Source organism: Phenylobacterium glaciei (assembly GCF_016772415.1).
In the GTDB taxonomy this organism is placed as follows: Bacteria; Pseudomonadota; Alphaproteobacteria; order Caulobacterales; family Caulobacteraceae; genus Phenylobacterium; species Phenylobacterium glaciei.
In genome coordinates this window covers 279,967-390,811 of sequence record NZ_JAGSGD010000001.1, presented here as the reverse complement: position 1 = coordinate 390,811, position 110,845 = coordinate 279,967, and the positions used below count along the sequence as shown (strand labels likewise).

Sequence of the window (110,845 nt, the reverse complement as noted above, 5' to 3'; positions counted from 1 at the left end):
CCAGCGACAGGGCGGCCAGGGCCACCAGCACGGTCTTCATGGAAGCACTCCTTGCTAAGCCTGCTCGAAGCTTAGCGGAGCCCCCCAGAAAGTCTCCACCAGCGTGTGCTGGGCGCCGGGGTTGCCGGTGGTGAGGAACACGCGGCGGCCGGTGTCGCCGGCGGTGTATTCCGGATGCTTGGCCAGATAGGCCTCCAGGGCGTCGGCGGTGGCCTCGGGCTGGTGGATCAGCGGGGTGCCGGGCGTCAACGCCGCGCGGAACATGTCGGCCACCATCTCGTAGTGGGTGCAGCCCAGGATCGCGCGGTCAGGGGCGCGGCCGATGCGGGTGCTGATGGCCTTGACGTGGGCCTCGACCTGGGTGGCCAGCTCCACGGCGCCGGCGCCCGTCTCGATCATGCGGGCAAGGTCCGGGCAGGGCTCGGAGAAGACGGCCACGTCCTGGCGGCGCTTGTCGATCTCGATCTCGTAGACCCGGGAACGGGCGGTGGCCGGGGTGGCGAACACCGCCAGCACGTCCAGCTTCTCCACCTTGTCGCCCCGGCGGTCGGCCTCGTGCTCCCACGGCAGGCCGGTGGCGGCCTCGATTGTGGGCACGATAATGCCGAGCACATTCACCGAGCGTTGTTTTTCCTTCCGGTAGCCCGGCAGCCAGGTCTGCTGCAGACGCCGAAGCGCCACGCCGGAGGCGGTGTTGCAGGCCAGGACCACCAGATCGCAGCCGCGGTCGAAGAGCGCCTCGCAGCCGGCGCGGGTAAGATCGACGATCTCCTCCCCCTCGCGGCCGCCATAGGGCGTGTTGGCCTGATCGGCGAGGTAGATTAGGTCTGCCTGCGGGAAGCGGTCCACCAGCCGACGGTGCACCGTCAGCCCGCCCACCCCGGAATCGAAAACGCCAATGGCCATGGATCGCGCTTAACCTTCCGGCGCGGCAGCGTCCAGCGCGGTCTCTGGCGGACAGGTTCACTGAACATGGTTACCCACTATTGACAGCAATGTCAGCCTGACATAAGCGTCATTCCCAATTGGCCAGTCCTCCCCAAGCCTGGCTTGTCCCTCCTCCCCGAGATCAACTCAAAGCTATGGCTATTCCCCTCTCCGCGCGTCCCGGACTTCCCAAGGACGACCCTGAGTCCACCTGGATTGTCGGGGTCGAAGTCGACCTCGCCACCGCGCTGGCCCTGGCGCGCGCCTCCACCAAGGCGATGCTGGAACTCTCTCCCCTGGCCCACCGCGAAATCGCCGCGGCCCTGGCCCATGAGATCGACGTCCTGGAAATCCAGCGCGATCCGCTTTCCCTGGCCGCCGCACAGGCCCTCAAGCAATACCTGCCGGAGGCCGCCTGACCCCTCGACGCCCCATGAGGGTCAATCACGAAGCCCGCGCCGCGGCGGCCGAAAACCGCCGCGCGCAGACCCGCGCGCGCCTGATCGAGGCGGCGATGACGGTCATCGCCGAAAAGGGCCCGGAGGCCTCGTCCATCGAGGACTTCGTCGCCGCCGCCGGCGTCTCGCGGGGCACCTTCTACAACTACTTCCCGACCTTCGAGGACCTGCTCCACGCCCTCAACACCGAGATTTCCGAGGCTCTCGACAAGACCCTGGAGCCGATCCGGACCGGGATCGATGATCCAGCGGTCCTGCTCTCCACGGTCATCCACCGCATCTTCGCGGCCTTCACCCTGGATCCGGTGCGCGGCTGGCTGGCCCTGAAGATCGAGGCCACGGCGATTCCGCGCCAGGCGGTGTTCGAGGCGCGCTTTGACGCCATCTATGCCGCCGCCGTCGCCAGCGGCCGCTTCCGCCAATGCGATGTTGCCGCCGCCCGCAACCTGGCCTTCGGCGCCTTCCGCATGGGCCAGCGCGACATGGTGTTAGGGGAGGTCGGCCCCGATCACGCCGTGGATCTGGTATCCCTGATGCTGATCGCCTTCGGTCTGACCCCAGGCGAGGCCGGCAAGATCAGCCGCGACGCCTTCGAGGCGGCCCATCAGGCGCTGCAACGCCCAAACTAGGACATTACGGTCCTGTCATGTGACGTCCGGTTACATCGTGCCTAAGGTCGCGCCTCCCTGAGCCGTTTTTTTCGGAGCCTTCATGCATCGGCGCACGTTCCTCGCCGCGTCCAGCGCCCTGGCCGCCGCAACCCTGGTCCCCACCATGAGCCTCGCCGCCGACGCCGACCTCCTCTCCGCCCCCTGGACGGGGCCCTATGGCGGGGTCCCGCCCTTCGACAAGGTCAAGGTCGCCGACTTCGCCCCGGCCATCGAGGCGGCCATGGCCTCGGAGCTGGCCGAGATCGACGCCATCGCGGCCAATCGCGAGCCGCCCACCTTCGGCAACACCATCGAGGCCCTGGAACGCACCGGCGACGCCAAGAACCGCGTCGACACCCTCTACGGCATCTGGAGCGGCACGCTCTCGACGCCGGAGATGCGGGCGGTGGAGAAGGTCATGGCCCCCAAGGACGCGGCCCATGGCGACAAGATCCTGCAGAACGGCGCGCTCTTCAAACGCATCGAGGCGGTCTACGACGCCCGCGAGAGGTCGGGTCTGACGCCCGAACAGCAGCGGCTGACCTGGCTCTACTGGAACCGCTTCGTGCGCGCCGGCGCCCGGCTGTCGCCGGAGGCCAAGGCCCGGGTGGCGGCGATCAACCAGGAGCTGGCCAATAACTTCACCACCTTCAGCCAGAACCTGCTGGCCGACGAGACCGACTACGTCCTCTACCTGCGCACCGAGAGCGAGCTGAAGGGCCTGCCCGACGACGTGCGCGACGCCTGCGCCGGCGCGGCCGAGGAACGCGGCCACAAGGGTGAGTTCGCCATCCTCAACACCCGCTCCTCGATCGATCCGTTCCTGACCTATTCGACCCGGCGCGACCTGAGGGAAAAGGTCTGGCGCACCTTCTACAGCCGTGGCGACAATGGCGACGCCCACGACAACAACGCCACCATCAAGACGATCCTCAAGCTGCGCGTCGAGCGCGCCAAGCTGCTGGGCTATCCGACCCACGCCCACTGGCGGCTGGAGAACGCCATGGCCAAGACGCCCGAAAACGCCATGGCCCTGATGATGCGGGTCTGGCCCTCGGCCATCGCCCGGGTCCGGCAGGAGGTGGCCGAGATGCAGACCATCGCCGACAAGGAAAAGGCCGGGCTGAAGATCGAGCCCTGGGACTACCGCTTCTACGCCGAGAAGGTGCGCGCCGAGCGCTACAACCTCGATATGAACGAGGTGAAGGCCTACATGCAGCTGGATAAGCTGCGCGAAGGCATGCACTGGGCCGCCGGCCAGCTGTACGGCTTCAGCTTCGTCCCCATCAGCGACGTCCCCGTGGCCCATCCCGACATCAAGGTCTGGGAGGTGAAGGCCGCCGACGGGAGACATGTGGGCCTCTGGTACTTCGATCCCTACGCCCGTCAGGGCAAGCGCTCGGGCGCCTGGATGAACGCCTACCGCGCCCAGGAAAAGTTCCGCGGCAAGATCACCACCATCGTCTCCAACAACGCCAACTTCGTGAAGGGCGCGCCCGGGGAACCGGTGCTGATCAGCTGGGACGACGGCATCACCATGTTCCACGAGTTCGGCCACGCCCTGCACGGCCTGAACTCCGACGTCACCTATCCGTCCCTGTCGGGTACGGCGGTGGCGCGGGACTATGTGGAGTTCCCCAGCCAGCTCAACGAGCACTGGCTGCCGACGCCGGAGGTGCTCAACCGTTTCGCCGTCCACTACCAGACCGGCAAGCCGATCCCCGCGGCCCTGGTGGCCAAGATCGAGAAGGCCCACACCTTCCGACAGGGTTTCAACGTGACGGAATACCTGTCCTCGGCCCTGATCGACATGAAGCTGCACCTGGCCGGCGACGCCGACATCGATCCCGACGCCTTCGAGCGCGAGGAGCTGGCCAAGCTGGACATGCCAAAGGAACTGCCGATGCGCCACCGCACGCCCCAGTTCCAGCACGTCTTCGCCAGCGACGGCTATTCGGCGGGCTACTACAGCTATCTCTGGTCAGAGGTGCTGGACCACGACGCCTTCGAAGCCTTCACAGAGGCCAAGGGCCCCTACGACAAGACCGTGGCCAAGCGGCTGCACGACAAGGTCATGAGCATCGGCAACACCGTCGATCCGGCTCAGGCCTATCGCAGCTTCCGCGGCCGAGATCCGGACGTGAAGGCCTATCTGCGGGACAAGGGCTTCCCGACGACTTGAGGCCGACCCGGGCCAATACCCCGGGTTCCTTGACCTTTCGGCCCTGCGAGCGCATAAGCGCGCCCTTCCGGCGCAGAGCAATCGCGCCCTCTACCGCTACGGCCCCCAGGTCTTATCTGGGACGAGAGCGGCGAGGCCCCCCGTCGACGTGATCGTCCACGGGGGTCGATTGCGTTTGGGCCACAGGAGAGACTTTTGTTCGACGCGCTAACAGATCGGCTGTCTTCCGTCTTCGACCGGCTTTCCGGTCGTGGCGTGCTGTCCGAGAAGGACATCGACGAGGCGCTGCGCGAGGTCCGCGTGGCCCTGCTCGAGGCCGACGTCGCCCTGCCCGTCGTCCGTGACTTCATCGCCAAGGCCAAGGAAAAGGCCGCCGGCCAGGACGTGATCCGCTCGATCCGGCCCGCCGACCAGGTGGTCAAGATCACCTATGACGGCCTGGTGGAGATGCTGGGCGGCGAAGGCGGCGCCGAAGGGCTGAACATCAGCCTCAACCCGCCCACCGTGATCCTGATGGCCGGCCTGCAGGGGTCGGGCAAGACCACCACGGCGGCCAAGCTGGGCCTCAAGCTCGGCAAGGACCGCAAGAAGGTCCTGCTGGCCTCCCTGGACACGCGGCGTCCTGCCGCCATGGAGCAGCTGGCGACCCTGGCGGTTCAGGCCGGCGTCGACTCCCTGCCCATCGTGGCTGGCCAGAGCGCGCCGGATATCGCCCGGCGCGCCATGAGCGCGGCCAAGCTGCAGGGCTACGATATCCTCATCCTCGACACCGCCGGGCGCACGACGCTCGACGAGGCGATGATGAGCGAGGCCGCCGAGATCGCGCGGATCGCCAACCCCTCCGAGACCCTGCTGGTGGCCGACAGCCTCACCGGCCAGGACGCGGTGCGCACCGCCAAGGCCTTCCACGAGCGTCTGCCGCTCACCGGCCTGGTGCTGACGCGGGCCGACGGCGACGGCCGCGGCGGCGCGGCGCTGTCCATGCGCGCGGTCACCGGCCTGCCCATCAAGTTCCTGGGCGTCTCGGAAAAGATCGACGGCCTGGACGTCTTCGACGCCGCCCGCGTGGCCGGCCGCATCCTGGGCCAGGGGGACGTCGTCGCCCTGGTGGAGAAGGCCACCGCCGACCTGGACGTCGCCAAGGCCGAGGCCATGGCAAAGAAGCTGGCCAAGGGCCAGTTCGACCTGGACATGATGGCCGACCAGTTCGCCCAGATGAAGAAGATGGGCGGCATGGAGGGGCTGATGGGCTTCCTTCCCGGCGTCCAGAAGATGAAGAAGCAGATCGCCGAGGCCAATATCTCGGACAAGGCCCTCGACCGGCAGGCGGCCATCATCTCCTCGATGACCAAGCTGGAGCGCAAGAAGCCCGACATCCTGGCCGCCTCGCGCAAGCGCCGCATCGCCAAGGGCGCCGGCGTCGACGTCTCCGAGGTCAACCGTCTGCTGAAGCAGCATCGCCAGATGGCCGACGCCTTCAAGGCGATGAGCAAGGACGGCGGCAAGGGCTTCGCCCGCATGGCCGGCATGATGGGCGGCGGCGGCGGCCAGGACCGGCTGAAGTCGCTGGGCGGCGGCAGGTTGGCCGCGCCCGACCAGAACCAACTCGAAGAGCTCGGCAAGATGGCCGCGGGCGGGGGCAAGCTGCCCGGCCTCGGCGACGGGCTCCCAAAACTTCCCGGCCTGGGCGGCGGCCTGCCCCCCGGCTTCAATCCCTTCAAGAAATCATAGAGATAACAAGGACTAACCTATGCTGAAGATCCGTCTCGCCCGTGGCGGCGCCAAGAAGCGCCCCTACTATTCCATCGTCGTCGCCGACAGCCATTCGCCCCGCGATGGCCGCTTCATCGAGAAGGTGGGCACCTACAACCCGCTGCTGAAGCGCGATGACCCGACCCGCGTCACCCTGAAGCTGGAAAGCATCCAGGCCTGGATCGCCAAGGGCGCCCAGCCCACCGACCGCGTCGCGCGCTTCCTGGCCCAGGCCGGCGTCGTGAAGTGGGAACACGGCAACAACCCCAACAAGGGCAAGCCCGGCAAGAAGGCCGTCGAGCGCACCGAAGAGCGCGCCCAACGCGACGCCGCCCTGGCCGCGGCCATCGAAGAAGCCAAGAACGCCCCGGCCCCCGAGCCGGAACCCGTTGTCGAGGCTGCTCCGGTTGAAGAGGCCCCGGCCGCTGAAGCCCCCGCCGCGGAAGAAGCGCCTGCCGCCGAAGCTGCTCCGGCCGCTGAAGAGGCCCCGGCCGCCGCCGAGGAAGCTGCTGTCGAACCGGCCGCCGAGGCCGCCGCCGACGCGACCCCGGAACAAGCCTAAGCCTTGCGACGGAGGCGGGAGTCCCATGGCTGACCGCCTCCTCCAGGTCGCCCGCGTCGCCGGAGCCTTCGGCGTGCGCGGGGAGATCCGCATCACCACCTTCACCGAGGACCCCCTGGCGCTGGCCGCCTACAGGGTCCTGACCCGCGAGGACGGTTCGCCCGGCCTGACCATCACCACGGCGCGGGCGGTGAAGGGGGCGGTGATCGCCCGGGCGACGGGAATCGACACCCGCGACCAGGCCGAGGCCCTGCGCGGCCTCAAGCTGTTCATCGCCCGCGAGGCCCTGCCCGCGCCCGATGACGACGAATTCTATCACGCCGACCTGCTGGGCCTGATCCTCGAGACCCCCGAGGGCGAGCTGATGGGCAAGGTCAAGACCATCCAGGATTTCGGGGCCGGCGACCTGATCGAGGTCCAGCCCCCCATGGGCGCCAGCTGGTGGCTGCCCTTCACCCGCGAGACGGTGCCGGAAGTGCGTCTCGCCGAGGGTAAGCTGATCGCCGTGCGCCCCGCCGAGATCGACGGCGACGCCGACGAGGGCTGAGGTCCTAGCCGAAACGCTTGTTGAAGCTGGGCAGGCCTTCCGACAGCGGCGTGAGGGGATCGGACGCCCCGTCCTGCAGGTAGGCCGCCGTGGCGCGGGCCAGCGTCCCATAGGCCGCCGCGAACAGGCCGCCGCCGGAGGACAGGCGCCGGATGCCCGCCGCCTGCAGCGCCGCCGCGTTGGGCAGGCCGCCTCGCGCCATGGCGTTGACCGGCAGAGTGATCTCCTTGGCGAACACCGCCAGCAGGTCCCGGTCGGTGGGACCGGGGATGAAGATGCCGTCGGCGCCGGCGGCGGCGTAGGTCCTGGCGCGCGCGAGCACCTCGGCCTGGGCGGCCTCGCCCTCCGCCAGGCCCTTCAGATAGACGTCGGTGCGGGCGTTGATGAACAGGGCGACGCCGGCCTGGTCGGCGGCCTTGCGGGTCGCCTCGATCTTGCGGGCATGGAGGTCGGCGTCGCGCCGGCCATCCTCCAGGTTGATCCCCACCGCGCCCGCGCCCACCACCGCCTTGATGGTCTCAGCCAACTTCGCCAGGTCATCGGTGTAGCCGCCCTCAATGTCGGCCGTCAGTGGGACCTTCAGGACCCGGGCGATCTCGGCGATGGCGGTGATCACCAGGGGAACCGGGAAGAAGTCCCCGTCGGCATAGCCGTGCGCCCAGGCGACGGCGGCGCTGGAGGTGGCCACGGCCTTGGCGCCGGCGTCCTCCATGGTCGCGGCGCTGGCGGCGTCCCAGGCGTTGGGGAGGACCAGGATTTCGGGACCGGCGTGCAGGGCCTTGAAGGCGGCGGCTTGGCTCATGGACGTCTCCTCTTATCGTTCAGAGGATATAGGAAGCGCCGCCGTGAGATGCTCGCGGTTATCGGACTCAGACAGCCCGCGAAATCCTAGTGCCCGTGCGGGCCTTCATAGACGCCCGGGGCCAAGCGCTCGTCTTCAGGGCCCTCAGTTCCGGCGGCCAGCACGAAGCGGCGGTCGCAATAGGGGCATTCGACGAAGGTCGCCTCGCCCATCTCCAGCCAGACCCGCGGATGGCCCAGCGCCCCGCCGACGCCGTCGCAGGCGATCCGACCGGTCCGCACCACCACCGTTTCGGGCGCTGGGAAGTTGGCGGTCAGGGCCGGCTTGGCGGGCATGGTTTCGACGTGGGCGCCCTGGTTGGGGACGGGGACGGCTTTACGGGCCATATGCAAACTCTCCGGCGGCGGGCGCTTGGAGATACGCCCACGTGCGCCTAGGTATGCGACCATAGCTTTACGCGTCAATCGCGCCTGTTTTCGAAAAGTCCGGCATGACCCTTCCCGACTACGCCATCGAGGCCAAGGGCCTCGTGAAGACCTATCCCGCCACCAAGACCACCAACGAGATGCAGGCCCTGAAGGGGATCGACCTGGTCATCCCGCGCGGCTCGATCTTTGGCCTGCTGGGCCCCAACGGGGCGGGCAAGTCGACCTTCATCAACATCCTGGCCGGACTCTGCAAGAAGACCTCCGGCACCGTCTCCATCTGGGGCCGCGACATCGACGAGCGGCCCCGCGATGCCCGGGCCGCCATCGGGGTGGTGCCGCAGGAAATCGCCGCCGACCCCTTCTTCACCCCGCGCGAGAGCCTGGAGGTCCAGGCCGGCATGTACGGCGTGCCCGCGGGTGAGCGCCGCACCATGGAGCTGCTCAATGCGCTCGGCCTCGGCGACAAGGCCAACGCCTATGTCCGCCAGCTGTCGGGGGGCATGAAGCGCCGCCTGATGGTGGCCAAGGCCATGACCCACAATCCGCCGGTGCTGATCCTCGACGAGCCCACCGCCGGGGTGGACGTCGAACTGCGCAAGCAGCTTTGGGCCTATGTGGTGGAGCTGAACCGCAAGGGCGTGACCATCGTGCTCACCACCCACTACCTGGAAGAGGCCCAGGAACTCTGCGACCAGATCGCCATCGTCAACCGTGGCGAGGTGGTCGCCTGCGAGCCCACCGCCACCCTGCTGGCCCGGATGGACATCCGCAATGTGGTGGTGACCCCGGAGGAGCCGGTGACGCAAGCCCCGACCCTGCCGGGCTTCGACACCAAGCTGCGCGCCGCCGGCGCCTTCGCCGTCTCCTACCGCACGGGCCAGTCCAGCGTGGAACAGGTGCTGGCCGCCGTGCGCGCCGCGGGTCTGCACATCAAGGATATCGCCACCGAAGACCCTGATCTGGAGGACGTCTTCGTGTCCCTGACCTCGGCCCCGGCGCCCATCGACGCCTGAGCCTTCCGTTCCGCGCGGCTTTCGGCTAGAAGCGCGTTTCCGAAACGCACCCGTAGCTCAGCTGGATAGAGCGTTGCCCTCCGAAGGCAAAGGTCACACGTTCGAATCGTGTCGGGTGCGCCAACATTTTCAAAGACTTAGTGGGTTTTTGGGAGCGGTTGGCATGGAGCTAGTCACCACCTAGTCACCACCGACGCGGACAATTCCCAGCCTGATCGACTCACGCGATTGTGTGTCTGGTGACCAGCCGCACCAACATTGGCGCCGAAGAGGAGGCCCAGGAGCAAGCTCTGCGCGACAGCGGCAAGGCTGCTCTTGATGACCGGCGCTTCAAGGACGCGTTTCAGGATTTCACGGCCAGCGTTCTGAACCAGTCGATCAGGTGGTTCCGGGAGGAGGGCGTGACCTTCACCAAGCCGGCAGGCGACATAACGCCAAGCGAATTGATCCTTGGCTTAGCATCAGCGGCTGAAGAGGTGTGCAGGGAGCGCGGGGACGACGTCTCCAACAAGTTGGCAACGGCAAATTGGATGTTCACTGCGATCGCGGACCTCCGAACCGCCCTGGATGAGCCCGTGCCGCTCGAAGGGGAGCCAATCACCGTCAAGATGGCGGAGGTCATCGTGCGAGCAATGCTGGTCGGACAGATCGACATGGTCATGACCGCGACTCGTCTTGGATGGGCGGACAAGCTCGATGCCCTTCAGACTGATCGCAAAGGCCGTAAGGCTGGAGCGCTCGCCACCAACGCTAAGAGGGCGACCATCAAGGAACAAGCCCTGGCCAAAGCGATACAGATCGTCGGAACCAACCCGACCTTGAGTCACGAAGAGGTCGGCAAAAAAGTCGCCGATTCGTTGAAGCTCGGAAGATCGATCAAGACCATGACGAATTGGGTTCGGGAATGGCGCCAGAAGGAATTTCTGCCGGAGTGGGTTAGGCCTTAGCGCTAGCGTTTGGGAACCGCTCGCTAGCGTCTGGGACCCGCGCGCTAGCGACTTGGACGTCGCCCTGGTTCTTACCCGGTTTCGCCCATGTATCTGGAACGGCGTCGAAGCGCCGGGACTTGCCGGCGCGCACAATGCAATGGCCATCCTCCCCATGAACGCCCCCTCCAACCTCGTCCCCGTCGGGGCCGCGTCTCAGCACGTCGGTCTCTCCGTCTCCACCCTCAACAAGCTTCGCGTTTTCGGGGGCGGGCCCGTCTTCCTGAAGCTCGGCCGCCGGGTGGTCTATGACCTCGCCGACCTGGACGCCTGGCTGGCGACCAAGCGCCGCCGCTCCACCTCGGACGCCGGCCAGGGCCTCGCCTAAATGGCGCCCCTCTCGCTCAACCCCCGTAAGGCCAAGATCCACCGGAGCTACAGCGTCGCCGAGGTGGCGGCGCTGTTCGGCGTCACCCGTGGCGCGGTCCGGACCTGGTGCAAGGCCGACCTGCCGGCGGTCAAGATCGCCGGCGACCTGCTGATCTATGGCGAGGAACTCCGGGCCTTTCTGGAGAAGCGCCGGGCCGCCCGTCGCGCCGTCTGCCCGCCCGGCTCGATCTATTGCATGAAGTGCCGCGTGCCCCGCCGCCCGGCGCTGGAGGAGATCACGGTCACGCCCCTGATGGGAACGGCCGGCAATATCCGCGCACCCTGTCCCCATTGCGGGGCATCCATGAACCGGCGCGTCTCCCTCCCCCGACTGGCGGAATCCGGGTTTGCCGGTGTCGGCATGAGGCCAGCGCAATCGCACCTAGACCATAGCCCCAACCCCTCCGTGAAACCCCACTTCGACGGGAAGGAATAATCATGATCAAACGCAACGCCGAAAACGAGCGTGTGAAGCGCGACTACCTCATCTGGATGCGTGAAGCGCGGGGCCGCAGCGAAGAGACCCTGGACATCGCGGCGGCGGCCATCGACCGCTTCCAGACCCACACCGGATACAAGGCCTTCAAGACCTTTCGCCCCGAACAGGCGACGAGCTTCAAGGCTGATCTCTCCCGCCAGACCAGCCCCGCGTCCGGAAAGCCTCTGAGTAAGGCGACCCTCTACGGCACGCTGAAGGGGGTCCAGGCCTTCTTCGAATGGCTGTCGCGGGAACCGGGCTATCGTCAGGCGGTCCGCATGTCCGACGCCGAGTACTTCACCCTCAACCGCAATGACGCACGGGTGGCCACGGCGACGCGTGAGCGCCCCTCGCCGAGCCTGGAACAGGTCCGGCACGTTTTGAGCGTCATGCCCACCACCACCACCCTGGAGCGCCGTGACCGCGCCCTGATCGCCTTCATCCTGCTGACCGGGATGCGCGACGCCGCCGTCATCTCCCTGAAGCTGAAGCGCCTGGATATCGGCCGCAAGCAAGTGTCCCAGGACGCCCGTGACGTGAAGACCAAGGCGGCCAAGACTTTCGCCAGCCACTTCTTCCCGGTCGGCGAAGACGTTGAGTTGATCGTCCGCGAATGGGTGGAGGAACTGACCCAAACTCATCTGTTCGGGCCGGACGATCCGGTCTTCCCCGCCACCCGGATCGGTCTGGACCCCATGGGCCAATTCCAGGCCACCGGCTTCGGCCGGGATCACTGGGCTCTCGCCAATCCGGTGCGGGCGATCTTCCGGAAGGCCTTCGAGGCGGCGGGCTTGCCCTACTTCTATCCGCACAGCCTGCGCCGCACCCTCATGCGCCTGGCCTATGACCTCGAACTGTCGCCGCGCGAGTTGAAAGCCTGGAGCCAGAGCCTCGGCCACGAAAGTCCCCTGACCAGCCTGGGCAGCTATGGCGCCTTGAGCCGCGAGGAACAGGGCGACGTCATGGCGCACATCGCGGTTCGCAAGTCCGACCCCGACGCGGCGACGGAAGAGACCCTCCGCCAGATGATGGCCCTCCTCGCCCGCCGCAGGTCCTAAGGGGGAGGGCCTTTCTCCTAGTGGATAGAATCTGACGCTTGGTGCCCATTGGGAGGCCCCGCAGGGCTACAATGCGGCTGCCACCCCTGGCCCGTTAGCGGACGTTGGGAATCTCTGAGATGGGTGGAAAGCAGTTCTGACGGTGACCTAAATAGCGGACCTTTTCAGCCTGACCCGCCGCACACTCAGGTTGGTCTAAATCACCGCTGGTCCGACAAAGCGCCAAGGAAGGGTTTCGCCGGCGCCGAACGGCACGATCAAAGTGGCCGCTGCTGCAACGGTCAAGGGGACCAGGCTCGGAGATCGCTCCAGAACGACCATGCTCTCATTGGGTGCCAGGCCGTAGAAGCGAGGACCATTTTCTGACGCAAAGACTCCGAGAGACCCGAGCGCATCCTCTTCATCGAACACCGTCGCATAGCTTTCCAGCGCGAAGGGAGCGTTGAAGATTCCCGCGCACCCGCACGCCGACTCCTTGTCGCCGACCGCATGGGGGGCGGAGTCCGTGCCCAGGAAGAACTTGGCGGAGCCAGAGGTCGCCGCCCGGCGCAAGGCGAGCCTGTGCGTCTCTCGCTTGGCGACCGGCAGGCAATAGAAGTGCGGTCTAATCCCGCCTTCGAACATGGCGTTTCGGTTGATTGCCAGATGGTGGGGCGTAATGGTCGCTGCCAGATTTGGGCCTCCGGCTTCGACGAAGGCCACCGCGTCGACCGTCGTAATGTGCTCGAAAACAACCTTCAGGCCCGGAAAGTCCCGGATCAGCTTGCCGAGGATGCGTTCGATAAAGACCGCTTCCCGGTCAAAGATGTCGACATGGCGGTCCGTCACCTCGCCATGTAGAAGCAGCGGCATCCCGATGTTCTGCATGACCTCAAGCACAGGATAGATTTTCCGCACGTCGGTGACGCCATGATCCGAATTCGTCGTGGCGTGCGCGGGATAGAGCTTGCAGGCGGTGAACACGCCTTCGACAAAACCACGCTCGACTTCAGAGGCCTCGATCGTGTCGGTCAGATAGCAGGTCATCAGCGGTTGGAAGACCCGTCCTGGTTCAAGCGCGGCCAGGATTCGATCACGATAGGCTTTCGCCGCTGCGATCGTGGTGATCGGCGGACTGAGGTTAGGCATGACGATGGCCCGTGCAAACTGTCGGGCCGTGTAGTTGACGACGGAGGCGAGCATCGGCCCATCGCGAAGATGGACATGCCAGTCGTCGGGTCGCCGAAGCGTCAGGCATGTCGCCGCATTTCTGGCCTCAACGGGCGCGGCGTCGATGTCAGATGTCAGCATAGACGTGGTCCTCGGCTGCGGCGCCGGGATGGGTGACCGCACCATGCCGGGCGGCGCCCACGGTCTGCGCGTACTTCCAGATGGAGCCGGACTGGAAGCCATGCCTGCGTGGTGACCAGTTGGCCCGCCGCGCCGCCAGGGTCGCATCGGCGAGCCGGATCGACAGGATGCCGGCGTCTGCGTCGATATCGATGATGTCGCCGTCTTCGATCAGGGCGATCGGGCCGCCGGTCGCGGCTTCCGGCCCGACATGGCCGATGCAAAGGCCTCTTGTTGCGCCCGAGAAGCGACCATCGGTGATCATCGCCACCTGCTCGCCCATGCCCTGCCCATAGATGGCGGAGGTGGTGGCGAGCATTTCCCGCATTCCAGGTCCGCCGCGCGGGCCTTCGTAGCGAATGACGATCACCTCGCCGGCGGCATAGCGGCGGGCCATGACGGCGGCAAAAGCGTCTTCCTCGCGATCAAAGACACGGGCCGGTCCGCTGAAAGTTAACCTGTGAAGCCCGGCGACCTTCACAATTGCGCCGTCGGGCGCGAGGTTGCCCCTCAGTCCAGTCAACCCGCCCGTGGGCGAAAGGGCGCGGTCGGTTGGAAAGACCACGGTCTGATCGTCGGGGACGCGAACCTCTGCAAGGTTTTCCGCCAGAGTCCGCCCGGTCACGGTCAGGCAGTCGCCGTGCAGAAAACCTCCATCGAGCAGGGCTTTCAGAACCACGGGAACGCCGCCGATATCGTAGACGTCCTTTGCGAGGTAACGCCCGCCCGGCTTCAAATCGGCGATCAACGGCGTTCTCTTGAAGACCTCCGCGACGTCGAACAGATCGAATTCGAGCCCGGCTTCGTGCGCCATGGCGGGAAGGTGCAAGGCGGCATTGGTCGACCCTCCCGTGGCGGCAACCACGGCGGCGGCGTTTTCCAGAGACTTGCGGGTGACGATATCTCGCGGCCGAATGCCGCTCTTCAGGAGCTCCATGACCGCGCGGCCTGCGGCTTCGGCGTATCGGTCGCGGGATTCATAGGGGGCCGGCGTTCCGGCCGAGCCGGGCAGGGCAAGACCGATCGCCTCAGAGACATAGGCCATGCTGTTGGCGGTGTATTGTCCACCGCACGACCCTGCTGACGGGCACGCGACCGTTTCCAGTTCGGCGAGATCCGCATCGGAGATCGTACCGGCCGCGTGGGCGCCGACAGCCTCGAAGACGTCGAGCACCGTGACATCCTTTCCGCGAAACCGGCCCGGCAGGATCGATCCGCCATAGAGGAAGACCGACGGCACATTGAGGCGAAGCATCGCCATCATGAGCCCCGGCAGAGTCTTGTCGCAGCCCGCAAGCCCGACAAGCGCGTCATAGCAGTGGCCGCGGACCGAAAGTTCCACCGAGTCCGCGATGACCTCCCGACTGACCAGAGACGCCTTCATACCGGCGTGGCCCATGGCGATGCCGTCAGTGACGGTGATGGTCGTGAATTCCCTTGGTGTGCCGCCGGCAGCGGTCACGCCGCGCTTCGCGGCCTGGGCCTGACGCGAGAGCGTCATGTTACAGGGAGCGGCCTCGTTCCAGGTCGTCACCACGCCGACGAAAGGCTGGGCGATCTCCTGGCTCGAGAGTCCCATGGCGTAGAGGAATGACCGGTGGGGCGCGCGTTCGGGGCCGACCGTCGTGTGCCGGCTTGGCAGCCGGGACTTGTCCAGCCGATCCGGTTCCCCGTCAAAATTCGGGACAGGGTCGTTGGATTTATCGTTCATGGCCGCGGCTCCGAGAGGTGCGCTCCAGGCGCCCGATTGGCGTGGGCGTCGAGGAATTCTTCGAGATCACGCACGGCGATCCGCCACTCCCGCCCGATCCGAATAGCGCGCACGTCGCCGGTCTTGATCAGCCCTCTCAAGGTAGCGTGGCTGAGCTTCAGAAGGTCGGCGGTCTCTTGCAGGGTCAGGAGCGGTTTGCGGAGCATGGCCAGGCGAGCCTCAATCCTAAGTGCCCAACCGCGAATTCGGTGGGTTGAACATCATTTAGCATCAAGATACGTCAATAGACAAAGTTTGACGTCATTAGGTACCTCGGACTCTTCGTCGCTGCTGGGGTTGCGAGGCGATCTGCGGGCGCGACCGGTCGTGTCTGATCCGGAAGTCCCTCTGAAATTGGAGGTCTGAATCGTGAAATCCGTCAGAACTCACCTGTCCTGGCTGGAGTCGGAATCGATCCACATCCTGCGCGAGGCAGTTGCCGAAGCCCGAAACCCGGTCATGCTTTTCTCCGCGGGCAAAGACTCCACTATTATGGCGCACCTGGCGCTGCGGGCCTTCTATCCTTCCAGACCGCCGTTCCCGCTGCTCCACGTCGACTCGACCTGGGAGTTCAGGTCGCTGATCGCTTTCCGCGACGATTTCGCGGTCAGCCATGGTTTCGAGCTCATCGCCCACTCAAATGAAGAAGGGCGCGCGGCGGGCATCAATCCTTTCGACCATGGAGACCGCTACACCCAGATCATGCGCACGGAGCCGCTAAAGACCGCGCTCGACCTTGGCGGCTACGACATCATCTTTGGCGGCGCCCGGCGCGACGAGGAGAAGTCGCGCGCCAAGGAGCGTATCATGTCCGTTCGCGGCGCGGGCCACACCTGGGAGCCGCGCCAGCAGCGACCAGAACTCTGGCGGCTTTACAACACCCGCTTGGGCAAGGATCAGACGGCCCGGGTCTTTCCGCTCTCCAACTGGACCGAGACGGATATCTGGGCCTACGCGATGCTCCACAAGATTGAGCTGGCGCCGCTTTACTACGCCGCGCCCCGGCCGGTCGTTCAACGCGGCGCGGCCTTCATCGTGGTTGATGAGACGAGCCGCATGCGGTTCCAGCCCGGCGACGAAATCCAGACCAGGACCGTGCGCTTCCGGACGCTCGGCTGCTGGCCGGTCACCGGTGCGGTTGAGTCCGAAGCGACCGATCTCGCCGCCGTCGTCGATGAAACCCTGCGGGCGTCGTCCTCCGAGCGGCAGGGGCGGATCAGCGACGGGGAGGATGGCGGCTCGCTCGAACAGAAAAAGCGGGAGGGCTATTTCTGAACATGACAGCTGACGATCGTCCCTACAAAGACACCATCGCCGTGCTCGCGACGATGCACGACAAGGAGCGCGTGGTCGCGCCGGTCCTCAAGGAAGGGCTGGGGTTGCGGGTCGCTCTGGCGCTCGGCCTGAATACAGACCGGTTCGGCACATTCAGCCGTGATGTCGAGCGGACCGGCTCCCAACTTGATGCGGCCAGGGCCAAGATCGCCGCGGGGTTCGAGTACGCGCCCTATGCTCGCGTGGGTATCGCCAGCGAAGGCAGCTTTGGCCCGCACCCCTATATCCCCTTCCTTGCTTTGGGCCGCGAACTGGTCCTGCTGATCGATCGTGAGCGCGGCCTCGAACTGACGGGCCACTTTGCGAGCCCTGAGACCAACTATGGCCAGGCGGTCGTCTCGGACATGGAAACAGCGGTCGCTTTTGCTGAACGGTCTAAATTTCCCGAACATGGGTTGATAGTCATGGGCTGTGTCGACGAGAAGCCCGCGCCTGATCTCGCCCTGTTCAAGGACGTCGTTGACCACGTCGCTCTGGAACAAGCTGTTGGCCAGGTCGTCGCCAAATGTGGCGCAGCTTTCGTCGAAGCGGATATGCGCGCCCACCGCAATCCAACGCGGATGCGCGCGATCGAGCGCGCGGCCAGCGACCTGGTTCGCCGGTTTCGCAGTGAATGCCCTACCTGCAAACACCCCGGATTTGATGTCACCGAACGCATTGCGGGTCTGCCTTGCGAATGGTGCGGGGAGCCGACGCATGTGATCCGCGCGGAGATCTTGACCTGCCAGGCTTGCGACTGCCGACAGGAGCGCCAGGCGACGAGCGCCAAGACCGCGGACCCGGGGCGCTGCGAGAGCTGCAATCCCTGATCTTGAAGCGGGGCCTCAGCGCGACAGTCGACCTGCGCGTGTACTATCACCTTCCAGTCAGCGGTGAGCGCCTCCGGGCGACCTCCCAATCGATCAAGACTGGTTCCAACGTTTCGTCCGCCCAGACCGAAATTCATGGAGCTTCTGCGCAACTCCTTGCCTATGGGCGTGGAGTTTACCTGATGCGCGCTGACGTCCGCTTGGGGTCGTTCTTTCGCGTTGGGTTCGGGCCAACAAGCAGACGTTCCGGCTCGGTGCCGGATAGCAGACCCTCCCAAAGGCTGTTCAGGGTGGTGAGCGGACGTTCCAGCTCCATCTGCGCCTGAAGCTGCTGAAGGTCTTCACCGCCGTGCTGGCGATGGGCCGATAGAGAAGGCGGCTGTCTCCGCCCGCGTCGTCAGGCGCGTCTTGAGGCCGCTGAATGCGCCGTAGAGCGTTAGATGGTCCGCACCGTATTGTGGGTGCGCTTCTGCCCAGGCTGCCAAGTTTACTGGATCGTCAGGATCGTACCCATAGTGCGGCCCGCGCTGGAGCAGCCCTTCGCGGCATACGCCCCAGGTGAGGTCGAGCCACACCAGCGCGGTTGCACGGCTCAGGACCACTTGCGCAAGTTCCCCGTAATCGCCCACGCCCTCGATGACCCAGCGGGGGCCGGTCGCTATGGCGGCAGCAAGGGTCTTGCCCTCGCCCGCGCCCAGCAGTTCGCCGTCACGCCCCCGGTAGACATCGTCGAGGTGGTGGGCAGCAAGGCCAAGGGCCGCGCCGACGCGCCGGGCGAAGGTGCTCTTGCCCGATCCGCCGGCACCGATCACCCACCAGCGCGTCTGGCTATTCCAGTCTACTTTCTCAGGCACGTCGCCTCCCAGCAGGACACGATAGCTCACCCTGGAGGGGCACCACTATCCAAACGCCCACGCGCCGGACCAACTACCCGGGGGCTATCCGAATGTTCGCTGTGGGTCGAATTCAGCCGGCAGTTCCATGCTCGCAACCGGACCTAGGCCACGCGCGCGCAAAGCAGACCCTTCAGACGTCGCTAAGGGGTGGAAAACTGACCGCACCACAGGTCGCCAGCGACCAGAGTCGCCGGATGGCGTCTGGCCCGCCCAGTGCTATCGTCAGCCTGTTTCACAACAGGCGAGGGCGAAATGCTTCGGATATTCCTGACCGCCTTGGCGTTAACGGTCCTGCTGCCGGTCCCCGGAAACGCAGCGGACTCAACAACTGCCGCCAATTCCAGCGAGCCTTTGAATATCGGCTTTGTCCTCTACACCAAGACCCGTACGCCCGGTGTCTTGAGTGCGAGATGGAACTACGCCAACGCCTACAGCGGGCCAGGCAAAGCGACCGGAGGCCCGAAGGCGGGCAGCTTCGTGGGGCGCTATCACGTGCGCTACTTCCTCGAGAACGGTCAGTTCTCGGACGAATACGATCTCGATATCCAGAGGCACGCGCCCGGCGATTTCTACGATGTGACCTGGATTACCGACGGAAAGGTGAGCGCCAGAGGGGTCGGTATGGAAGTCGCGGGTCGCAAGAGTCTCGCTGTCGGCTGGCGCAGAGTGGCTGATTGACCATCTCAACGTCTGTTGAGGGTCGGGTGCGGAAGTCAGACCTCAGCCCCACACCGGACCTTCAGCCTCATGGCCGAGAGCCGACCTCCAGAATGTCTGCACCGGGTGGGTAGCGGACGTGACGCTGTCCTATTGGGCCTCGGCCCACCAGCCCGCGTACCAAAGCCCTCGATAGAACGGCGCAACAATCTTGAAGCCACTCTGCGTCAGGCGCTCACGGATGACGGTGTCGGAGACGATAGGCATGGCGCCGACTCTGGACGCCACTTCAGCGGCTGCGTCAGGGGCTAAGCCGCCCAATATGGCGTGCCTCGCATAGGCGTGCTCCATTCGCTCATACATAGCGGCATTGTCGAAGCAGACATCGACGTGAATATAGGGTGCGCCCGGCTTGAGCCGCTTACGGATGCTGGTGAGGAAACCTAGCTTGGACCCGTCGTCCGGCAGAAAGTGCATCACGAAGAGGGCCGTCGCCGCGTCAAACACTGGATCCTCTGTGAGGTTGTCCACGACGCCCTCCACCAGGGTCGTTCTCAGATCAAGGTGGTCCGCGGCGACATAGGCCTTGGCCAAGCTGAGCAACTCGGCAGAGGGATCAACACCTACCAGGCGGTAGTTGGCTGGCGACGCGCCAAGGGTCTGAAGCTCGCGTCCTCCACCGGCGCCCACAACCAGGATCGTCGAACCGGCGCTAAGCTCGGTATCGAGGATCGACCGCATCGCGCGATGCAAACCATCGACTCCAGGGACGACGGCTGTCTGGAAGGGCCTAAAGGCGTCTTGAGGCAAAGGCGTGGGCTCTTCTGGCACTGAATTTCCTGTTTCCGCTTTCCCGGAACAACATGGCGCAGACAACGTCGAAAGTCTGCTCAGGGTCGAACTTCACCGTTGGGTTCGGGCCCGGAAGCAGACCTTCGCCCAGCAGTCCTCGACGGGACTCCAATGTCAGGTTCTATCCACTAGGCGATCCTGACGACATTGCTCTGCGTGGAGTCGCCCCGCATCGCCCCGTCAATCGCCGCCGCCGTTCGATCCGCCGCCGCCTTCACTGGGCTGTCGGCGAGGTGGGCGTATTGCTGCGTCGTCTTGACGTCCTTGTGGCCAAGGATGGCGGCGATCAGGGGCAGGGACAGACCACCGGCCGCGCCGAAGCTCGCGAAGGTGTGGCGCAGGTCATGGAGGCGGACGTCCGGCAGGTCGGCGGCGGTCCGCACTGCCTCCCAAACCTTCGGTGTGCCCACATAGTGCTTCTTGGGATCGCTAGCCGCCGGGAACATGAACACCACCCCCTTGGGGTGGGGCAGGCCCTGGAGGCAAAGGAGCGCCGCCGCGCCCAAGGGCACCATGCGCGCGCCGGTCTTGGAGTCCGCCAGATAGAGACAGGCCCGCTGGAAATCGACCTCCGACCACCGCAGGCCCTCGATCTCACCCTTGCGGGCCCCGGTCAGGGTTAGGAGGCGGATGACGTTAAGCCCATGGGTGTTGACGCCCGCGTCCTCGGCGGCCTTGAGCGCCCCGGTCAGGCGCTGGAGTTCATCGGCCGACAGGAACCGTTGAGATTGGCGATCCTTGAACTTGGTGACGCCGCGCACGGGATTGTCGGCACGGATTTCCTCCCGAACCGCGAAGGCGAAGACGGCGCCTAGCAGGCCCAGGGTTCGGCTCGCCGTGCCCTTGCCGCCCCGCGCGGCCGGATCGGCCCGCTTGCGTGTCTCGACCGCCGCCAGGGCCTTGCCCTTGAGCCCCTTGGCCTTGAGCGCCTTGCGAGAGGGCTTGAGCGAGGCGGCCGTCTTGCCGGCGGCGACGTCACGCATGAACTTGGCGACCTCGGCGGTGGTCACGGCGGAAGCGGGACGTTTGCCCAGCAAGGGCTTGATGTGGGATCGGATGCGCGACCGGTCGCTGATCAGGGTCGCGGGTTTCTTGGTGGCGACCCCCTCGGCCAGATAGAGGTCGCACAGGGCGGCGACGTTCATTTCGTCGCGGGCGCGGTGGCGCTTGGTCTGGGGGTCTTCGCCGAGCCGGACGCGACCCAGGACCTTGCCGGCTTCGGTGCGGGCTTCGTCCGGGGTCATCTCCCCGTGACGCGCGATAGTGTACTCGCGGCGCGCCGCCGCGCGGCCCTCGCCGGCCCGATACCAGACGAAGTAGGTCTTTAGCCCGGTGGTGGCGACCTTGAGGCCGAAGCCCTTCAGCTTGTCGTCCCAGACCCGGTAGACCTCGGCCTCCGGAGCCGCCGCGTCCACTGTTCGCCTTCCGATCCTGGCGACCCGCCGCTCCGTTCCCATCTCGTTCCTTTCCGTGGTGACTAGCGCCGCGCTAGTCACCACCTAGTCACCACCGCGTCGGACAATGGGTGACCCCTCAGGAATCTGGAGGCAAGGAAAATTGTTGTAAAACAGTGGCTTCTGACATTCCAGGACAGGCCCGGAAATTCAGGGAATCCGATTTCCTTAGCCCTCCGAAGGCAAAGGTCACACGTTCGAATCGTGTCGGGTGCGCCAACGGACTTCCATAGAACAAAGACTTATAGAGGTCCCGTCGGGCGCGCCGGGCCCACGACCGGTGGCGGGTCCGCACGTGGTCCGCACGGCAAGGAGTTTTAGAGCCTCACCAGGCTCTGTGAAGGTTTGCGCGCCCTCCTTTTCCTGCATGGATCTGAAGCGTCCTCACTGGCGCGCGATCCTCCGGGCGCTTCAGGATCGACCGGAAGAGCTGCGACGCCACCCAGGCCATCCTGCACGAACGCCGCCGCGAAAAAGCCGCCCAGGCCACGCCGGCGGGTCAGCCGGGTGCGGAGCCGGACGGGCTGCTGGCTGAGGCGACTTAGCAGAGCGTGACAGCCGAAAGTGGAAACCGGTTACGGCGCCCGTCACGCGACAAGCAAAGACTCTATCTGATGAGGCGGGCGCGGATGGCCTCACGGGCCGCCGCGTCCGCCCCGATCGCATCAAGATAGGCGTCGACTGAGCCGCTTCGGGCCTCGATCGAGGCGAAGGCGGCGTCCAGATAGGTCGCATCGACGCCCAGGAAGGCGCGGACCGCGGTCTCCGAGGGCCGCTGGCCCAGGGACTTCTCCAACGCCTCGGTGATCATCGGCAGCCGCTCATCGACGCGGGCCGCCACGTTGGTCAGCAGGTAGTCCTCGCGCAGGTCGTCGGCATGGACGCCCAGGATGTGGTGGGTGAGCGCCGCCAGCAGACCGGTGCGGTCCTTGCCCGCCGTGCAATGGATCAGCACCGGACCCGCGCCCGCCGCCAGGGCCGCGAAATAGCGGCCGAACAGCTCAAGATGACGCGGCTCGAAGGGCGCCTTGTCGTAATAGTCGAGGAAGAAGGCCCGGGCGCTTTCCGGCGTCAGGTCGGTCTCGCGCAGGAAGGCCACGTGCGGCGCTTCGGTCTGGTCGCCGAGATCGCACTGGATCACCTCGGCCGAGAAGCCGTCGTGGCGCAGGCTGGGATCGTTGTCCCGCTCGCGGGGCCGGCGCAGATCCACCACCGTGGCGAGGTTCAGCGCCGCCATGGCCGCCAGATCAGCCGGGGTGGCGCGGGCCTGATGGGCGGCGCGGAACAGCTGGCCCGAGGCGATCCGTCCCCCACGCACGACGTAACCGCCGTAGTCGCGGAAATTCTCGACGCCCTGGAGGGGCAGGATACGGGGGTTGGTCATGAGGTCTTCCATGAGACCCATGACTCTAGACGGCAAGTGTGACGGACCGTCACCCAGCCAGGCGGGGCTGCCTAGAGCTGGTTATATTCGCCGCAGCGGCACTTCACGACGACTTCCTTGGCGGAGCTCGCGTCGTCGCCGGTGAGGATCACCTCGTCGCAGGCGCCGCAGGTGAAGGCCGCGCCGATGTCGGGGGTCTTCGTCAGGTCGATCGCAACGGCTTCCACCAAGTCCCGACGGCCGATGAACAGGCTGGGGAACACACGCATCGAAGTCATAATCATCGAAATCGCCTCACTATGGCTCAAGCTCACAAGGTCTCAGGCCGACCCTGCAAGAACCAGGGTTATGAGCATCATTTGCTGCAATGCAATGACAACTGCATGCCTTTCCTGAGAAAGGATGAGGGCGCCTAGCTCTTGGTCAACTTTCGCGACGCAACATCGACGACGCCACGTGGACTATCAGCGGGCCTGGGCGTCCATCAGACTGCCGGCATAGGCCGCGTGGCCGACATGGGTCAGCCTGGTCTGGAAATCGGCGAACACCTGCCCCCCAAGGTCACGCCAGCGGCGGCAGAAGGCATAGTCCTCCGAGAGGTGCTCCCCGGTCTCGGCCTCGATGAAGGTCTCAAAGATCATGGTGGCGTGGGAGGTTCCGCCGCCGGAGGTATCCCCCAGCCTGGCCTTCAGCTCCGGATGGGCCGCGGCGACCTGTTCCACCACGGCGCGTTTGATCAGCATGAAGCCGGTGCCGATATAGGCCACCGGACCAAAGCCATCGTCGTCCACCTCGACCCGGCTGTCGGGGGTGGGGATGAAGCGGACCACATAGCCCACCGAGGCCGCCATCAGGTCGCGCTTGCCGTCGGCAGCCGCCTGGCGGACCTTGGTCCAGTCGATGCTCTTGATGGGATAGACGCCCCCCACCAGGTCGCGGTCGGCATCCAGCAGGCGGAACACCTGCTCGGGTTTGAAACCGATATCGGCGTCCACGAACAGCAGGTGGCTGGCGCCGCTCTTGAGGAACTTGTCGGCCATGGCCGCGCGAGCGCGCGTGATCAGGGCGTCACCGCCCCCCAGTTCCACGGTCAGGCCGACGCCGCGCGCGGCGCAGGCGGCCTGGAGATCCAGCACCGAGCGCATGAAGTGGATGTGGGCGAGACCGCCATAGCAGGGGGTCGCCAGGAAGATCGATGCGGCCTGGGCCATGGAACGCCTTTCGTGGAGGCGCGCAGCTTCCCGTGCGCCGCCCCGCAGGGCAAGCGGGGACCCTGATCAGTAGACCAGGTTGAAGCTCGCCAGCGCGGCCGCCGCGGTGAGGAACAGGATCACCGCCAGGATTTCATAGCGCTTGAAGAGAGGGCCGTTCGGCGATCGCATCTTGGTCTCCCAGCCGTCCCGAGGCGGGACACCAAGGTTTTGTCAGGGCAAGGGGCAGGCCAGCCTCAGGGGCGAGCCGGAACCTTGCCGGGCCAGGTGAGGAAGCCGTTGCGGTCGCGGCCGGCGGCCTCGCGCGGGCCACAGGTGTTGCAGCCGCGTCCGCCGCCAGGTTGCTCGTAACCGCCGCGTTGCTCGTAACCGCCCCGCTCTTCGTAGCCGCCGGCGTAGCGGCGGCTGCCGGAGCTGTAACCTTCCGACTGCTGGGAATAGCGCTCCGAGCCCTGGTCATCGACGATAACGACCTGGCCCTGGACCTGGCGGTCGGGCACATCGACATAGCCGTCATAGGCGGGGGCGGCCTGGTAGGACCGTTGCTGCGCGTAGGCGTATTCGCGGACCTGTTCGCGCCGGCCATAGTCACGCTGGACGTGGGCCACGCGGCGCACGGTTTCACGGCGGACCGCAGGCTGGCGATGCGGCGCGGGGCGATAGACCACCCGCTCCGGCTCGGGGGTCATGGCGGCCGGCTGGGCAGTGATAGGGGTGGCGGCCGGCGCGCAGGACGCCGCCACCGCCTTGCAGCAGCAGTCGGCGGGCTTGGCCGCCGGGGCCTGGGCGATCTTCAGCGCGCCGGTGGAATCACAGGCGGCGAGGGCCAGGAAGGCCAGGGCGGGAATGAGGGAGCGCAGGCGCATTTGGGATCTTCCGGCGGCTCGAAAACGAGGGTCGGAAAGATCGTTGGAGATCAGGCGCCGTTAACGCTGTGACTTTCACCGTGGGCGCGAAGAAAGCCCTCCACGAGGTCTGCGTAGAGGTGAAATCCCTTATAGGCGGCGAACTCCGGGGCGGCCCCGCGCCAGGCCTGAGCGAAGGCGGCAAGCTGTTCGGGGCTCTCGGCCAGGGCCTGGAACGGCGTCAGCCAGACGCGGATGGTGAACAGCACTCCGCCGGTCTGCAGCAGGCGGCGCACCGTCTGGCGCTCCACCCGGGTGAACAGGGCCTGGCCCACATCGGCGGGCGCGATCTCGCCGATGCGGGCGCGGACCGGAGCGGAGAAGGGGGTGAAGGGCTCGCTGGAATTGACCACCGACCAGTTGCGCCGCTGCAGGATCAGGCCGGGCCGCAGGCCGTCGAAGATGCGCACCAGCCGCACCAGGAACCGGTCGTTGAAGCCGTTCACCGGGCCGTGGATCTGCGCGAGGCTTTTCCCCAACACCTCACGGGCGGTGAAGAAGGTCGGCGCCGAAAGGCTGATGGCGCTGACCCGCCAGTGGCCGCCGGTCCTCTCCACCAGCACCAGGTCATCGGCGACGGTGCGTGAGGCGGCGTAGAGCGGCGGCAGGTCGCCAGACGAGGTCACACCTATGAGGGCGGCCACCTCCAATTGGCCGGGCCGCGAGCCCGGCGTCTCCCCCCAAACCAGGTCGCGGTGGTCGGCATGGAGCGGGTCCTTGCGCGCGGCCGGGTCGGCCTCGCCGCCCTCCAGCCAGCGGGCCTCATCGATGGGCGCGAGGCCGATGGCGAAATCGGCGGACTCCTCCCAGGGCCGGCGCCTCATCGGCGGCGCAACCGCTGGAGGACCGAGTAGACCGCCAGGGCCACCGCGACGCCGATCGTGTCGGCGAGCAGATCACGCCAGTCGCCATCGCGGCCAAAGCCCATGGTCGCCTGCAGGATCTCCACCGCGGCCCCCAGGCCGATGGCGAAGGCGGCGATGGCTCGGGGCCGGCGGTGGGAGAGCAACAGGCCCGCGGCCGTCAGCACGAACCAGGCGATGGCGTGCTCGACCTTGTCCCAGAGGGTGATCTCCGGAAGTTCGTCCACCGGCGACAGGCACAGCCACAGCAGGAAGGCGGTGGCCGCCGCATAGAGGGCGAGGCGCAGCGGGCGCGGCAGGCGGTCAAGAAACATGCCCCCAAACTTGCACGTCTGCCCGCGCCTCTCTAGCGTCGCGCCGATTTTCAAGGACGGAGCAGGCAATGGCGGTCGAGGCGGTGATCTGGGATTTCGGCGGGGTGTTCACCTCCTCGCCCTTCGAGGCTTTCGCCCGTTATGAGAGCGAGAACGGGGTTCCGAAGGACCTGATCCGCCGGGTCAATTCCACCAATCCCGACACCAACGCCTGGGCGCTTTTCGAGCGGAACGAGATCGACACCAAGGGGTTCGACAGCCTGTTCCTGGAAGAATCCACCGCCCTGGGTCACCCGATCCCCGGTAGCCACGTCCTGCCCCTGCTGTCGGGCATGGTGCGCCCGCGGATGGTGGCGGCGCTGCAGGCCTGCAAGCAGCACTTCAAGGTCGGCTGCATCACCAACAACATGGTCAGCATGCACTCGCCGGGCGCAGACGCGCCGCAGCGGGCGGCCGGCGCCATGGGTCAGATCATGCCGCTGTTCGACCACATCATCGAAAGCTCCAAGGCCGGCGTCCGCAAGCCCGATCCGAAGATCTATCTGATGATGTGCGAGGCCCTGTCGGTCGAACCCGCGACTTGCGTCTATCTCGACGACCTGGGGATCAACTGCAAGCCGGCCGCGGCGCTGGGCATGAAGGCCATCAAGGTGGTGGACGTCGACCAGACCCTGGCCGACCTCGCCGCCGCCACCGGCCTCACCTTCGACGCGGTCGCCGCGTGAGCCGGCCCGGGAAGATCGGGGCGGCCGCGGCCCTGGCCAAACTGCCCGGCTGGAGCGCGCTGGGCGGCGCCCGCGACGCCATCACCCGCACCTATCTGTTCCCCGACTTCAACACCGCCTTCGGCTTCATGGCGCGCGCCGCCCTGATGGCCGAGAAGCTGGATCACCATCCGGAGTGGTTCAATGTCTACAACCGGGTCGAGGTGACCCTGGCCACCCACGACGCCGACGGCGTCACCGAGCTGGACGTGACCCTGGCCAGTTTCATGGACGAAGCGGCCCACCACGCGGGCCTGAAGAACTAGTTCACCAGGATGGTGCCCAGCAGCAGCTTGCCGCCGGGGCCGCCCAACACACGGTCGGTTTCGCGCTGCAGTTCGTGCGCGATGAACTCGGCGTTGGGGGCGGTGGAGGGCGCCAGGCCCGAGGCGTAGATCTGCAGGGCCTGGACGAAGCCCGCCCTGAACCGGGGGGCAAGCAGTTCGGCCCGGGCGCGCAGGGCGACGTCGGGAATGTCGATCCCGGTCTCCACCGTCAGCACGCCGCGCCGGCCATCCACACGCATGATGGTCGCCGTCAGGGTCGGCAGCTGCAGGTAGGAGAGACCCCCGCCCTTCTTCTTTTCGGTCTTCTCCCCGCCTCCGGACGCCTGGGCGGCCGCCGGCAGGGCGGCGGCAAGGGCGGCGAGACTCAGCAGGCGGCGACGATCCATAACGTGACGGTGTGCCGCATTATGGTTAGCGGTCTCTTTACGCGCGGCGTCCGACAGTGCGGCGAAGAATCACAAGCTAGTTGATGGAGCCCGCCCTTGGGCCGTTTCGCGCCAACCTCTCTCGACCTCGACGGCAAGGTGATCCTGGTCACCGGCGGCACGGGGTCCTTCGGCAGACGCTTCATCGAGACCGTCCTGCTTCGGGCCAAGCCGCGCAAGCTGATCGTCTATTCCCGCGACGAGCTGAAGCAGAGCGAGATGCAGACCGACCTGGCCGAGAAGTTCCCGGCCGACCAGCTGACCTGCATGCGGTTTTTCCTGGGCGACGTGCGCGACCGCGAGCGGCTGACCTTGGCCCTGCGCGGGGTCGACATCGTCATCCACGCCGCGGCCCTCAAGCAGGTGCCGGCGGCGGAGTACAATCCCTCGGAGTGCATCCACACCAACATCATGGGCGCCGAAAACGTGGTCTGGGCCAGCCTGACCAACCGCGTGCAGCAGGTGATCGCGCTCTCCACCGACAAGGCCTGCAACCCCGCCAACCTCTACGGCGCCACCAAACTGGCCTCCGACAAGACCTTCGTGGCGGCCAACAACCTGTCGGGCGACATCGGCGCCAAGTTCTCCGTGGTCCGCTACGGCAATGTGGTGGGGTCGCGTGGCTCGGTAGCCCCAGTCTTCCAGCGACTGCTGGCGCGCGGCGCCACGGAACTGCCGATCACCGATCCGCGCATGACCCGGTTCTGGATCACCCTGAACCAGGGGGTCGATTTCGTGCTCTCGTCCCTGTCGCTGATGCGCGGCGGCGAGATCTTCGTGCCCAAGATTCCCTCGATGAAGATGACGGAACTGGCGCAGGCGATGGCGCCGGGCCTGCCCATCAAGGTGATCGGCATCCGTCCCGGCGAGAAGCTGCACGAGATGATGATCTCGGTTGACGATGCGCGGACCACCGTCGATCTGGGCGACCGCTACGCCATCGAGCCGGCCTTCGTGGAATACACCCGCGAAAGCTACGCCAAGACCCACCCGCTCACCGCCGACGGCTTCTGCTACGCCAGCGACACCAATGACGAGTGGTTGAGCGGCGAGGGGCTGATGGAACTGATCAACGATCCCGCCCCCGTGGCCCCGCCTCTGCGGCGGCTGACCGACTGATGGTGGGGCCCCTGCTCCCCTATGGCCGCCAGACCATCGAGGACGACGATATCGCCGCCGTCGCGCAGGCTCTGCGCGCCGACTTCCTGACCACTGGGCCGTTGGTGGACGCCTTCGAGACCGCCTTCGCTGAAAAGGTCGGCGCGCGCCACGCGGTGGCCTGCGCGAATGGCACGGCGGCCCTGCACCTGGCCATGCTGGCCCTGGACGTGCAGCCGGGCGAGGCCTGCATCGTGCCGGCCATCACCTTCCTGGCGACCGCCAACTGCGCCCGCTATGTCGGCGCCGAGGTGGTGTTCGCCGACGTCGATCCCCTAACCGGCCTGATGACGCCCGACACCCTGGCCGAAGCGATCAGCCGGGTCGGCGATCGAAAGTTGCGCGCCGTCCTGCCGGTCCACCTGCGGGGCGACACCGCGCAACTCCCGGCCCTCGCGGCCCTCGCCCAAGGCGCCGGGGCGGTGCTGGTGGAGGACGCGCCCCATGCCCTGGGGTCGACCATGCGCTTTGGCAATACAAGCGAGCGGGTGGGCGACGTGCGCCACTCGGCCATGGCCACCTTCTCCTTCCACCCCGTCAAGACCATCGCCACCGGCGAAGGCGGCATGGTCACCACCAATGACGACGGCCTGGCCCAGCGCCTGAAGACCCTGCGCACCCACGGCATGCTGCGGCCGGAGGGGGCCGATCCGTGGATCTATGAGATGCCGGAGCCGGGTTTCAACTACCGCCTGCCCGACATCCTCTGCGCGCTCGGCCTCTCGCAGCTCGCCAAGCTCGACCGCTTCGCCGCGCGGCGGAAGGCGCTGGCGGCCCGCTACCTGGAAGCCTTGAAGCCGCTCGCGCCCATCGTGCGCCCCGCCAGCCGGCCCGACTGGAGCGATCCCGTCCTGCACCTGATGGTGGCCCTGATCGATTTCCCCGCCGTCGGCAAGACGCGCCGCCAGGTCGTGGATGATTTGAAGGCGCGCGGGGTGGGGACCCAGGTCCACTACATCCCCGTCCACACCCAGCCCTACTACCGCGAGCGCTACGGCGCGCTCGAGCTTCCGGGTGCGCAGACCTGGTACGAAACCTGCCTTTCCCTGCCGCTCTATCCCGGCATGGCCGACGAGGACGTGGATCGGGTGGTTGGCGCGTTGAGAGAGGTCTTAGGCCTCTAGGCCGCCGCGGTCATGGCCTGCAGCAGTTCGCGGACCTGGCCCATGCGCTCGGGCGCGCGGGCGAGCTCAGCGCGGGTGTCGTCGCGGCGGACCAGCTTCAGGGCCTCGGCGCGGGCGCGGTCGGCGGTGGGGCCGATAGGGGCGGTGTCGCCGATCGCCATGCGCAGCAGGGTCATGAGCCGCTGGACAGGCCCCTGCGACGACTTGGCGACGATGGAGACGATCTTGGAATCGGCCTCCACCAGGCCGCCGACCTCGCCGATCTTGCTCTGGATCGGGCCGTAGTCCTCTGGCGCGAGGCCCGCGCGGGCCGCCTGCTTCTGCAGCTTGGCCAGCACCTCCAGCTTCACCCCGGGGCTGTCGGAGCTGAGCCTGAATTCCTTCTCGAAGCGCATGCCGCTGACATTGGCCGACAGATAGCGCCCGGCCTGACGCTTGTTGGCGCCGCCGATCACGTTTTCCACCAACCACATCAGGGCCTCGACCTCCTGGCGGGAGGTGCGATTGGTTCCGAGATAGGCCTCGACGAAGTCGCCGGTCACCAGCATCCGCGAGCGGGTGACGAAGGCTTCCTGCACATCGTCCAGAGAGATCATGGTCCCGGCCGCGCAGGTCAGCGCCATGGCCAGGGCCCGCATGACGGCGATCTCGCCCTCGGAGTCGCCGGGCCGCAGGCGGCGGGGCCCCGTGAGCTCGCGCACCACCCGCTTGGCGATGGCCAGGCGCACGGCGCCGAAGTCCTCGGTGGCCAGCCACTTGGCCAGGCGCTGGCCGGTCTCCGACAGGGGCGGCATCATACGCTGCACCGAGGGCTCGATGCGCATCAGGGCGTCAACGGGATCGCAGGCCACCAGCCGGGTCATGGCCGCCAGGCGCGCGCCCAGGTCCAAGTCCTTGCCGATGATGTCGTCCAGGCCGGACTTCGAGCCCAGGATCTCAGCCAGGGGCTGTTCGATCACCGCGAGCGCCAGGCCGCGGGGCGGACCGGCCAGCGGCGCGGAATCGGCCAGGTCCAGCAGGCGGGTCACCTTCTCGGTCCAGCTGCGGGCGGGCGCGATGGAGACCGCCACGCCCGCGCCCAGCAGGTAGGCGCGCTCGGGATGCTGGGCCACGCGTTCGGCGGCGCGGGCGAAGCCTTCCTTGTCGACGTCAGGCAGGTCGCCCTTGCGGGCGTCCTTGAGCAGCCGCTCGATGGCCCGCTCCACCAGGCTCTGGAAGACGCGGATCAGTTCGTGGACCGACAGGCCGCGGGCCTGGGCTTCGGGAATAGCCAGCTTCTGGATGGCGTGCTGCAGGTCGGTGCCGGACGCCTCGAGTTCCTCCACGAGGTCGGCGCGGTGCAGCAGTTCGAAGGGGGTCGCGCCCTTGCGCTCCAGGAACCCCTCCAGCAGGCGGCCGATCCGGTCGCGGGCGTGGATAGTGTAGAGGTCCTGCGGGCTGACGCAGAGCGGGTCGTTGTTTTCCTTGACCTTGGACTTCTTCGGCGGCTCGGCGTTGCCGAGGTTGAGGATGCCGACCGACTGGAATTCCCGGGTCTCGGCGTCGAGGGTTTCCTTGGTGACGCGCACCGCGGCCACCTTGCCCTCTTTCATCATGTCGTTGGCGGTCGCCAGGGCCGCCGTGCGGTTCTCCGTGGCAAGATCGAGCGCCCAGCCGCTGCTGGGGGTCTTCTTGCTGAAAACCTCGTAGTGAACCTGCGCGCCGTCCATTCGTCCCCCCAAGAGAGAACACTGTGACGCAACAACCCTAAAAACAGTTTACTGCGACGATCTGGCGCTTGTGGCCCTCTGACGCGTTATCAAGGCGGAGCTTCGCCGCAAGCCTGCCCCATTGAGGCCACGCTGCGGGCCGACTAGCTTCACCGACGCACTTGCAAGGAAATCATCTCCGATCATGGCCAAGATCACCCTGGTGGACGACGACGAAAACATCGTCACGTCGGTCAGCCTCGCCCTCGAAAGCCACGGCCATACCGTGAAGGCGTATTTTGACGGCGCCGCGGGTCTCGCTGCGCTGGAAAACGATCCGCCGGACCTGGCCATCCTCGACGTGAAGATGCCGCGCATGGACGGCATGGAGGTGCTGCGCCGCCTGCGGCGAACTTCCGACCTGCCGGTGATCATCCTGACGTCCAAGGACGAGGAGATCGACGAGATCCTCGGCTTCAACCTCGGCGCCGACGACTACATGCACAAGCCCTTCAGCCAGCGCCTGCTGATCGAGCGGGTGAAGGCGGTGCTGCGCCGAGCCGGCGCGGACGCCGAGGAGGCCCTGGCCGTTCCCGGCGACGCCAGCGCGCGCGCCCTGAAGCGCGGCAAGCTGACCCTCGACCCCGCCCGCCACGATTGCCTGTGGGAAGGCAAACCGGTGAAGCTGACGGTGACCGAGTTCCTGCTGCTGCAGTCGCTGGCTCAACGGCCCGGCTTCGTGAAGAGCCGCGACAACCTGATGGACGCCGCCTACGACGATCAGGTCTATGTCGACGACCGGACCATCGACAGCCACATCAAGCGGATGCGGAAGAAATTCCGCGAGGTCGACCCTGAGTTCGACGGCATCGAGACCCTTTATGGCGTCGGATACCGATACCGCGAGACCTGACCCGGGACGGCTGTCCTCATGGTTCAGTTGGCTGCCAGGCTCGCGCCTGGGGCGGCTCATCATCGTGCTCAACCTGCTGGGCCTGACGATTCTGATCGCCGGGGCCCTGGTGCTGAACGAGCTGCGGCGCGGGCTGGTGAACGCCCGTATCGACAGCCTGACCACCCAGGGCGAGCTGATGGCCACCATCATCGACCAGGCGGCCACGGTGGGCGAACCCCTGCCGGCCATGGACGGAGCTTATGCCAGCCAGATTCTGCAGCTGCTGTCGAACCCCCGCACCCAGCGGGCGCGGCTGTTTGATAGCAAGGGCCGGCTGATCGCCGACAGCTACTGGGTGGCCGACCGGGTGGAGTGGAAGGTGCTGCCGCCGGCCCGCGCCCGCGACGACGCCCCGGGCTTCTCTCTGCAGCTGAACCAGGCCCGCAAGCCGCCGGCCCCGCAGTCCGGCGTCCAGAAGGCCCTGGCCTTCGAGGTCACCCAGGCCCTGGACGGCAAGCACTGGTCGGGGATGCGGAAGGGCGACGACGGCGAGCGGGTGGTTTCGGTCTCCATCCCCATCCAGCACGTCCAGGCGGTGCTGGGGGTGCTCACCCTGGAAGCCAGCGACGTGGACGAGATCATCGCCCGCGAACGCGTGGCGCTGATCCCCTTCATCCTGATCGCCATCGGCGTGACGCTGGCCTCGTCCCTGCTGCTCAACAACCTGATCGCCCAGCCGGTGCGCCGGCTGGCGCGGGCCGCCGACCGGGTGCGGCTGAGCCGCGCGCGGTCCATCTCCCTGCCCGACATCGCCAAGCGCGACGACGAGCTGGGGGATCTGACCCGCTCCCTGCAGGACATGACCCATGTGCTCTCGGAGCGGATGGACGCCATCGAGCGGTTCGCCGCCGACGTGGCCCACGAGATCAAGAACCCACTGACCTCCCTGCGCTCGGCGGTGGAGACCCTGGAGCTGGTGAAGGACCCTGTGGCCCAGGCGCGGCTGATGAACATCCTGCAGCAGGACGTCACCCGCCTGGACCGGCTGGTCACCGATATTTCGAACGCCTCGCGGCTCGACGCCGAGCTGTCGCGGGAGGATCCCAAGGCCTTCGACCTCGGCCACCTGATCGGCGAGGTGGTGCAGCTCTATCAGGACACCGGAAAGCCCGGAGACCCCACGGTGGCCTATGCCGCCCCCGACGCGCTGGAGCCGATCATGGTTTCGGGGCGCGAGGGGCCGCTGGGCCAGGTGTTCCGCAACCTTGTGGACAATGCGCGATCCTTCAGCCCGCCGGGCGGCCAGGTGCGGGTGAGCCTGGAGCGCGGCAAGGGCGAAGCCACCATCGCCGTCGACGACGACGGGCCGGGCATCCCGCCCGACAACCTGGAGACCGTCTTCGAGCGGTTCTACACCTCGCGGCCCAAGGGCGCGGCGTTCGGCGGCAATTCCGGCCTGGGCCTGTCCATTGCCCGCCAGATCGTCGCCGCCCAAGGCGGGACCATTCACGCGGAAAACCGCACCGGCGCCGATGGCGTGGTCCAAGGCGCGCGCTTCACCGTGGTCCTGCCCGAGGCGCGGCGGTGATCCATCACGCCGGATTGATCGCGGCGTTTATGGACGGCGGCTGGCGCGGCGCCCTGATCCAGGGACCCTCCGGCGCCGGCAAGAGCGACCTGGCCCTGCGCTGCCTGGACTCCGGATTCGCCCTGGTGGCCGACGACCGGGTGGAGCTCTGGACCAGCGGCGGCCGCCTCTACGGTCGCGCGCCGGAGACCCTGGCCGGCCGAATCGAGGTCCGCGGGATCGACGTGCTGCCCGCGCCCGCCCTGGCCTGGGCCCGCGTCAGCCTCTGCGTCCGCGCCGGAACCCCCGAGCGCATCCCCGAACCGGCCTTCACCGACGACTTCGGGTTGAGGCTCCCCCTCCTCACTCTCGCGCTGCTTGAGTCCTCTGCCCCTGCGAAACTGAGTCGCGCGTTACGACATCTTGGAGAGCGTCGATAAGGAGCGTATCTAGGCGGCCTCGCGGCCGGCGTTTCGCCGCGGCCGGGTGGGGATTCCCGTTGAGAGAGTTGGCATGATCGGCCTCGTGATCGTCACGCACGGGCGCTTGGCCGAGGAATTTGTCTTCGCCATGGAGCATGTGGTGGGCCCGCAGACCGCGGTGTCGGCCATCTGCATCGGGCCCGAGGACGACATGGAAAAGCGTCGCCAGGACATCCTGGCGGCCTGCGGACGCGTGGACACCGGCGACGGGGTCATCCTGCTCACCGACATGTTCGGCGGCACGCCTTCGAATCTGGCCATCTCCGTTATGGAGCAGACCAAGGCCGAGGTGATCGCGGGCCTGAACCTGCCGATGCTGATCAAGCTGGCCAGCGTGCGCACCAAGCTGCCGCTGCAGGACTGCGTGGCCCACGCCCAGGAGGCCGGCCGCAAGTATATCTCCGTCGCCTCCTACGTGCTGGCCGGCGAGAAATGACGCAGACCCGCTCGGTCGAGATCGTCAATAAGCGGGGCCTGCACGCGCGGGCCTCGGCCAAGTTCGTGAAGATGGCCTCGACCTTCGACGCCGAGGTCACCGTCTCCAAGGACGGCTCCACCGTGGACGCGCGCTCGATCATGGGCCTGATGATGCTGGCCGCCGGTCCTGGCTGCAGCATCGAGATCGCGGCCGAGGGCTCCGAAGCCGAACCCGCCCTCGACGCCCTGGCCCAGCTGGTGGCCAACCGATTCGACGAGGACGAGTAGGATCGTCGGTGTCATCCCGGAAGGCGCGAAGCGCTTGTCCGGGACCCAGACGCGCAGGGTGTGCCGGATGGATCGGTGTGTATGGGTCCCGGTCTTCCGTGTGCCGCGGAAACCGGGATGACATTGGGGGTTTGCCGCCCCTACGTCTTCAGCTTGTAGCCGGTCCGGAAAATCCAGGTGATGGCCGCCAGGCAGAGCAGCATGAAGCCGAAGGTGGCGAGCAGGCTGACGCCGACGCCGACGTCGGACTTGTCGTAGAAGGCCCAGCGGAATCCGGAGACCAGGTAGACCACCGGGTTGAACAGGGTGATCTTCTGCCAGATCGGCGGCAGCATGCTGATGGAATAGAAGCTGCCGCCCAGGAAGGTCAGCGGCGTGACGATCATCATCGGCACGATCTGCATCTTCTCCCAGCCGTCCGCCCAGACCCCGATCACGAAGCCGAACAGGCAGAAGGTCACGGCCGTCAGGGCCAGGAAGGCGATCATCACGAAGGGGTGGGCGATGGTGAAGGGCACGAAGAGCCGCGCCGTCGCCAGGATGATCAGCCCCAGGATCACCGACTTGGTGGCCGCAGCCCCCACATAGCCGATGACGATCTCCAGCGGCGAGATCGGCGCCGACAGCACCTCGTAGATCGTGCCCGACCACTTGGGCATGTAGATGCCGAAGGAAGCGTTGGAGATGCTCTCGGTGAGGATCGACAGCATGATCAGGCCCGGCACGATGAAGGCGCCGTAGCTGATGCCGTCGATCTGGGTCATGCGCGAACCGATCGCTGAGCCGAAGACGATGAAATAGAGCGAGGTGGAGATCACCGGCGAGGCGATGGACTGCAGCACCGTGCGCCAGGTGCGGGCCAGCTCGAACTGATAGATGGCGCGGATGGCATGGATGTTCATCGCGGGGCCCTCACCAGGCTGACGAAGATTTCCTCAAGCGAACTCTGGCTGGTCTGCAGGTCCTTGAAGTCGATGCCGTGCCCCGCCAACCGTCGCAGCAGGTCGGCGATGCCGGTCTCCTCGCTCTGGGTGTCAAAGGTGTAGACCAGCTGCGCACCGTCGGCCGACAGCTCCAGCGGCTCGGTCGCCAACTCCTTGGGCAGGGCCGCGAGCGGTGTCTGGAGCTGCAGGGTGAGCTGCTTCTTGCCAAGTTTCTGCATGAGGACGTCCTTGTCCTCCACCAGGATCAGCTGGCCGCCGCTGATCACCCCGATGCGGTCGGCCATCTCCTCGGCCTCCTCGATATAGTGGGTGGTGAGGATGATGGTGACGCCGCTGTCGCGCAGGCCTCGGACCATCTCCCACATGTCGCGGCGCAGCTCGACATCCACCCCGGCCGAGGGCTCATCGAGGAACAGGATCTGCGGCTCGTGGCTGAGCGCCTTGGCGATCATCACCCGGCGCTTCATGCCGCCAGAGAGCGCCATGATCTTCTCGTTCTTCTTGTCCCACAGGGAGAGCTGACGAAGGATCCTCTCGAGATAGGCGGGGTTGGGGGCCTTGCCGAACAGGCCGCGGCTGAACTTCACCGTGTCCCAGACGCTCTCGAAAGCGTCGGTGGAGAGCTCCTGCGGCACCAGGCCGATCTTGGTGCGGGCGGCGCGATAGTCCTTCACGATGTCATGGCCGTCGGCCAGCACCTGGCCCGAGCCCGGATTGACGATGCCGCAGATGATGCTGATCAGCGTCGTCTTGCCGGCCCCATTGGGACCCAGCAGGGCGAAGATCTCGCCCCGGCGGATATCCAGGTCGATGGTCTTCAGGGCCTGGAAGCCCCCGGCATAGGTCTTGGAGAGACCCTTCACGGATATGATCGGCTGCACGCGGGCTCCGGGTCGTTGAGGTCCCCGCAGATAGGCGCGGGGCGGTGGTCAAGCTAGCCTAGAGGACGAATTAGGGGTCGGCGGCCCGACATCGACCAGGGATTAATCGGCTCAGGCGCCGGATTCTGTCAGCAGACGGGAGAGCGCCTTGGGCGCCATGGCCACGTAGCTCTGCCGCAGCCAGCCCTTCAGGGTGTCCATCTCCGCCAGGATGTCATCCTCGGAATCAAAGTGCGCGATAGCCCACCTGTGCTGCCGATACCAGGGCGAGCCCTGCCGGACAAAGGGCAGGTCCTGGACCATCTCGTAGGAGATCGGCAGCTTGAAGGTGAGCGTCAGGGCGTCATGCGCCTGCCCCTTGTCGCCCAGCACCGCGAAGCCCTTGCCCCGCACCCGCAGGTAACGGGTGTCGGCCCAGCCGGGCGCCAGGTCGGTCTCGGGCAGGCTCAGGCCATAGGCGGTCAGTTCGGCTTCGGCCTGTTGGTGCGGCGTAGGCATGGCGGTGAGACTAGCACCGCCATGCCGCGCGAAAAGTCCTAGGCCGACACGCCCATGGTCATCGGCCGCAGTCCGAGGTCGGCCATCAGGGCGGCGTCGGTGTCCTTGTCCGGGTTGGCGGTGGTGAGCAGGCGCCCGCCGATGAACATGGAGTTGGCGCCGGCCAGGAAGCAGAGGGCCTGCAACTCGCGGCTCATGTGCTCGCGGCCGGCCGAGAGCCGCACCACGGTCTTGGGGCAGAGGATGCGGGCCACGGCGATCATGCGGACGAACTCGATCCCGTCCACCGGGGTGGAATCCCCTAGCGGCGTGCCGGGGATCGGCATCAGGTCGTTGATGGGCAGCGAGTCCGGATGGGCCGGCAGGGTCGCCAGGGTATGCAGCAGGCCGGCGCGGTCGCGGCGCGTCTCGCCCATGCCGACGATACCGCCGCAGCACGTGTTCATCCCCACCGAGCGCACGGCCTCCAGCGTATCGAGGCGGTCCTGGTAGGTGCGGGTGGTGACCACCTTGTCGTAGTAGTCCGGGCCGGTATCCAGATTGTGATTGTAGTAGTCCAGGCCGGCGTCCTTCAGGGACTGGGCCTGGTCGCGGGTCAGCATGCCCAGGGTGGCGCAGGTCTCGAGGCCGAGCGCCTTCACCCCGGCGATCATCTCGGCCACCTTGGGCACGTCACGGTCCTTCAGGTCGCGCCAGGCCGCGCCCATGCAGAAGCGCTGCGCCCCGCCGGCCTTGGCCTCGACAGCCGCGGCGATCACGGTGTCGGCGTCCAGCAGCTTGGAGGCCACCGTGGAGGTCTTGAAGCGCTGGGACTGGCTGCAATAGCCGCAGTTCTCGGGGCAGCCGCCGGTCTTCACCGAAAGCAGCTGTGAGAGCTGGACCTCGGTGGGGTCGAACCACATGCGGTGGACTTGCGCGGCCCTGAACACCAGGTCCATGAAGGGCAGCTCGAACAGCGCCTCGACCTCAGTGAGCGACCAATCATGCCGCGGTTGTGATTCATCAAGGACGGCGTTGAAGGGGGCGTTCATGGTGCACTCCTCGGGTCTGGGCGCCCATCTTGAGTCGGGCGACGAGGAGCATGTAGCGCATGGGCGCCGACGAGATCGAGTTGAAGTTCCTGTGCGAGCCACAGGATGTCGCCGCCCTGCTGGCCGCCGCCCCGGTGGGCGCTGCGGAAACCAAACACCTGACCGCGGTCTATTTCGACACGCCGGACGGGCGCCTGAAGGCGGCCCACATCTCGCTGCGCCTGCGGGAAAGCGGCGGCAAGCGGGTCCAGACCCTGAAGCGCGGCGACGGTTTCGCCCGCGAGGAGCATGAGGCCAAGGTCGCAGGCGACACCCTGGACCTGGCCATGCCGGCGGTCAAAGCCGCGCTGAAACCCGCGCAACGCAAGGCTTTGGCGCCGGTCTTCACCGTCCGCGTCACCCGCCAGCAGCGGACCTTCTCCTATGGTGGCGCCGAGATCGAGCTGGCCCTGGACCAGGGCGAGATCACCGCGAGCGACCAGCGGCGCGACCTCTGCGAGCTTGAGCTGGAGCTCAAGTCCGGCGATCCGGCGGCGCTGTTCGCCCTGGCCCGTCAACTTTCGGTGACCGCGCCCCTCTATCTGTCCTTTGACGGCAAGGCGTCCCAGGGCCAGGCCCTGATGGCGGGAACCCGGCATGAGCCGCGCCGGCACGACAAGGCGCCACTGCGGCGCGGCGGGACCACCGGCGAGGCGTTCCAGACCATCGCCCGCAACGCCTTGGTTCAAATCGCCGCCAATGGCGTGGTGTTGCGCGAGACCGATAGCCAGGACGCCCTGCATCAGCTGCGGGTCGCCGTGCGCCGCCTGCGCAGCGCCATGAGCACGTTCAAGACCGTGGCGGCGGACGACCGCGTCCGTCATCTGAGGGCCGAGCTGAAGTGGCTATCGGGCGCCTGCGACGAGGCCCGAGACCTGGACGTCTTCGCCCAGGACAATCTCGAGATCGTCGGCGCCAAGGCCCCCCTGGCCCCGAAGGTCGCCGCCGCCCGCGCCCAGGCCCACGCCAAGGCCTGCGCCGCGGTGGCCTCCAAGCGGTTCCGCGACCTGGTGCTGGAGACCACCGCCTGGGTGGAGACCGGCGTCTGGCGCGGGGCTGAGCGCGGTCACAAGTCAGCCCGCGATTTCGCCGCCAAGGCCCTGGACCGGCGCTGGAAGACGCTGCGCAAACTGGGCCACGACGTCCAGGCGCTGGACGACCCGGCGCGTCACAAGGTGCGGATCGCCGCCAAGAAGCTTCGCTACGCCGCCGAAGCCTTCGCCCCGCTGTTCACCGCTGAGCCCGGCCGGCGGTTCCTCAAGACCCTGAAGGCTCTGCAGGACTCCCTGGGCGCTCTCAATGACGCCGCCGTGGCCACGACCCTGGTGGCGAAGCTCGCACCCTCGGGCTCGCCCGCCGCCCGCGACCTGCTGGCCCCCCGGGAGGCCAAGCGACCCAGGACGCTGAAGGCCGCCGCCCGGCAGATGAAGGCTCTGGCGCAGGCCAAACCTTTCTGGCGGTAAACCTCGTCATATAAAGACATCTTTATATGTTTGTTGCAGGGTTCCGCTTGCGCGGCTATAGAGCCCGCAATTGCATTTGCGCCGACAGGAAGCCCTGATGACCGACTATGTCGTGAAAGACATCACCCTCGCCGACTTCGGTCGCAAGGAAATCGCTATCGCCGAGACCGAGATGCCGGGCCTGATGGCCGTGCGCGCCGAGTTCGGCAAGGCCCAGCCCCTGAAGGGCGCCCGCATCGCCGGCTCCCTGCACATGACCATCCAGACCGCGGTGCTCATCCAGACCCTCGAAGCCCTGGGCGCGGAAGTCCGCTGGGCCTCGTGCAACATCTTCTCCACCCAGGACCACGCCGCCGCGGCCATCGCCGACGCCGGCACCCCGGTCTTCGCCATCAAGGGCGAGAACCTGGTGGAGTACTGGGAGTACGCCCACCGCATCTTCGAGTGGCATGACGGCGGCTACCCGAACCTGATCCTCGACGACGGCGGCGACGCCACCCTGCTCTGCGTGCTGGGCCCCAAGGCCGAGAAGGACATCAGCGTCCTGGCCAACCCGCAGAACGAGGAAGAGGAAGCCCTGTTCGCGGTGATGAAGCGCTACATCAAGGAAAAGCCCGGCTTCTATTCGGGCATCCGCGACGCCTGCAAGGGCGTGTCGGAAGAGACCACCACGGGCGTCCACCGCCTGTACCAGATGTCGGAACGCGGCGAGCTGCCGTTCCCCGCCATCAACGTCAACGACAGCGTCACCAAATCCAAGTTCGACAACCTCTATGGCTGCCGTGAAAGCCTGGTGGACGCCATCCGCCGCGGCACCGACGTCATGCTCTCGGGCAAGGTCGCCGTGGTCCTGGGCTACGGCGACGTGGGCAAGGGCTCGGCCGCCTCGCTGCGAAACGGCGGCGCCCGCGTCATCGTCACCGAGGTCGATCCGATCTGCGCCCTGCAGGCCGCCATGGAGGGCTACGAGGTCCAGACCATGGAAGACGTCGCCGACAAGGGCGACATCTTCGTCACCGCCACGGGCAACAAGGACGTTCTCACCGTCGACCACATGCGGGCGATGAAGAACAACGCCATCGTCTGCAACATCGGCCACTTCGATAGCGAGATCCAAGTCGCCGGCCTGAAGAACTTCAAGTGGGACAAGATCAAGGATCAGGTCCACCACGTCGAGTTCCCGGACGGCAAGAAGATCATCCTGCTGTCGGAAGGCCGCCTGGTGAACCTGGGCAACGCCACCGGCCACCCCAGCTTCGTGATGAGCGCCTCCTTCACCAATCAGACGCTCGCCCAGCTCGAGCTGTGGACCAACGGCGCCAAGTACGAAACCAAGGTCTACACCCTGCCCAAGCACCTCGATGAAAAGGTGGCCATGCTCCACCTGGGCAAGCTGGGCGCCAAGCTGACCGTGCTGTCCAAGGACCAGGCCGACTATATCGGCGTGCCCACCGCCGGCCCGTTCAAGCCGGACCACTATCGTTACTAAACCCTAGGCTTCGTCATCCCCCGGCGCCGGCGTATCTCCAGTCCGCCGAGCCCCCCAAGCGCCGGGGGATGACGTTTTCGTTCTACCGCTAGCGCCGCCCTAAGGGCTCGGCTAACAAACCGGCCATGCCGCTCGCGCTTGTCATCTCCAGTCATGTCGCCGCCAGCCGTGTCGGCGGGACCGCCCAGGCCCAGGCCCTGGCGCCGTTCCGCATCGACACCATGGTCGTCCCCACGGTCCTCTATGGCCGCCATCCCGGCTGGGGCGCGCCCGGCGGGGCGTCCGTGCCTGTCGAGGCCATCGAGGGGATGCTGGACGGCATCGAGGCCAATGGCCTCTTCGCCCAGACCGACCTGGTGCTCACCGGCTATTTCGCCACGGCCGCCCAGGTCCGCGCCGCCGCCCGCGCCATCGACGCCGTGCGCGCCGCGCCGCGCGAGGCCGGCGCCCGCAGGCCCATCGTCATCGTCGACCCCACCATAGGCGACGCCGGCAAGGGGCTCTATGTCGCCGCTGATGTGGCCGATGCGGTGATCGGCGAACTGGTCCCCCGCGCCGACATCGTCGCCCCCAACGCCTGGGAGCTGCAGAGGATGACCGGGGCCGAGACCCGCGATCCCACCCAGGCCCTGCACGCCGCCCGGCTGCTGGGCCGCCCGGTGATGGTCTCCTCCGTCCAGCGCGGCGGCGAAATCGGGGTGATCTACGCCGACAAGAAGGAGGCCTGGCTGGCCGCCCACCCCCGTGCCGATAGCGCCCCCAAGGGCACCGGCGACCTGCTCTCGGCCCTGTTCGGCGCGGCCCTGATCGACGGCCTGACCACCTCCTATGCCCTGGCCCGCGCCGTGGGCGGAGTGGCCGAGACCATCAGCGCCGCCCAGATCTGGAATGTCGCCGAACTGCCCATCGTGGCCATGTCCCAGCGGCTGAAGGCCGCCTCGCCGACGGTGCGCATGGAGCGGCTGATCTGACCGCGATCTTCGGAACCTGCCCGCCCACGTTTTCCGCGGTGCGCGAGGCCTTCGAGGCCAATTTCGAGCGGGGCGCGGAAATGGGGGCCCGGTTCTCCCTGGTCCATGGCGGCGAAGTCGTGGTCGACCTCTGGGCGGGATACGCCGACCGCCAGCGCACCAAACCCTTCGACGACAAGACCCTGACCGCTATCTTCTCCAGCACCAAGGCCATCGCCGCCCTGCTGATCGCCCGGCTGGTGGACGCCGGAAAGCTGGACTACGGCCAGACCGTCGCCAGCGTCTGGCCGGAATTCGCGCAGGCCGGGAAGGCCGCGATCACCATCGAGCAGGCCATGAGCCACCAGGCGGGGCTGTCGGGTTTCCCCGATCCCATGGAACCGTCCCTGTGGTTCGATTGGGACGCCATCTGCGCCAAGCTGGCAGCCATGGCGCCCCTGTGGCCGCCGGGAACCGCCAGCGGCTACCACCCCGTGACCTTCGGCTACATCGCCGGCGAGATCTTCCGCCGGGTGGACGGGCGCACCATGGGCGCGGCGCTACGCCAGGATCTGGCGGTCCCCTTCGACCTGGATATCTGGATCGGCCTGCCCGACAGCGAGCACGACCGCACCGCCGACATGCAGCGGCCCAACGGCCCGGCCAAGTTCGGGGTGATCAACGAGGCCACGCGGGCGGCCTTCCTCACCCCCTGGTCCTCGGCCGGCGGGCGGGGGCAGGCGGAGTGGCGTCGCGCGGAGATCCCCTCGGCCAATGGCCACGCCACGGCGCTGGGTCTTGCTCGCCTGTTTGGGGCGCTGGCCAATGACGGCTGGCTGGACGGCGAGGTGATCCTGTCGCCAGCCCTCATCGCCGAAGCGTCGCGGGAACGCATCCGTGGCCAGGACCTGGTCCTGCCCTTCGAGATGAGCTGGGGCGCGGGCTTCATGCGCAATTCAGCTGTGAAGGTCTGGGGCCAGGGGGACCAGACCTTCGGCCACTCCGGCTGGGGCGGCTCCTGCGTCTTCGCCGACCCGCAGACCGGGCTTTCCGGCGCCTATGTGATGAACCGCCAGTCGCCCGACCTGATCGGCGACCCCCGGCCCAGGGCCCTGATCGCAGCCGCCTACGGGTCGCTCTAGGCGACCACCGGGCTCGGCAGGGCCCGGCTACGACGCCAGGCGCCGTAGGTGAACACCGCCGCGCCGCCCCAGATGAAGACGAAGGAGATGGCGCGCAGCGGGGTGAAGGCCTCGCCCTGACGCACCCCGATCGCGAAGGCGATGGTGGGGCCGATGAACTGCAGGAAGCCCATGAACGACAGCGGGATCCGCCGCGCCGCCCAGGCGAACAGCACCAGCGGCACAGCCGTGATAGGCCCCGAGGCGATCAGCCAGGCGATGGTGGCAGGCGAGGCCAGGAAGTGGCCTGCCCCCTGATGTTCCAGCCAGAGCACGAAGAAGAAGCTGGGGATGGCCAGGAGCAGGCACTCGATGAACAGGCCCGTCTGGGCGTCGGCCTGGACCTGCTTGCGCACCACGCCGTAGCCGCCGAAGGAGAAGGCCAGGGCCAGGGAGACCAGGGGCAGATGGCCAAGCGCCACGGCCTGGATCACCGAACCCACCACGGCGAGGCAGATGGCGGCGACGCCGATGCGGTCCATGCGCTCGCGGAACAGCAGGGTCCCGGCGGCCATGTTGATCAGCGGGGTGATGTAGTAGCCGAGGCTGGATTCCAGCACCCGACCGGAATTGACCGCCCAGATGAACACCATCCAGTTGACGGCGATCAGGCTCGCCGACAGGGCGAGCCAGGCCAACACCTTGGGCTGGCGGAACACGCCCACCACCTGGCCCCACTGCTTGGCCAGCAGCACGAAGATCAGGGCGGTGGGCGCCCCCCAGACCGTCCGGTGGGCGAGCGTCTCCCAGGGACCGACGCCCAGGTGGCCAATGGCCTGGAAGGCGAGCGGCACGAAGCCCCAGATGAAGTAGCAGAGGATGCCTGCGCCGAGCGCCGTGCGGTTGATCGAGGCGGTCTCAGTCACGGCGGGCGGGCTTTCGAAGCGTCAGCAGGTTGCGGGCTCCCTACCTAGAGCCTGATCCGTTGAGGTGGAATCGCTTCGCGATTCCGCCGATGCGGTGAATCAGGCTCCAGATTTAAGCGAGAGCATGATTCACGCTTCAGCCGGGACCGCTACGCGGTTCCGTCTAAAACGATCATGCTCTAGGAGCATCGGGGGATCGGGGAAGGGCCAATCGCGCAACAGCTGGCGGCCTTCGGCCCAGGAATCCTGGGCCGAAGGTCAGGGTCGCCTTACGCGCTGGCGATGGCCTTGGTCTTGATCAGGCCGCGCTCGTGCAGGAGCTGGGCGATCTGCACCGCGTTCAGGGCGGCGCCCTTGCGCAGGTTGTCGGCCACGACCCAGAGGTTCAGGCCGTGCTCGACGGTGGGGTCGTTGCGGATGCGACTGACGAAGACCGGGAACTCGCCCTGCGCTTCCTTGGGCGTCATGTAGCCCTGGTCGTTGCGGCTATCGATGACGATCAGGCCCGGGCTCTCGCGCAGCAGGTCGCGGGCCTCGTCCTCGTCGAGGTGTTCATGGAACTCGATGTTCACCGCTTCGGAGTGGCCGACCATGACCGGGACGCGCACGCAGGTGACCGTCAGCTTGATGGCCGGGTCGATCATCTTGTGGGTCTCGTTCCACATCTTCTGCTCTTCGTCGGTGTAGCCGTCGTCCTGGAACGACCCGATGAAGGGGATGACATTGAACGCGATCTGCTTGGGGAACTTCTTGGGCGGCGTCGCCCCCAGGACGAATACGTTCTTGGTCTGGTCGAACAGCTCGTCCATGCCTTCCTTGCCGGCCCCGGAGACCGACTGGTAGGTCGAGACCACCACCCGCTTGATCTTGGCCCGGTCATGCAGCGGCTTCAGGGCCACCACCAGCTGGGCGGTCGAGCAGTTGGGGTTGGCGATGATGTTCTTCCTGTGCGCCCAGCTCACGTCGTCGGGGTTCACCTCCGGCACCACCAGGGGGACGTCGGGGTCCATCCGGAAGGCCGAGGAGTTGTCGATGACGATGGGACCGGCGGCGCCGATCTTGGGCGACCATTCCTTGGAGAAGGTTCCAGACACGCTCATCAGCACCACGTCGACGGTGGAGAAGTCGAACTGCTCCACGTCCTGGCACTTGATGATCTTCTCGCCGAACGAGACCTCGACGCCGATCGACTTGCGGCTGGCGATGGCGTGAATCTTGTCGATGGGGAATTGAACCTCCTCAAGGATGTTCAACATTTCGCGGCCCACATTACCCGTGGCGCCGACGACGGCTACGCGATAGCCCATCGGAGTCTCTCCTGATCTTCAAGCGGAGCGTTCCGTTACGCTCGCAGGCCCGAAATCGCAAGCTGGACGGCGCTTTGGATCGCCGCGAAGCACGTTACGGTGGCGCCCAAGAAACGAACACGTTCGAGGAAACTTCATGACCCAAGACACCGGCATGCCCTTCGCCAACCTGATGGGCGTGGCGATCACCGATCCCTCCAAGGACAAGGTGATCGGCAAGCTCCTGGTTCGCGCTGACCTCTGCACCTCCGGCCATATCCTGCACGGCGGAGCGATCATGGCCTTCGCCGACGCCCTGGGCGCGGTCGGCGGCTTTCTGAATCTGCCGGTCGGCTCGCGGACCACCACCATCGAGAGCAAGACCAACTTCGTCGGCTCGGCCAAGGAAGGGACGACGGTGACCGGCGAGGCCACGGCTCTGCACGTCGGCCGGTCCTCGAGCGTCTGGCAGACCCGGATCACGGGCGAGGACGGCCGGCTGGTGGCCATCGTCATCCAGACCCAGATGACCGTGGCCCTGGCCGAAAAGCCCGCCGACTAACCCTTGCCGGGCTTGGGCGCGCGACAGGCGCCCGAGACCTGATCGGCCGTTACGCTCTCCCCGGCGTCCAGGGCCGCGAAGAGGATGCGGAAGTCGCAGGAACGGCCGTTGGCCAGGCCGCGGCCCGTGGCGAACAGGCCCTTGCGATTGAACAGATTCACCGCGAACGCGTCGGAGCCGACATAGGCCCGCAGGAAGGCGAGCACCAGCAGCTCCCGGTCGGCGCTCTGGGTTTCGCCGCCCGCGATCATCGCGCGCCAGATGGCGCAGTTGGCCTGGCCGTCCCAGACGTGGCCCGCCGCCAGGTTGGGGCGCTTGGCGGTGGGGATCACACAGGGGACGTCGTTCTTCATCGCCACGAAGGCCGCTCCGGTGCGGGCGCGCGAGACGAAGTCGACGTCGCGGGTTTCGCCGGCCTTGAAGGTGGCGAGCTTGGCCATCACCGCCTCGATCTCGTCGAGGTAGCGGGCCCCGGCCTGGACCCGCATGTCGTAGAAGAAGGCGTATTCAGAGAAGTGGGGTGACGGGCGTCCCTGCAGGTTCGCCGACCATTTGGTGGCAAGGTTCCAGGCCGAGGCGCGGAACACCTGCTCACCGGCGTCCTGGGCCGCCACCATGGCCGGGTCGCCCAGGAAACCCGCCAGCTCGATGGCGAAGGCCGGATCGATCACGCCGTCGCTCTGCACCGAACGCGCCCAGGCCAGGGCCTCGGGACGGGTCAGGGGATCGCGGGACAGCCGGGCGTACTTCACGAAGTCCGCGCCATGGAAGGGCATGGCGGTGGCGGCCAGGGCGTCAGCGTCCGGCACGCGGTCGATCAGGTCGGCGATGGTCCCCTGGCCGAAGTTCCATTGCAGGGCGCCGACCGACAGGCCCTGCTTGTCCTTGTCCCCGGCCATGGTGGTGTAGACCGCCAGGCTCGACGGGGCGGCGGTCTCCAGCAGGCGGGTCATGATCGAGGCGCCTTGCGCCCAGGCGATGGGCGGGGCGGTCAGCGGCGCCGACGGCGCGGGCTCAACCGGCTGGGCTTGGACAGATCCGGCGAGGCCAAGACCCAGACCAAGGGCCGCCCAGAACCGGATCACTCGCCGGCCATGGCCAGGATCGCCTTCCACTCGGCGGACTCGACGGGGCAGACCGAGAGGCGAAACTGCCTGAACATCTTCATCTCGGCGAGCGCCGGGTTGGCCTTCATCGCCGCCAGGCTGACAGGCTGCTTCAGCTTGCGCACCGGGGTGACCTCCACGGCGACGAAGCGGCCCGCCGGGTCGCTGGGATCGAGGAAGGCCTCGCGCGCCACCTTGCAGATCCCCACCACCTCCAGCCCCTTCTGGGAGTGGTAGAAGAGGGCCTCGTCGCCCACCTTCATGGCCTTGAGGTAGAGGGCGGCCTGGTTGTTGCGCACCCCGTCCCAGACAGTCTTGCCGTCGCGGACCAGGTCCTCATAGCTGAACTTCTCGGGCTCGGACTTCATCAGCCAGTGGGCCATCGGCGCATTCCCTCAGATCTTCGCCACGATATCGCCGTCCACGGCGGCGCTTGGCAAGCACCTCAGATATAGTTGACTCAGTCAAATATGTGGCTTTCCTTCCCGCCTCGGAAGGAGCCGCGATGACCCCCGACCCCATCGCCGCCATCCGCGGCTTCAACCGCTTCTACACCCGCACGATCGGGGTGCTGGAGGAGGCCTATCTGGGCACGCCGCTGAGCGTCGCCGAGGGCCGGGTGCTCTACGAGATCGCCAAGGCGCCGGAGGGCCTGACGCCCAAGGCCATCAGCGGGGTCACCGGCCTGGACGCGGGCTACCTGTCGCGCATCCTCAAACGTTTCGAGCGCGAGGCGCTGACGACGCGCGCGCCTTCGCCGGAGGACGGCCGCAGCATCACCATCACCCTGGCGGCCAAGGGGGCCGAGATCTTCTCAGGGTTGGACGCGGCGTCGAACCAGGTGGTGGAAAGGATCATCGCGGGGCTGGACGACGGCCAGCGCGGGCGGCTGACCCGGGCCATGACCGAGGTTCGGAGCCTGCTGGATCCGGGGCCTGCGCCGGAGGTGATCCTGCGCCCGCACCGGCCCGGCGACATGGGCTGGATCATCGAACAGCACGGCGAGGTCTATACGCGGGAGTACGGGTGGGATAGCCGCATTGAGAGCCTCACCGCCCGGGTCTGCGCTGACTTCCTCGCCAATTTCGATCCGACGCTGGAGCACTGCTGGATCGCCGAGCGGGGCGGCGAGCGGCTTGGCTCCATCTTCCTGGTCAAGGGGGAGGCGCCGGGCCAGGCCAAGCTGCGCCTGCTGATGCTGACGCCGGCCGCCCGCGGCCTGGGGCTGGGCAAGCGGCTGGTGGCCGAGTGCGTGGCCTTCGCACAGGCCGCCGGATACGCCGAGGTGGTGCTCTGGACCCACGCGGTGCTGACAGCCGCGCGCGGCATCTACGCCGCCGCTGGGTTCGAGATGATCGACAGCTGGACCCATGCCGATCTGGGGCCTGAGCAGGTGTCGGAGACCTGGCGCCTGACCCTCTGAGCGCATCCGGGTGGTCGTTCCGCGCGTAGGTTCAGGCATGATCGATCGACGCCTCCTGCTCGCCGGCGGCCTGGCCGCCCTGCCCGGCCTGACCCTCGCCGCCACACCGCCAAGCCGTCGCCTGGCCTTCCACGTCCTGCGCAACGGCGCGCGGATCGGCGAGCACCTGATGAGTTTCGCGGGCGATCCTGCCTCCCCCACCGTCACCACCGACGTGCGCATGGCGGTGAAGCTGGGACCCGTCCCGGTGTTCCGCTATCGCCACCACGCCGTCGAGCGCTGGACCGGCGGCCGGTTCGCCAGCCTGGAGACCACCACCGATTCCAACGGCAAGGCCGAGCGGGTCTCGGCGCGGCGCACCGACACCGGTGTCGTCATCGAGACCGCCAAGGGCCGCATCACCGGCCCGGCCGGCGCGCGGCCCTTCACCCACTGGAATCCGGAGGTCTTCACCGGCCCCCTGTTCAATCCCCAGGAGGGCAAGCTGCTGAAGGTCACCACCCGCAAGGTCGGCGCGACCCAGTGGTCCGTGCGCGGCGAGGCCGAGATCGACGACTGGTACGACGAGGTCGGCGTCTGGACGGCGCTGAAGGGGAAACTCAAGGATGGCTCGACCCTGGAGTACCGGCGCGCCTGATCGCCGGATGCGGGAGCCCTCTTTTCGACGGCGTATGATCCTGTAGGTTGAGTCACGCCGACAGGGGGACACGCTTGCCGACTATCCGTGCCGCGCTGGGTCTGGTCCTGGCGCTGAGTCTGGCGCCGCTCGGCTCCTCGGCCGCCCCCACGGCCGCGACCTCAGATTCGCGTTCCCTGCCCCAGGACCCGGCGCTGCGCCGCGGCGTCCTGCCCAACGGCCTGCGCTACGCCGTGATGCGCAACGCCCTGCCCAAGGGCGCGGTCTCCCTACGGCTCTATGTCGATGTGGGCAGCCGCGAGGAGACGGAGGCCGAGCGCGGCGCAGCCCACTTCGTCGAGCACATGGCCTTCCGCGGCGCGCGCCATTTCCAGGACGGGGAGTTGGAGCGGGCCCTGGCCTTGATCGGCGTCGGGGCCGGGCGCGACCACAACGCCGACACCGGGGTAGCCTCCACCTCCTACCGCCTCGACCTCACCGACACCGCGCCAGCCCATCTGGACCTGGCCTTCCGCTGGCTGCGGGACGTGGCCGACGGGATCACCTTCGAGCCCGCCGCCATGGACCGCGAGCGCGGCGTGGTCCTGGCCGAGAAGGAGGCCCGCGACGCGCCAGGCGCCCTGGTGCGCGACCAGGTCACCAGCTTCGTCGCCCCGCGCCTGCGCAGCACCCTGCGCGACCCCATCGGCACGGACGCCAGCCTGAGAACCATGACGCCCGGGGTGTTAGAGGCCTTCCACGCTCGCTGGTATCGGCCAGAAACCGCCTGGGTGGTGATGGTGGGCGACATGGCGCCCGAGGCCATGGAGACCGCGATCGCCAAGGCCTTTGGCAGCTGGACCGGCAAGGGGTCGCCGCCGGCCCGCGCGGCGCTGGGCGAGATCGAGGCGGGCCGCGGGCTGGAGGCCCTGGTGATAGCCACACCGCAGATCGCCAGCGGACTGTCGGCCTGCAAGGTCCTGCCCGGCTCGCCCCCGGCCACCACCAACGCCGCCAGCCTGCGCCGCAACAGCCTGCGCCAGGTCTGGCAGTCGGCCCTGAACGCCAGGCTGACCCAGTTGACCAACGGCTCCAAGACCCTGCTGAGCGCCGGCATGACGGTGACCGACCTGGACGGCGGCCAGGCCGTCTGTTTCAGCGCCGCCCCCAACGCCGAGGCCTGGGACGCGGCCCTGGCGGCGGGTCAGGACGAGCTTCGCCGGTTCGGCCGCGACGGCCCCACCGAGCTGGAGGTGGAGGCGGCCGTGGCCAAGGTGCGCAACAGCGTCCGCTCCGACGTCACCACCGCCCCGACCCAGCTGTCATCATCCCTGGCCACCTACCTTGCCCAGGCCCTGGCGGAGGGCTGGGTGGTGATGGAGCCACGGGCCTCACTGCGGGCCTTCAACCAGGCGGTGGAGGAGGTGACCCCCGCCGACGTCAAGGCCGCCTTCGCCGCCGACTGGTCGGGTTCGGGGCCCTTCCTGACCCTGACGGCGCCCAAGCCCCCGACCCGCGAGGCCCTGCTGGCCAGCTGGCGGCGCGGCGAAGCCGGCGAGGGTCCCGCCAAATATGCTGACGCTGTCATCGCCCAGTGGGCCTATGGGCCGCTGAGCGAGCCCGGCAAGATCGCGCGGCGCGAGACCCTGGCCGCCGGGATCACCCGGGTCACCTTCCGCAACGGGGTGATCCTGACCCTGAAAAAAACAAGCTTCGAGAATGGCGCCATTGCGCTCCGCCTCTGGTTCGGGACCGGGCGGGGCGAGGTGGCGGCCAAGGATTTCGACACCGCCGGATCGGCCACCGGCGTCTTCCCCTACGGGGCGCTGGGCAAGCACAGCTATGACGAACTGAGGGGCATCTTCGGCGACGAGGCCCTGGACTTCGATCTGGACATCACCCCCTACGCCTTCAAGCTGGAGCACGTGGTGTCGGACGACACGCTGAGCCCCCGGCTGCGGCTGCTGACCGCCTACATGACCGACCCGGGGTTCCGCGACACCCTGGACGCCAAGTTCGGGACCGAGATCGACAACAATTTCCGCGACCGCCAGAGCGACCTGTGGGCCCTGCTGCGGGAGGCGGTGATGGACACCGTCGCGCCAGGCCTACCGCTGGGGACCCCCGACCGGGCCGCCATGGAGCGCCTGACCTCGAAGGACCTCGCCGCTGTCCTGAGGCCCGCGGTGACCCACGATCCCATCGAGGTGACCCTGGTGGGGGACATGGACGAGGCCGCCGCCATCGACCTGATAGCCCGCACCCTGGGCGCCCTGCCGCCCCGCGGGCCGCCGCCGAAGCCGCGTCCCGACACCTTCAGCCTGCGCTTCCCCGCCACGCCGCCGCCACAGATCGACACCCTCCACTACGGCTCGCCGGACAAGGCGGCGGTGGCGATGATCTGGCCGCTCTATGTGGCGGTCCCAGCGCGGCGCAAGGAGGAGGACGCCCTGAAGCTGCTGGCCGAGGTGTTCGGCGACGAACTGCGCCACCAGGTCCGCGAGCACCTGGGCAAGACCTATTCCCCCACTGTCTTCGCCTCGACCCCGGACTATGTGGACCAGGGGGAGCTGGACGCCCTGGTGGAGACCTATCCCGCCGACCTGGAGGCGGTGCGGGCCGAGATGCGCGCCGTGGCCACGCGGCTGGCGGCGGGCCAGATCACGTCGGAGATGCTGGAGGCCGCCCGCACCCCGATGTTGTCGGGGGCGCGGGCCGAGGCGGCCACCAACGCCTGGTGGGCCGAGGCCCTGTCGGGATCAGCCCACCACGACGAGTGGCTGCAGGACGCCCTCCACCAGGAGGACCGCATCAAGGCGGTGACGCTGGCGCAGGTAAAGGCCGCCGCGGCGACCTGGCTCGCCCATGACCCCATCGTGGCAGTGATCCGCCCGGCTCCCCGCCCACAGGAAGGCGCAAGATGACTCGACATTTCATCGGTGGCCTGGCCGCCCTGACCCTGCTGGCCGCCGCGCCGCAGGCTCTGGCCGGAAGCAAGGACTGCTACGGCGGCGAGGACAACGAGGCCGGCTACAGGGCGCGGGAAGCGGCCTGCGCCGCCGTGATCGCAGCCGGCGCAGACGCCTCGACCTTGACCCGGGCCAATGTCTCGCGGGCCTATGCCCTGGGCGGCCTCGGCCGTCACGAGGAAGCCTTGAATGCCATCGACACGGCGCTGGCCCTATCGCCCGGCGATCTGGTGGCCCAGGTGGCCCGGGCCCAGACCCTGGGCTCCCTCCACCGCGTGGATGACGCCATCGCCGCGGCCACCGACGTGATCAAGTCCCACCCCGAAAGTGCAGGCGGCTGGTGGCTGCGTGGCACCTACTGGCAGTATGGGCGCAAGGATCCTGAGAAGGCCCTGGCCGACTATAACGCAGCCATCGCCGCCGATCCCAGGCATGGCCTGTCCTACTTCTACCGCGCCAAGCTCGCGCCGGACGACGCCGCGGCCCTGCCCGACCTGAACAAGGCCGCGGTCCTGGAGCCCGACGATCCGGAGATCCGCATCGCGCGCGCCGACGCCCTGCAGAACCTGCACCGTTCCAAGGAGGCCGTAGCGCAGTACGACGCGGCCTTGAAGCTCGACCCGGACAATGTGGACGCCCTGATATCCCGCGCCTACGCCCGGCTGGATCTGGAAGACTTCAAGGGCGCCGAGGCCGACGCCAACCGAGCCGTGGCGCTGGCCCCGAAGCGGGGCGCCGCATACTTCGCCAAAGGCTACGTCTTCGAGGCGGAGCAGGCGATCGACAAGGCGGCCGCAAGCTACGAAGCCGCGGCCGTCGCTCTGCCCAAGGACTCCGGGGTCCAGTTGGCCCTGGCGCGGACCCGCCGCCTCCAGAAGCAGTACGACCAGGCCCTCGCCGCCCTCGACGCCGCCGAAGCCTTCGACGCCGCAAGCCTCGCGCCCAGGGACGCCGAGGTCCCCTACCAGCGCGCCCTGGTCTGGCGGGAGCGCGGCGACTTCGGCAAGGCGGTGACCCAATACGACATCGCCATCGGCCGCCAGCCCCGCGCCCTGACCTATCACATGCGCGGCCTGGCCTATGCGGCGCTCGGCAATCACAAGGCCGCCCTGGCGGACTTCACCAAGGCCGCCGAACTGGAGCCCAAGAGCGCCGCATCCTTCGTCTCTAAGGGCGACGAAGAGAACGCGCTCGACCTCCCGGCCGCGGCGATGGAGAGCTATCGCAAGGCGCTTGGGGTCGATCCCAAAGAGGTCGACGCCCTGGCCGCCGTCGCCGCCCTGCTGGTGGACCGGGGCGATCTGGCCGGCGCCGCCCAGACCTATGAGCAGGCGCTCAAGGTCGCGCCAGATGAATCCCGCCTCTGGTTCTGGCTGGCGGAGGTGCGTCTGGAGCAGAGCGACCCCGCCGAAGCTCTCAAGCTCATCGACCGCGGCCTGAAACTCGATCCGAAGTCCAAGCTCGGCCTGACGGACCGGGGGCAGGCCCTGGAAAACCTGGGCCGCCCCGCCGAGGTGGTGAAGGTGGCCACCGGGGGCCTGGCCCTCTATCCCGACGACAACGAATTCCTCTACCTGCGGTCCGGCGCGCTGATCGCCCAGGGCGACCTGGCCGGCGCCCGCAAGGACCTCGACCTCTATCTGCAGCTGTCGCCCAAGGCGTCGGGCGCCCTGACTCGGCGCGGCGAGGTGCATCGCGCCGAGGGTCACTACGACCTAGCTCGCGCCGACTTCGACCAAGCCATCGCCCTGCAGCCCGACGCCGTCCGCACCCTCTACGACCGCGGCCTGTTGTCCATGGACGAGGAGCGCTACGACCGAGCCATCAAAGACTTCAACGCCGCCCTGACCTTGACGCCCGGCGACCCCGACATCCTGGCGGAGAAGGGCGAGACCTATCGCCGGATGGACGACCATCTGTCGGCCGTCGAGACCCTGGACCTGGCCATCAAGGCCGATCCGAAGCTGGCCTTCGCCTGGCAGGTCCGCAGCCTGGCCAAGCAGGACCTGGGGGACACCGCCGGCGCCGCGGCCGACATGGCCGAGGCCAGGCGGCTCGATCCCAAGATCAAACCCTAGAGGGCGGTCAGCACCGCGTCGCCCATCTGAACGGTGGTGAGCGCCCCGCCCAGGTCGCGGGTGCGGGCGCCGTCTTCCAGGGCCTTGTTCACGGCGGCGAACAGCTTGTCGGCCAGGTCGGTGCGGTCCAGCGACCAGCGCAGGGCCATCTCGAACGACAGGATGGCGGCCAGGGGATTGGCCAGGCCCTGGCCGGCGATGTCCGGCGCCGAGCCGTGGATCGGCTCGTAGAGGCCGGGCTTGCCCGCCACGCCGAGCGCCGCCGACGGCAGCATGCCGAGCGAGCCGGTGAGCTGGGCCGAGATGTCCGACAGGATGTCGCCGAACAGGTTGTCGGTGACCATGACGTCGAACTGCTTGGGGTTCTTGACGATCTGCATGGCGGCGTTGTCGGCCAGGATGTGCTCCAGCTCGACATCGGCATAGTCGCGGGCGTGCAGGTCGGTGACCACCTGGCGCCAGAGCAGGCCTGAATCCATCACGTTGGACTTCTCGGCCGAGGTCACCTTGTTGCGGCGGCCACGGGCCAGCTCGAAGGCCACGCGCGCCACCCGCTCGATCTCGGCGGTGGTGTAGACCTGGGTGTCGACAGCGCGCTTGCCGCCGCCGGGCAGGTCCTCGATGAAGCGCGGGCTGCCGAAATAGATGCCGCCGGTCAGCTCCCGGACGATCATGAAGTCCAGGCCCTCGACCACCTCACGCTTGAGGCTGGAGGCGTCGGCGAGCGGCTGGAAGCACAGGGCCGGGCGCAGGTTGGCGAAGACTTCCATCCCACCGCGCAGGGCCAGCAGGCCCGCCTCGGGCCGCTTGTCGCGGGGCACGCCCGCCCATTGCGGGCCGCCGACCGCGCCCATCAGCACGGCGCGCGACGCCTTGGCGGTGGTGAGCGCCTCGTCGGTCAGCGGCGTCCCGTGCGCGTCATAGCTCGCGCCCCCGAACAGCCGCTCCTCGACCTTCAGGTCGGGGGCCAGAGCCGTCACCACACGACGCACCTGGGCGGTCACTTCGGGTCCGATGCCGTCGCCCGGCAGGAGGAGGAGGTCGGTCATGGGAGGAGCCTTGGAGAGAACTTAAAGCGCGCGTTCTGAGGCGGTCTCGTAGGCGAAGAGCCTGCGGTCGCCAACACCGAACTGGGGCCACTGGCTGCGCCACGCCGCCATATGCGGCGTCTGAAAGTGGGCGTCGATGGCGGCCTGGTCGCGCCAGGCTTCGTAGACCCGGATCAGGCCCGGGTCGGCCACGTCCTGGGCGTAGGAATATTCCAGGCAGCCGTCCTCGGCGCGGCTGGCGCTCAGCATGACCAGCATGTGGGGACGGAAGGCGTCCAGGTTCTCCGGCGGGACGCGGACGGTCCCGGCGATGATGACGCTCACGCCCGTTCCAGCCAGGGCTCCGACAGAGCCCGCTTGCTCTCATAGACGTCGATGTCGATGGCGGCCGTCAGGGTCTCGCCGATGGCGTCCAGGCCCTGCAGCATCTTGGCCTTGCGCTGCGGGTCGATCTGGAAACTGAAGGTCGCGCCCGACGGCGAGACCACGGTCTGGGCCGCGAGGTCGATGGTGACCACGTGGTTGCCGCCCTTGGCCTCTTCCATCAGGGCCTGGACCTGATCGGGGGTCAGCACCACCGGCAGCAGGCCGTTCTGGAAGCAGTTGTTGTAGAAGATGTCGGCGAAGGAGGACGAGATCACGCAGCTGATCCCGAAATCCAGCAAGGCCCACGGCGCGTGCTCGCGGCTCGACCCACAGCCAAAATTGTCGCCGGCCACCAGGACGCCGACGCCCTTGTACTCCGGCCGGTTCAGGACGAAATCGGTCTTCTCCACCCCCTGCTCGTCGAAGCGGAAGTCGTAAAACAGGCCCTTGCCCAGGCCCTCACGTTCCACGGTCTTGAGGAACTGCTTGGGGATGATCTGGTCGGTGTCGATATTGGCCATGGCCAGGGGGGCCATGCGGGCATCGAGCTTGGTGAAGGCTTTCATCTAGGCGGTCTCGGTTTCGGCGTTCTGCTGGATCAGGACGGTCGGCACGCCGCCGACCACGTTGCGGGCCGTGAAGATGCGGGTGCCCGGCTTGCGGCCCTTGCGCACCTCCGACACGTCGAAGCCGGCCGCGGCGATGCGGGCCTGAACGGCGTCGGCGTCGGTCACCCGCCAGGCCAGGCCGCCGAAGCGGTCGGGGGCGTCGGACACCGGGGTCTTGAGGCTGGCGCCCATCTCCACCACCGCCGTGCCGCAGCGGAAGAACAGCTGGCGCACGCCCCACTGCTCGTTGGACCGGTCCAGGCGCAGGTCGAGGCCCAGCTTGGCGCCGTAGACCGCCAGGGCCCGGTCGGGATTGGGGGTGTTGATCACCACATGGTCCAGCTCGCTCACCGCCGAGGCTTCGCTGTCGATGGCGGGCGACAGCGGCCACGGCTCACCGCTGCGGGGCGGGTCCACCAGCAGGATGTTGAGGCCCCCGGTGTCGGCGGCATTGAGCGCCGAGGTCGTCCAGTAGCGTTTGCGGCCATCGTCGTGGGTCGAGCGGGTGGGGCCGGGGACGCTGCCCCGCAGGCCCCGGCGCCCCACCAGCTTCTGGGCGGCCTCGGCGTTCTCCACCGTGAAGGCCAACGCCCAGATGCCCTCGCCGTGTTCGGCCAGATGCCTGCGGATGGTGTCGCCGAAGGCGCCTTCGCCGTGCGGGGTGATGACGTCCAGCGCCATGTTGGGCAGCTGGAACCAGGCGTGGCGCGCGCCACCGTCGCCGCCGATCCAGTTCGGCTCGCGGCCGAGCAGGGCGCGGTAGCCGGCGACGGCCGCGTCCAGATCGTTCACTGCCAGGGCGATGTGATCCAGTCCGGTGATCATTTCATCATCTCGCGGACATCAACGATGTGGCCGGCGATGGCGGCGGCGGCGGCCATGGCCGGGCTCATCAGGTGGGTGCGACCGCCCCGGCCCTGGCGGCCCTCGAAGTTGCGGTTGGAGGTCGAGGCGCAGCGTTCCCCCGGCGCTAGGCGGTCGGGGTTCATGCCCAGGCACATCGAGCAGCCCGGCTCGCGCCAGTCGAAACCGGCGGCCTTGAAGATGGCGTCCAGGCCTTCTTCCTCGGCCTGTTCCTTCACAAGGCCCGAGCCCGGCACCACCATGGCCCGCACGTGGGGCGCCACCAGGCGGCCATTGAGGAAGGCGTGCTGGGCGACCTCTGCGGCGGCGCGCAGGTCCTCGATGCGGCTGTTGGTGCAGGAGCCGATGAAGACCACATCGACCTTGGCGTCGCTGATCAGCTGGCCGGCGGTGAGGCCCATATAGTCGAGCGCCCGTTCGGCCGAGGCGCGCTTGTCGGGGGTGGCGAAGCTTTCCGGCGCCGGCACGTGGCCGGTGACCGCCACCACGTCCTCCGGACTGGTGCCCCAGGTGACGGTGGGCGCGATCTGGGCGGCGTCCAGCACCACCTCGCGGTCGAACACCGCATCGTCGTCGGAGAAGAAGGTCTTCCAGTGGGCCAGCGCCATCTCCCAGGCCGCGCCCTTCGGCGTGGCCGGGCGGCCCACCATGTAGTCGTAGGTGGTCTGGTCCGGGGCCACGAGACCCGCCCGCGCCCCGGCTTCAATGGCCAGGTTGCAGAGCGTCATGCGGCCTTCCATGGACAGGCCGGCGATCGCCTCGCCGGCATATTCGATCACCGAGCCGGTGCCGCCCGCCGTGCCGATGGCGCCGACGATGGCCAGCGCGAAGTCCTTGGCGCCGACACCGGGACCGCGGGTCCCGTTGACGGTGACGCGCAGGTTCTTCGACTTCTTCTGGCGCAGGGTCTGGGTGGCCAGCACGTGCTCGACCTCCGACGTGCCGATGCCCTGGGCGAGCGCCCCGAAGGCGCCGTGGGTCGAGGTGTGACTGTCGCCGCAGACGATGGTCATGCCCGGCTGGGTGCGGCCCTGCTCAGGCCCCACCACGTGGACGATGCCGTTGCGGATATCACCCATCGGGAAGAACTCGATGCCGGCGTCCTTGACGTTGCGCTCCAGGGTCTGGAGCTGCAGGCGCGCCTCTTCGTCGGCCACCGCGCCGACGCCCAGCGCCTGGCCTTCGGTAGGGACGTTGTGATCGGCCACCGCGAGCGTGCGGTCAGGCCGGCGCACGGGACGGCCGGCGGCCCGAAGGCCAGCGAAGGCCTGGGGCGTCGTCACCTCGTGGATCAGGTGCAGGTCGATATAGAGGATCGCCTCGCCGTCTTGCTCCGCAACGACGTGCGCATCCCAGATCTTGTCATAGAGGGTCTTGCCGGACATGGGCGGCATGTAGGGTCGGAGGGGGCTGTAAGTCCAGCACCCCGCGACGTTTTCACGCCGCGCCGCGCAAGGATTTGCCTCAGGCCGCGGCTTTTTGGTCCATCGGCAGGCAACCTTGACCCTGAAGCGCGGTCTTCAGCGCCGTTTCCAGGGGGGTGTGGGGCTCCACGCCGAGGGTTTTCACCAAGCGGGAATTGTCCAACAGGACCGCGTTTTCCCAGAGGTAGCGCATCTCCAGCATCTCCCGCAGGGTCTCCACGAAGGGAGCGACCGCCCGCATGGCCAGCCAGGGAATCCGCTTCACCGGCAGCCGGCGGCCCGCGACCCGCTCCAGGGCTGCGACCATTTCGTCGCCGGAGAGCTGGTGGCCGCCGAAGTTATACATCGCGACGTCGGGCAGGGTCGCCTCGATTTCCGCCAGCCGCGCCATGGTCTCCGCCAGGTCCGGCAGGTAGGCCCAGGTGTGGCGGATGGCGCGGGGGCCGGGATAGCTCACGCTGCGCAGGGGCTTGTCCTTCGCCACGATGCCCTCGGTCAGCCAGGAGGAGCCGCTGATGGGGCCAAAGAAGTCGCCGGCGCGCACGACCAGGCTGCGCACTCCGGCGGTCGCCAGCCGCCGCTCCATCTTCACCCGGATCACGCCCTTGCGGGTCTTCGGGTTCTGCGGCGAATCCTCCCGCAAGGTCGGGAAGGCGTCGGGGCCGTAATTGTAGACATTGCACGGCAGGAGGATCCGCGCGCCTGTCGACTTTGCCGCCGCGATGCTGGCTTCCATCATCGGCAGGAGCAGGCCCGCCCAGTTGCGGTAGCCCGGCGGGTTGGCGGCGTGGACGATGACACTCACCCCTTGCGCCGCCGCGGTGACGTCGGAAGCCGAGAGCGCGTCGCCCTTCACCCATTCGATCCGTTCCAGGCCGACCGCCTCGCGGGCCGCCCGGGCCGGGTCACGATGCAGGCCACGCACGGTCCAGCCCCGCGCCAGCAGCACAGCGGCGACCTCGCCGCCCACCGATCCCGTCGCCCCAATCACCAACGCGGTCTTGTCTGAAGTCGCCATGTCGCCATCTCCTTCTGAGAGAACAAAGATCGGCGACGGGGAGCTCAAACGAAATTGCGGATATCCGTGACTCAGCTATTCATAAGCGCATGAGCGATCCGACCTGGGACCTGTATCAGAGCCTGCATGCGGTGCTGCAGGCCGGCAGCCTGTCAGCGGCGTCGCGCGCCCGGGGCCTGACCCAGCCCACCATCGGCCGCCACATCGAAGCCCTCGAGCAGCAGCTCGGCGCGCCGCTGTTCCTGCGCAGTCCCCGCGGCCTGACCCCTACGGACCTGGCCATCAGCCTGAAGACCCACCTGGAGGAGATGCACGCCGCCGCCTCAGCCGCCGCGCGCGACGCCTCGGGCTCGGCCGACAGCGAGAAGGGCTCGATCCGCATCGCCGCCAGCCTGATCGTCGGCGTCGAGGTGCTGCCGCAGATCCTGGCCGGCTTCATGGAGCAGCATCCCGACATCGCGATCGAACTTGTGCTGTCCAACAAGATCGAGGACCTGTCGCGCCGCGACGCCGACATCGCCGTGCGCATGGCCAGGCCCACCCAGGGCGCCCTGGTGGCTCGCAAGATCGGCATGCTGGGGATCGGGTTCTACGCCACCCAGGGCTATATCGACCGGCGCGGCATGCCCGAGAGTCTGGACGATCTGGAGAACCACACCCTATGCGGCTTCGACCGCGAGCGCCCGGCCCTGGAGGCCCTGGCCGGCATCGATTTCCCGCGGCCGATCACCCGTGAGGTCTTCGCCTTCCGCACCGACAACGACGCCGCCCAGATCTCCGCCGTCCGCGCCGGCATGGGGATCGGCGGGGTGCAGCACCAGATCGCAAAACGCGACGGCCTTGTGCCCGTGCTGGCCAACGCCTTCTCCTTCGAACTCGAATGCTGGATCGCCATGCACGAGAATCTGAAAGGCAGCCGCCGCATGCGGCTGATGTTCGACCACCTGGCGGTGGGGTTCGCCGAGTATCTGGGCAAGAGCCGGTGACTCTCGCAGGCGGCTGCCTCTGCGGCCAGGTCCGCTATGAGGCGCGTGGCGAGCCTTTGAACGTGCGCTGCTGCCACTGCACGCTTTGCCAGAAGGCGGGCGGGACGCCGTTCTACGCTCGCGCCATGTTCGCCCTGGGCGACATCACCCTGACCGGTGAGACCCTGGACCATCCCACCTCCGATCGGCTGATGCGGCGGTCCTGCGCGCGCTGCGGGACCCTGGTGTTCAGCCAGCCGAACGACCTGCCGGCCCGCATCGCCGTCGGCCTGCCGACCCTGGACGACCCCGGCGCCCTGGCCCCGGACATGCACATCTTCACGAGCACCATGCTGGCCTGGCTGAAGCTGGACGACGACCTGCCGCAGTACCTGGAAAGGCCCCCCGCATGAGCCGACTTCCCAGCTTCCCCGTCGAAGGCGGCTGCGCCTGCGGCGCCATCCGCTACCAGCTGAACGCTCCGCCAATCGCGGTCTATACCTGCCACTGCACCGACTGCCAGTCGCTGACCGGCAGCGCCTTTTCCATGGCCATGCCGGTTTTCCGCAAGGACTTCGAGATCACGCAAGGGCAGCCTGCCAACTGGCCGCGCAAGGCGACTTCGGGGACGGTGATCCCGCAGCGGTTCTGCCCCGACTGCGGGACCCGGGTGTTCACCGAGCCGCCCGGCGGGCCGCACGCCCTGACCGTCCGGCCCGGGACCTTGGACGACACCAGCTGGCTACACCCGGTCTCGGCCTTTTGGGTGAGCAGCGCCCAACCCTGGATGACCTTCGACGCGGACGTCCTGCAGTACGAGACGCAGCCGACGGATTTCACGCCGGTGATGCAGGCGTGGAAGGTCTGGATCGAAGGCTGAAACGAAAACGGCGGCCCCGTCACCAGGGCCGCCGCTTGAAACTCGTAAGGTCGGAAAACCCTAGTCCTCGACGGTTTCCGCCGGGACCACGGTTTCAGCCTTGGGCGTGCCGCCGGTGTAGGAACGTTCGGCGATCCGCGCCGACTTCCCGCGACGGTCGCGCAGATAATAGAGCTTGGCGCGCCGCACGACGCCGCGGCGCTTCACTTCGATGGACTCGATCATCGGCGAGTGGGTCGGGAAGACCCGCTCCACGCCTTCGCCGAAGGAGATCTTGCGGACGGTGAAGCTCTCGTTGATGCCGCCGCCCTGACGGGCGATGCAGACACCTTCATAGGCCTGGACGCGCTCGCGCTCGCCTTCCTTGATCTTCACGTTGACGCGAAGGGTGTCGCCGGCTTGGAAATCAGGGATCTTGCGGGTGGCGAGAAGGCGGTTGCGCTCTTCGTCTTCCAGCTGCTGGATGATGTTCATCGGGTCGTCCTCTAGGTCTTCGGGCTTAATCGCCCTTTGGCTGTTGATTGGCGGTTCGCCGCGCCCACAAGTCCGGCCGCTGCTTCCGCGTCGTCTCTTCCCGCTGCTCAGACCGCCATTTCCGCACCAGGGCGTGATGGCCGCTCAGCAGCACCTCGGGGATATCCAGGCCTTCAAACGTCCGCGGTCGCGTATATTGCGGACCTTCAAGGAGCCCGTCCTCGAAGCTTTCTTCATTCAAGCTCTCGGCCTGCCCCAACACACCGGGGACCAGCCGTACGCACGCCTCGATCGTCACCAGCGCCGCCGCCTCGCCACCGGCGAGCACCGCGTCGCCGACGGCGACCTCCTCGAACCCGCGCGCGTCGAGCACCCGCTGGTCCACCCCCTCGAACCGGCCGGCCAGGACGATCAGTCCAGGCCCGTCAGCCCATTGCTTGACTCGCGCCTGGGTCAGGGGCTGCCCCCGGGCGCTCATATATAAAAGCGGCCGCCCTCGCCGCTCCACGCTGTCCAGCGCAGAAGCGATGACGTCCGCTCGCATCACCTGTCCCGGGCCGCCACCCGCAGGGGTGTCGTCGAGGAAGCCGCGCTTATCCTTGGAAAATCCCCGAATGTCCACTGTTTCCAAGGACCAGAGCCCCTGCTCGCGCCACGCCGTGCCGATCAGCGAGACGCCGAGCGGGCCTGGAAAGGCCTCGGGAAACATGGTCAGGACGGTGGCGTCGAAGGACATCGGGCGCTTTTGGACCATCGGCGCGCGTAATTCTACCGCCTTGCCCGAGCGCCGCGATGGGCCTAATTCAGCGCCTTTCGCACTTGCAGCATATTTCGAGACGCATAATGGACACCCCTGAGAGCCTGCCCGAGACCCTGTCGCTGGAACGCCTGGAGCTGAACCTGTTCCGGGGCGTCAGCCCCTCCATGGGTCCGGGTCGCATCTTCGGGGGCCAGGTGATCGCCCAGTCCCTGTTGGCCGCCTATGAGACGGTCGAGGATCGGGTCTGCCATTCCCTGCACTGCTACTTCATTCGCCCGGGCGATCCCCGCGTGCCCATCGTCTTCGACGTCGACCGCTCGCGCGACGGCGGCACCTTCACCACCCGCCGGGTGGTGGCGATCCAGAACGGCAAGCAGATCTTCAACCTGGCCGCCTCCTTCCAGGTGGTGGAGGACGGCTTCGAGCACCAGATTCCGATGCCCGAGGTTCCCGGCCCTGACGACCTCGAGGACGACTCCGTCAAGCAGCGCAAGATGATGGAGAAGGCCCCGGAGGAGATGCGCAAGATGATGTCGCGCCCTCGGCCCATCGAGATGCGCTCGGTCGGCCCGTCCTCCTGGACCAAGGGCCCCAAGCCCGCTGAGAACAGCGTCTGGTTCCGCGCCGCGGCCCCCATCGGGACCGATCCGCACATGCACCAGGTGATCATGGCCTATGCGTCGGACATGAACATGCTGTCGACCGCCATGCGCCCGCACCGGGTGGAATGGCAGACCCCGGGCCTGCAGTCGGCCAGCTTGGACCACGCCATGTGGTTCCACAAGCCGTCGAACTTCAACGAGTGGCACCTCTATCACCAGGACAGCCCCTCGGCCTCCGGTGGCCGCGGCTTCGTGCGCGGCTCGATCTATGACGCCAAGGGCGACCTGGTGGCCTCGGTCACCCAGGAAGGCCTAATCCGCATGAAGACGCCCGAGGCGAAGGCCTAAACAGACCGCTCAGGCCTTGGTGTCCACCGCGTCGCCGTCGTGGGACGCGTCGTGGCTGGCGTCATTGGCGGCGTAGGGGTTGGCGGGACCGCCGGAGGGTTCGGCGCCCGGACCTGTGGAGCCCTTGGCCGCCACCACCACCATGGCCGGGCGGATCAGCCGGCCCAGCAGTTCGTAGCCGGGCTGCAGCACCTGGATCACCCCGCCGGCGCCGACCTCGGTGGAGGGCTGCTCCATCATGGCCTGGTGCTGGTGCGGGTCGAACTTCACGCCCTTGTCGGGCTCGATCTTCTTCAGACCGTTGTTCTCGAAGGCGGTCTGCAGCGATTTCGCCGTCATCTCCACACCGACCACGAAGTTCTTCACCACCGTGTCGGGGCTGTCGGCGGGCGCCGCGGTGAGCGCGCGCGACATGTTGTCGGCGGCCGCCAGCAGGTCCTTGCCGAACTTCTGGATGGCGTAGGCGCGCGCGTCATTGGCCTCGCGCTCGGCGCGGCGCCGCGTGTTCTCCGCCTCGGCGGCGTAGCGCAGCACCTGTTCCTTCAGCGCCTTGTTCTCGGCGGTCAGGGCCTCGATATGGTCGATCGCCGCATCGGCGATGTCGTTGACGTCTTCGGCCGGCGTTTGATCGTCGGACATGTTCAATCCTTCACGCGTTCTCGCACCTGGGACAGCACGCGGGCGGTATAGTCCACCAGCGGGATGACCCGGGCATAGTTTAGCCGGGCGGGACCGATCACGCCGATCGCCCCCAGCACCTTCTGTTTGCCCGTCATATAGGGCGCGGCGATCACGGCGGAACCCGAAAGCGAAAACAGCCGCGTTTCGGCCCCGATAAAGATGCGCACGCCCTGAGCTTCGTTGACCCCGTCTAGCAGGCCGATGAGCTGTTCCTTTTGCTCCAGATCATCGAACAGCATTCTAACGCGCTCGAGGTCGTCCAGGGTCTCAGGGTCGGCAAGAAGATTGCCGCGGCCCCGCACGATCAGGGCCCGCTCGGCCACCTCGCCCCCGCCCCAGGCGGCCAGGCCGTCCTCCACCAGCCGTGCGGCGGTCTCGTTGAGCTGCTGGCGGGCGGTGTCCAGTTCGGTGCGCATCTCACGCCCCGCCTCGGCCAGGGTCTTGCCGCGCAGCCGGGTGTTGAGGAAGTTCGAGGCCTCCTGCAGGGCGCTGGGGGTGACGCCCGCGGTCAGCGCCATCAGCCGGTTCTCCACCGCCCCGTCGTCAAAGACCATGACGGCCAGCGCCTGGTCGGCCGACAGCGAGACGAACTCCACATGCTTGACGCCGGCGTCGCGGACCGGGGTCACGACAACGCCTGCGCCGCCGGCCAAACCAGAAAGGATTGCGCTGGCCTCGTTGAGGGCGTCGTCGAAGGTCTGGCCCCGGCCGGTGAGCCGGTGCTCGATGGAGCGCCGCTCCTCCTCGCCCACGTCACCGATCTCCATCAGGCCGTCGACGAACAGCCGCAGGCCCGCATGGGTCGGCAGCCGTCCGGCGCTGACATGGGGAGCGCCCAGCAAGCCCAGCTGGGTCAGGTCCTGCATGGTGTTGCGGATCGAGGCGGGCGACAGGTGAACGCCGCCCTTGGACAGGGTGCGCGAGCCCACCGGGTCGCCGGTTTCCAGATAGCTTTCCACGACGCGGCGGAAGATGTCGCGGGCGCGCTCGTCCAGAGCGGCGAGCGAGGGCCCACCGGTCAACAGTGAGCTGGTCAAGGAGCTAGGCAGGTCAGAACCATGGACGGAACCTCTGTATTCTAGGATAAGCGCGACCCTCTGCGGCGCAAGACGTCGCGCTCATATCCGAGCCCTTCCATGCGCCCTTCCGACCGGACTCCCGAGCTTCTTCGTGACGTGACCATCGAAACCGGGGTCAATCGCTATGCGGAAGGCTCGTCCCTGATCACCTTTGGCCACACCAAGGTGCTGATCACCGCCAGCGTCGAGGACCGGGTGCCGGGCTTCATGCGCGGCCGCGGCCAGGGCTGGGTCACCGCCGAGTACGGCATGTTGCCCAGGGCCACCCACACCCGCGGCCGCCGCGAGGCCTCTGAGGGCAAGCAGTCGGGCCGCACGCAGGAAATCCAGCGGCTGATCGGCCGCTCCCTGCGCGCCATCATCAACCCGACCCTGCTGGGCGAGCGTCAGATCTCCATCGACTGCGACGTCCTCCAGGCTGACGGCGGCACCCGCACGGCCGCCATCACCGGCGCCTGGGTCGCCCTGCGCCAGGCGGTGAACTACCTGATGGAGGAAGGGCTGATCACCACCGACCCGATCACCGACCAGGTCGCGGCCATCTCGTGTGGCATCTACAACGGCACGCCCGTCCTCGACCTTGAGTACGAGGAAGACTCCAACGCCGAGGCCGACGCCAACTTCGTGCTCACCGGCTCGGGCGACATCGTCGAGATCCAGGCCACCGGCGAGAAGCGCGGCTTCAGCCAGGGCGAGTTCGAGGCCCTGTTCGGTCTGGCCCGCAAGGGGATCGGTGAGCTCTGCGTGATGCAGCGCGAGGCCGGCGCGCGCAAATAGGGCTTTCTTGAAGGGCGCGTGTCGGGCGGCATAACCGGGTTCCACTTAAGCCTGACGCGCTTGCGAACGCAAAACGGGCGGCCCCAGGGGACCGCCCGTTTCGAACGCTAAGCCACGGTGGGGGACCGTGGGGTACTAACTCTTAGAGACCGTTCAGCAGCTGGCGGAAGGCCGAGGCGGGCAGACGGGCCAGCTCTTCGGCGAAGGGGGCCATCAGGCGGTCGATCAGGCTTTCAATGGCGCGAGCCATGGGGAGTTCCTTTGTGCAATGCAGCAATTGTTGCAGCGCATATAGGAGCGAATCCCTTACCTGGCAATATCTAAACACCGCTCAGTCCGACTTTTTTGGACAGGCGCGTACAGTTTTCCGCTGCGGTGCGTCATCACGCCGCTGTGTTCAACCGTCCTCGTCGTCGTCCGGCAGGTCGTCGGAGGGGCCGGCCTCGTAGTGCAGCAAGTCGCCGGGCTGGCAGTCCAGCTCGCGGCACAGCGCCGCCAGGGTGGAGAAGCGCACGGCGCGGGCCTTGCCGGTTTTCAGGATCGACAGGTTGGCGATGGTGACGCCGACGCGGTCGGCGAGTTCGGTGAGCGACATGCGGCGTTCCAGCAGCACGCGGTCGAGCAGGACACGAATGGGCATGATTAGATCGTCAGCTCCGCTTCGCGGCGCAGACGCGCGCCTTCGCGGAACACCTCAGCGAGGACAAAAACCACCAGCACTGAGAACCAGGCCGTGAGGCTGAAGCCCTGGCTGCTCTTGGTCTGGGCCAGGTCGAGCCAGTCGCCGGCGAAGCGGACCGCATAGCGCACCAGCTCCAGGCTGCCCAGCGCCAGGCCGATCACCCGCAGGCGCAGCACGTTGTCGGGATGGAAGGGGTCCCCGGCCGTCAGGGTGGCGAAGATCTGGCGCAGCCGCGCCACGATCACCTGCAGGCCGGCCATGTAGAGGGCCGCGGCCAGCAGACCGCCGGCCAGGACAGGACCTCGGCTGACCACCGAAGCGCCCTCGGCGCTCAGCGACAGACTGCCGATCAGGTCGGGATTGAAGCTCAGGAGCAGGGCGGCCAGCATCAACAGGCCGACGACGCCGATCCCGATCCACAGGGCCACATAGACCACGTCGAGGATGATCTTCAGGAAGCTCGAAACCGAGCCGGGCCCCAGGGCGCGCATCAACTGTATCTCCCCGCTGGTGTGGCTCCGCCGCCAACGCGGCGGCTGGCGGCGGGCTGGCTTGAGCACCACAGTCTAGCCGACCAGCGAGCCGGCGACCAAGGCCACCACCGGAAGGGCGGCCAGAACGACCACGACCTGCATCAGGGCGCGGTCCATCCAGTTCATCACAGGCGAAAACATGACTTTATCTCCAGTTTGCGCCGCCGTGGCGGCGCTTGGTGTGGTAGGCGGCCCGTCGCCGCCCGATGTCGATAGTCAATACGGATGCATCGCTTTTCGATCAAGATAATTATCGAAAAACGATATGAAACATTGGTAATGTTGAGCTTGGCTTTGCGCAAACCCTTGCAATTGAAGGGCGCGCCCGCCGCGACTATGGTCCGCCCTCGCAGCCGAACCGGAGGTTTTCCCATGGCGCTCAAGCTCGAACCCGGCGCGCGGCTGGTGGTGGCGACCCACAATCCGGGCAAGGTCGTCGAGATCGCCGCCATCCTGGAGAACCGCTTCTCCCTGGTGACCGCGGGCGAGCTTGGCCTGCCCGAACCCGACGAGACCGAGACCACCTTCGTCGGCAACGCCCTGCTCAAGGCCCGCGCCGCCGCCGACGCCAGCGGCCTGATCGCGCTGGCCGACGACTCCGGCCTGTCGGTGGCCGCCCTGGACGGCGCGCCCGGCATCTTCTCCGCCCGCTGGGCCGGCCCAGCGAAGGACTTCACCATGGCCATGGGCAAGGTGGAGGAGCGCTTGGAGGAGTCAGGGTCGGAAGATCTCTCCTGCTGGTTCACCTCGGCCCTGGCCGTCGCCTGGCCCCATGGCCCCGCCGTGGTGGTGGAGGGCCGGGTCGACGGGACCCTCACCTTCCCCATGCGCGGAACCCGCGGCTTCGGTTACGACCCCGTCTTCACGCCGCTGGGCTTCGATCAGACCTTTGGCGAGATGGACCCCGCCGCCAAGGACGCCATGAGCCACCGGGCCTTGGCCTTCGCCAAGCTCAAGGCCGCCATCCTTTGACGTCGCTGGCGCCGCTCGGGGTCTATATCCACTGGCCCTACTGCGCGCGCATCTGCCCCTATTGCGACTTCAACGTCCTGCGTGACCGTGGCCGAGAAGTCGAGCAGCGCGCCCTGAAAGACGCGATCCTCGCCGACCTGAGGCGTCATCGTGAGCTGACCGGTCCCCGCGACCTGATCTCCATCTTCCTGGGCGGGGGCACACCCTCGCTGATGGACCCTGACTGGGCCGGCGAGATGATCGCGCTCTGCCGCCAACTCTGGACGCCCATGCCGAACCTGGAGGTCACCCTGGAGGCCAACCCCACCGACGCCGAGGCCGACCGGTTCTCAGGGTTCGCGAGCGCCGGGGTGCAGCGCCTGTCTCTGGGTGTCCAGGCCCTGGACGACGCCAGCCTGACCCTGCTGGGCCGCAACCACGGGGCCGACGAGGCGCGTCGAGCCGCCGCCCTGGGGGCAAGGGTCTTCCCGCGCCTGTCGCTGGACCTGATCTATGCCCGCCCCGGCCAGACTCCAGAGGCCTGGCGCGCCGAGCTCTCCGAGGCCATCGACCTCGGCGCCGAGCACCTGTCGCCCTACCAGCTGACCATCGAGGCCGGCACGGCCTTCGACCGCGCCGTGAAGCGCGGAACTCTGGTTCCGCCTGGCGAAGACCTCGCCGCCGAACTGTTCGATGTGACGCAAGACACCCTGACCGCCGCCGGCTTCACCGCCTATGAGGTCTCCAACCACGCCCGGGGGCCAGCCGCCCGCTCCAACCACAACCTCGTCTACTGGCGCGGCCAGGACTATGTCGGCGCGGGCCCCGGCGCCCACGGCCGCCTGACGCTCGACGGGGCTCGCACCGCCACCTTCGCCGCCGCCAGACCCGCCGACTACATCGCCCGGGTGGCCGAGACCGGCCTCGGCTGGGTCACCCAGGAGACCCTCACCCCGCAGCAGGCGGCCGAGGAACGCCTGCTGGCCGGCCTGCGCATCGAGGACGGCGTGAGCTTCGACGAGATTGCGGCGCTTTCCCTCACACCCGCCCACCCCGAGGTCCTGAGCCTGGCCCAGGCGGGCCTGATCGCCTCCGACCCTGACCGCCTGCGCGCCACCCCGGCCGGGCGCCTGGTGCTCAACTGGGTCACCAGCCGGCTGGCGCTCGCCTGAGCCCAAGCTTGCCATGGGCGGCCGAACCGGCGAATCCTCCGCCCATGTCCCCCCGCCCCCCGCCGCCTGCCCTCTCCGAAGCCCCGCTGGCGCCGGGCCTCTATCTGGTGGCGACGCCGATCGGGAACCTGAGGGACATCACCCTGCGGGCCCTCGACGTGCTGTCGGCCGCCGACCTGGTCCTGGCCGAGGACACCCGGGTGGCCGGCAAGCTGCTCTCCGCCTATGGCCTCTCCAAGAAGCTCGAACGCTATGACGAGCACTCCGCCGACCGCGCCGGGCCCAAGGCGCTGCAGATCCTGAGCGAAGGCGGCCGAGTCGCCCTGGTGTCCGACGCCGGCACACCCCTGGTCTCCGACCCCGGCTACCGTCTGGCCCGCGAGGCGATGGCGGAGGGCCTGCCGGTCTATCCGATCCCCGGCGCCTCGGCCCTGCTGGCGGGGCTGACCGTGGCGGGCCTGCCCACCGACCGGTTCCTGTTCGCCGGCTTTCCGCCGCCCAAGAGCGCCGCGCGCCAGACCTTCTTCCAGGAGCTGGCGGGCCTGCGGGCCACCCTGGTGTTCTTCGAGGGCGGCAGCCGGGTCGCCGCCAGCCTGGCCGACATGGCCGCCGTGTTTGGCCCCCGCGAGGCCGCCGTGGCCCGGGAACTGACCAAGCTCTACGAGACCGTAACCCGCGCGCCGCTGGACCAGCTGGCGACCGACAAGCGCTTCGCGTCCCCCAAGGGGGAGTTCGTCATCGTGGTCGGCCCCGGCCGCGAGGAAGCCGCCACCGAGGCCGATGTCGACACCGCCCTCACCCAGGCCCTGGAGCGTCTGGGCACGGCCGACGCCGCCAGCGAGGTGGCCAAGGCGCTGGGCCTGCCCCGGCGCGAGCTCTACAAGCGCGCCATGGCGCTCCGGGACGCCAAGCCGTGAACCCCATCCGCCAGGCCCGCGGCGCTGCGGCCAGGCTCTCCGGCCGCCGCGCCGAGGTCTGGGCGGCGGTCTGGCTGATGCTGAAGGGCTACCGCATCTTGGGCTTCCGCCTGAAGACCCCCCAGGCCGAGATCGACCTGCTGGCCCATCGCGGCGGGGTGCTGGCGGTGGTGGAGGTCAAGTCGCGCACGACGATGTTGGCCGCGATGGAGGCGGTCAGCGCCGACCAGCGGGCCCGCCTGCGCCGTGCCGGGGCCACGCTCGCAGCCCGCCGGCCGGCCCTGCACAACGCCGCCGTGCGCCTGGACCTGATCGCACTCGCGCCGGGCAGACTTCCGAGACATAGTCCCGACGCCTGGAGAGGCGCGTGAGGAAGTATGAGTCGCGAGGACGCTGAGACCTATCTGGCCCAGGCGGGTCAGTGCGTGGACGGCGACTTCCCCCTGCTGGAAGCCGCGATCGCCTGCGCCCTGCACGAGGATCCGACCCGCGACGCCCAACAGGCTCGGGATCTGGGCGAGGCCGGCGTCGAGCACCTGACCCAGCGCCTGGCCACCGAGAGCCCCGAGGAGGCCCTGGCCGAGGCCATGGCCGGCGACCTGGGGCTTGGCGGTGACCTCTTCACCTACGAACACCCCGACAACGCCGACATCCTGTCGGTGGCGGAACGCCGCAAGGGCCTGCCCGTGGCGCTGGGTGTCTACTACCTCCACGTCTCGCGGCGCTGCGGCCTGACCGTCCAGGGCGTCGACTTCCCTGGCCATTTCCTGCTGCGCATCGAGACCCAGGAGGGGCCGCTGGCCCTGGACCCCTATGCCGAGGGCCGGGTGGTGCTGCCGTCGGAACTGACCCGCCGGGCCCTGCATGCGGGCCTGACCCCCAATGTCGCCGACCGCCTGGACCGGCTGATGGCGCCGGCCGCCGACCGCGCCGTGCTGATGCGGCTGCAGAACAACATCTTCGCCCGCGCCGTGGCGGCCCGCGACTTTGGCCGCGCCGAGCGCGCCGCTCTGCGCCGAGCCCTGCTCGACCCCACCGACCACCGCCCCTGGCTGGACGTCGCCGCCGCCCGCGAGGGCCAGGGCGCGCTCGCCGGCGCGCTACAGGCCCTGGCCCAGGCCTCGACCCTGGACGGCGGCGCCGCCCTGGCCGCCCGGGCCCACCGCGAGCGCGTGCGGCTGCAGCTCAACTAAGCAGCGCTGGCGCATCGGCCGTCTCCGACCTATCTGAGCGCTTCAGCTTGTGAGGAAGCCCGTATGTCTTTGAAGGTCGCCGTCCAGATGGACCCCTTGGAGGGGATCAATATCGAAGGCGATACGACCTTCCTGATGATGCAGTCGGCCCAGGAGCGCGGGCACACGCTTTGGGTCTACACGCCAGAACGCATGGCCCTGGAGAACGGCAGGCTCACCGCCAAGGGCCGCTCGGTCACCGTCCAGCCGGTGAAGGGCGCCCACGCGACCTTCGGCCCGTGGGAGACCCGCGACCTGTCGGAGTTCGACGTCGTCCTGCTGCGCCAGGACCCGCCCTTCGACATGGCCTACATCACCTCGACCCACTTCCTGGACGCCATCCATCCGAAGACCCTGGTGGTCAACAATCCCACCGAGGTGCGCAACGCGCCGGAAAAGCTGTTCGTCACCACCTTCCCCGGCGTCCAGCCGCCGACCCTGATCACCTCCGACATCGAGGCGATCTATGAGTTCCGCGCCCGCCAGGGCGACATCGTGCTCAAGCCGCTGAACGGCGCGGGCGGTTCGGGCGTCGCTCGGCTCCTGGCCGACGATCCCAATCTCGACGCCATGCTGGACCTGCACCGGATGATCAGCCGCGAGCCGGTGATCGCCCAGAAATTCGTGCCGGCCGTGGTGAAGGGCGACAAACGTATCCTGCTGGTGGACGGCGAGCCGGTGGGCGCCATCAACCGCGTGCCCAGCGCCGGCCAGATCCGGTCCAACCTGGCCGTCGGCGGCCGCGCCGAGGCGGTCGAACTGACCGCCCGCGACCGGGAACTCTGCGGCATCATCGGCCCGGAACTGAAACGCCGCGGCCTGATGTTCGTCGGCATCGACGTGATCGGCGACTACCTCACCGAGATCAATGTCACGTCACCCACGGGCGCCGTCGCCTTGAAAAAGTTCACTGGAATCGATGCGACAGTCCGACTCTGGGAACGTGTTGAAGTGATTCGCGCCAAGGTCTAGCTTGTTAGATGAGAAGAGTGACCTAGGTCACGGAAACGTCTCACCTTCTCCATTAGTTCCTTTTTTGTTCTTGATCCGACCCACACGGTGTGTTGGGGTTGTGGATAAAACATGCTCAAACCGGGGACATGAGCCATGGCTGCACGGGTCGTGACGCTGGCGTTTCAAGGGGTTGAGGCCCGCCGCGTCGATGTCGAGGTGCAGTTCACCGGCGGCGAAGTCGCCTTCATCGTCGTCGGCCTCGGCGACAAGGCCGTCGGCGAGAGTCGCGAGCGGGTGCGGGCCGCGTTTTCCGGCCTTGGCCTGTCGTTGCCCGGCAAGCGCATCATCGTCAACCTGGCCCCCGCCGACCTGCCCAAGGAGGGCAGCCACTACGACCTGCCCATCGCGCTGGCCATCATGGCCGCCATGGGCATCATCCCGCCCGACCGGCTGACCGAGTGGGCGGCCATGGGCGAGCTCTCTCTCGACGGCCGTATCGTCCAGGTGGCTGGCGCCTTGCCGGCTTCCGTGGCCGCCGGCGCCCTGGGTCTGGGGCTCATCTGCCCGGAGGCCTGCGGCGCGGAAGCCGCCTGGGCCGGCGACACCCAGATCCTGGCGGCGCCGTCGCTGATCTCGCTGGTGAACCACTTCCGCGGGACCCAGATGCTGGGGCCGCCCAAGCCGGGCGCCATTCTCGACGGCGAGCGGGCTCCGGACCTGCGGGACGTCAAGGGCCAGGAGAACGCCAAGCGCGCCCTGGAGATCGCCGCGGCCGGGGGTCACAACCTGGCCTTCACCGGGCCGCCGGGCTCAGGCAAGTCGATGATGGCCGCCCGCCTGCCGGGCCTGCTGCCGCCGCTCTCGCCGGCTGAGCTGCTGGAAACCTCGATGATCCACTCGGTGGCCGGCTTGATCGCCAAGGGCGAGCTGACCCGGGCCCGGCCATTCCGCACCCCGCACCATTCGGCCACCATGGCGGCCTTGACCGGCGGCGGCGTGCGCATCAAGCCCGGCGAGGTGTCGCTGGCCCACAACGGGGTGCTGTTCCTGGATGAGCTGCCCGAGTTCAGCGCGCAGGCCCTGGATTCATTGCGCCAACCCCTCGAGACCGGCGAGGTGGTGGTGGCGCGCGCCAACGCCCACGTGCGCTATCCGGCCCGCTTCCAGCTGGTGGCCGCCCAGAACCCGTGCAAATGCGGCCATGGCGGGCCTGGACGCGGCGCCTGCGGGCGCGCCCCGCGCTGCCAGACCGACTATCAGATGAAGGTGTCGGGGCCGTTCCTCGACCGCATCGACCTGCAGATCGACGTGCCGCCGGTCAGCGCCGCCGACCTGGCCTTGCCCGCGCCGTCGGAAGGGACCGCCGAGGCCGCCGCTCGGGTGGCCCAGGCCCGCGACCTGGCCTCGGAGCGCGCCGCGAAATCTGGCCACGAACGCGCCGAGCCGATCAACGCCCGCGCCGAGGGGGAGTGGCTGGAGACCATCGCCGATCTCGACCCCGCCGCCCGCGCCCTGCTGGCCAAGGCCGCCGAGGCCAATGGCCTCACGGCCCGGGGTTGGACGCGGACCCTGCGGCTGGCCCGCACCATCGCCGACCTGGAGGGCGCAGGACCGATCAAGCGGGTCCATGTCGCCGAGGCGTTAATCTACCGCCGGGTGGGCGCGCCAAACGCCCTGGCCTAGCGGTTCTCGCGATCGCGCCAATCGATCCAGGTCCCCACGACCAGGGCGCCGATCGCGAGATAGCTCCAGATGATCAGGCCGGCCACGTAGGTCTTGGCCAGGAAGCCCGGATCGACGATGACCGCGATGTGGGTCACCACGCCCAGGACCTGAAAGGCCGCGGCGAACAGCAGCCAGTTGAGGCCAGTGGTCATGGCCAGCCAGGCGAGCAGCACGGTCAGCGCGATGTCCACGGCCAGGACATTCCACTGGGTGTTCCCCCAATGCCAGCGATCCTCGACAATCAGGGTGATCAGCCAGGCGGCCATGAAGGCCACGGCCACGATCTTCTCGACCCGGCCGCCCTTCCAGAGGGCGAAGGCGCAGACCAGGATGATGGCGACGGTCCAGACCAAGCCCTTGGCTCCAGAATCAGATCGGGTCCCCGGCTGCCCGGAGACCCGATCTATCGCGAATGGTGCGGCTTCGACAGCTAGCTCGCGCGGCGAACGCTGCGCAGGAGGGGCGCCTCGCCGTCCGACATCTGCTGTGGCGGCTTCGGATCGCCGAAGGCCACGGCGCCCAGGCCCATCTGCTTCTGGGCGATGCTGAGCTCCAGATGGGTTTCGCAAATGGCGCGCCGCGCTGTGGCCAGGGCGGCAAAGGCCTCGCTGGCCCGCTCCACGGCGCCCTGACCGATGAGGGCCGAGATGCCCGCCTCGGTGCGCAGGCCCGGCATGATCCCGGCCAGGGCGGCGGCCTTGGCGAGCGCCAGGTCGATGGCGATTTCTGCTTCGAAGAGGCTGGCGGCGACTTGATCGGCGACCAGACGGCGTTGCTTGAGCATGCGGGATCTCCTGCACGCCGAGGGACCCGGCGCGTTGCTGTTGAGAAAATTGTCGGTGTCGGTGAGAGCTAGACGAGCTCTTGCAGGGCGTGGAGGCCGGACAGCATCGCCCCGAAGGCCAGGGCCGATACGATGGCGATGAGGCCGATCAACCCCAGTCGCGTGGCGGGACTTAGGGCATTTCGGCCGATCCCTCCCGCCGCTCGGGCTGGAAGCCCTCGTCCAAGAGCGCCCAGGTCATGCACAGTATTTCCCGCAAGACCATTTCGGGCGGCTTGTACCGCGACATCTTGCGGGTCGCCGAGACCAGGTCCCGGGCCATCTCCGCCTTCACCGGACAGCCCGCCAGGTCGGCGAGCTGACGTTCCAGCTGGGTCCAGGTAAACGCCGGCGCGGTCAGCGCCTCGTCCGCCATCTCCGGCCAGCGGGTTTCGAAGTCCTGTACCTCCCGGCGCAACCGCATCACCTGGTTTACCGCCGCCCTCTGCTCCTGGCCTTCCCAGTCCGGCTGGGACGGGTCCACCTCGAGCAGCGCTTTCATCCAATCGGCCATCAGCCTGTACTCCCGTGTCGCCCCGAGAAGGCGGGACGGGAGGGCGGCTGTCTGTCCTGATCGCATCCTGTCCTGACGCGATCAGGACAGCGGAATCACGGTCGTGGTCGGCCAGACGCCGCGCGGCGGCGTAGCGGTCGTCGACGCCGAGCTTGCGCCGCGCACGGTCGCAATAGGTGTCGACGGAGGTCTTGGACATGCCCAGCTCGCGGGCGATCTGCTTGGAGCTCAGATGCCTGTCCACCAGGCGAAGACATTCCCGCTCGCGCGGCGTCAGAAGCTCGACGGGGTCTTCGGTCATTTCCTGTGCTCGCGCATAAGGTGGGTAGTTAAAGGCCCACGCGGAGTTTCGTCCAGCCGTAACGGCCAAGCCGAAGTGGGTTCCGCTTACGCTTCAGGCGTTTGCGGTGCTCGGTCGACGCCGGAAGACCGGCGATCTCCCACGCCAGAAAGTTGCAGTTCCGTGGGAAATCGGAGCCCCGCTTGACCGCCTGTTAAGCCGCCTGCGCCTAGGCTTGTTCCATGGCCCGCAAGACTCCCACCGTTCCCGACGCCCGCGTCAGCGCCGAGCAGCTCGCCTCGCTCAGCCACGAATTCCGCACGCCCCTCAACGGCGTGCTGGGCATGGCGCGATTGCTGGAAGGCACCAGCCTGACCGCCGAGCAACGAGCCTATGTCGCCGCCCTGCGCGATTCAGGCGAGCATCTGCTCAGCCTGGTCAATGACGTGCTCGACTTCGCCAAGCTGGGCGCCGACAAGATCGAGCTGCATCCGGCCACCATGGAGGTCGAGGGCCTGCTGCGCTCGGTCAGCGAACTGCTCTCCCCCCGCGCCCAGGAAAAGGGCCTTGAGATCGCCTGGGCCGCCCCCACCGGCATCGGCCAAGCCCTGGCCGACGAAGGCCGGCTGCGCCAGATCCTGCTCAACTTCGCCGGCAACGCGGTGAAGTTCACCGAAACCGGCGGCGTCCTACTCACGGTCACCGAGCGCGACGGCTCGCGCCTGCGTTTTTCCGTCTCCGACACCGGTCCGGGCGTCACCCGGGCGGTGCGGGAGAAGATCTTCGAGGCCTTCGCCCAGGCCGACCCTTCCTATGACGCCGCCCAGCTGGGCGGCGCGGGCCTCGGCCTGGCCATCGCCCGCAAGCTGGCCGCCGCCATGGACGGCGAGGTCGGCGTCGAGGACGCACCCGGCGGCGGCGCGCTGTTCTGGTTCGAGGCCGCCTTCCCGCGGGTGACCGCACTTGGCGACGCGCCCCTGGCCGGCCGCACCGTCGGCGTGCTCTCCCCCAATCCCGTGGTCGCCGAGGCCGCCCGCCGCCAAGTCGAGGCGGCCGGCGGCAAGGCGGTGATAGGTGAAGACAAGAGCGCCCAGGTCCTGCTGGTGGACCATGCGCTCGCCCCCTCCTGCCCGCCGGACTCTCGCCCCGCGATCATCCTGCTGCCGCCCAATGAGCGGGCGCGCATCGAGACCTACCGGGCGCAGGGCTTCGCCGGATACCTGATCAAGCCTCTGCGCCGCGCCTCCCTGGCCGAGCGCGTCCTCGCCGTCCTGGGCGAAGGCGCCCAGCGCACGGACGCGGTGGAGGACGAACGCATCGCCCCGGCCATGGCCCCTGGCGTCCGGGTGCTGCTGGTGGAGGACAACGCCATCAACGCCCTGCTGGCCCGCACCCTGCTGGCCCGGGAGGGTTGCAAGGTCGACCATGCCGGCGGCGGCGAGGACGCCATGGCCGCCCTCAAGGTCGGCCGCTATGACCTGATCCTGATGGACATGCGCATGCCCGGCATGTCCGGCCTGGACGCCACGCGGGCCCTGCGGGCCGCCGGCCTCGACACCCCGGTGGTGGCGCTGACCGCCAACGCCTTCGAGGACGACCGCCATGCCTGCCTGGCGGCGGGCATGAACGACTTCCTGGTCAAGCCGCTGGCGCCCGACGCCCTGCGCGGGATCCTCGCCCGCCTGACCCGCGGCGGCTGGACGGAAACGACGGACCGCGCCAAGGTCGGCTGAACCGGGGCCACCCCCGGCGCCGATCTCGGGGGAGGCCGCAATGACCATCGAAGCCACGCCGAAACGCAGCGCCTGGAGCGCCATCGCCGTCTATGGCGAGCGCCGCGCCCTGGTGATGCTGTCCCTGGGTTTCGCCTCGGGCCTGCCCAACCTGCTGATCTTCGACACGCTGTCGGCCTGGCTGCGCGATGCCGGACTGTCGCTGGAGGTGATCGCCTTCTTCAGCCTGGCGACCCTGGCCTATTCCCTGAAGTTGCTCTGGGCGCCGCTGATCGACCGCGCGGCGGTGCCGATCCTCACCAAGTGGCTGGGCCACCGCCGCTCCTGGATGCTGGTCTGCCAGATTCTGATCATGCTGGGCCTGTGGCTGATCTCCGGGGTCGATCCCAAGACCAGACTTGGCCTGATGGCCGCCTTCGCCGTCTTCGTCGGCTTTACCTCGGCCACCCAGGACATCGTCATCGACGCCTGGCGCATCGAGGCCGCCGACACTGAAAAGCAGGGCGCCATGGCCGCCGCCTACCAGTGGGGCTACCGCATCGCCATGATCGTGGCCGGGGTCGTCCCGCTGGCCATGTCCGACGCCGTGGGCTGGAGTCTGTCCTACGCCTTGATGGCCGGCCTGATGGTCGTGGGCGTCGCAGGCGTGCTAGGCGCGCCGCGCGAGGCGAGCCACATCATGCGCGACATCGACTTCGCCGGCGTCGGGTCTGTCCCGGCCCGCGACGGGATCGAGTGGGCCCTGCGCCTAGCCATCGTGCTGCTAGGTGCCCTGATCTTCGGCTCGGGCCTGGCCGGCAACGCCACCGTCCTGCAGTCGGTCACCGCCACCCTCGGCCACCCGCAGGTGGGCGACGCCATCAAGGCCGCGTGGGAGGCCAAGCCCTTCGGAGTTTTCGCCCAGGTCGGCGGCATCCTCACCGGGGTCGCGCTCATCGTCGTGGCCGCCCTACCGATCCCCGGCCTTCCGACCCGGCCCGGCCGCTACCTGTCGACCGCGCTTGGCGCGCCCTTCATCGACTTCTTCCGCCGCTATGGGCAGGCCGCCGGCCTGATCCTGGCGCTGATCTGCGTCTACCGGCTGAGCGACTTCGTGCTCAACATCATGAATCCGTTCTACATCGACCTCGGCTTCGACAAGCTGCAGATCGCCGAGGTCCGCAAGGTGCTGGGCGTCGTCATGTCGGTGATCGGCGTCGGCCTGGGCGGCTTCTCCGTGGCCCGGCTCGGCCTCATGCGCTCCATGGTGATCGGCGCCTTCGCCGGTCCCATCTCGAACCTGGTCTTCGCCTGGCTGGCGATGCAGGGGCCGCAACTCTGGGCGCTCAGTGTCGCCATCGGGATCGACAACATCGCCTCGGGTTTCGCCGGCACCTGCCTGATCGCCTACATGTCCAGCCTCACCGGCCAGGGCTTCACCGCCACCCAGTACGCGATGTTCTCGTCCTTCTACGCCCTGCTCGGAAAGCTGGTGGCGTCGCAGTCGGGCAAGGTCGTGGAGGGCGCGGCCAAGGCGGCCGACACCGGCGGGGCGTTCTCGGGCCTCAAGGCGCTCTTCACCGGCCTGCCACCCCAGACCTTCGCCAGCGCCATGGAGAAGTCGCACGTCTCGGCCGCGGCCCTCGGCTCCGGATACGTGGTGTTCTTCGTCTATTCGGCCCTGCTGGGGGTGGTGGGCATCGTGCTGGTGTTCATCGTCGCGGCGCGCACTGCCGACATGCCGGCCGGTGGCGCGGAGCCCGTGGCCGAAGCCTAGGTCGTCGACAGGCAGATCACCTGGGCCACCCGCAGGTCGCGGCGCAGGGCATCGGCGACGCGGCCGTAGTTGTCGGTGGTGACGCTCTCGCCCACCGCGAAGCTGGCGGGGCGTTCGTGGGCCTCCGACAGGGCAGCACCCAGGGTTTCCGGCGCGGTGGTGTAGATGCGGCCCCGGCGCGGGGCCTCGGCCACGGTCACCCCGATCACCCGGCCGGCGCGGTCCAGCGCCGGCGCGCCCGAAAGGCCCGCCAGTGTGCCCTTCAGCCCGTCGGTGCGGCCGGTCTCGGCCCAGACTAGGACCGGCTCGGTGCGCGCGCCGCGGCCACGCACCACCAGGTTCTCACGTCCCAGCAGCCGCGAGGTGGCCTCGCCCGAATGGCCTTGTGGGAAACCCGGGTGATAGGCGCGGTCGCCGCGCCGCAGCTTCTGGTCGATGCCCAGCGGCAGGGGCGGCGCCCCGCCCTCGGTGGTGAGGATGGCGGCCTCGCCGCGCTGGTAGATATTGACCTTGGCGGCCACGCCCCGGCCCTCGGCCACCACGATGGCGGCCTGGGTGCAGCCCTCCACCACGTGGCGGGCGGTGACCCACACACCGCGGTCGGCGACGGAGAAGGCGGTGCCGAGGCCAGGCTCCGCCTTGGCCGGCACATCGACGACGATCGAGGGGTCGAAGGGCGAGGCGGGCCCCAGCGGCACGCCCTCTTCCCCCGGCACCGGTGGCGGGGGCGGCGGGGCGTCGGCCCGCTCCTGCCGGCCCACGGCCGCGATCAGCAGCGCCAGGACCACAGCCGCATAGACCAGCCAGTCCGGCAGCTTGGGGAAATGCATAGGTCCGCTCAGCCCGCCACGGCGGCGGCGAGGATCAGGGCGGTGGCGAGCTTGGCGCCCACCAGCAGGGCGGCGGCCGACATCTCGCCTTCCTGGATCCGCTGCGGCAGGCCGCGCAGGATCATGTCGACGATCCGGAAGATCAGCAGCTGCACCACCACCGTCGAGGCGCCCCAGATGCCGATCTCGATCAGCGAGGTCGACGCGGTCAGCGACACGGCCAGCGGGATCGACAGGCCCACCATCACGCCGGCCAGGGAAATCGCGGCGGCCGAATTGCCCTCACGGATCAGGGCGATCTCGCGGTGCGGGGTCAGCAGGATGTAGAGGGCGCTGCCCAGGAACAGGATCAGGACCGTCATCCCCGCGTGTAGCAGGGTGATGGGGAAGCCGGTGGCGAAGGCCTGGATCTCAGGAGACTGGAGTTCGGGCGGCATCGGAACCCTTGGGCAAGGAAAGGTCGGTCCGCATCGTTAGCACGGACCTCGGCCGCCTGCGAAAATCGTTCAGGCGGCGGGCGAGTCCTCGGCCACGGGCTCAGCGGCGGCCTTGCGCCGGGCGCTGGCGCGGACCTTCTCGCTCTCGCTCTTCAGCTGACCGCAGGCCGCCAGGATGTCCCGGCCCCGTGGGGTGCGGATCGGCGAGGCGTAGCCCGCGCGATTGAGGATGGCGGCGAACTTCTCGATCGCCCCCCAGTCGGAACAGACATAGTCGGTCCCCGGCCAGGGATTGAACGGGATCAGGTTGATCTTGGCCGGCAGGCCCTTCAGCAGCTTCACGAGCGCCAGGGCCTCGGCCGGGCTGTCGTTGACGCCCTTCAGCATGACGTATTCGAAGGTCACCCGCCGGGCGTTGGAGAGGCCCGGATAAGCACGGATGCCCTCGATCAGCTGGGCGATCGGGTACTTCTTGTTCAGCGGCACCAGCACGTCGCGCAGGGCGTCGTTGGTGCCGTGCAGGGAAATGGCCAGCATCGCCTGGGTGCGGTTCCCCAAGGCCTCCAGTTCCGGAACCACGCCAGAGGTGGAGACCGTGATCCGCCGGCGCGAGATGGCGATGCCCTCGCCGTCGGCGATGATGTCGATGGCGTCAGCGACGTTGTCGAGATTGTAGAGCGGCTCGCCCATGCCCATGAAGACGATGTTGGAGAGCCGGCGATCTTCCTTCGGCGACGGCCATTCCTCCAGGTCGTCGCGGGCCACCTGGACCTGGGCCACGATCTCGGCGGCGGTCAGGTTGCGCACCAGGGCCTGGGTGCCGGTGTGGCAGAAAGTGCAGTTCAGCGTGCAGCCCACCTGGCTTGAGACACACAGAGCGCCGGCGCGGCCGACGTCGGGGATGTAGACGGTCTCCACCTCGATGCCCGGCGCCATGCGGATCAGCCACTTGCGGGTGCCGTCCTTGGACACCTGGCGTTCGACGATCTCGGGGCGGGTCAGGCTGAAGGCCTCGGCGAGAACGGCGCGGGTCTCCTTGGCGATGTCGGTCATCGCCTCGAAGTCGGTGACCCCGTAGTGGTGGATCCAGCGCCACATCTGGCCCGCGCGCATCTTGGCCTTGGGGGCCGGGACCACGTCGGCGGCGATCAGCGTCTCCACCAGCCCCTTGCGGGTCAGGCCGCAGAGGTTCGGCTTCGTGGGTGCGCGCGTCGCGGTGGCGCGCGAAAGATCTAGGGTGACGCCCAAGGGGAGGAACTCGCTGGCTGGAAGGCCGTCAATATAGGGCCACGGGGCCCGCACGCCAAATCGGCCGACGCCGCAGCCACTCAAACAAATGTTCGACGCCGGACTTCCGCCCGCGAAGGCCGTGCGCTAGCGTCCGCCAACTTTCGAAAAACGATGTCCGGGAGACGACGATGAAGGCGCTGCTGAGCAAGACCACCGGGGGTCCCGAGACCCTGTCCTATGAGGATGTGGCCTCCCCGGAAGTCCGTCCCGGCTTCGCCGTGATCAGCACCAAGGCCGTGGGGATCAACTTCCCCGACGTGCTGATGATCGAGGACAAGTACCAGATGAAGCCGCCCCGGCCCTTCTCCCCCGGCGGCGAGCTGTCGGGCGTGGTCAAGGCGATCGGCGAGGGCGTCACCAATGTGAAGGTCGGCGACCGGATCCTGGCCAACACCGGCTGGGGCGGCCTGGCCGAAGAGGTCCTGCTGCCGGCCAACCGCCTGTGGCACATCCCCGACAGCATGCCCCACGATATCGCGGCGGCCTTCATCCTCACCTACGGCACCAGCTATCACGCCCTGAAGGATCGCGCGCACCTGAAGGCCGGCGAGACCATGCTGGTCCTGGGCGCGGCCGGCGGCGTCGGCCTCTCGGCCGTCGAGCTGGGCAAGGCCATGGGCGCCCGCGTCGTGGCCGCCTGCTCCAGCCAGGAAAAGTGCGACCTGGCCATCGCCCACGGGGCGGACGCCGGCGTCGTCTATGGCCGCGGCCCCTTCGACCGCGACGGCCAGAAGACGCTGGGCGCCCTCTTCAAGGAAGCCGGCGGCGCGGACGGCTTCGACGTCATCTATGACGCGGTCGGCGGTGACTATGCCGAGCCCGCCCTGCGCTCCATCGCCTGGGAAGGCCGCTACCTGGTGATCGGCTTCGCGGCCGGCGACATCCCGAAAATCCCGCTGAACCTGGCGCTGCTGAAGGGCTGCGACATCGTCGGCGTGTTCTGGGGCACCTGGACCACCAAGAACCCCGAGCTGTTCGCCCAGTCCATCGACGAACTGCTCGACCTCTACGCCAAGGGCAAGGTGAAGCCCCACGTCTCGGAGCGCTTCCCGCTTTCTAAGGGCGCCGACGCCATCGCCCACCTGGGCAGCCGCAAGGCCATGGGCAAGGTCGTGGTAACGGTCGACTAGCCCCTCGACGCACGGGGCGTCCCGCTTTAGTGATCGCCGATCAGTTACAAGAAACGGGGAAACGAAATGGCGGGACGTCTGCAGGGTAAGGTCGCGGTCATCACCGGGGCCGCCTCCGGCATTGGTCTGGGCACGGTCGAACTGTTCGTGGCCGAGGGCGCGTCCGTCATCGCCGCCGACATCCAGGATGAAAAGGGCGCCATGCTGGAGAAGCGCTTCCCCGGCAAGGTCGCCTACGCCCACTGCGACGTGACCCAGGAAGCCGAGATCGAAGCGGCCATGAAGCTGGCCAAGAGCGCGTTCGGCGGCCTCGACATCCTGTTCAACAACGCCGGCATCTCCGACCGGATGACCTCCATCACCGAGATCACCGCCGACGGCTGGAGCTGGATCTTCGACGTCCTGGTGCGCGGGCCGGCGCTGGGGATGAAGCACGCCGTGCCGCTGATGCTGGAGCGCGGCGGCGGCTCGATCATCAACACCGCCTCCATCGCGGGCCTGCAGGCCGGCTGGGGGCCGATCGCCTATTCCAGCGCCAAGGCCAGCGTCATCCATATGAGCCGCGCCGCCGCAGCCCAGCTCTCGCCGCAGAAGATCCGGGTCAACGCCATCTGCCCGGGCCTGATCGCCACCTCGATCTTCGGCGCGTCCCTGGGCCTGCCGCGCGAGGTGGCCGACCAGATGGCCGCCCGCGTCGCCGACAACGCCGCCAAGGTGCAGCCGGTGCCCAAGGCCGGCATGCCCGACGACATCGCCAAGGCCGCCCTCTATCTGGCGTCGGAGGACTCAGCCTTCGTGTCGGGCACCCACATCGTGGTGGACGGCGGCATCACCGTCGGCGGCCGCCACGCCTGGGACGCCAGCGCGGGCTCGCCCTTCGCGGCCCTGTTCGGCGACGCCCTGCCCGGCGCGACGAGCTGACCCGGTGAGCCGGGCGCCCGACCTGGCGCGGGGCCTGGACCCCGCCAAGCTGCGCCCGGCCTTCGAGCGCTTCGGCCGCCTGCACCTGCCTGGGATCTTCGCACCCAAGGACGCGCAAGCCATCCACGCCGCCCTGGTCGCCGCCCCCTACCATCGTTCGCTGACGGCCTCGGGGAAGAGCTACGACATCGCCCTTGAGACGCTCGCCGCCATGCCGCCTGAGCGCCGGGCGGAGCTGGAGGCGGCGATCCTCGAGGGCGGCCGCACCGGCTTCCAGTATCAGTTCGACGCCTGGCGGCTGTCGGACCTGATGGAGGCGAACCAGAGGACCGGCGGCGTTCTGGCGCCCCTGGAAGGCGTCTACGACCTGCTCAACAGCGAGGCCTTCCTGGGTTTCGTGCGCACCCTGACCGGCGACGACGCTTGCGCCTATGCCGACGCCCAGGCCACCCGCTACCGGCCCGGCGACTTCCTCACCGCCCATGACGACGATGTGGCCGGCAAGCACCGGCTCTATGCCTATGTGCTGAACTTCACCCCCGCCTGGCGGCCCGACTGGGGCGGCCTGCTGGCCTTCCACGACGCCGACGGCCATGTCAGCGAGGCCTATACCCCCACCTTCAACGCGCTCAACATCTTCCGCGTCCCGCAGCAGCACGCGGTGACCCAGGTGGCGAGCTTCGCCGGCGCGCAGCGGTTCTCCATCACCGGGTGGATCCGTGAGCGCTGAAGCCCTTCCCGCCAAACCCGGCCTGTCGCCCAACCTGCACGGCGCCCTGTGGATGGTGGCCTCGGCCGTCGGTTTCACGGCCATGACCACCCTGATCAAGTATCTGGGGGACGACTATCCGGCCTCGCTGCAGACCTTCTACCGGCAGTTCTTCGGCTTCCTGATCATGCTGCCGGTGATCCTCAAACACCGCGGCGCGGCCTTCGCCACCACCCGACCCGGCATCCTGATCTTCCGCTCGGCGGCGGGCACGGTGGGGATGATCCTCTCCTTCTACGCCTTCCAGAAGATGCCGCTGGCCGACGCCAATGCCCTGTCCTTCACCCGCACCCTGTGGCTGGTGCCCCTGGCCTTCTTCGTGGTCCGCGAGCCGGTGGGACCCCTGCGTATCGGCGCGGCCGTAGTGGGCTTCGTCGGCGTGATGATCATGCTGCGGCCGGGCGCGGGCCACGCCTTCGCCATCGGTCTGCCGGCCATGGCCATGCTGGCCTCGTCCTTCCTGTTCGCGCTCACCATCACCGGCATGAAGGTGATGACGCGCGATCACGCCCCCATGGTGCTGCTGGTCTGGTCGGCGAGCCTGGGCCTTGTGCTCGCCCTCCCCGGCGCCTTCCTGGCCTGGCGCTGGCCCGAGCCCTTCGACCTGCTGCTGCTGGCGGCGATGGGTGTGCTGGGGACCATCACCCAGGGCTGCTACATCAAGGGCATGTCCATCGGCGACGCCGGCGCCATGGCCCCCATCGACTATATCCGGCTGGTGTTCACGGTGATCGTCGGCTTCGCCCTGTTCCAGGAGGTCCCGGGGATCTGGACCGTGGTGGGCGCCGGCGTGGTGGTGGTCTCCACCCTCTTCATCACCTGGCGCGAACACGCGGCGAACAAGGCGAAGATGGCGGCGGCGGCGCTGGTGCAGGCTGTCTAGCGACGGACGTCGGGCCGACGCTACGGCTTGATCCCGGCCACGATGGCGTCGATGAAGGGCGCCTTGGAGGCCAGATACTGGCCGATGCCGTCGGTGTTTTCCCGCTCCAGGCGCAGCTTCAACGCCTGGTATCTGGCGCGGTCGACGGGAGTCCGGCGCAAGTGATCCCTGAACTTCAGCATGTCGGCGATGCTTGGATGACCCTGGTCGCAGATGTGGAGCTTGTGCGTTCGGACACCGTTCAGGTCCCGTTTGAAGAAGCGGTGCCCCGCGGACAGGTCGCCGCCCCGGCGATAGCCCAGCTCTGCAAAACCCTTCGCCCACATCTCCGGAACATCCACCAGGTTGACCACGGCCAGGATGTCGATCTCCGGCTTCGCGGCCAGGTCTGGGACCGCGGTGCTTCCCACGTGATGCACCTCAACCACGTCGCGCCCGAAGACCTGGGCCAGACGCGCGGCTTCTTCGGCGTACATCCCCGGCCACCTGGGATCATAGGCCTGGATGGAACTGGTGAGGGCCATCCACCCAACCTATGCGGATCGATAGGCGCCTCCAAGGACGCGCCTGACGTGACTGCGGAATCGCTTGTGTAAAATTGAATTTGACCTGCTCGGCCGGAGAGCGGATGAAAGCACCATCGCTCGGCAAGGCCGAGCCCCGCCAGAGGCTGTCATGAAGCACGTAGCTCTTTCCATCGCCGCCGCCCTGCTTGCCTCCGCCCCGGCGCTGGCGCAACCGGCCGCGCCGCCCGCGCCGCAGTTCGTCCGGGGCGTCATCACCGCCGTCACCCCCACTTCGCTGAACCTGACTTCCCGTGAAGGCAAGAAGCTCACCGTCGGCCTGACCAAGGACTGGACCGTGCAGATCACCAAGTCCGTCACGGCGGCGCAGATCGTGCCCGGCAGCTTCATCGGCACAGCCGAGATGCCACAGAAGGACGGCACCGGCCGCTCGCTCGAGGTGCACGTCTTCCCGCCCGGCGTGAAGATGGGCGAGGGCCACTACGGCTGGGACCTGAAGAAGGGCTCGATGATGACCAACGGCACCGTCGGCAAGGTGGTCGCCAGCAAGTCCGGCAGCGCCTTCGACGTCAGCTATTCCACCGGCGTGCGCAAGATCGTCGTGCCGGCCAAGACCCCCATCGTGCAGATCGTCCCCGGCGCGCGGACCCTGGTCCAGCCCGGCTCCAAAGTGTTCATGGCCGCCATCCAGACCCCGAACGGCCTGATCACCAACAGCGTGGCGATCGGCGAGAACGGCAAGGCTCCGCCGATGTAAGGCGGGCCGCCATGCGCCCCGACAAGCCCCTGGAAGGCGGAGGCCTGCTGGTCTACCGCCACCCCGCCGTGGTGCGGATCACCCATTGGGTGAACCTCGCAAGCCTGGTGGTGCTGCTGCTCAGCGGCCTGCAGATCCTCTGCAGCCATCCGGCCTTCTACTGGGGCGAGACGGCGCGGTTCGCCGATCCCTTCGCGCAGATCGTCAGCGGGATGGGCAGCCAGGGCGAGCCGACGGGCCGGCTGATCGCGCCGGGGATCAACCTCGACACCACCGGCCTGCTGGGCGCGTCGGCCAGCGCGGACGGGTCGATGAGCGCGCGGGCCTTCCCCGCCTGGCTCACCCTGCCTCGCGAGCTCGACCTCGGGGCCGGGCGGCGCTGGCACTTCTTCTTCGCCTGGCTGTTCGTGCTGAACGGCGCGCTCTACCTGGCCACCGGCCTGATCAGCCGCAGGCTGCAGCGGGAGATGGTCCCCACCCGCGAGGACCTGGCCCACCTACCCAGAGCCATCGCCGACCACGCCCGCCTGAAATTCCCCCGCGGCGAGGACGCCCGGCGCTACAACGTCCTGCAGAAGCTGACCTACCTGCCCGTCGTGTTCGGACTGCTGCCGCTGATGCTGCTGACGGGCCTGGCCATGTCGCCGGCGGTGGACGCGCGCCTGCACCTGGCGATGCTCCTCGGCGGCCGGCAGACCGCGCGGACCCTGCACTTCCTCAGCACCAGCGGCATCCTGGCCTTTGTGGTTCTTCACGTCGTGATGGTGGTCCTGGCCGGGCCGGTGAATGAGCTGCGCTCCATGATCACCGGATGGTTCGTCCTCAAGCCTGAAACCCCTGAGAAGGACGCGCCATGACCGCCACCCGCAGAGCCTGGCTGCGCGGCGGCCTCACCACCGCCGTGGGCCTGACCGCCGCCGCCTGCGACAAGCTCACCCAGTCCCCCCAGGTCAACGCCACCCTGGACGGCGCCGAGGCCCTGAACCGGCGCCTGCACGGCCTGTTCGTCGGCCGCTCGGCCCTGGCCCGCGAGTACGACCGCAGCGCCATCTCGCCGGATTTCCGCGCCAACGGCACCACCAATCCCGACAGCGAGGACTACCAGGCCCTGGCGGCCAAGGGCTTCGCGGACTGGCGTTTGCAGATCGGGGGGCTGGTGGAGCGGCCCTTCAGCCTGTCCCTCGCGGAACTTCACGCCCAGCCGGCCCGCAGCCAGATCACCCGCCACGACTGCGTCGAGGGCTGGAGCAGCATCGCCCAATGGCGCGGCGCGCGGCTCGGCCCCCTGCTGAAGCGGGCGGGCCTCAAACCCCAGGCGCGCTACATCGCCTTCTTCTGCGCCGACACCCTGGAGCTGACCCTGGACGGCAGCGGCGACTATTACGAGACCATCGCCATCGCCGACGCCTTCCACCCCCAGACCATCCTGGCCTACGAGATGAACGACGCCCCCCTGCCGGTGGCGCACGGCGCGCCCGTCCGCCTGCGGCTGGAGCGGCAGCTGGGCTACAAGATGGCCAAGTACGTCATGCGCATCGAGGCCATCGACAGCTTCGCGGCGCTGGGCCGCGGCCGGGGCGGCTATTGGGAAGACCGCGGCTACCAGTGGTACGCCGGGATCTAGTCCTCGTCGGCCACCAGCTCGGCCAGGCCCGCCGCCAGCCGGGTCAGGGTGGCCTTCAGGGCCACGGCCTCCTCCGGGGGAAGCGGCAGTTGGCACAGCACCGTCCAGGGAATGTCGGCGGCCTTGGCCTTCAGGGCCGCGCCGGCGTCCGTCAGAGCGATCAGCACGCGGCGCTGGTCCTGCGGATCGCGGTCCCGCGTCACCAGGCCCGCACTCTCCAGCCGCTTGAACAGCGGCGTCAGAGTGCCTGAATCCAGGCTGAGCTTGCGACCCAGGCCGCCCACCGTCTGGGGCGAGGCCTCCCACAGGGCCATCATCGCCAGGTACTGCGGATAGGTCAGGCCCAGCGGCTCCAGCAGCGGCCGATAGAGCCGGCTCATCAGGTTGCCGGAACTGTAGAGGGCGAAGCAGAGCTGCAGGTCCAGGCGCAGCAGGTCGCCGACGTTCGCCGGCTTCGGCTGAGGTTTGGCGCGCTTGGCAGACGGGAGGCTCATCCTGAAAGGCTACCGGATCGGGGGCGGCCGGCCTAGTCGCCCTTCATCCGCGCCAGAAAGCCTTGGGCCGCCTCGCGGTGGCGGGGCTTCAGGTTCTTGCCCACCAGCGCCAACATGGCGGCGAACACCGCCGCATCGTCCGTGAAGCCGATCACGCCGAGGATGTCGGGGATCGCATCGGTCGGCAGGACGAAATAGGCCAGCGCCGCCATCATCAGCCCCTTGGCCGCCTTGGGTGTCGTGGGGTCGCGGGCGCAGTACCAGACCGAGAGCACGTCGTCGGCGAACGGGATCTTGGCCGCCACCTTGCGGAACTTGGGCCAGAAGCCCTGCGCCACCCGCTGCTCATTGACCTTCTGCACCGCCGGGACCAGGGCGTGCTTGGGGTCGATCGCCGCGGTGGCGTCGAAACCGGCGCCATTGACGTTGGGTGACGCTTTTGACTTGCCGCTCATCGGGCTAAAGCCTCGGGTGAAACAAGACCTGATCTAAACAGAACCGGGAGCGACGCGTCCATGAAACTCAATTCCTCTATCGCCGCGGTTGTCACCGGCGGCGCCTCGGGCCTCGGCGAAGCCACGGTCCGCCAGCTGGCGGCGCACGGCGTCAAGGTGGCCATCTTCGACATGAACGAAGCAACTGGCGAAGCGGTCGCAAAAGATGTCGGCGGCGTCTTCTGCAAGTGCAACGTCACCTCGGAAGAGGAAGTCGACGCGGCCTTCGCCAAGGCCCGCGCCGCCCACGGCCAGGAACGCATCCTGGTCAACTGCGCCGGCACCGGCAACGCCATCAAGACCGCCGGCCGCGACAAGGCCACTGGCGCCACCAAGCACTTCCCCCTCGACGCCTTCAACCTGATCATCCAGATCAACCTGGTGGGCACCTTCCGCTGCATCGCCAAGTCGGCGAAGGGCATGCTGGACCTGGAGCCCCTGGAGGACGGCGAGCGCGGCGCCATCGTCAACACCGCCTCGGTGGCGGCCGAGGACGGCCAGATGGGCCAGGCGGCCTATTCGGCCTCCAAGGGCGGCGTGGTCGGCATGACCCTGCCCATCGCCCGTGACCTCGCCAGCGAAGGCATCCGGGTCAACACCATCCTGCCCGGCATCTTCGACACCCCGCTGATGCGCGGCGCCCCGGAAGCCGTGAAGCAGGCCCTGGCCAATTCCGTGCCCTTCCCCAAGCGCCTCGGCCAGGCCGACGACTATGCGCAACTGGCCCTGACCATGATCACCAACGGCTACTTCAACGGTGAAGACGTCCGTCTGGACGGCGCCATCCGCATGGCTCCGCGCTGATCTGAACCGCCCGCGGCGGAGGGAACCGTAAGGCCACGCTTTACGTTCCCTCCGATAAGGGGTTCGGTGTGTCCGAAACCCTGAGTGGGGGCATTTTCGCGTTATGATTGGTCGGTGGGCGCAGCGTTTCGCAGTCGCGATCAAACGCCCGTCCGTCGGCTATCTGGCCGCCACAGCCGCCGTCTCCGTCGCGGTTGTCCTGCGCGAATTGGCAGGCCTGCTGATGGCGCTGCCCCCCAACTACATGGCCTTCTATCCCGCCGTCCTGTTCGCCACCCTTGTGGCAGGTCTGCGGGGCGGCCTGCTCGCCACGGCGTTGAGCGCCGGCGCGGTCTGGATTCTCTGGTTGCCCAAGGCGCCGATGGAGGAGTCCTGGCGGCAGCAGCATGTTCAATTGCTCCTCTTTGTCGTCACCGCCGCCTTGACCGTCGCTATCGCCAAGGCGCTGCGCCTGGCGGTTCAGGAGGGCGCGACGGTGGAGGCGCGGTTCCGCATTTTCCAGGAACAGGCCCTGGACGGCTTTGTGATCATGGAGCCGGTGCGCGAGGCGGGCCGCGTGACCGACTTCGTCTGGGCCTACGCCAATCCCGCCGCGGACCGCATGGCGCCGGCCGGTCAGGGCTTGGCCGGACGCCGGGTGAGCGAGGTCTTCACCGGTGACACCACCATCGAAATGATCGAGCGCCTGCGCAAGGCGCTGGAGGCCGGCGTCCCCGACGAGATGGATGTCCGCCGCGTCATCGACGGCCAGGAACGGTGGATACGCTCCAGCGCCATGAAACTGGGGGAAGGCCTGGCGGTCAGCTTCCACGACGTCACAGACCAGCGCCTCGCCGACCAGGCGGTCCGCGCCGCTGAGGAAGAGGCCCGTCGCAGCCGCGACGAGTTCGAGCACATCGCCAACGCCGCCCCGGTGATGATCTGGATGAGCGGCCCGAGCATGGGCGCCATCTGGTTCAACGCCTCCTGGCTGGCCTTCACCGGCCGGCGGATGGAGGAAGAACTGGCTCGAGGCTGGCTTGAAGAAGTCCACCCCGAGGACCGCGCCCGGGTCCTGGCGACCTATGACGAGCATTTCGCGGCCCGCAGCCGGGCGCGGCTGGAGTACCGCATCCTGCGCCACGACGGCGCCTATCGCTGGATCGACGAAGCCGCCGCCCCGCGCTTCGACCGCGATGGCAAGTTCCTCGGCTATATCGGCTCCTGCTCCGACATCACCGACCGCAAGACCGCTGAGACCCAGCTGCGCGGCGGAGAGGCCCGGGTCCGCGCCCTGGTAGACTCCCTGCCCCAGCTGCTGTGGTCGGCGCGGCCCGACGGCGACTTCGATTACTTCAGCCCCCAGTGGATCGACTTCACCGGCGTCCCCGCCGCCCAGCACCTGGGGGACAAGTGGCTGGACGCGGTCCACCCCGACGACCGCGACGACCTGCAGGGCGCCTGGTCCCAGGCCATCAAGGGCGGCCTGCCCTTCGATCTGGAGCACCGGCTGCGCCGCCACGACGGGGTCTGGCGCTGGTTCAATGCGCGCGCCTCGGCTATCCGCGAGGAGGACGGCACGATCCGCCGCTGGTTCGGCTCCTCCTCCGACGTCACCGAGATCGTCGAGGCCCGCCGCCACCTGGAGGAACGCGTCGCCGAACGCACCCGCGAACTGGAAGCCAGCCTGGAGGAACGCGCCCGGGCCGAGGCCGCGCTCGCCCAGGCCCATCGCCTGGAGACCGTCGGCCGTCTGACGGGCGGCGTGGCCCACGACTTCAACAACCTGCTGACCGTGGTTATCGGCGGGCTGGACATGATCCTGAAGAACCCGGCCGACACCGCCCGGGTCAAGCGCCTGTCGGAGGCGGCGCTCGCCGCCGGCCGTCGCGGCGAACGCCTGACCCGGCAGTTGCTGGCCTTCTCACGCCGCCAGGAGCTGAAGCTGGAGGTGGTGGATGTCGGCGCCCTGATTGAGCAGGTCGAGCCCCTGGTGCGCCGCGCCGTCGGCGAATCCATCGACCTGACCGTGGACTGCGAGGCCGGCGTCGGCGCCACCCGCCTGGACCCCGCCCAGTTCGAGGCCGCCCTGCTGAACCTGGTGGTCAACGCCGCCGATGCGGTGGAAGGCCACGGCAGGATCGAGATCCTCACCCGCCGCCTGACCTTGGCGCAGGGTCAGGTCTCGGGCGCGACACCCGGTGACTACGTGGCCGTCAGCGTCGCCGACACGGGTACAGGCATGAGCGCCGAGGTGCTGCGGCGCGCCTTCGAGCCCTTCTTCACCACCAAGGAAGTGGGCAAGGGCACGGGTCTCGGTTTGGCCCAGGTCTATGGCTTCATGAGCCAGTGCGGCGGGGCCGTGGCCATCGACTCACGGCCCGGCGAAGGGACCACCGTCACCCTCTACGTGCCGGCCGTGGACGCCGCACCCACGGTTGAAGCGCCGCGCGAACCCAGCGACGATAGCTGGGCGGCCGGAACCTCCATTCTGCTGGTGGAGGACGACGCCGCCGTCCGCGCCGTCACCGAGAGCCTGCTGCAGGAGATGGGCTGCGACGTGACCACCGATGTCGACGGGCCCTCGGCCATGGCCCGCCTGAAGACCGGCCAGGCCTTCGACCTGCTGATCTCCGATATCGTCATGCCCGGCGGCATGAACGGGGTAGAGCTGGCCAGCTGGACCCGCAGCCAGCGCCCCGGCCTGCCCATCGTGCTCACCACCGGCTATGCGGGCGACGAGTTTGCCGAAGGCGGCGCGGAGATCACTTGGCCCGTGGTCCGCAAGCCCTTCCGGGCCGAGCAGCTCAGCGCCGCCGTGCGCGAAGCCCTGGCCCGGGCCTCCACCTAGGGTCTCACGCCGGGATTTGATCTGACCCAAAGCGCCTGACCGGAACAGACCGACAGGGGAGCCGTTCTCCTCAGGCAACGAAAGCCCGAAAGGCGCACCATGACCCAAGAGCAGAAGAACGACGGCTCCCAGCCCGGCGTGATGGGCGACGGCACCGAGGAACAGAACCTCGGCCAACCGGGTAATCCCAAGGCCCGCATCACTGAGGACGAGGTGAAGGAAGCCTTCAAGGACGCCCCGGCCGACAAGCCGAAATAGTCCCCCTACTGCGAGGCGCCGCGCCCCTCGACCCGGACAAGGTCCACCAGCACGTCGCCTCGCACCAGGTGCAGCAGGTCATAGCGATCGATCGTCGGGTCGCAGTGCGGCGCCGTGAACTCCACCCGCTCGCCCCGCGCCACGGCCCTGTGGCGGGGCCGCGTGACCATGCCGTGCTCGTCGCCGAAGAACCGATACTTGGAACCCGCCCAGGCCTCGCCCAGCGGCTCAGGCTCCGGGCCGTCGGTGGCGAAGGCCTTTAGCCCCGCGTCCACCGTCACCCAGCGTTCGGCGTTGGCGCTGATCACCCGGGCCTGGACCATCAGGCTCGTCTCGAAGGCCCCGTCGTCGTCATCGCCCAGGGCCTCGCGGTACTCGCGGTCCATGAAGGCGTAGGAGCCGGCCTGGATCTCGTTCAGAATCCCCTGCGCCGCGTCGGCGGAGAAGGTGCCGGTGCCACCGCCCGTGATCAGGCTGAACACATGGCCCTGGGCCCGCAGCGCTGCGGCGACCTCCGTCAACTTGCCGATCCCGTCGGCCACAGCGGCGGTGCGTTCGTTGGCGCCGGCCATGTGCTGCCAGTGACCGCCATAGCCCTGGATTCCCAACAGCTTCAGCGACGGCTGGGCGATGATCGCCGCGCCCACCGCCACGCCTTGGTCGACGCTGGCGACGCCGGTCCGGCCCATGCCCAGGTCCACGTCGAGGACCACGCGCACGGTGACGCCCGCCGCCTGGGCGGCTTCCCCGATCTCGGTCGCGCCATCGGGATGATCGACGGTGATGGCGAAATCCGGGTCGATCCCAGCCAGCCTGGCCGCGCGCGCCGCCGAGGGCTGCCCCGCCAGGGACGAGGTGATCAGGATGCCGCGGATGCCCGCCGCCGACAGGGCCTCGGCCTCGGCCAGCTTGGCGCAGCAGACCCCGACCGCGCCGGCCGCGATCTGCCGCCGCGCCAGGGCCGCGCACTTGTGCGACTTGGCATGGGGCCGCAGGACCAGACCCGCCGCCTTCGCCCGCGCCGCCATACGCGCCACGTTGCGATCGAAGGCGTCGAGATCGATGACACCGGCTGGGGTGGGGATCTGATACCGCGAGCCCGGCTGGCCGATCAGGGCCAGGGAGAGCGCCGTGGAGGGGCGGTCGGCCAGGGCGCCGAGCTCGGCGGTGATGGCCTCGAGGGGGCGTTCGCTGGTCATCGGCGGCTACGCTTCAGGCCGCCCATCAGGCCGCGGATGATCTCGCGGCCCGCCGTGCTGGCCACGGTGCGCAGCAGCTGTTTGGCGAAGGGCTCACCCATGGACTGGCGGCTGGAGGCGCGCGCCGCCGGACGACGGGCGGGCGCGGGATCGTCGCCCCAGGGCTGCGCCGGCGCGGGTCGGCTCTGCTGAACCGGCGGGGCGGCGGCGGCTTCCGAGGCGGCGGTGGCGCGGGCGGCCAGCTTCTCGAAGGCCGATTCCCGGTCCTGGGCTTCATCGTAGAGCCCGTGCACAGGGCTGGCGGCCATCACCGCCGTGCGCTCCGCCGGGGTCAGGGGTCCAAGCCGGGAATTGGGCGGCCGGATCATCGTCTTCTGCACCATGGTCGGCGCGCCCTTCTCGTCCAGCATCGAAACCAGGGCCTCGCCGACCCCCAGGGCCTGGATCGCCTCGGCGGTGTCGAAGGCCGGATTGGCGCGGAAGCTGTCGGCGGCGGCCTTCAGGCCCCGCTGCTCAACGGGGGTATAGGCCCGCAAGGCATGCTGGATGCGGTTGCCCAGCTGACCCAGCACGGTCTCGGGAATATCGGCCGGGTTCTGGGTGACGAAATAGACTCCGACCCCCTTGGACCGGATCAGGCGAACCACCTGTTCCACCTTTTCCAGCAGCGGCTTGGGGGCGTCGCGGAACAACAGGTGGGCCTCGTCGAAGAAGAAGGCCAGCTTGGGCTTGTCGGGGTCGCCGACCTCGGGCAGCTCCTCGAACAGCTCGCTCATCAGCCACAGCAGGAAGGTGGCGTAGAGCCTGGGGCTGGCGATCAGCTTGTCGGCGGCCAGGATGTTCACATAGCCGCGCCCCGCGCCGTCCGTGCGCATCAGGTCGGAAAGTTTCAGCGCCGGTTCGCCGAACAGATTGGCCCCCCCTGGTCCTCCAGGGTCAGCAGCTTGCGCTGGATGGTGGCCACGGTGGCGGCCGAGACGTTGCCGTACCGGGCGCCCAGTTCCTTGGCGTGGTCGGAGGTGTAGGTGAGTGCGGCCTGCAAATCCTTCAGGTCCAGCAGCAGCAGGCCCTCGGCGTCGGCGGCGCGGAACACCACCGACAGCACGCCCTCCTGCACGTCGTTGAGCTCCAGCATGCGGGAGATCAGCAGCGGTCCCATCTCCGAGACCGTGGCGCGGATCGGATGGCCCTGCTCGCCGAACAGATCCCAGAACACCACCGGGGCCGCGGCCGGGTGCAGTTCCAGGTTCATGGCGGCCGCGCGGGCCAGCATCTTTTCGTTGGGCGCGCCGGGCGCGGCGATCCCGCAGAGGTCGCCCTTCACATCGGCGGCGAAGACCGGCACGCCGGCGTCCGACAGTCCCTGGGCCAAGGCCTGCAGGGTGACGGTCTTGCCGGTGCCGGTGGCCCCGGCCACCAGGCCGTGACGGTTGGCGCGGTCCAGCCGCAGGCTTTCAGGATGATCGGAAAACCCGATCAGGACGCCGTCGTCGGCCATGAGAATGCTCCGTGGAACTGCGCCGCCACGCTATCGCCCGCGCGCCTGCGTCGCCACGGGCAAGCGTAAACAATTGTCACGTGGGAGTTCATTTCGCCAAACTCGCGCGTTGTGGCTCAGCCTTGCCCGGCGGACGTCAAAACCGGCGAACAACGCAGCTTCATCTCCCGGAAATCAGCGTAGACAGCGTTGATTGACGCCACCTTCGACCCCGAGGACAGTCGGCTCCATGCCCGCCGCCGAACCGACCATCAACGTCTCCCGCATCTGCCTGGTCACCCTGGCGGTGATCGCCGTGGGCGCGACCATCTACTGGATGGCCGACATCCTCACCCCGCCGGCCATGGCCATGTTCCTGGCCATCGTCATCGACGGCTTCGCCCGGGTCCTGAACCGGCGCTTCAAGTGGCTGCCCACCAGGGCCGCCATGCCGCTGGCCCTGGTGGTCTCCATCCTGCTGTTCGGCAGCGCCCTGTTCGTCATCGCCGATAACGGGGCCAGCTTCGCCACCCAGCTGGTCACCTATGTCCCCAAGCTGAACAAGCTGATCGCCCAGGTCGCCAATGTGGCCGGGGTCGACGTCGCCCCCACCATCGACCAGCTGTTCCGGCGTCTCGACCCGACGAAGTACCTGGGGGACGTGGCCCGGGGAATCCAGAACTTCGCCTCCAACGCCATCTTCATCCTGATCTATCTCGGCTTCATCATCGCCTCGCGGCACGCCTTCGAGCGCAAGCTGGTGGGACTGTCCTCCAACCGGGCCGCCCGGCGAGAGGCGGTGGAGGCTTTCCACCGGATCCGCGACGGGGTGGAGCAGTACCTCTGGGTGCAGACCGTCACCGGCCTGATGATCGCCGTCGGCTCCTGGGTGGTGATGGCGGTTCTGGGCCTCGACAACGCGGTGTTCTGGGCCTTCCTGATCTTCATCGCCTCCTACATCCCGATCATCGGCGGGGCGGTGGGCATCCTGGCGCCCCCGATCTTCGCCCTGATCCAGTTCGAGCCCATCTGGCCGGCCATCGTCCTGCTGGCGGTGCTGCAGACCATCCAGTTCGTCGTGGGCAATGTGGTGCTGCCCCGGATGCAGGGACAGAGCCTGAACATCGACCCGCTGGTGGTGCTGCTCAGCTTGGCCTTCTGGGGCGCCATCTGGGGGGTGGCCGGCATGTTCCTGTCCACCCCGCTGACGGTGATGGCCATGGTCATCCTCGCCCAGTTCGACGGAACCCGCTGGGTCGCAGTGCTATTGTCCGCCGACGGGGAGCCCGAGAAACTGCGAGACCGGAAGGCCGGGATCGCCCCTGACGAAACGCCGAAACCGAAACGCAAGCCCGCCGTCACGCAAGCGTGAGACGGGGCGCAAGACCGGGGTCTTAAACTTGGCCGTTCAATGCCTATCTGAGAGTGGCTCGGGCCCAACCCGACTCCTCACCGCCCGCTTTCTCAGCCCCCGGGCGACGCGAGGACCGAGTGTTCCGCCACACCCCCTTGGCGGAACCAGGCGCCGCCGGACACTCTCCTCCGGCGGCGTTCTCGCGTCCGGAGCATGCCCATGACCCGCCGGTCCAAGTCCGCCAACGCCCTCATCAAGGCCTTCCTCGCCCTGGTCCCCGAGACCGAGGCCAGCCGCGCCTTCATCGGACAGGCGGCGGCTGACGCGGCGCCTGACGAATTGCCGGAGCTACCGCCGGAAAACCTGGCCGCAGCGCTGGCCGATTTCTGGACCTTCGCCGAAACCCGCAAGGGCAAGGCCCCAGCTATCCGCCTGGTGCATGGGCAGGCCGGCCTCGACTGGCTGGAGATCGTGCAGGACGACGCCCCCTTCCTGGTGGACAGCATCATGGGGGAGATCGGCGACCAGGGCCTGTCGGTCCGCGCCATGTTCCATCCCATCGTCAGCGTCGCTCGCGACAAGAAGGGTTTGCGCGCGCAAAGCGGGACGCCGCGCCGGGAATCCATGATCCAGGTGGTGCTGGAGACCGTGGGCAAGGACCGCGAGGCCGCCCTGCTGACCGGCCTGAAGACCACGCTCGCCGACGTCCGCGCCTCCGTGGACGACTTCCCGGCCATGCTGGACCTGATGGCCCGCGCCATCACCGAGCTGCAGGCCGCGCCGAAGAGCGAGGTCCGCGACGAGGACGTCGCCTTCCTGTCCTGGCTGCACGACGAGCACTTCGTCTATCTGGGCGCCCGGGTCTACGAATACCCGCGCCTCAAGAACGGCGACTACGCGCCGGAAGAACCCCTATACCAGCCGGAAGACGGCCTGGGCGTGCTGCGTGATCCCGAACGCACCGTCCTGCGCCGGTCCTCCGAGCCGGCCGTGCTGACCGCCCAGATCCGCTCGCGCCTCACCGACCCCCCCGTGACGGTGGCCAAGTCCAATGTCCGCTCCCGCGTCCACCGTCGCGGCTACATGGACTATGTGGGGATCAAGCGGTACGGCGCCGACGGCAAGCCCTGCGGCGAGATCCGCTTCGTCGGCCTGTTCACCTCCGAGGCCTATGACGAGCCAGCCCGCGACGTGCCGCTGCTGCGGGCCAAGGTCGCCAATCTGCTTGCCAAGGCTGGAGCGACCCCGGGCAGCCACAACGAAAAACGGCTGCGCAACATCGTCGAGAACCACCCGCGCGATGAGCTCTTCCAGGCCAGCGAGGCCGACCTGCTGGCCACCGCGCTTGCCGTCCTGCACCTCTACGACCGGCCCCGCGTACGGCTGTTTGAGCGCCCCGACCCCTATGACCGTTTCGCCTCGGTCCTGCTGTATGTGCCCCGCGAGCGCTACGATTCCGAATTGCGAGCCAAGGCCGGCGAACTGCTGGCCCGCGCCTACGGCGGCCGGGTCTCGGCCTATTACCCCTATTTCTCCGACGCGCCCCTGGCCCGGGTCCATTTCATCATCGGCTTCACGCCGGGAGACCATCTCCACCCCGACCTCAAGGCGGTGGAGGCGGAGATCGCCAACGCCAGCCGCACCTGGGAGGATCGCTTCGACGCCGCCGTCCGCGCCAGCGGCCGGGCCACGGCCGAGGTCGCCGACCTGTTGACCCGCTATGCCGGGGCCTTCCCCGCCGGCTATCGCGACCGCTATGACGCCGCCGAGGCCCTGGCCGATCTCGCGGTGATCGACAGCCTGGAGCCCGAGGAACCCGTGCGGGTCCGCGCCTATCGCCGCGCCAGCGACGGCAAGACCCAGTTCCGCTTCAAGCTCTATAGGCCAGCGGCCCCCGCGCCGCTCGCCGATGTCCTGCCGATCCTGGAGAACATGGGCCTGAAGGCCATGGTGGAGACCGGCTTCCCGGTCACCCGCGCCGCCGCCCAGCCGGTCTGGATCCACGACTTCGAGCTGGACGACGAACGCGGCGAGCATCTGGTCTTCGCCGAGGTGAAGGCCGCCTTCGAATACGCCTTCGTCGCCATCTGGAGCGGCAGGACCGAGAACGACGGCTTCAACCGCCTGGTGCTGGAGCTGTCCATCACCTGGCGCGACGCCGCCCTGATCCGGGCGCTGGCCCGCCACCGCCAGCAGTCGGGCCTCGATCCCAGCCAGCGGGTGCAGGAAGAGGCCCTGTCAGCCCATCCCGGCGTCGCCCGCCTGATCCTGGATCTGTTCCGCACCAAGTTCCATCCGGCCATCAAGGCCAGCCTGGAAGCCCGCAAGACCCAGGCCGACGCGGTGATGGCCGAGATCGTCGAGGCCCTGCAGCTGGTGGAAAGCCTGGACGACGACCGGGTGCTGCGCCGCCTGGCCCTGCTGGTGGGCGCCATCAAGCGCACCAACTACTACCAGCCCAATCCCGACGGTTCGTCCAAGCCCTACATCAGCTTCAAGGTGGCGTCGGGCGAGCTGGCCGACCTGCCCCTGCCCAAGCCGTTCCGAGAGATCTTCGTCTGGGCCACCCATGTCGAGGGCGTCCACCTGCGCTTCGGTCCGGTGGCGCGCGGCGGCCTGCGCTGGAGCGATCGGCGCGACGACTTCCGCACCGAGGTCCTGGCGCTGGCCAAGGCGCAGAACACCAAGAACGCGGTCATCGTCCCCGTCGGCTCCAAGGGCGGCTTCTATCCCAAGCAGCTGCCGAAGGGCGGGACGGCGGAAGCCATCCGCACCGAGGGCATCCGGGCCTACACGACCTTCCTGCAGGGCCTGCTGGACATCACCGACAACCTGACCCCGGCCGGCAAGGTCATCCATCCCGAGAACGTCGTGGTCCACGACGCCGACGATCCCTATCTCGTCGTCGCCGCCGACAAGGGCACCGCCACCTTCTCCGACATCGCCAACGGCATCGCCGAGTCTTACGGCTTCTGGCTGGGGGACGCCTTCGCCTCGGGCGGGTCGGCGGGCTACGACCACAAGGTCATGGGCATCACCGCCCGCGGCGCCTGGGAAGCGGTCAAGCGCCACTTCCGCGAACTCGGCAAGGACATCCAGACGCAGCCCTTCACCGTCGTCGGCGTCGGCGATATGTCGGGCGACGTGTTCGGCAACGGCATGCTGCTGTCGCCGGTGATCAGGCTGCAGGCGGCCTTCGACCACCGCCATATCTTCCTCGATCCCGATCCGGACACCGCCAAGAGCTATGCCGAGCGGGCGCGCATGTTCGAGCTGCCGCGCTCCTCGTGGGACGACTATGACCGCAAGCTGATCTCCAAGGGCGGCGGGGTCTTCCCGCGAAACCTGAAGTCCATCCCGCTCTCCAAGGAGGTGCGGGCCATGCTGGAGATCACCGCGGAGACCGCGACGCCCGCCGAACTGCTCAGCGCCATCCTCAAGGCGCCGGCCGAGCTGCTCTATCTCGGCGGCATCGGCACCTATGTGAAGGCCCGCACCGAGGGCCATCTCGAGGTGGGCGACAAGACCAACGACGCCCTGCGGGTCAATGGGTCGGACCTGCAGGTCAAGGTGGTGGGCGAAGGTGCGAACCTCGGCCTCACCCAGGCCGGCCGCATCGAGTTCGCCCTCAAGGGCGGCAAGATAAACACCGACGCCATCGACAACTCCGCCGGGGTCGATAGCTCCGACCACGAGGTCAACATCAAGATCGCCACCGGTATTCTTGAACGAACAGGAATTCTCACTCGGCCGAAGCGCGACAAGCTGCTGAAGTCGATGACCGGTGACGTGGCCGCCCATGTGCTCGCCCACAACTACGACCAGACCCTGGCCCTGTCGCTGATGGACCTGGATTCCGTCGGCGAGCTGGAGCCCCACGCCCGCTTCATGACCGGTCTGGAGGCCGCCGGCCGCCTGGACCGCGCCGTGGAGGGCCTGCCCGACGCCACCGTCATCACTGCGCGCACCGACGCCGGCCTCGGCATGACCCGGCCCGAGGAGGCGGTGCTGCTGGCCTATGGCAAGCTGGAGCTGTCCCACGACCTCGTGGCCTCGTCCGCGCCGGATGACCCGCACTTCGAGGCGGTGCTGGAGGGCTACTTCCCCAAGGGGCTTCGCAAGTACGACGACGCTCTTCGCAAGCACCGCCTGCGCCGCGAGATCATCGCCACCGTGGTGGCCAATGACGTGATCAACCGTTGCGGCCCGAGCTTCCCCTCACGCCTGATGGCGGCGGCCTCCTGCGATGTGCGGGCCTTCGTCACCGGCTACGAGGCCGCCAAGGCCGTGCTGGACCTGCCCGCCCTCTGGGACGCGGTCGCAGCCCTCGACCCCAAGATTCCGGGCCAGACCCCGGCCGCCGGCCAGATGGCCCTGTTCCGCCGCCTGGCCTACACCCTGCGCGGGGAAAGCTTCTGGCTGGCCCGGCGCGCAGGCCGAACCGGCGCCGACGTCGCGGCCTTGATCAAGCGCTATGGTCCCGGCACCGCGATCCTGCGCAAGCTGGGGCCCGAGGTGCTGTCGGAGGTCGAACAGACCCGCACCCTCGGCCAGATCGCCAAGCTGGTGGAGGCCGGCGCGCCCGACGCGCTGGCCGCCCAGGTGGCCAACTTGCAGCCGCTCACCACGGCGGTGGATCTCGTTGACCTGGCCGAGGCCTCCTCCTGGGCCCTGCCCAATGTGGCCAGGCTCTATCACCAGACCGGCGCGGTCTTCGCCTTCGACCGCCTTCGCGCGGCGGCGGGGGGCTTCACGGCCGGCGACGCCTTCGAGCGCACCGCGGTCCGCCGCCTGCTGGAGGACCTGCTGGCCGAGCAGGCGGTGCTGACGAGGTCGATCATGGCCTTCGCCGCCAGCGCCCAGGCGGGCGAAACCCCGGAGGCGGCCCGCAAGGCCATCGCCTCCTGGACCGCCCTACGCCGCGACGCCGCCCAGGCCGCCTCCAAATCCATCGCCGAGATCGAGGCGGCCGGCGGCGGCTGGACCTTCGCCAAACTCACCATCGCCAACGCCGCCCTGCGGGAACTGGCGGCCAGCGCGACGGTGGAGAAGAAGGGCTAGGCGGAGAGCTCGGCCCGGCGGCACCAGCGGTCGAGGTCGCGCTCGCGGCCCATCAGGGCCAGGCCCGAGGCGATGGACTCCAGCTCGCTGCCGCTCTCGATGCGGTCGGAGTCGAACCGCCGGTGGAAGATCGCCCGCACCGCCGGCACCAGGGACGAGCCGCCGGTCAGGAAGATGCGGTCGATCTGGCCGGGCGCCAGCCCAGCCTCGGCCAGGGCCTCGTCGACGGCAGTCTCGATCAGGCCGAGCTCCGGCGAAATCCAGCCCTCAAACTCCGCACGTTCAACGTCGCGGACGATCTCGATGCTGCCGGCCTGGAAGCGGAACTGGGCCGAGGCGTCCCGCGACAGGGCCTCCTTCAGCCGGCTCACCGAGCGGTACAGCAGGTAGCCGTAGTTCTCGTCCAGGGTCTCCACCAGCCGGGCGATCTTGTCGGGCTCCACGGCCTCGCGCACCAGCTTGCGGATCTCCCGCATGTCGCGGCTGGCCCGCATCAGGGCCAGCTGGTCCCAGCGGGCGAAGGTGGAATAGTAGCGGTTGGGGATCGGCAGGGTCTTGCCGAACGACCGGTAGCTCGAGCCCTTGCCCAGTTCCGGCGAGACCAGGTGGTCGATGATCCGGTAGTCGAAGGCGTCGCCGGCCACGCCCACGCCTGAGCGCCCCAGGGGCGTGGACTGGATCTCGCCGTCCTGGCGGCTGAAGCGGATGATCGAGAAGTCGCTGGTGCCGCCGCCGAAGTCGCCCACCAGCACGGTGGCGTCGGCCTTCAGTTCACGGGCGAAGAAGAAGGCCGCCCCCACCGGCTCGTAGGCGTAGAGGATGTCCTTGAACCCGAGACGCGCGAAGGCGGTCTCGTAGCGGCGCAGGGCGAGCTCCGGATTGGGCGCCCCGCCGGCGAAGGTCACCGGCCGCCCGACGATCACGCGGTCAGGCATATTCGCCAGGCCTGACCCCGCATGGTCGCGCAGCTTCAACAGGAAGGCCGAGAGCAGGTCCTCGAACTGGTAGCGGCGCCCGAGTATCTGGGTCTCGGTGAAGCTTTCGGAGGCCGCGAAGCTCTTGAAGGACTGGATGAAGCGGGTCTCCAGCGGGTCTTCGACATAGGCGTCGATGGCCCAGGGGCCGGCCTCCACCGTGCGGTCGTTGGGCCGCTCGGCCGGGGCATGGAAGCTGATCGCCGAGCGGAAGGCGAAGAGCTCTCCTTCCGGCGCCGGGAAGTTGACGAGCGTGGCCGGACCCTCGCCACCCGCCAGGGCGACGACCGTGTTGGTGGTCCCGAAATCGATGCCGATCGTACCGGCCATGCCGCGCAATCCTTAGAACGGGTGAGAGGCGACGGATCGCCACCCACCCAACGGCGCGCGACCCGCTTAGTTCGTGAGCACGGCCCGGCGCATTACGCCTGAGCCTCCACCAGGTCCTGCTCGTAGGCGGCCACGGTGGCCATCTGCAGGATGCGGCTGACCGAAGCCGAGAGCGGGCAGATCTGCACCGATTTCGACAGGCCCAGCAGCAGGGGGCCGATCACCGTCGCCCCGCCGACGGCCTGCACCAGCTGGGTGGAGATGGCGGCCGAGTGGATGGCCGGCATGATCAGGACATTGGCGGGCCCGGTCAGGCGCATGAACGGGTAGTTGACCCGCTTCTCGGGATCGAGCGCCAATTCCGGCGGCATCTCGCCCTCGTATTCGAAGTCGACGTCCATCTCATCGAGTATGGCCACGGCGTCGCGCACCTTCTCGCTCCGTTGCCCCATGGGGTTGCCGAAGGTGGAATAGGACATGAAGGCCAGGCGCGGGGTGTAGCCGAGGGTCGCCACGGTGCGGGCCGCCTGCAGGGCGATCTCCACCAGTTCGTCGGCCTCGGGCATCTCGGTGACGTTGGTGTCGGCGATAAACAGGGTGTGACCCTTGGCCAGGACCACGCTCATGCCCATGACCCGGCCGTCCGGCAGCGGGTCGATCACCTGCAGAACCTCTTCCAGCACCTGGTCGTAGGAGCGGGTGACACCGGTGACCATACCGTCGGCGTGGCCCAGCGCCACCATCGAGGCGGCGAAGGAGTTGCGGTCCTGGTTGATCAGCCGCTGGACGTCGCGCTTCAGGAAGCCCTGCCGCGCCAGACGGCTGTAGAGGTACTCGACATATTGCGGGTTTTTGTCCGACAGCCGGGCATTGATGATCTCCAGCTTCACGACCTCGGGGTCGAGACCGGCGAGCGTCATGTTCTCGCGCACCAGGTCCTCGCGGCCCACCAGCACGGCCTGGCCGAGGCCGGCGCTCTCGAAGGCGTAGGCCGCCCGGATCACGCTGGGCTCCTCGCCCTCGGCGAACACGATGCGCTTCTTGGGCGCCGCCTGGACCGTCCCCTGCAGCTTCTGCAGGAAGGCCGCCGTGGGGTCGAGCCGCTGGGCCAGGGAGGCCCGGTAGGCGTCCATGTCCTCGATGGGCTTGCGGGCGACACCGGTGTCCATGGCCGCCTGGGCCACGAAGGGCGGAATGTACCAGATCAGCCGGGGATCGAAGGGCGAGGGGATGATGTACTGCGGGCCGAACTTCAACTGCTCGCCGTGATAGGCGGCGGCGACCTCGTCGGGAACATCCTCGCGGGCGAGCTGGGCCAGCGCATTGGCGCAGGCGATCTTCATCTCAAGGTTCACCCGGCGGGCGCGCACGTCCATGGCGCCGCGGAAGATGTAGGGGAAGCCCAGGACATTGTTGACCTGGTTGGGATAGTCGCTGCGCCCGGTGCCGACGATGGCGTCGGGGCGCACGGCGTGCACCTCTTCCGGCAGGATCTCAGGGTCGGGATTGGCCATGGCGAAGATCAGCGGATTGGGCGCCATCTTCATGATCATCTCTTGGGTCAGCACGCCCTTGGCTGACAGGCCCAGGAAGACGTCCGCGCCCACCAGGGCCTCGGCCAGCGTCCGGGCGTCGGTGTCGACGGCGTGGGCCGACTTCCACTGGTTCATGCCGGCGGTGCGGCCACGATAGATCACCCCGGTATTGTCCACGGCGATGCAGTTTTCGCTGCGCACGCCCATGGCCTTCATCAAATCCAGGCTGGCGATCCCCGCCGCGCCGGCCCCGCACAGCACCACCTTCACGTCCTTCAGGTCGCGGCCGGTGATGTGGCAGGCATTGATCAGGCCCGCGCAGGAAATAATCGCCGTGCCATGCTGGTCGTCGTGGAACACCGGGATATCCAGCAGTTCCTGCAGCTCGGTCTCGATGCGGAAGCACTCGGGGCTCTTGATATCCTCAAGATTGATGCCGCCGAAGGTCACGCCGATGTTCTTGATCACCGTGATGACCTCGTCCGGATCGGTGGCCGAGACCTCGATGTCGATGGAGTCCACGTCGGCGAAGCGCTTGAAGAGCACGCTCTTGCCCTCCATCACCGGCTTGGCGGCCAGCGCCCCCAGATTGCCCAGGCCCAGGATCGCCGTTCCGTTGGAGATCACCGCCACCAGGTTGCCCTTGGACGTATAGTCGTAGGCCAGCTCGGGATTCTCGGCGATGGCCAGCACCGGCACCGCGACGCCCGGGGAATAGGCTAAGGACAGGTCGCGCTGGGTCGCCATCGGCTTGGTGGCGACGATCGCGATCTTCCCGGGCGTCGGGTACTTGTGGAAGCTGAGGGCTTCCTCATCGGTGAAGGTGCGTTTTTCGTCGCTCATAGGGGCGGCGTGTCCTTGCGGCGCTGGGGCTTTTGAATGAAGGGCGCCAACCTACAGAGGCCGGCGCCTTGAAACAACCTGTCGCGGCTTGCCCGCGCAGGGAAGGCTCAGCCCGCTCGGCGGGCGGCCAATGCGGCCTGCATCTCGGCCAGCACCTTGGCCGCGCCCGGCTCCTGCTGCACGCGGCCCCAATAGGCGGCGACCTTGGTGTGCTTGGCCAGCAGATCCCCCTTGCCGAACACCATGCCGAACACCCCCACGAACATCAGCATGGGAACGAGCGCGCAGTCGGCCGTCGTGATCTCGTCGCCGACGGCGTACTTGTCTTCGGTCATGAAGACGTTGAGGTGCTCCAGGCCGCTCTCCAGCTTCTCGAAGGCGTCGGCCACCACGGCCGCATCCCGGGTCGCCGGGTTCATCTGGCCAAACAGCGCGCCGCCCGAGGCCATCACATAGAGTTCCGCCACCCGGGCGATCAGCCGGCCGCGGGCGATGTCGGCGGGCTTGGTGGCCCGCAGCTTGGCCTCCGGGAAGGCGTCGGCCAGATATTCGACGATGGTGTCGCTCTCGGGGATCACCGTGCCGTCGTCCAGCACCAGCGCCGGCAGCTTGCCCATCGGATTGATCGCCAGATATTCGGCGCTCTTCAGGTCCCCGGGATGGGCCATGATCTCGACGGGGAGGTTCTTGGCGTAGATGGCGACACGCGGACGCGAGGCGAAGGGCGAGAGTTCGGCGGAATAGAGCTTCATGGCGTTTCCTGACGAGATCCGGCGCGCCTCTTCGAAGCGGGCGCGCTGCGGCGGAACTCATAGTCGCCACGGGCTCCGGAAACCAGAGCTTGGCCTAACGCCCCGCCCGCCCGCAGATCAGGTCCACCACCGAGGCGCCCATGGCCCTCAGCGTCGCCAGGTCGCCGCCGGCCCGGGCGCGGACCGCCAAGCCGTTCAGCACCCCGGTGGCCACCCGCGCCATGCCGGCTGCGTCGCTGGAGCCGGGCAGATTTCCCACCTCCATGGCGCGCGAAATCCGCGCCTCGAAGGCCGCGTCGATCTCGGAGAGCGCGCTCGCCAGCACGTCGCGGATATCGGGATCGTCCACCGCCTCGGTCACCGCCGTTCCGATCAGGAAGCAGCCGCGCGGCCCGCTGTCGCCGCGCATATAGATGCCGGCCGAGGCCTCATAGACCCGGGTCAGAGCCACCCGCAGATGCTCCTCGGGCGCCATCGCCGCCGCCAGCCCAGCGTTGATCTCGGCCCGGGATTTCTCCAAGGCCTGGATATACATGGCCTTCTTGTCCCCGAATGCGCCATAGAGGCTGGGCCGGTTCAGGCCGGTCGCCGCCGACAGGTCGTCCAGGGAGGTCGCCGCATAGCCGGTGTTCCAGAAGGCCGCGCGCGCCTGATCCAGCGCCACGGCGGGATCGTAGCTGCGAGGACGGCCGCGAGGACGGGGTTGGTTCTGTACCACTTCGAATCAAATCTCCGAGGCGATTAATTTACTACCGTTAAGGACTTTAATGCCTGGCGCCAGGGGGTATTTCGACCTTGCAGCGGTTGAGGAAATCGCTTCCCGCGCGAAGCCTATTTCGTACCAATTTGTACAAAATAATTGACGCCTTTTATTTTGTATCGGACGGTATGTAAATAAACCGACCGGAGGACGTCATGGACCTGTACTTCTCACCCCTCGCCTGCTCGCTCGCCTCACGCATCACGGTCTACGAGGCCGGCGCGGAGGGCTCCGTCGCCCTGCGCCAGGTGGACACCAAGACCCAGACGACCGCCGACGGCGCCGACTACCGCGCCATCAACGCCAAGGGCATGGTCCCGGCCCTGCGCACAGACGGCGGCGACATCCTCACTGAGAACGCCGCCATCCTGCCCTTCCTCGCCGACCAGTTCCCGGCGGCGAACCTGGCGCCGACGGGTGGGATTGAGCGTTCGCGCCTGACCCAATGGCTCAGCTTCATCGGATCGGAGCTGCACAAGAGCGTGTTCACGCCCCTGTTAAGCCCCAAGGCCAATGACGGCGCCAAGACCTATGCCCGCGAGGCCGCGGTCAGCCGCCTGGCCTATCTCGACGCCCACCTGCGAGGCCGCGACTACCTGCTGGACCGCTTCAGCGTCGCCGACGCCTACCTCACCGCCGTGCTGAACTGGGCGCAGTTCGTCGGCGTCGACCTGGCGACCTGGCCCTCCGTGGCCGCCTACTACGCCCGGGTGACGGCAAGGCCGCACGTCGCGCGCGCGATGCAGGAAGAAATGGGGCTGTTTCAGGCGGCGTAAGGCCCCCTACCTCAAAGTACGTCATCCCCGGGCTTGTCCCGGGGACCCATGATCTCCGCCTCACCGCAGGTCGCGGCGGCGCCATTGTCTCTTCCTGAGCTACGGAGATCATGGGTGGCCGGGACAAACCCGGCCATGACGATCAAGAGGGTTGGCGCTCTCCCTTGACCCAACCGGCAGCATCGCGGGACAAGCATGTGCGTCAAACGCACATCCCCGGAGAGACCCCGCTGACCGCTCCCATCCGCATCGCCATCGCCGGGGCCCTTGGCCGCATGGGTCAGGCGATCGCCGCCGTGGTTGAGGCCCGTGACGACGTGGTCTTGGCCGCCCGTTTCGACCGGCCCGACGCCGCCGGCGAGGGCCTGGTCAGCCGCGACGAGGCGCTGGCCGCCTGCGACGTGGTCATCGACTTCACCACGCCGGCCGCCTCCGTGGCCCTGGCCCAGCACTGCGCCGCGCGCGGCGGCCCGGCCCTGGTGATCGGCGCCACCGGCATTTCCGAGGCGGACGGCGCCCTCATCGACGCCTGCGCGGCGAAGATCCCCATCGTCCGGGCCCGCAACTTCTCGCTCGGCGTCAACATGCTGATGAGCCTGGTGACCCAGGCCGCCAAGGCCCTGGCCGCCAGCGACTACGACATCGAGGTCTTCGAGGCCCACCACCGCCGCAAGGTCGATAGCCCCTCCGGCACCGCCCTGATGCTGGGCGAAGCCGCCGCCGAGGGCCGCGGCGTGGACCTGAACGATGTCGCCCAACGCGGCCGTGACGGCCTCAACGGTCCGCGCGCCACCGGCGATATCGGCTTCTCCGTCATGCGCGGCGGCGACATCATCGGCGAGCACTCAGTGATCTTCGCCGCCGAGGACGAGATCCTCACCCTCAGCCACTCGGCCCGCGACCGGCGCCTGTTCGCCCGCGGCGCGGTCCAGGCCGCGCTCTGGGCGGCGGGAAAGCCGTCCGGCGCCTACGACATGCAGGACGTCCTCAAGTCCTGAGGCGAAAACTTTTTAACCGTTTTGAGGGGGTATTGCGCATGGCCGGAGACATCCTGATCCAGGACGCCACGAGCCAGCTCGCCGCCCTGCAGAGCAAGCGCATCTCGTCGGAGGAACTGCTGAAGCTGGCGCTCGGCCGTCATGAGAAGCTGCACAAGCGCCTCAACGCCGTGGTCAACGCCGACCTCTCCCACGCCCTGGAGCGGGCGCGGTCCATCGACGACACCCGGGTGAAGGACGGCCACCTCGGACCGCTGGCCGGTCTGCCCATGACCATCAAGGACACCCTGGACGTGGCGGGCATGCCGGCCTCGGCGGGGCTCGACAGCTTCCGCCACCGGGTCTGCGAGGACGCGGACGCCGTCTCGGGCGCGCGCCGCGCGGGAGCGGTGATCTGGGGCAAGACCAATGTGCCGGTTATGGCCGGGGACTGGCAGAGCTTCAACGACCTCTACGGGACCACCAACAACCCCTGGGACGCCGAGCGCACCAGCGGCGGCTCCTCCGGCGGGGCGGCGGCAGCGCTGGCCGTCGGCATCACGCCCCTGGAGATCGGCTCGGATATCGGCGGCTCCCTGCGGGTTCCGGCCCATTTCTGTGGCGTCTTCTCCCACAAGCCCACCTGGGGCCTCGTCTCGCAGATCGGCCACGTACCGCCCCATCCCGGCGCCCATGCCGAGCGCGACCTCAACGTGATCGGGCCCATGGCCCGCTCGGCGCGGGATCTGCGCCTGCTGCTCTCGCTGATCGCCAATGGTCCGGTGGCGGCCAAGGCGCCCGCCGCCGACCTTACCAAGACCAAGATCGGGGTGTGGCTCGATGAGGATGGCTTCCCCCTGGACGGTGAAGTTCGCACCGTTCTGGAGTCCTTCGTCACCCAGCTGGCCGAGGCCGGCGCCGAGATCGAGATTATCTCCAGCCCGGTCCCCACCGACCAGCTTATGAGCGCCTACCAGGTGCTGCTGGGTTCGATCATCGGCTCGGACCTGCCGGACGCCCAGCGTCGCCAGATGCAGTCCATGCGCGGCGTCGCCAAGCTGGCCGTGACCCTGGGGGCCGACGAGCGCTCCTCCCTGGCCCAGGTGCGGGCCTATACCGCCACCCACGCCGAGTGGCTGGAGGCCGA

The 110,845-nt window shown here is 68.1% G+C and carries 113 protein-coding genes, 1 tRNA gene and 2 pseudogenes (2 of these 116 running past the window's edge); 62 read left to right on the top strand and 54 right to left on the bottom strand.

The window, feature by feature from the left end:
- Both JKL49_RS01935 and JKL49_RS01930 read right to left on the bottom strand, forming a co-directional pair.
- On the bottom strand, window positions 1-40 hold the 5' end (the start) of the coding sequence (locus JKL49_RS01935) for an SRPBCC family protein (protein WP_215337940.1). 488 nt of this gene lie to the left of the window's left edge; 40 of the gene's 528 nt are visible here — the first part of the coding sequence; its start codon is at window positions 38-40; its stop codon lies beyond the left edge, outside the window.
- Window positions 41-54: 14 nt separating this feature from the next.
- Window positions 55-906 (bottom strand): glutamate racemase, encoded by an 852-nt coding sequence (locus JKL49_RS01930; RefSeq protein WP_215337938.1) that lies wholly within the window; start codon window positions 904-906, stop codon window positions 55-57.
- Between the two features lie 176 nt (window positions 907-1,082).
- On the opposite strand from JKL49_RS01930, the gene JKL49_RS01925 reads away from it, so the two are divergent.
- The 6 genes from JKL49_RS01925 to rimM all read left to right on the top strand — a co-directional run bounded on the left by JKL49_RS01925 (window position 1,083) and on the right by rimM (window position 7,078).
- Entirely contained in the window at window positions 1,083-1,346 is a 264-nt protein-coding gene (locus JKL49_RS01925) for a hypothetical protein (RefSeq protein WP_215337936.1), read from the top strand.
- 14 nt (window positions 1,347-1,360) lie between these two features.
- The gene (locus tag JKL49_RS01920) at window positions 1,361-2,014 is read left to right on the top strand and encodes a TetR/AcrR family transcriptional regulator (RefSeq protein WP_215337934.1); all 654 of its coding nucleotides are present in this window, start codon (window positions 1,361-1,363) and stop codon (window positions 2,012-2,014) included.
- 82 nt (window positions 2,015-2,096) lie between these two features.
- The gene (locus tag JKL49_RS01915; RefSeq protein ID WP_215337932.1) at window positions 2,097-4,217 is read left to right on the top strand and encodes a M3 family metallopeptidase; all 2,121 of its coding nucleotides are present in this window, start codon (window positions 2,097-2,099) and stop codon (window positions 4,215-4,217) included.
- Between the two features lie 195 nt (window positions 4,218-4,412).
- Window positions 4,413-5,948, top strand: a complete 1,536-nt coding sequence (gene ffh / locus JKL49_RS01910; RefSeq protein WP_215337930.1) for a signal recognition particle protein — start codon at window positions 4,413-4,415, stop codon at window positions 5,946-5,948.
- A gap of 19 nt (window positions 5,949-5,967) precedes the next feature.
- Complete coding sequence (gene rpsP / locus JKL49_RS01905; protein ID WP_215337928.1) at window positions 5,968-6,531, top strand: 30S ribosomal protein S16; 564 nt, start codon at window positions 5,968-5,970, stop codon at window positions 6,529-6,531.
- A gap of 25 nt (window positions 6,532-6,556) precedes the next feature.
- Window positions 6,557-7,078, top strand: coding sequence for a ribosome maturation factor RimM (gene rimM / locus JKL49_RS01900; protein WP_215337926.1), 522 nt, complete (start codon window positions 6,557-6,559; stop codon window positions 7,076-7,078).
- Window positions 7,079-7,082: 4 nt separating this feature from the next.
- Here rimM and JKL49_RS01895 read toward each other — a convergent pair whose 3' ends face one another.
- Both JKL49_RS01895 and JKL49_RS01890 read right to left on the bottom strand, forming a co-directional pair.
- Window positions 7,083-7,880, bottom strand: coding sequence for an isocitrate lyase/PEP mutase family protein (locus JKL49_RS01895; protein ID WP_215337924.1), 798 nt, complete (start codon window positions 7,878-7,880; stop codon window positions 7,083-7,085).
- 86 nt (window positions 7,881-7,966) lie between these two features.
- Window positions 7,967-8,215 (bottom strand): zinc-finger domain-containing protein, encoded by a 249-nt coding sequence (locus JKL49_RS01890; RefSeq protein ID WP_215342644.1) that lies wholly within the window; start codon window positions 8,213-8,215, stop codon window positions 7,967-7,969.
- A 155-nt stretch (window positions 8,216-8,370) separates the two neighbouring features.
- Between JKL49_RS01890 and JKL49_RS01885 the strand changes: the two genes are divergently transcribed.
- From JKL49_RS01885 to JKL49_RS01860, 6 genes are all read left to right on the top strand, one after another.
- Window positions 8,371-9,321: an ABC transporter ATP-binding protein gene (locus tag JKL49_RS01885; RefSeq protein WP_215337922.1), complete on the top strand. Its 951-nt coding sequence runs from the start codon at window positions 8,371-8,373 to the stop codon at window positions 9,319-9,321.
- A gap of 46 nt (window positions 9,322-9,367) precedes the next feature.
- Window positions 9,368-9,444, top strand: a tRNA-Arg gene (locus JKL49_RS01880).
- A 116-nt stretch (window positions 9,445-9,560) separates the two neighbouring features.
- On the top strand, window positions 9,561-10,268 hold the full coding sequence (locus JKL49_RS01875; RefSeq protein ID WP_215337920.1) for a hypothetical protein: 708 nt from the start codon (window positions 9,561-9,563) through the stop codon (window positions 10,266-10,268).
- Window positions 10,269-10,407: 139 nt separating this feature from the next.
- The gene (locus tag JKL49_RS01870) at window positions 10,408-10,635 is read left to right on the top strand and encodes a helix-turn-helix transcriptional regulator (protein ID WP_215337919.1); all 228 of its coding nucleotides are present in this window, start codon (window positions 10,408-10,410) and stop codon (window positions 10,633-10,635) included.
- On the top strand, window positions 10,636-11,112 hold the full coding sequence (locus JKL49_RS01865) for a helix-turn-helix domain-containing protein (protein WP_215337917.1): 477 nt from the start codon (window positions 10,636-10,638) through the stop codon (window positions 11,110-11,112).
- Window positions 11,113-11,114: 2 nt separating this feature from the next.
- Window positions 11,115-12,212 carry a tyrosine-type recombinase/integrase gene (locus JKL49_RS01860; RefSeq protein WP_215337915.1) on the top strand — a complete coding sequence of 366 codons (1,098 nt, stop codon included), beginning with the start codon at window positions 11,115-11,117 and terminating at the stop codon, window positions 12,210-12,212.
- Between the two features lie 195 nt (window positions 12,213-12,407).
- Here JKL49_RS01860 and pyrC read toward each other — a convergent pair whose 3' ends face one another.
- Genes pyrC through JKL49_RS01845 form a run of 3 tightly spaced genes read right to left on the bottom strand, consistent with a single transcriptional unit; the run spans window position 12,408 to window position 15,458 of the window.
- Entirely contained in the window at window positions 12,408-13,502 is a 1,095-nt protein-coding gene (gene pyrC, locus JKL49_RS01855) for a dihydroorotase (protein ID WP_215337913.1), read from the bottom strand.
- Window positions 13,489-15,252 (bottom strand): dihydroxy-acid dehydratase, encoded by a 1,764-nt coding sequence (ilvD, locus tag JKL49_RS01850; protein WP_215337911.1) that lies wholly within the window; start codon window positions 15,250-15,252, stop codon window positions 13,489-13,491. The genes pyrC and ilvD overlap by 14 nt, the downstream gene beginning before the upstream one ends.
- Window positions 15,249-15,458: a helix-turn-helix domain-containing protein gene (locus JKL49_RS01845; protein WP_215337909.1), complete on the bottom strand. Its 210-nt coding sequence runs from the start codon at window positions 15,456-15,458 to the stop codon at window positions 15,249-15,251. Before JKL49_RS01845 ends, ilvD begins: the two co-directional genes overlap by 4 nt.
- A 202-nt stretch (window positions 15,459-15,660) precedes the next feature.
- On the opposite strand from JKL49_RS01845, the gene cysD reads away from it, so the two are divergent.
- The gene (gene cysD / locus JKL49_RS01840) at window positions 15,661-16,566 is read left to right on the top strand and encodes a sulfate adenylyltransferase subunit CysD (protein ID WP_347340343.1); all 906 of its coding nucleotides are present in this window, start codon (window positions 15,661-15,663) and stop codon (window positions 16,564-16,566) included.
- Window positions 16,567-16,568: 2 nt separating this feature from the next.
- On the top strand, window positions 16,569-17,435 hold the full coding sequence (locus JKL49_RS01835; RefSeq protein WP_215337907.1) for a DUF6671 family protein: 867 nt from the start codon (window positions 16,569-16,571) through the stop codon (window positions 17,433-17,435).
- Between the two features lie 341 nt (window positions 17,436-17,776).
- Here the strand turns inward: JKL49_RS01835 and JKL49_RS01830 are convergent, their stop codons facing one another.
- The gene (locus tag JKL49_RS01830) at window positions 17,777-18,319 is read right to left on the bottom strand and encodes a P-loop NTPase family protein (protein ID WP_215337905.1); all 543 of its coding nucleotides are present in this window, start codon (window positions 18,317-18,319) and stop codon (window positions 17,777-17,779) included.
- 264 nt (window positions 18,320-18,583) lie between these two features.
- Here JKL49_RS01830 and JKL49_RS01825 point away from each other — a divergent pair, with 264 nt between their 5' ends.
- Window positions 18,584-19,009 (top strand): hypothetical protein, encoded by a 426-nt coding sequence (locus tag JKL49_RS01825; protein WP_215337903.1) that lies wholly within the window; start codon window positions 18,584-18,586, stop codon window positions 19,007-19,009.
- 129 nt (window positions 19,010-19,138) lie between these two features.
- Here the strand turns inward: JKL49_RS01825 and JKL49_RS01820 are convergent, their stop codons facing one another.
- The 8 genes from JKL49_RS01820 to JKL49_RS01785 form a co-directional block, all read right to left on the bottom strand.
- Entirely contained in the window at window positions 19,139-19,741 is a 603-nt protein-coding gene (locus tag JKL49_RS01820) for a class I SAM-dependent methyltransferase (protein ID WP_215337901.1), read from the bottom strand.
- 227 nt (window positions 19,742-19,968) lie between these two features.
- A complete protein-coding gene (locus JKL49_RS01815; protein ID WP_215337899.1) occupies window positions 19,969-21,255 on the bottom strand; it encodes a tyrosine-type recombinase/integrase in 1,287 nt (428 codons plus the stop codon).
- Window positions 21,256-21,901: 646 nt separating this feature from the next.
- Window positions 21,902-22,678, bottom strand: a complete 777-nt coding sequence (locus JKL49_RS01810) for a tyrosine-protein phosphatase (protein ID WP_215337897.1) — start codon at window positions 22,676-22,678, stop codon at window positions 21,902-21,904.
- Window positions 22,679-22,749: 71 nt separating this feature from the next.
- Window positions 22,750-22,956 carry a hypothetical protein gene (locus tag JKL49_RS01805; protein WP_215337889.1) on the bottom strand — a complete coding sequence of 69 codons (207 nt, stop codon included), beginning with the start codon at window positions 22,954-22,956 and terminating at the stop codon, window positions 22,750-22,752.
- Between the two features lie 186 nt (window positions 22,957-23,142).
- The gene (locus JKL49_RS01800; RefSeq protein WP_215337887.1) at window positions 23,143-23,889 is read right to left on the bottom strand and encodes a hypothetical protein; all 747 of its coding nucleotides are present in this window, start codon (window positions 23,887-23,889) and stop codon (window positions 23,143-23,145) included.
- A 236-nt stretch (window positions 23,890-24,125) separates the two neighbouring features.
- Window positions 24,126-24,755 carry a hypothetical protein gene (locus JKL49_RS01795; RefSeq protein ID WP_215337885.1) on the bottom strand — a complete coding sequence of 210 codons (630 nt, stop codon included), beginning with the start codon at window positions 24,753-24,755 and terminating at the stop codon, window positions 24,126-24,128.
- A 50-nt stretch (window positions 24,756-24,805) separates the two neighbouring features.
- Entirely contained in the window at window positions 24,806-25,618 is an 813-nt protein-coding gene (locus JKL49_RS01790; RefSeq protein WP_215337883.1) for a heme-dependent oxidative N-demethylase subunit alpha family protein, read from the bottom strand.
- Window positions 25,615-25,971, bottom strand: a complete 357-nt coding sequence (locus tag JKL49_RS01785; RefSeq protein WP_215337881.1) for a VanZ family protein — start codon at window positions 25,969-25,971, stop codon at window positions 25,615-25,617. The genes JKL49_RS01790 and JKL49_RS01785 overlap by 4 nt, the downstream gene beginning before the upstream one ends.
- Before the next feature lie 68 nt (window positions 25,972-26,039).
- On the opposite strand from JKL49_RS01785, the gene JKL49_RS01780 reads away from it, so the two are divergent.
- Both JKL49_RS01780 and JKL49_RS20940 read left to right on the top strand, forming a co-directional pair.
- Window positions 26,040-26,696 (top strand): HAD-IA family hydrolase, encoded by a 657-nt coding sequence (locus tag JKL49_RS01780; protein WP_215337880.1) that lies wholly within the window; start codon window positions 26,040-26,042, stop codon window positions 26,694-26,696.
- A complete protein-coding gene (locus JKL49_RS20940; RefSeq protein WP_215337878.1) occupies window positions 26,693-27,001 on the top strand; it encodes a 4a-hydroxytetrahydrobiopterin dehydratase in 309 nt (102 codons plus the stop codon). Before JKL49_RS01780 ends, JKL49_RS20940 begins: the two co-directional genes overlap by 4 nt.
- On the opposite strand, the gene JKL49_RS01770 is transcribed toward JKL49_RS20940, so the two are convergent.
- A complete protein-coding gene (locus JKL49_RS01770; protein ID WP_215337876.1) occupies window positions 26,998-27,408 on the bottom strand; it encodes a Tat pathway signal protein in 411 nt (136 codons plus the stop codon). The two genes, JKL49_RS20940 and JKL49_RS01770, sit on opposite strands and share 4 nt — an antisense overlap.
- A 96-nt stretch (window positions 27,409-27,504) precedes the next feature.
- On the opposite strand from JKL49_RS01770, the gene pseB reads away from it, so the two are divergent.
- Window positions 27,505-28,566, top strand: coding sequence for a UDP-N-acetylglucosamine 4,6-dehydratase (inverting) (gene pseB, locus JKL49_RS01765; RefSeq protein WP_215337867.1), 1,062 nt, complete (start codon window positions 27,505-27,507; stop codon window positions 28,564-28,566).
- The gene (gene pseC, locus JKL49_RS01760; protein WP_215337865.1) at window positions 28,566-29,729 is read left to right on the top strand and encodes a UDP-4-amino-4,6-dideoxy-N-acetyl-beta-L-altrosamine transaminase; all 1,164 of its coding nucleotides are present in this window, start codon (window positions 28,566-28,568) and stop codon (window positions 29,727-29,729) included. The genes pseB and pseC overlap by 1 nt, the downstream gene beginning before the upstream one ends.
- On the opposite strand, the gene JKL49_RS01755 is transcribed toward pseC, so the two are convergent.
- Entirely contained in the window at window positions 29,726-31,438 is a 1,713-nt protein-coding gene (locus JKL49_RS01755) for a hypothetical protein (protein WP_215337863.1), read from the bottom strand. The genes pseC and JKL49_RS01755 overlap by 4 nt on opposite strands.
- Before the next feature lie 184 nt (window positions 31,439-31,622).
- Between JKL49_RS01755 and chvI the strand changes: the two genes are divergently transcribed.
- The 5 genes from chvI to JKL49_RS01730 all read left to right on the top strand — a co-directional run bounded on the left by chvI (window position 31,623) and on the right by JKL49_RS01730 (window position 35,066).
- Window positions 31,623-32,330, top strand: a complete 708-nt coding sequence (gene chvI, locus JKL49_RS01750) for a two-component response regulator ChvI (protein ID WP_215337861.1) — start codon at window positions 31,623-31,625, stop codon at window positions 32,328-32,330.
- The gene (gene chvG, locus JKL49_RS01745) at window positions 32,299-33,900 is read left to right on the top strand and encodes a two-component sensor histidine kinase ChvG (protein WP_215337859.1); all 1,602 of its coding nucleotides are present in this window, start codon (window positions 32,299-32,301) and stop codon (window positions 33,898-33,900) included. The genes chvI and chvG overlap by 32 nt, the downstream gene beginning before the upstream one ends.
- Window positions 33,897-34,319 (top strand): HPr kinase/phosphorylase, encoded by a 423-nt coding sequence (locus tag JKL49_RS01740; protein WP_215337857.1) that lies wholly within the window; start codon window positions 33,897-33,899, stop codon window positions 34,317-34,319. The genes chvG and JKL49_RS01740 overlap by 4 nt, the downstream gene beginning before the upstream one ends.
- A 73-nt stretch (window positions 34,320-34,392) precedes the next feature.
- Window positions 34,393-34,797, top strand: coding sequence for a PTS sugar transporter subunit IIA (locus JKL49_RS01735; protein WP_215337855.1), 405 nt, complete (start codon window positions 34,393-34,395; stop codon window positions 34,795-34,797).
- Complete coding sequence (locus JKL49_RS01730; RefSeq protein WP_215337853.1) at window positions 34,794-35,066, top strand: HPr family phosphocarrier protein; 273 nt, start codon at window positions 34,794-34,796, stop codon at window positions 35,064-35,066. Before JKL49_RS01735 ends, JKL49_RS01730 begins: the two co-directional genes overlap by 4 nt.
- Window positions 35,067-35,206: 140 nt before the next feature.
- Here the strand turns inward: JKL49_RS01730 and JKL49_RS01725 are convergent, their stop codons facing one another.
- The 4 genes from JKL49_RS01725 to bioB form a co-directional block, all read right to left on the bottom strand.
- The gene (locus tag JKL49_RS01725) at window positions 35,207-35,968 is read right to left on the bottom strand and encodes an ABC transporter permease (RefSeq protein ID WP_215337851.1); all 762 of its coding nucleotides are present in this window, start codon (window positions 35,966-35,968) and stop codon (window positions 35,207-35,209) included.
- Window positions 35,965-36,921 carry an ABC transporter ATP-binding protein gene (locus JKL49_RS01720; protein ID WP_215906491.1) on the bottom strand — a complete coding sequence of 319 codons (957 nt, stop codon included), beginning with the start codon at window positions 36,919-36,921 and terminating at the stop codon, window positions 35,965-35,967. The genes JKL49_RS01725 and JKL49_RS01720 overlap by 4 nt, the downstream gene beginning before the upstream one ends.
- An 81-nt stretch (window positions 36,922-37,002) precedes the next feature.
- The gene (locus JKL49_RS01715) at window positions 37,003-37,389 is read right to left on the bottom strand and encodes an MmcQ/YjbR family DNA-binding protein (RefSeq protein WP_215337847.1); all 387 of its coding nucleotides are present in this window, start codon (window positions 37,387-37,389) and stop codon (window positions 37,003-37,005) included.
- Between the two features lie 38 nt (window positions 37,390-37,427).
- Entirely contained in the window at window positions 37,428-38,420 is a 993-nt protein-coding gene (gene bioB / locus JKL49_RS01710; protein WP_215337845.1) for a biotin synthase BioB, read from the bottom strand.
- Between the two features lie 59 nt (window positions 38,421-38,479).
- On the opposite strand from bioB, the gene JKL49_RS01705 reads away from it, so the two are divergent.
- The 4 genes from JKL49_RS01705 (at window position 38,480) to JKL49_RS01690 (ending at window position 43,503) form a co-directional block, all read left to right on the top strand.
- Entirely contained in the window at window positions 38,480-39,922 is a 1,443-nt protein-coding gene (locus JKL49_RS01705) for a CYTH and CHAD domain-containing protein (protein ID WP_215337843.1), read from the top strand.
- A gap of 97 nt (window positions 39,923-40,019) precedes the next feature.
- Window positions 40,020-41,411, top strand: coding sequence for an adenosylhomocysteinase (gene ahcY, locus JKL49_RS01700; RefSeq protein ID WP_215337841.1), 1,392 nt, complete (start codon window positions 40,020-40,022; stop codon window positions 41,409-41,411).
- Window positions 41,412-41,536: 125 nt separating this feature from the next.
- Window positions 41,537-42,382 (top strand): bifunctional hydroxymethylpyrimidine kinase/phosphomethylpyrimidine kinase, encoded by an 846-nt coding sequence (locus JKL49_RS01695; protein WP_215337839.1) that lies wholly within the window; start codon window positions 41,537-41,539, stop codon window positions 42,380-42,382.
- A complete protein-coding gene (locus JKL49_RS01690; RefSeq protein WP_215342642.1) occupies window positions 42,379-43,503 on the top strand; it encodes a serine hydrolase domain-containing protein in 1,125 nt (374 codons plus the stop codon). Before JKL49_RS01695 ends, JKL49_RS01690 begins: the two co-directional genes overlap by 4 nt.
- Here the strand turns inward: JKL49_RS01690 and rarD are convergent.
- A complete protein-coding gene (gene rarD / locus JKL49_RS01685) occupies window positions 43,500-44,408 on the bottom strand; it encodes an EamA family transporter RarD (protein ID WP_215337837.1) in 909 nt (302 codons plus the stop codon). The genes JKL49_RS01690 and rarD overlap by 4 nt on opposite strands.
- 269 nt (window positions 44,409-44,677) lie before the next feature.
- Window positions 44,678-45,715, bottom strand: coding sequence for an aspartate-semialdehyde dehydrogenase (locus tag JKL49_RS01680; protein ID WP_215337836.1), 1,038 nt, complete (start codon window positions 45,713-45,715; stop codon window positions 44,678-44,680).
- A 136-nt stretch (window positions 45,716-45,851) separates the two neighbouring features.
- On the opposite strand from JKL49_RS01680, the gene JKL49_RS01675 reads away from it, so the two are divergent.
- Complete coding sequence (locus tag JKL49_RS01675; RefSeq protein WP_215337832.1) at window positions 45,852-46,256, top strand: PaaI family thioesterase; 405 nt, start codon at window positions 45,852-45,854, stop codon at window positions 46,254-46,256.
- Here JKL49_RS01675 and JKL49_RS01670 read toward each other — a convergent pair.
- Complete coding sequence (locus JKL49_RS01670; RefSeq protein ID WP_215337830.1) at window positions 46,253-47,341, bottom strand: hypothetical protein; 1,089 nt, start codon at window positions 47,339-47,341, stop codon at window positions 46,253-46,255. The genes JKL49_RS01675 and JKL49_RS01670 overlap by 4 nt on opposite strands.
- On the bottom strand, window positions 47,338-47,745 hold the full coding sequence (locus JKL49_RS01665) for an EVE domain-containing protein (RefSeq protein WP_215337828.1): 408 nt from the start codon (window positions 47,743-47,745) through the stop codon (window positions 47,338-47,340). Before JKL49_RS01665 ends, JKL49_RS01670 begins: the two co-directional genes overlap by 4 nt.
- 122 nt (window positions 47,746-47,867) lie before the next feature.
- Between JKL49_RS01665 and JKL49_RS01660 the strand changes: the two genes are divergently transcribed.
- The 4 genes from JKL49_RS01660 to JKL49_RS01645 all read left to right on the top strand — a co-directional run bounded on the left by JKL49_RS01660 (window position 47,868) and on the right by JKL49_RS01645 (window position 54,448).
- Window positions 47,868-48,785 carry a bifunctional helix-turn-helix transcriptional regulator/GNAT family N-acetyltransferase gene (locus JKL49_RS01660; protein WP_215337826.1) on the top strand — a complete coding sequence of 306 codons (918 nt, stop codon included), beginning with the start codon at window positions 47,868-47,870 and terminating at the stop codon, window positions 48,783-48,785.
- A gap of 37 nt (window positions 48,786-48,822) precedes the next feature.
- Window positions 48,823-49,422, top strand: coding sequence for a DUF6134 family protein (locus JKL49_RS01655; RefSeq protein WP_215337824.1), 600 nt, complete (start codon window positions 48,823-48,825; stop codon window positions 49,420-49,422).
- 74 nt (window positions 49,423-49,496) lie between these two features.
- Entirely contained in the window at window positions 49,497-52,325 is a 2,829-nt protein-coding gene (locus tag JKL49_RS01650; RefSeq protein ID WP_215337822.1) for a M16 family metallopeptidase, read from the top strand.
- Window positions 52,322-54,448 (top strand): tetratricopeptide repeat protein, encoded by a 2,127-nt coding sequence (locus tag JKL49_RS01645; RefSeq protein ID WP_215337820.1) that lies wholly within the window; start codon window positions 52,322-52,324, stop codon window positions 54,446-54,448. The genes JKL49_RS01650 and JKL49_RS01645 overlap by 4 nt, the downstream gene beginning before the upstream one ends.
- Here JKL49_RS01645 and leuB read toward each other — a convergent pair.
- The 6 genes from leuB to JKL49_RS01615 all read right to left on the bottom strand — a co-directional run bounded on the left by leuB (window position 54,445) and on the right by JKL49_RS01615 (window position 59,777).
- On the bottom strand, window positions 54,445-55,497 hold the full coding sequence (gene leuB / locus JKL49_RS01640) for a 3-isopropylmalate dehydrogenase (RefSeq protein ID WP_215337813.1): 1,053 nt from the start codon (window positions 55,495-55,497) through the stop codon (window positions 54,445-54,447). The genes JKL49_RS01645 and leuB overlap by 4 nt on opposite strands.
- A gap of 21 nt (window positions 55,498-55,518) precedes the next feature.
- Complete coding sequence (locus JKL49_RS01635) at window positions 55,519-55,821, bottom strand: putative quinol monooxygenase (RefSeq protein ID WP_215337811.1); 303 nt, start codon at window positions 55,819-55,821, stop codon at window positions 55,519-55,521.
- Window positions 55,818-56,429 carry a 3-isopropylmalate dehydratase small subunit gene (gene leuD / locus JKL49_RS01630; RefSeq protein ID WP_215337809.1) on the bottom strand — a complete coding sequence of 204 codons (612 nt, stop codon included), beginning with the start codon at window positions 56,427-56,429 and terminating at the stop codon, window positions 55,818-55,820. Before leuD ends, JKL49_RS01635 begins: the two co-directional genes overlap by 4 nt.
- Complete coding sequence (locus tag JKL49_RS01625) at window positions 56,430-57,296, bottom strand: VOC family protein (RefSeq protein ID WP_215337807.1); 867 nt, start codon at window positions 57,294-57,296, stop codon at window positions 56,430-56,432.
- Window positions 57,293-58,720: a 3-isopropylmalate dehydratase large subunit gene (gene leuC / locus JKL49_RS01620; protein WP_215337805.1), complete on the bottom strand. Its 1,428-nt coding sequence runs from the start codon at window positions 58,718-58,720 to the stop codon at window positions 57,293-57,295. The genes JKL49_RS01625 and leuC overlap by 4 nt, the downstream gene beginning before the upstream one ends.
- Window positions 58,721-58,799: 79 nt before the next feature.
- Window positions 58,800-59,777 carry an NAD(P)H-binding protein gene (locus tag JKL49_RS01615; protein ID WP_215337803.1) on the bottom strand — a complete coding sequence of 326 codons (978 nt, stop codon included), beginning with the start codon at window positions 59,775-59,777 and terminating at the stop codon, window positions 58,800-58,802.
- A gap of 89 nt (window positions 59,778-59,866) precedes the next feature.
- Between JKL49_RS01615 and JKL49_RS01610 the strand changes: the two genes are divergently transcribed.
- From JKL49_RS01610 to JKL49_RS01600, 3 genes are read left to right on the top strand one after another with little or no spacing between them, the layout of a single operon-like run.
- Entirely contained in the window at window positions 59,867-60,763 is an 897-nt protein-coding gene (locus JKL49_RS01610) for a LysR family transcriptional regulator (RefSeq protein ID WP_215337801.1), read from the top strand.
- Window positions 60,760-61,155, top strand: coding sequence for a GFA family protein (locus tag JKL49_RS21155; RefSeq protein WP_215337799.1), 396 nt, complete (start codon window positions 60,760-60,762; stop codon window positions 61,153-61,155). The genes JKL49_RS01610 and JKL49_RS21155 overlap by 4 nt, the downstream gene beginning before the upstream one ends.
- Entirely contained in the window at window positions 61,152-61,622 is a 471-nt protein-coding gene (locus JKL49_RS01600; RefSeq protein WP_215337797.1) for a GFA family protein, read from the top strand. The genes JKL49_RS21155 and JKL49_RS01600 overlap by 4 nt, the downstream gene beginning before the upstream one ends.
- 60 nt (window positions 61,623-61,682) lie before the next feature.
- Here JKL49_RS01600 and rplS read toward each other — a convergent pair whose 3' ends face one another.
- Both rplS and trmD read right to left on the bottom strand, forming a co-directional pair.
- The gene (rplS, locus tag JKL49_RS01595) at window positions 61,683-62,096 is read right to left on the bottom strand and encodes a 50S ribosomal protein L19 (RefSeq protein WP_215337795.1); all 414 of its coding nucleotides are present in this window, start codon (window positions 62,094-62,096) and stop codon (window positions 61,683-61,685) included.
- A 25-nt stretch (window positions 62,097-62,121) separates the two neighbouring features.
- Window positions 62,122-62,832 (bottom strand): tRNA (guanosine(37)-N1)-methyltransferase TrmD, encoded by a 711-nt coding sequence (gene trmD, locus JKL49_RS01590; RefSeq protein ID WP_215337793.1) that lies wholly within the window; start codon window positions 62,830-62,832, stop codon window positions 62,122-62,124.
- 107 nt (window positions 62,833-62,939) lie between these two features.
- Between trmD and JKL49_RS01585 the strand changes: the two genes are divergently transcribed.
- Complete coding sequence (locus JKL49_RS01585; RefSeq protein ID WP_215337791.1) at window positions 62,940-63,806, top strand: acyl-CoA thioesterase; 867 nt, start codon at window positions 62,940-62,942, stop codon at window positions 63,804-63,806.
- 9 nt (window positions 63,807-63,815) lie between these two features.
- On the opposite strand, the gene grpE is transcribed toward JKL49_RS01585, so the two are convergent.
- On the bottom strand, window positions 63,816-64,445 hold the full coding sequence (gene grpE / locus JKL49_RS01580; protein WP_215337789.1) for a nucleotide exchange factor GrpE: 630 nt from the start codon (window positions 64,443-64,445) through the stop codon (window positions 63,816-63,818).
- A 2-nt stretch (window positions 64,446-64,447) separates the two neighbouring features.
- Complete coding sequence (gene hrcA, locus JKL49_RS01575; protein ID WP_215337787.1) at window positions 64,448-65,524, bottom strand: heat-inducible transcriptional repressor HrcA; 1,077 nt, start codon at window positions 65,522-65,524, stop codon at window positions 64,448-64,450.
- 99 nt (window positions 65,525-65,623) lie between these two features.
- On the opposite strand from hrcA, the gene rph reads away from it, so the two are divergent.
- On the top strand, window positions 65,624-66,343 hold the full coding sequence (gene rph / locus JKL49_RS01570) for a ribonuclease PH (RefSeq protein ID WP_215337785.1): 720 nt from the start codon (window positions 65,624-65,626) through the stop codon (window positions 66,341-66,343).
- Between the two features lie 397 nt (window positions 66,344-66,740).
- Here the strand turns inward: rph and JKL49_RS01565 are convergent, their stop codons facing one another.
- Both JKL49_RS01565 and JKL49_RS01560 read right to left on the bottom strand, forming a co-directional pair.
- A complete protein-coding gene (locus JKL49_RS01565) occupies window positions 66,741-66,983 on the bottom strand; it encodes a helix-turn-helix domain-containing protein (protein ID WP_215337783.1) in 243 nt (80 codons plus the stop codon).
- A gap of 2 nt (window positions 66,984-66,985) precedes the next feature.
- Window positions 66,986-67,516 carry a DUF2975 domain-containing protein gene (locus JKL49_RS01560; RefSeq protein ID WP_215337781.1) on the bottom strand — a complete coding sequence of 177 codons (531 nt, stop codon included), beginning with the start codon at window positions 67,514-67,516 and terminating at the stop codon, window positions 66,986-66,988.
- A 414-nt stretch (window positions 67,517-67,930) separates the two neighbouring features.
- On the opposite strand from JKL49_RS01560, the gene JKL49_RS01555 reads away from it, so the two are divergent.
- From JKL49_RS01555 to JKL49_RS01525, 7 genes are all read left to right on the top strand, one after another.
- Entirely contained in the window at window positions 67,931-68,530 is a 600-nt protein-coding gene (locus JKL49_RS01555; RefSeq protein ID WP_215337778.1) for a non-canonical purine NTP pyrophosphatase, read from the top strand.
- The gene (gene hemW, locus JKL49_RS01550; protein ID WP_215337776.1) at window positions 68,527-69,681 is read left to right on the top strand and encodes a radical SAM family heme chaperone HemW; all 1,155 of its coding nucleotides are present in this window, start codon (window positions 68,527-68,529) and stop codon (window positions 69,679-69,681) included. Before JKL49_RS01555 ends, hemW begins: the two co-directional genes overlap by 4 nt.
- Window positions 69,682-69,725: 44 nt before the next feature.
- Window positions 69,726-70,598, top strand: coding sequence for a 16S rRNA (cytidine(1402)-2'-O)-methyltransferase (rsmI, locus tag JKL49_RS01545; RefSeq protein WP_215337774.1), 873 nt, complete (start codon window positions 69,726-69,728; stop codon window positions 70,596-70,598).
- Window positions 70,595-70,969 carry a YraN family protein gene (locus tag JKL49_RS01540; protein WP_215337772.1) on the top strand — a complete coding sequence of 125 codons (375 nt, stop codon included), beginning with the start codon at window positions 70,595-70,597 and terminating at the stop codon, window positions 70,967-70,969. Before rsmI ends, JKL49_RS01540 begins: the two co-directional genes overlap by 4 nt.
- 6 nt (window positions 70,970-70,975) lie before the next feature.
- Window positions 70,976-71,791, top strand: coding sequence for a transglutaminase family protein (locus tag JKL49_RS01535; protein WP_215337770.1), 816 nt, complete (start codon window positions 70,976-70,978; stop codon window positions 71,789-71,791).
- A gap of 63 nt (window positions 71,792-71,854) precedes the next feature.
- On the top strand, window positions 71,855-72,802 hold the full coding sequence (gshB, locus tag JKL49_RS01530; RefSeq protein ID WP_215337768.1) for a glutathione synthase: 948 nt from the start codon (window positions 71,855-71,857) through the stop codon (window positions 72,800-72,802).
- 135 nt (window positions 72,803-72,937) lie between these two features.
- Window positions 72,938-74,467 carry a YifB family Mg chelatase-like AAA ATPase gene (locus JKL49_RS01525; protein WP_215337766.1) on the top strand — a complete coding sequence of 510 codons (1,530 nt, stop codon included), beginning with the start codon at window positions 72,938-72,940 and terminating at the stop codon, window positions 74,465-74,467.
- Here JKL49_RS01525 and JKL49_RS01520 read toward each other — a convergent pair.
- The 4 genes and pseudogenes from JKL49_RS01520 to JKL49_RS21355 all read right to left on the bottom strand — a co-directional run.
- Entirely contained in the window at window positions 74,464-74,862 is a 399-nt protein-coding gene (locus JKL49_RS01520) for a hypothetical protein (RefSeq protein WP_215337764.1), read from the bottom strand. The two genes, JKL49_RS01525 and JKL49_RS01520, sit on opposite strands and share 4 nt — an antisense overlap.
- A gap of 77 nt (window positions 74,863-74,939) precedes the next feature.
- The gene (locus tag JKL49_RS01515; protein ID WP_215337762.1) at window positions 74,940-75,293 is read right to left on the bottom strand and encodes a hypothetical protein; all 354 of its coding nucleotides are present in this window, start codon (window positions 75,291-75,293) and stop codon (window positions 74,940-74,942) included.
- Between the two features lie 172 nt (window positions 75,294-75,465).
- Entirely contained in the window at window positions 75,466-75,846 is a 381-nt protein-coding gene (locus JKL49_RS01510) for a hypothetical protein (RefSeq protein WP_249778005.1), read from the bottom strand.
- Between the two features lie 130 nt (window positions 75,847-75,976).
- Window positions 75,977-76,147: pseudogene (locus JKL49_RS21355) on the bottom strand (response regulator transcription factor); the annotation flags it as partial.
- A gap of 221 nt (window positions 76,148-76,368) precedes the next feature.
- Here JKL49_RS21355 and JKL49_RS01500 point away from each other — a divergent pair.
- Window positions 76,369-77,859 carry a response regulator gene (locus JKL49_RS01500; protein WP_215337760.1) on the top strand — a complete coding sequence of 497 codons (1,491 nt, stop codon included), beginning with the start codon at window positions 76,369-76,371 and terminating at the stop codon, window positions 77,857-77,859.
- 40 nt (window positions 77,860-77,899) lie between these two features.
- Window positions 77,900-79,615 (top strand): AmpG family muropeptide MFS transporter, encoded by a 1,716-nt coding sequence (locus JKL49_RS01495; protein ID WP_215337758.1) that lies wholly within the window; start codon window positions 77,900-77,902, stop codon window positions 79,613-79,615.
- Here JKL49_RS01495 and JKL49_RS01490 read toward each other — a convergent pair.
- The 3 genes from JKL49_RS01490 to rlmN all read right to left on the bottom strand — a co-directional run bounded on the left by JKL49_RS01490 (window position 79,612) and on the right by rlmN (window position 82,130).
- The gene (locus tag JKL49_RS01490) at window positions 79,612-80,445 is read right to left on the bottom strand and encodes a S1 family peptidase (RefSeq protein ID WP_215337756.1); all 834 of its coding nucleotides are present in this window, start codon (window positions 80,443-80,445) and stop codon (window positions 79,612-79,614) included. The genes JKL49_RS01495 and JKL49_RS01490 overlap by 4 nt on opposite strands.
- A gap of 8 nt (window positions 80,446-80,453) precedes the next feature.
- On the bottom strand, window positions 80,454-80,882 hold the full coding sequence (locus tag JKL49_RS01485) for a DUF350 domain-containing protein (RefSeq protein WP_215337754.1): 429 nt from the start codon (window positions 80,880-80,882) through the stop codon (window positions 80,454-80,456).
- Window positions 80,883-80,951: 69 nt separating this feature from the next.
- Complete coding sequence (gene rlmN / locus JKL49_RS01480; protein WP_215337752.1) at window positions 80,952-82,130, bottom strand: dual-specificity RNA methyltransferase RlmN; 1,179 nt, start codon at window positions 82,128-82,130, stop codon at window positions 80,952-80,954.
- A gap of 170 nt (window positions 82,131-82,300) precedes the next feature.
- Here rlmN and JKL49_RS01475 point away from each other — a divergent pair, with 170 nt between their 5' ends.
- The 4 genes from JKL49_RS01475 to JKL49_RS01460 all read left to right on the top strand — a co-directional run bounded on the left by JKL49_RS01475 (window position 82,301) and on the right by JKL49_RS01460 (window position 85,875).
- Window positions 82,301-83,302 (top strand): NADPH:quinone oxidoreductase family protein, encoded by a 1,002-nt coding sequence (locus tag JKL49_RS01475; protein WP_215337750.1) that lies wholly within the window; start codon window positions 82,301-82,303, stop codon window positions 83,300-83,302.
- A 66-nt stretch (window positions 83,303-83,368) separates the two neighbouring features.
- Window positions 83,369-84,223 (top strand): SDR family NAD(P)-dependent oxidoreductase, encoded by an 855-nt coding sequence (locus JKL49_RS01470; RefSeq protein ID WP_215337748.1) that lies wholly within the window; start codon window positions 83,369-83,371, stop codon window positions 84,221-84,223.
- 4 nt (window positions 84,224-84,227) lie between these two features.
- A complete protein-coding gene (locus JKL49_RS01465; protein ID WP_215337746.1) occupies window positions 84,228-84,953 on the top strand; it encodes a 2OG-Fe(II) oxygenase in 726 nt (241 codons plus the stop codon).
- A 52-nt stretch (window positions 84,954-85,005) separates the two neighbouring features.
- The gene (locus JKL49_RS01460; protein ID WP_215342640.1) at window positions 85,006-85,875 is read left to right on the top strand and encodes a DMT family transporter; all 870 of its coding nucleotides are present in this window, start codon (window positions 85,006-85,008) and stop codon (window positions 85,873-85,875) included.
- A gap of 20 nt (window positions 85,876-85,895) precedes the next feature.
- On the opposite strand, the gene JKL49_RS01455 is transcribed toward JKL49_RS01460, so the two are convergent.
- Complete coding sequence (locus JKL49_RS01455; RefSeq protein ID WP_215337744.1) at window positions 85,896-86,399, bottom strand: GrpB family protein; 504 nt, start codon at window positions 86,397-86,399, stop codon at window positions 85,896-85,898.
- Window positions 86,400-86,550: 151 nt separating this feature from the next.
- On the opposite strand from JKL49_RS01455, the gene JKL49_RS01450 reads away from it, so the two are divergent.
- Genes JKL49_RS01450 through JKL49_RS01440 form a run of 3 tightly spaced genes read left to right on the top strand, consistent with a single transcriptional unit; the run spans window position 86,551 to window position 88,780 of the window.
- Window positions 86,551-87,156 carry a hypothetical protein gene (locus JKL49_RS01450; RefSeq protein ID WP_215337743.1) on the top strand — a complete coding sequence of 202 codons (606 nt, stop codon included), beginning with the start codon at window positions 86,551-86,553 and terminating at the stop codon, window positions 87,154-87,156.
- Window positions 87,157-87,167: 11 nt separating this feature from the next.
- Window positions 87,168-88,013: a cytochrome b/b6 domain-containing protein gene (locus JKL49_RS01445; protein WP_215337742.1), complete on the top strand. Its 846-nt coding sequence runs from the start codon at window positions 87,168-87,170 to the stop codon at window positions 88,011-88,013.
- Complete coding sequence (locus tag JKL49_RS01440) at window positions 88,010-88,780, top strand: molybdopterin-binding protein (RefSeq protein WP_215337741.1); 771 nt, start codon at window positions 88,010-88,012, stop codon at window positions 88,778-88,780. The genes JKL49_RS01445 and JKL49_RS01440 overlap by 4 nt, the downstream gene beginning before the upstream one ends.
- Here the strand turns inward: JKL49_RS01440 and JKL49_RS01435 are convergent.
- Together JKL49_RS01435 and JKL49_RS01430 are read right to left on the bottom strand one after the other, a co-directional pair.
- Window positions 88,777-89,274: a MarR family winged helix-turn-helix transcriptional regulator gene (locus tag JKL49_RS01435; protein ID WP_215337740.1), complete on the bottom strand. Its 498-nt coding sequence runs from the start codon at window positions 89,272-89,274 to the stop codon at window positions 88,777-88,779. The genes JKL49_RS01440 and JKL49_RS01435 overlap by 4 nt on opposite strands.
- Before the next feature lie 32 nt (window positions 89,275-89,306).
- Window positions 89,307-89,729: a YkvA family protein gene (locus tag JKL49_RS01430; protein ID WP_215337739.1), complete on the bottom strand. Its 423-nt coding sequence runs from the start codon at window positions 89,727-89,729 to the stop codon at window positions 89,307-89,309.
- A gap of 60 nt (window positions 89,730-89,789) precedes the next feature.
- Between JKL49_RS01430 and JKL49_RS01425 the strand changes: the two genes are divergently transcribed.
- The 3 genes from JKL49_RS01425 to JKL49_RS01415 all read left to right on the top strand — a co-directional run bounded on the left by JKL49_RS01425 (window position 89,790) and on the right by JKL49_RS01415 (window position 93,660).
- Entirely contained in the window at window positions 89,790-90,572 is a 783-nt protein-coding gene (locus JKL49_RS01425; protein ID WP_215337738.1) for an SDR family NAD(P)-dependent oxidoreductase, read from the top strand.
- A 223-nt stretch (window positions 90,573-90,795) separates the two neighbouring features.
- Window positions 90,796-93,402 carry a PAS domain-containing protein gene (locus JKL49_RS01420; RefSeq protein WP_215337737.1) on the top strand — a complete coding sequence of 869 codons (2,607 nt, stop codon included), beginning with the start codon at window positions 90,796-90,798 and terminating at the stop codon, window positions 93,400-93,402.
- A gap of 99 nt (window positions 93,403-93,501) precedes the next feature.
- The gene (locus tag JKL49_RS01415; protein ID WP_215337736.1) at window positions 93,502-93,660 is read left to right on the top strand and encodes a hypothetical protein; all 159 of its coding nucleotides are present in this window, start codon (window positions 93,502-93,504) and stop codon (window positions 93,658-93,660) included.
- 5 nt (window positions 93,661-93,665) lie between these two features.
- Here the strand turns inward: JKL49_RS01415 and JKL49_RS01410 are convergent, their stop codons facing one another.
- Window positions 93,666-94,859, bottom strand: coding sequence for a DSD1 family PLP-dependent enzyme (locus JKL49_RS01410; RefSeq protein ID WP_215337734.1), 1,194 nt, complete (start codon window positions 94,857-94,859; stop codon window positions 93,666-93,668).
- Window positions 94,856-96,357: pseudogene (locus JKL49_RS01405) on the bottom strand (helicase HerA-like domain-containing protein). The gene JKL49_RS01410 and the pseudogene JKL49_RS01405 overlap by 4 nt, the downstream one beginning before the upstream one ends.
- 229 nt (window positions 96,358-96,586) lie before the next feature.
- Between JKL49_RS01405 and JKL49_RS01400 the strand changes: the two are divergent.
- Complete coding sequence (locus JKL49_RS01400) at window positions 96,587-97,708, top strand: AI-2E family transporter (RefSeq protein ID WP_215337732.1); 1,122 nt, start codon at window positions 96,587-96,589, stop codon at window positions 97,706-97,708.
- 201 nt (window positions 97,709-97,909) lie between these two features.
- The gene (locus JKL49_RS01395; protein WP_249778004.1) at window positions 97,910-102,751 is read left to right on the top strand and encodes an NAD-glutamate dehydrogenase; all 4,842 of its coding nucleotides are present in this window, start codon (window positions 97,910-97,912) and stop codon (window positions 102,749-102,751) included.
- On the opposite strand, the gene JKL49_RS01390 is transcribed toward JKL49_RS01395, so the two are convergent.
- The 4 genes from JKL49_RS01390 to JKL49_RS01375 form a co-directional block, all read right to left on the bottom strand.
- Complete coding sequence (locus JKL49_RS01390) at window positions 102,748-104,055, bottom strand: Hsp70 family protein (protein WP_215337728.1); 1,308 nt, start codon at window positions 104,053-104,055, stop codon at window positions 102,748-102,750. The two genes, JKL49_RS01395 and JKL49_RS01390, sit on opposite strands and share 4 nt — an antisense overlap.
- A 92-nt stretch (window positions 104,056-104,147) precedes the next feature.
- Complete coding sequence (locus tag JKL49_RS01385) at window positions 104,148-106,433, bottom strand: NADP-dependent malic enzyme (RefSeq protein WP_215337726.1); 2,286 nt, start codon at window positions 106,431-106,433, stop codon at window positions 104,148-104,150.
- A 107-nt stretch (window positions 106,434-106,540) separates the two neighbouring features.
- A complete protein-coding gene (locus JKL49_RS01380; RefSeq protein WP_215337724.1) occupies window positions 106,541-107,185 on the bottom strand; it encodes a glutathione S-transferase family protein in 645 nt (214 codons plus the stop codon).
- Window positions 107,186-107,279: 94 nt separating this feature from the next.
- Window positions 107,280-107,903, bottom strand: coding sequence for a TetR/AcrR family transcriptional regulator (locus tag JKL49_RS01375; RefSeq protein ID WP_215337722.1), 624 nt, complete (start codon window positions 107,901-107,903; stop codon window positions 107,280-107,282).
- Window positions 107,904-108,100: 197 nt separating this feature from the next.
- On the opposite strand from JKL49_RS01375, the gene JKL49_RS01370 reads away from it, so the two are divergent.
- The 3 genes from JKL49_RS01370 to JKL49_RS01360 form a co-directional block, all read left to right on the top strand.
- On the top strand, window positions 108,101-108,721 hold the full coding sequence (locus tag JKL49_RS01370; RefSeq protein WP_215337720.1) for a glutathione binding-like protein: 621 nt from the start codon (window positions 108,101-108,103) through the stop codon (window positions 108,719-108,721).
- Between the two features lie 230 nt (window positions 108,722-108,951).
- Window positions 108,952-109,719 carry a 4-hydroxy-tetrahydrodipicolinate reductase gene (dapB, locus tag JKL49_RS01365; RefSeq protein ID WP_215342639.1) on the top strand — a complete coding sequence of 256 codons (768 nt, stop codon included), beginning with the start codon at window positions 108,952-108,954 and terminating at the stop codon, window positions 109,717-109,719.
- 38 nt (window positions 109,720-109,757) lie between these two features.
- Window positions 109,758-110,845: the 5' portion of an amidase family protein gene (locus tag JKL49_RS01360; protein WP_215337718.1), read on the top strand. Its footprint extends 358 nt past the window's final position; 1,088 of the gene's 1,446 nt are visible here — the first part of the coding sequence; the start codon lies at window positions 109,758-109,760; its stop codon lies beyond the right edge, outside the window.

Coding starts and splice junctions, on each gene's coding strand:
- JKL49_RS01795 (WP_215337885.1), bottom strand. CDS start 24,755: ATGCGCCTGCGCTCCCTCATTCCCGCCCTGGCCTTCCTGGCCCTCGCC.
- JKL49_RS01510 (WP_249778005.1), bottom strand. CDS start 75,846: ATGGCCGATTGGATGAAAGCGCTGCTCGAGGTGGACCCGTCCCAGCCG.
- JKL49_RS01790 (WP_215337883.1), bottom strand. CDS start 25,618: ATGAGGCGCCGGCCCTGGGAGGAGTCCGCCGATTTCGCCATCGGCCTC.
- JKL49_RS01920 (WP_215337934.1), top strand. CDS start 1,361: ATGAGGGTCAATCACGAAGCCCGCGCCGCGGCGGCCGAAAACCGCCGC.
- JKL49_RS01535 (WP_215337770.1), top strand. CDS start 70,976: ATGAGTCGCGAGGACGCTGAGACCTATCTGGCCCAGGCGGGTCAGTGC.
- pseC (WP_215337865.1), top strand. CDS start 28,566: ATGGTGGGGCCCCTGCTCCCCTATGGCCGCCAGACCATCGAGGACGAC.
- JKL49_RS01735 (WP_215337855.1), top strand. CDS start 34,393: ATGATCGGCCTCGTGATCGTCACGCACGGGCGCTTGGCCGAGGAATTT.
- JKL49_RS01470 (WP_215337748.1), top strand. CDS start 83,369: ATGGCGGGACGTCTGCAGGGTAAGGTCGCGGTCATCACCGGGGCCGCC.
- JKL49_RS01890 (WP_215342644.1), bottom strand. CDS start 8,215: ATGCCCGCCAAGCCGGCCCTGACCGCCAACTTCCCAGCGCCCGAAACG.
- grpE (WP_215337789.1), bottom strand. CDS start 64,445: ATGTCCGACGATCAAACGCCGGCCGAAGACGTCAACGACATCGCCGAT.
- JKL49_RS01925 (WP_215337936.1), top strand. CDS start 1,083: ATGGCTATTCCCCTCTCCGCGCGTCCCGGACTTCCCAAGGACGACCCT.
- JKL49_RS01915 (WP_215337932.1), top strand. CDS start 2,097: ATGCATCGGCGCACGTTCCTCGCCGCGTCCAGCGCCCTGGCCGCCGCA.
- JKL49_RS01435 (WP_215337740.1), bottom strand. CDS start 89,274: ATGAGCCTCCCGTCTGCCAAGCGCGCCAAACCTCAGCCGAAGCCGGCG.
- JKL49_RS01755 (WP_215337863.1), bottom strand. CDS start 31,438: ATGGACGGCGCGCAGGTTCACTACGAGGTTTTCAGCAAGAAGACCCCC.
- JKL49_RS01715 (WP_215337847.1), bottom strand. CDS start 37,389: ATGCCTACGCCGCACCAACAGGCCGAAGCCGAACTGACCGCCTATGGC.
- JKL49_RS01730 (WP_215337853.1), top strand. CDS start 34,794: ATGACGCAGACCCGCTCGGTCGAGATCGTCAATAAGCGGGGCCTGCAC.
- JKL49_RS01380 (WP_215337724.1), bottom strand. CDS start 107,185: ATGAAGCTCTATTCCGCCGAACTCTCGCCCTTCGCCTCGCGTCCGCGT.
- leuD (WP_215337809.1), bottom strand. CDS start 56,429: ATGAAAGCCTTCACCAAGCTCGATGCCCGCATGGCCCCCCTGGCCATG.
- JKL49_RS01680 (WP_215337836.1), bottom strand. CDS start 45,715: ATGGGCTATCGCGTAGCCGTCGTCGGCGCCACGGGTAATGTGGGCCGC.
- JKL49_RS01425 (WP_215337738.1), top strand. CDS start 89,790: ATGAAACTCAATTCCTCTATCGCCGCGGTTGTCACCGGCGGCGCCTCG.
- rsmI (WP_215337774.1), top strand. CDS start 69,726: ATGTCCCCCCGCCCCCCGCCGCCTGCCCTCTCCGAAGCCCCGCTGGCG.
- JKL49_RS01780 (WP_215337880.1), top strand. CDS start 26,040: ATGGCGGTCGAGGCGGTGATCTGGGATTTCGGCGGGGTGTTCACCTCC.
- JKL49_RS01420 (WP_215337737.1), top strand. CDS start 90,796: ATGGCGCTGCCCCCCAACTACATGGCCTTCTATCCCGCCGTCCTGTTC.
- JKL49_RS01445 (WP_215337742.1), top strand. CDS start 87,168: ATGCGCCCCGACAAGCCCCTGGAAGGCGGAGGCCTGCTGGTCTACCGC.
- JKL49_RS01500 (WP_215337760.1), top strand. CDS start 76,369: ATGGCCCGCAAGACTCCCACCGTTCCCGACGCCCGCGTCAGCGCCGAG.
- JKL49_RS01555 (WP_215337778.1), top strand. CDS start 67,931: ATGGCGCTCAAGCTCGAACCCGGCGCGCGGCTGGTGGTGGCGACCCAC.
- ilvD (WP_215337911.1), bottom strand. CDS start 15,252: ATGAACGATAAATCCAACGACCCTGTCCCGAATTTTGACGGGGAACCG.
- JKL49_RS01475 (WP_215337750.1), top strand. CDS start 82,301: ATGAAGGCGCTGCTGAGCAAGACCACCGGGGGTCCCGAGACCCTGTCC.
- JKL49_RS01460 (WP_215342640.1), top strand. CDS start 85,006: ATGGTGGCCTCGGCCGTCGGTTTCACGGCCATGACCACCCTGATCAAG.
- JKL49_RS01390 (WP_215337728.1), bottom strand. CDS start 104,055: ATGGCCGGTACGATCGGCATCGATTTCGGGACCACCAACACGGTCGTC.
- JKL49_RS01560 (WP_215337781.1), bottom strand. CDS start 67,516: ATGCGCGCCCTGGGGCCCGGCTCGGTTTCGAGCTTCCTGAAGATCATC.
- JKL49_RS01705 (WP_215337843.1), top strand. CDS start 38,480: ATGGGCGCCGACGAGATCGAGTTGAAGTTCCTGTGCGAGCCACAGGAT.
- JKL49_RS01495 (WP_215337758.1), top strand. CDS start 77,900: ATGACCATCGAAGCCACGCCGAAACGCAGCGCCTGGAGCGCCATCGCC.
- JKL49_RS01655 (WP_215337824.1), top strand. CDS start 48,823: ATGATCGATCGACGCCTCCTGCTCGCCGGCGGCCTGGCCGCCCTGCCC.
- rplS (WP_215337795.1), bottom strand. CDS start 62,096: ATGAACATCATCCAGCAGCTGGAAGACGAAGAGCGCAACCGCCTTCTC.
- rph (WP_215337785.1), top strand. CDS start 65,624: ATGCGCCCTTCCGACCGGACTCCCGAGCTTCTTCGTGACGTGACCATC.
- JKL49_RS01610 (WP_215337801.1), top strand. CDS start 59,867: ATGAGCGATCCGACCTGGGACCTGTATCAGAGCCTGCATGCGGTGCTG.
- JKL49_RS01805 (WP_215337889.1), bottom strand. CDS start 22,956: ATGACTTCGATGCGTGTGTTCCCCAGCCTGTTCATCGGCCGTCGGGAC.
- JKL49_RS01810 (WP_215337897.1), bottom strand. CDS start 22,678: ATGACCAACCCCCGTATCCTGCCCCTCCAGGGCGTCGAGAATTTCCGC.
- JKL49_RS01415 (WP_215337736.1), top strand. CDS start 93,502: ATGACCCAAGAGCAGAAGAACGACGGCTCCCAGCCCGGCGTGATGGGC.
- JKL49_RS01845 (WP_215337909.1), bottom strand. CDS start 15,458: ATGCTCCGCAAACCGCTCCTGACCCTGCAAGAGACCGCCGACCTTCTG.
- JKL49_RS01410 (WP_215337734.1), bottom strand. CDS start 94,859: ATGACCAGCGAACGCCCCCTCGAGGCCATCACCGCCGAGCTCGGCGCC.
- JKL49_RS01565 (WP_215337783.1), bottom strand. CDS start 66,983: ATGCCCATTCGTGTCCTGCTCGACCGCGTGCTGCTGGAACGCCGCATG.
- pyrC (WP_215337913.1), bottom strand. CDS start 13,502: ATGCTGACATCTGACATCGACGCCGCGCCCGTTGAGGCCAGAAATGCG.
- JKL49_RS01800 (WP_215337887.1), bottom strand. CDS start 23,889: ATGGCCCAGGCCGCATCGATCTTCCTGGCGACCCCCTGCTATGGCGGT.
- JKL49_RS01675 (WP_215337832.1), top strand. CDS start 45,852: ATGACCCAAGACACCGGCATGCCCTTCGCCAACCTGATGGGCGTGGCG.
- JKL49_RS01625 (WP_215337807.1), bottom strand. CDS start 57,296: ATGATCACCGGACTGGATCACATCGCCCTGGCAGTGAACGATCTGGAC.
- JKL49_RS01870 (WP_215337919.1), top strand. CDS start 10,408: ATGGCCATCCTCCCCATGAACGCCCCCTCCAACCTCGTCCCCGTCGGG.
- JKL49_RS01370 (WP_215337720.1), top strand. CDS start 108,101: ATGGACCTGTACTTCTCACCCCTCGCCTGCTCGCTCGCCTCACGCATC.
- JKL49_RS01615 (WP_215337803.1), bottom strand. CDS start 59,777: ATGGCGACTTCAGACAAGACCGCGTTGGTGATTGGGGCGACGGGATCG.
- JKL49_RS01645 (WP_215337820.1), top strand. CDS start 52,322: ATGACTCGACATTTCATCGGTGGCCTGGCCGCCCTGACCCTGCTGGCC.
- JKL49_RS01395 (WP_249778004.1), top strand. CDS start 97,910: ATGACCCGCCGGTCCAAGTCCGCCAACGCCCTCATCAAGGCCTTCCTC.
- JKL49_RS01860 (WP_215337915.1), top strand. CDS start 11,115: ATGATCAAACGCAACGCCGAAAACGAGCGTGTGAAGCGCGACTACCTC.
- leuC (WP_215337805.1), bottom strand. CDS start 58,720: ATGTCCGGCAAGACCCTCTATGACAAGATCTGGGATGCGCACGTCGTT.
- JKL49_RS01865 (WP_215337917.1), top strand. CDS start 10,636: ATGGCGCCCCTCTCGCTCAACCCCCGTAAGGCCAAGATCCACCGGAGC.
- rimM (WP_215337926.1), top strand. CDS start 6,557: ATGGCTGACCGCCTCCTCCAGGTCGCCCGCGTCGCCGGAGCCTTCGGC.
- rpsP (WP_215337928.1), top strand. CDS start 5,968: ATGCTGAAGATCCGTCTCGCCCGTGGCGGCGCCAAGAAGCGCCCCTAC.
- JKL49_RS01440 (WP_215337741.1), top strand. CDS start 88,010: ATGACCGCCACCCGCAGAGCCTGGCTGCGCGGCGGCCTCACCACCGCC.
- JKL49_RS01770 (WP_215337876.1), bottom strand. CDS start 27,408: ATGGATCGTCGCCGCCTGCTGAGTCTCGCCGCCCTTGCCGCCGCCCTG.
- JKL49_RS01585 (WP_215337791.1), top strand. CDS start 62,940: ATGGACACCCCTGAGAGCCTGCCCGAGACCCTGTCGCTGGAACGCCTG.
- JKL49_RS01835 (WP_215337907.1), top strand. CDS start 16,569: ATGACAGCTGACGATCGTCCCTACAAAGACACCATCGCCGTGCTCGCG.
- gshB (WP_215337768.1), top strand. CDS start 71,855: ATGTCTTTGAAGGTCGCCGTCCAGATGGACCCCTTGGAGGGGATCAAT.
- JKL49_RS01825 (WP_215337903.1), top strand. CDS start 18,584: ATGCTTCGGATATTCCTGACCGCCTTGGCGTTAACGGTCCTGCTGCCG.
- JKL49_RS01695 (WP_215337839.1), top strand. CDS start 41,537: ATGCCGCTCGCGCTTGTCATCTCCAGTCATGTCGCCGCCAGCCGTGTC.
- bioB (WP_215337845.1), bottom strand. CDS start 38,420: ATGAACGCCCCCTTCAACGCCGTCCTTGATGAATCACAACCGCGGCAT.
- JKL49_RS01885 (WP_215337922.1), top strand. CDS start 8,371: ATGACCCTTCCCGACTACGCCATCGAGGCCAAGGGCCTCGTGAAGACC.
- JKL49_RS01455 (WP_215337744.1), bottom strand. CDS start 86,399: ATGGCCCTCACCAGTTCCATCCAGGCCTATGATCCCAGGTGGCCGGGG.
- JKL49_RS01660 (WP_215337826.1), top strand. CDS start 47,868: ATGACCCCCGACCCCATCGCCGCCATCCGCGGCTTCAACCGCTTCTAC.
- JKL49_RS01785 (WP_215337881.1), bottom strand. CDS start 25,971: ATGTTTCTTGACCGCCTGCCGCGCCCGCTGCGCCTCGCCCTCTATGCG.
- JKL49_RS01600 (WP_215337797.1), top strand. CDS start 61,152: ATGAGCCGACTTCCCAGCTTCCCCGTCGAAGGCGGCTGCGCCTGCGGC.
- chvG (WP_215337859.1), top strand. CDS start 32,299: ATGGCGTCGGATACCGATACCGCGAGACCTGACCCGGGACGGCTGTCC.
- JKL49_RS01665 (WP_215337828.1), bottom strand. CDS start 47,745: ATGGCCCACTGGCTGATGAAGTCCGAGCCCGAGAAGTTCAGCTATGAG.
- JKL49_RS01895 (WP_215337924.1), bottom strand. CDS start 7,880: ATGAGCCAAGCCGCCGCCTTCAAGGCCCTGCACGCCGGTCCCGAAATC.
- ahcY (WP_215337841.1), top strand. CDS start 40,020: ATGACCGACTATGTCGTGAAAGACATCACCCTCGCCGACTTCGGTCGC.
- JKL49_RS01930 (WP_215337938.1), bottom strand. CDS start 906: ATGGCCATTGGCGTTTTCGATTCCGGGGTGGGCGGGCTGACGGTGCAC.
- JKL49_RS01385 (WP_215337726.1), bottom strand. CDS start 106,433: ATGAGCGACGAAAAACGCACCTTCACCGATGAGGAAGCCCTCAGCTTC.
- trmD (WP_215337793.1), bottom strand. CDS start 62,832: ATGTCCTTCGACGCCACCGTCCTGACCATGTTTCCCGAGGCCTTTCCA.
- JKL49_RS01485 (WP_215337754.1), bottom strand. CDS start 80,882: ATGCCGCCCGAACTCCAGTCTCCTGAGATCCAGGCCTTCGCCACCGGC.
- JKL49_RS01430 (WP_215337739.1), bottom strand. CDS start 89,729: ATGAGCGGCAAGTCAAAAGCGTCACCCAACGTCAATGGCGCCGGTTTC.
- JKL49_RS01490 (WP_215337756.1), bottom strand. CDS start 80,445: ATGCATTTCCCCAAGCTGCCGGACTGGCTGGTCTATGCGGCTGTGGTC.
- JKL49_RS01525 (WP_215337766.1), top strand. CDS start 72,938: ATGGCTGCACGGGTCGTGACGCTGGCGTTTCAAGGGGTTGAGGCCCGC.
- JKL49_RS01725 (WP_215337851.1), bottom strand. CDS start 35,968: ATGAACATCCATGCCATCCGCGCCATCTATCAGTTCGAGCTGGCCCGC.
- JKL49_RS01400 (WP_215337732.1), top strand. CDS start 96,587: ATGCCCGCCGCCGAACCGACCATCAACGTCTCCCGCATCTGCCTGGTC.
- JKL49_RS01450 (WP_215337743.1), top strand. CDS start 86,551: ATGAAGCACGTAGCTCTTTCCATCGCCGCCGCCCTGCTTGCCTCCGCC.
- JKL49_RS01515 (WP_215337762.1), bottom strand. CDS start 75,293: ATGCTCAAGCAACGCCGTCTGGTCGCCGATCAAGTCGCCGCCAGCCTC.
- leuB (WP_215337813.1), bottom strand. CDS start 55,497: ATGACCGACCTCCTCCTCCTGCCGGGCGACGGCATCGGACCCGAAGTG.
- chvI (WP_215337861.1), top strand. CDS start 31,623: ATGGCCAAGATCACCCTGGTGGACGACGACGAAAACATCGTCACGTCG.